Consider the following 104,276-nt stretch of genomic DNA (forward strand, 5'->3'; position numbering starts at 1 on the left):
CCACTAACAATTCAAGGAAAGGCACCAAAGCCAGATCAAGGAAAGGCCAAAGCCCTAATAAAACTGACAAAAGCGCCACCAATACCAAAATTAATACAGAGCCAGAATAAACAAAGAAAATACAACAACACCAAAATCAAATAAGAAAAACGAAACAGCAACCCCAAACCCCTGCTCCGCAGGGGCCCAATCACATTTCCCCACATAACGCCAAAAAAATCCAAACCTAATCACCACTGCATGAAATGCAAAAAACAACACATTTCCCCACTTAACAGCAACATCAAAAAACCCCAATACCACTTCAACACCGGATAAAAACGATTTCAGCTATAGTCGCCATTTTCCAGTACCAGCCGGGCAACAAAAGAGCATCAATAAGCCCGCCACAAGGAGTAAAGAAAATGAACGCCCGCGAACCTGCTTTCGTCTCCGCTTCCCGCAGCGCACGCCTGCGCCAGATGCTCGTCAGCAACGAACTCGAATTCATGATGGAGGCCCACAACGGTCTCTCCGCCCGTATCGTCCGTGAAGCCGGCTTCAAGGCGATCTGGGGTTCGGGTCTCGCGATCTCCGCCCAATTCGGCGTGCGCGACAACAACGAAGCCAGCTGGACGCAAGTCGTCGACAACCTCGAATTCATGGCCGACGCCAGTGATCTGCCCATCCTCCTCGATGGCGACACCGGCTACGGTAACTTCAACAACGTGCGACGCCTCGTGCGCAAGCTCGAACAACGCGGCATCGCCGGCGTCTGCATCGAAGACAAGCAATTCCCGAAAACGAATAGCTTCATCAACGGCGAAGCGCAGCCGCTCGCCGATATGGACGAGTTCTGCGGCAAGATCAAAGCCGGTAAAGACTCGCAGTCGGATGAAAATTTCTCCATCGTCGCGCGCGTCGAAGCACTGATCGCCGGCTGGGGCATGGACGAAGCGCTGCGTCGCGCGGAAGCCTATCGGCAAGCCGGCGCCGACGCGATCCTGATTCACAGCAAGCTCTCGCGTCCCGATGAAATCCTCGAGTTCGCGCGTGAGTGGGCCGGCCGCGGGCCGCTCGTCATCGTGCCGACCAAGTACTACAGCACGCCCACCGAAGTGTTCCGCGAAGCCGGCATCAGCACGGTTATCTGGGCAAATCATCTGATCCGCGCAGCAACCTCGGCCATGCAGGCCGTCGCCAAGGAAATTCATTCGAGCGAAACGCTCGTCAATGTCGAAGACAGCATCGCCGCCGTCAACGAAATCTTCCGTCTGCAAGACGCCGACGAATACTCGGAAGCCGAAGACCGCTATCTGTCGAGCGGCCGCTCGGCGGGCTCCGCCATTGTGCTCGCGGCCAGCCGCGGCAAGGGCCTCGAAGCCGTCACCGAAGATCGTCCGAAAGTCATGCTGCCGATCGCGGGCAAGCCGCTGTTGCGCTGGCTCATCGATGCGTTCAAGAAGCAGAGCGTCAACGACATCACCGTGGTCGGCGGGTATCGTGCCGATGCGATCGATACGGCCGGCATCAAGCTGGTCGTCAATGAACGTCACGCGCAAACCGGCGAACTGGCGTCGCTCGCCTGCGCCGTCGACAAGCTCGCGGGCGATACGGTCATCTCCTACGGCGACCTGCTGTTCCGCAGCTACATTCTGCGCGACCTGGTCGAGAGCGAAGCCGCGTTCAGCGTGGTGGTCGATTCGTCGCTGACCGATGCGGAAAACGCCAGCGTGCGGGACTTCGCATGGTGCTCGGCAGCCGACGATCGCGGGCTGTTCGGCAACAAGGTCACGCTGCGTCATGTGTCGAGCGGGCAGGACGCAAGCTCGGCCATCGCTTCGCAAACGCCGCATGGCCGCTGGGTCGGTCTGCTGAATGTACGCGGCGAGGGGCGTGAGCGTTTGCAAGCGGTACTCGGCAAACTGCAGGCGCGCCCGGATTTCGATTCACTCGATATGCCCGCGCTGCTGAACGCGCTGATCGAAGCGGGTGAATCGATCGAAGTGCAATACGTGCACGGCCACTGGCGCGGTGTGAACGATCTGGAAGACTTCCGTCGTGCCGGCGATTTCGCGCATGCACAAGCACCGTTCGCAGCGGCCGGCGGCAAGACGAACGAAGCCAGCGGAGCCGCGCAATGATCGAGGCGGCACAGTTCGTCGAGGCGGCGCGTGAGCGAGGCTTCGATTGGTATGCAGGTGTACCGTGCTCGTATCTGACGCCGTTCATCAACTACGTGTTGCAGGACGAATCGCTGCATTACGTCTCGGCAGCCAATGAAGGCGATGCGGTTGCGTTGATCGCCGGTGTCACGCTCGGCGCGCAGAACGGCCGGCGTGGCATCACGATGATGCAGAACTCCGGCCTCGGCAATGCGGTGAGTCCGTTGACTTCGCTCACGTGGACCTTCCGTCTGCCGCAGTTGCTGATCGTGACGTGGCGCGGGCAACCTGGCGTCGCGGACGAACCGCAGCACGCGCTGATGGGCCCGGTCACGCCCGCGATGCTCGATACGATGGAGATTCCGTGGGAGACCTTCCCGACCGAAGCCGACGCGATCGGCCCGGCGCTGGATCGTGCAATTGCTCATATGGATGAAACCGGCCGGCCGTACGCGCTCGTGATGCAGAAGGGCAGCGTGGCGCCGTACGAGTTGAAAGAGGGCGCCGCCGGTGCTCGCCGCGTGCCGGTCGCGCCGCGTTCGCAGTTCAAAAACGTCGCGGCGAATGAACTGGCTTCGCGTCACGATGCGCTGCAGAAAGTCATCGCGCACACGCCGCTAGAATCGACGGTGGTGCTCGCGTCGACCGGATTTTGCGGCCGCGAACTCTATGCCATCGACGACCGTCCCAACCAGTTGTACATGGTCGGCTCGATGGGTTGCGTAACGCCGTTCGCGCTGGGTCTCGCGCTTGCCCGCCCCGACCTGCACGTGGTCGCGCTCGACGGCGACGGCGCCGCGCTGATGCGCATGGGCGCATTTGCGACGCTCGGCGCGTACGGTCCGTCGAATCTCACGCACGTGCTGCTCGATAACGGCGCGCACGACTCGACCGGCGGCCAGGCGACGGTGTCGTCGCAAGTCTCGTTTGCGGGTGTGGCTGCGGCGTGCGGTTACGCGTCGGCGGTTGAAAGCGACGACGTCAACGTGATCGACGAACTGTTCGAAACAGCGCCGTCGACCCACGGTCCGCGCTTCGCCCGACTGGCGATTCGCCGTGGTACGCCCGATGGCCTGCCGCGTCCCACTATCACCCCGCCCGATGTGAAGACGCGCCTGATGCGCCACATCGGCGCCGCTTAAGGAGTGCGCTCAATGCTGCTGCTCAATCCCGGTCCGGTGACGCTCACCGAACGCGTCCGCAACAGCCTGTTGCAAACGGATCTGTGCCACCGTGAAAGCGAGTTTTTCGACTTGCAGGAAGAGGCGCGCACGCGTCTGGTCGATCTTTACGGTCTCGACGCGGGCGAATGGCAAGCGGTGCTGATGACCGGTTCCGGCACGGCCGCTGTTGAAAGCATGACCGCCGCGCTGGTGCCGCAAAACGGCAAGCTGCTGGTCGTGGAAAACGGCGTGTACGGCGAGCGTATTTCGCAGATCGCCACGCAATACGGCATCGCGCACGAGTCGCTGAAACACGACTGGATGCAGGCGCCGGATCTCGCGAAGATCGCCGAACGCCTCGACGCGGACAAAGCGTTCACGCACGTCGCCGTGATTCATCACGAAACAACCACAGGCCGTCTGAACGATCTGCAAGCGCTCGGTGCGCTGTGCCGCGGACGCGGTCTGCGTTTGCTGGTGGATGGCGTCAGCAGTTTCGGCGCGGAAGCGATCGATTTCGCCGACGCCAGTCTCGACGCCGTCGCAGCGACCGCGAACAAGTGTCTGCACGGCGTGCCGGGCGCATCCTTCGTGCTGGTGCGGCGCGCGGCGCTCGCGCAGGCGGCGAGCCGCACGTATTACCTGGACCTCGGACGCCTCGCGCGTCTGCAGGATCAGCGCAATACGCCGTTCACGCCGTCGGTCCATGCGTATTACGCGCTGGTCGAAGCGCTGCGCGAACTCGCCGACGAAGGCGGCTGGCAGGCGCGCCACGCGCGTTACGCGGCGCTCGCCGAGCAGGCTCGCGCGGGTCTCGCGGAGCGGGGCATCGGCAGCGTGTTGCCGCCGGAGCAGTCGTCGGTGGTGCTGCGCGCGTATCGCTTGCCGGGCGGCGTCACGTATCCGCAACTGCACGACGCGCTGAAGGCGCGCGGCTTTGTCATCTATGCCGGTCAAGGCGGCTTGTCGGCCGAACTGTTCCGCATCTCGACGATGGGCAACATCCATGCCGCCGACATCGACCGTCTGCTGCAAGGTTTTAGCGAGCTGACGCGCTAAAGCACGCGATCAGTCGCGCTTGCTGTCATGGTCCGGTAGCAATCCGGTAGTGATCCGGTAGCACGCGCGTGGTGCCGTCACACCGGGTCTTTGTCCGGCGGTCCATCCGGCCGTTGCGGCTCCTCGGTGTGATGACCCGGCGACGGCGGCACGAGCGGATCGGCTTCCGGATCCCGGTTCGGATCGGCGTTCGGGTCGGGAATCGGGCTGGTATGCATGTCGTAGCTCATTGCATCACCTTTGAGTTGAGAGGCGAACGGAAAGCGGGTGGTACGGCCGCTGTCGGTCGAGTTCACCCACACGCCAGCCGTTTCCTTCTAGCGTAGGCGATCCAGCACGCCGCGCACCCCTTACTTTTTCCTGCGGCGACCCACGCTCAATTGCCAGTAGCGTTCGGTGTCGAAAACGTCGTCGTAATTGCCCGCGCCGAAGGCGCGCAGCTGGCTTGCGTAAGCGTTCACGGCTTCGCGTTTGAGCTGCGTGCGGCGCGGGAGATCGATCGTGTGGCCGACGCTCGGATAGGCCGGCGTCGCGACGACGCCGCGTTGCGCGAGGTCGGCGAGCCGCGCCTGCACGACGCCGGGCGTGCGACGATGGATCGCGTCCTCGTAGGCGAACCACGTGAGATGCGACAGGCGCGGCAGGATTTCGCAGCAGGCTTCGAACACCAGCACATGATCGTCATGATGCAGGCCGAGCGGCATGAGCAGCGTGTTCGCGGTCGTGCGGTAGATGGTCTCTTCAAGCCCGGCCGCCAGCTTGCTGATCGACGGCGAGTCCAGGTATTGGCTGCCGCGAAATGGCATGCGTAGCGGAATCGCGTCGAGCACTTCCAGGGCGAGGTTGTCTTCGAGCGTGCGGGCGTGGGTGGCCTGGCGGGCGTTCGCGAATCCCGATTTCTGATCCCATTCGGTATGCATTTCGTGCTCGGGCGGCGCGGCAAACACCGTGCAGACCGCGGCATCAGGATGGGCGGCGAGTAGTGCGCCGCAACTGAAGACGGCGTCGTCGAAATGGGGTGAGACGATGAAAAGGCGTGGGCTGGTTTCGCTCATGGGACATGGGTAGTTTCGAAACGCGCGGGGCCGCATTCGAAGCTTCGATATTGCGCGCGACAAACTTGCTGGATTGGCGGCGTCACATCAGCTTAGGCGGAATTGTCGCGACTTGTGTAACCGGAGTGGTCGTCGCAAGCGGCATGCCTGAGTGGGCCGGTTCTGCTGTGGGTCCCGCAGAGGCTCACAGTTGTGCAACGGGCCTATCCCGAACATGCTCACCTTTAGCGGGCGGGTTGTCTCCCGCCAACGCCGCCAACGCCGCCAACGCCGCCAGCGCCGCCGCGCGGCTGAACGCCGCCGCAATGGTCGCCACGACGTCGTCGCGTAACGTGGCGTCGGTCATTCCTAGTGCATACGACGGATGCCAGGTCGGCACGATCAGGCGGCCGTTGTGAGCGATGGTTTGCCCGAGGTATTCGGACAGATTGACGTGCGGGCCGGTCAGCGTTTGCAACGCCGTCGCGCCCAGTGTGACGACCACGCGTGGTGCGACCTGCGCTAGTTCTTTTTCCAGCCAGTACTGGCAAGCCTCGACTTCGCGCCACACGGGCGTGCGATGAACGCGCTGCTCGTCGAGCGTTTCCCATTTGTAATGCTTGACGGCATACGTCAGGTACAGCGCCTCGCGCTCCAGTCCGGCGCGCGCCAGCACGGTGTCCAGCAGTTGACCGGCCGGCCCGGTGAAGGGCTCGCCGTGCTGGTTCTCGTACTCGCCCGGCTGCTCGCCGATCACCATGATTGCGGCAGGCGCGGGCCCGGCGCCTGCAACCGCCTGTTTCGCGTTGCGCCATAACGCGCAGCGCCGGCAGGTGGCGAGCGGACCAGTGGGCTCCCGCAAAGGGGGCGTCACGGCCGAATACTCGATTGGCGGCATGGGCGGAACGGTGACGGCCGCGCTTTGCGCGCCGAGACGGCTGCGTTCGCGCGCGAGGTGTGCAGGCAAAGGTGGACCCGCGGGCGGCCTTCTCCAGTAGCGCAGCGGCACCGGCGACGGCTGGGCATTGAAGGCGTTGCAGTAGTACGCGAGCCAGAGCGCTTCCGTGGGGGTGCTGGTGATGGCTTCGCCGGTCATGGCGTTGGTCTCTAATAGAGGCGCGGCTTGCTCACACTCCGCCATGAGCGGCCGGTCGGTGCGCAGCAGCATGCCGTTCCAGAACACCGCGCCGTGCGGCGTGGCCAACATCCACGTGGAATTGCCCGTGCGCTTGGCGAACCGCTCGGCGGCACGCTCCAGCAAGTCATGATGCGGCTCGTACCAGCCGACGAATTCGGGCGGCTCCATCGACGGATCACGCCGTCTGAACAAGGTGAGTGTCAGCAGATCCTCGGTTTCGCGTTCGATAGTCCGGATGCGTTGATCCAGCAGCGCGCCGTCGGGGTCGTCGAGATCGAGGACGTTGCGCTCGCCGCGCGTCCAGCGCCACAGGACGCGGTACAGCAGCGCCCAGCGGTCCGGCGCACGGAAGCAAGCCGCCGTTTTCAGCCAGGAGAGCAGTTCGCGGGGAATCGCGGGCGTGGCGAAGACGGGGGCAGGAGCGACTACTGTCTCGGAGGCGCTCGCCGTCGCGAAGGCGGACTCAGTAGCCAGCACGCCCGGCGCCCCGGCTTTACCTTCAGACTCAACCCACTCGATCTGCGAGGGCTCGACACCTTGCTGCAGCAGCACCCGCGCGGCGCGCCGCCATATGGCGAAAGACGGTTCGATCGAAATGCGTTTCATGCTGACGCGCCGTGGATACGCGCATCGAGATGCGTGTACCTATGCGGCCAAAATACTGTATAGATATACAGTATGCGCTAAAACGCCGGCCTGGATCAAGTCTGCCGGATCAAGCCTGCGCAACAACGGGCGCACGTCAATTGCAACTGGAGCAGAGACACGTCCGCAGACCCATCACCAGGGAACGACCCTTCCGAGGTAATCAAGGTAATGCAAACCGGCGCGCCCTTCATAAGCCTCGATCGTATTGACCAGGTTCGGAATGCTTTCCCCGATGGTCAAGCGCGCCGTAGGACCACCCATGTCTGTCTGGACCCATCCAGGCGCCATCAGCAGGAGGCAGCGCGGAGACTCGGCGCTGCGCGCCGCGAAGGTCCGCATGAACATATTCAGTGCGGCCTTGCTCCCCCGGTAGACTTCGAAATTCGCGTTGGTGGCATTCGTGAGACTGCCTTGCCCCGAAGACATGACGCCGATCGTTCCAGTCGGCGGGACAAGATCCTGAAACGCGTCAATGACTCTCATCGGACTCAGCGAGTTCGTTACCATCACCCGCACAAATTCCTCGGTCGAGACATCCGCGATCGTTTCACCATCTTCGTTGACGACGCCTGCGTTCACAAAGAGCACATCGATACGCCGATCTGCAAGGCGGCCACGCAACGCTGCGATCTGTTCGGGAATCGTGATATCGACAATTTCTACTTCGAGCGCGCCAGCAGCGGCTTCCGCGACCTGCCGAAGCTTGTCGGTCGAACCCGTTCGCCCGGTGGCGATGACCTGATAGCCGCGCTTCAAATACTCCTCGACCATCGCAAATCCAAGGCCGCGCGAGGCGCCGATCAGGAGGACGGTTTTCTGTGAAGGTGTGTTTTGCATTGGCATTCCCGGTAAGCGAAGCCGCTCTCGAACCTGCACGTAACGAGAGCGATCCTCGTAGGTAAATCGTTCAAACCAATATAGCGATGCATAGGGAATGGCGGAAGCCGCGCTGAATGCAACTAATATCTGCATCAGACGCCTTATCTCACCTCCGCTGACTACGATAAAAAAATGCCTGAACCGGACCTGAATCTCCTTTTCGCGCTCGATGCATTGCTCGCCGAGAAAAACGTGACGCGCGCGGCCCGGTCGTTGCATTTGAGTGCGTCGGCAATGAGTCGCACGCTGACTCGTCTTCGTGCCGCGACTGGCGATCCATTACTGGTCCGGGCCGGACGCCAGATGGTGCTGACGCCGTATGCAGAGGAGATCCGTGAGCGAACACAAAATATCGTTCAGGAGGCGCGTTCCTTACTGCGTCCGTCGCCCGCCGCGCTGGATTTTTCAACCTTGCACAGAACCCTGACGATTCGTGTCAACGAAGCTTTCGTGGAAGCCTTCGGTGCGCCATTGATTGCTGAAGTGACGGCATTGGCGCCGTTTGTGCGTTTGCACTTTTCGTCCAAGCCGGAAAAGAACGCGGAATATCTGCGCAATGGCTCCGCCGATCTCGAGATCGGTGTTCAGGAGGAAATGGGGCCCGAAATTCGCGTGCAGGCCTTGTTTCGAGACCGCTACCTCGGGGTTGTCAGAAAGGGGCATCCCCTCGACCTGAAACAGGACGTGACGATCGAGCAATACGCAGCGTTTGGTCACGTCGTCGCTCCGTACGGTCGCCAGACAATCGATACGCTTGACGCTGCGATTGCCCTGGCGGGTTTGGAGCGAACGACCGTAGCGGTTGTGCCGAGCTTTCCGGCCGCATTGGCAGTGGCACGAGCGTCCGATCTCGTCGCGCTCCTGCCTGCATCTTTTGTGAATACTCAGCCCGGTGTAGCAGTCAGCGTCTACGCGTTCGAGCTTCCTGTGGCGACTGAAGGTTTTACGGTTTCCCAGATGTGGCATCCTCGTTTGGAGAATGACCCGGTTCATCGTTGGCTTCGGCAGCTCGTTCTTAGAATGTGCCGTCAGCAGGTGTCGTCAGGTTAAACGTTGCGCAGATCTTCCGGCGTATCCACGTCGCGCAAGATCCCTGGATCGTCGACATCCAGCCGCATGACCCGCTGCGAGGTCAACAGCGCGCGTGCGCCAGTGTCGCCGTCGAGCGCGATCAATGCGTCCCGATGCTCGATGCCGAAGCCCACCGGATGGCCGCGCTGTCCCTGATAAAACGGCGCGACGATCGAAGCGCCGCCGTCGAGCGCACGCGCCACTTCTTCGATTGTCGGGATGGCGATGCGCGGCATATCGGCAAGCGCGACGATCCAGCCCTCGGCGTCTTCGCAGGCCTCGACGCCGGCGGCGAGACTCGCACCCATGCCACGATTGGCGCTCTCGGCGAACACCACGTCGCAGCCGGCGTCGTTCAGGAGGCGCGCGAGAGCGTCCGAACCCGGCCGCACCACGGCCAGCACACGCGAGACAACCCGTAACAGCCGGTGCGCCGCTTCGTGCGCGACGGGCGTGCCGTCGGGCATCTGGGCGAGGAGCTTGTTGTGCAGGCCGTCCGGGTCGAAGCGGGAGCCGAAGCCGGCGGCGAGCAACACGCCAGTAGCGAGCGAGGCGTAGGCCATGGACGGGCACCGATAGAAGGGACGTGCCCGATTGTGCGATGCAACGCATCGGCAGGCAAGCGCCAATGCATCAGCCGTTATGCGCGCATCGTCCCCATCACCTTGTCGAGCGTCACCGGCAGATCGCGCACGCGCACACCGGTCGCGTGATACACGGCATTCGCGATGGCTGCCGGTACGCCGGTGATGCCGATTTCGCCGATGCCGCGCACGCCGAGCGAGTTGACGTACGGGTCAGGCCGATCGATGAACGTGATGTCGAGCGAACCGATGTCGGCATTCACCGGCACGTGGTACTCGGCGAGGTTTGCGTTAGTGAAGCGCCCATAGCGCGTGTCGAGCGAGGTATCTTCCTGGAGCGCCGCCCCCACGCCCCACACGATGCCGCCCAGCATCTGGCTGCGCGCGGTTTTCTGGTTCAGCACGCGGCCCACGTCATAAACGCCGACCACGCGCGCCACGCGAATCGTGCCGAGGTCCGCGTCGACGTGGACTTCGGCAAACACGGCGCCAAATGAGTGAAGCGAGTATTTCTGCCGTTCATCACCGGGTTTGACCGTCGCGGTGGCCTCGATCGGTTTGCCACCGGAGCGCGCGATGATCGCCGCCGCGGGATCGCGCTTCGCCGGTTGCGAACGGCTCATGACCCAGCCGTTCTCCACCGTGATGTCGCCGAGCGCGATGCCGTGCACCGGCGAGGCTTCGTCGGCGAGCGCCAAGGCGATCAGTTGGCTACGCGCCTGGCTTGCGGCCTCGCGCACGGCAGGCGAAACGCTCGCCGCCGATTGCGAGCCGCCCGATCCTGGCGCTTTCGGCAGCGACGAATCGCCGAGTGCGAAGTGAATGTTTTCCGGCGCGAAGCCGAGGGCGTCGGCGGCCACCTGGGTCATGACCGTGTAGGTGCCGGTGCCGAGATCCTGGGTGCCGGAGGCAACCATGGCGCTGCCGTCCGGCAGAATCCGCGCGATGGCCGCGGCTTCGCTGCGGTTGGCCGGATAGGTGGCGGTGGCCATGCCCATGCCGATCAGCGTATTGCCGTTGCGCATCGAGCGTGGCGCGGCAGTGCGCCGCGACCAGCCGAATTTCTCCGCGCCGATCTGATAGCACTCGCGCAAGGATTTGCTCGACCACGGCTTGTTTTCCTGCGGATCGGCATCGGCGTAATTCTTTAGACGCAGCGCGAGCGGGTCCATCTTCAACGCGACAGCGAGTTCGTCCATTGCCGATTCGAGCGCGAACGAGCCGGTCGTCTCGCCGGGCGCGCGCATGAAGGTCGGCGTGCCGAGATTCATCGGCACGATCCGGTGCGTCGTGATCTGATTGGGCACAGCGTACAACATGCGCGTGACCATGCAGCAGGTCTCGGTCCAGTCTTCGAACATTGACGTGTTCGACGTACTGTCGTGGCGCATCGCCGTCAGCGTGCCGTCGTGCCGCGCGGCAAGCGTGAAATGCTGCTCGGTGCGCGGCCGCGCGCCGACGGAGCCGAACATCTGCGGCCGCTCGAGCACGAGGCGCACCGGGCGCCCGGTCTGTTTCGCCGCCATCGCGCACAACGAAACGTGCGACCACGACGAACCCTTGCAACCGAAGCCGCCGCCGATAAACGGCGAAATCACGCGCACGTCGCCGGGCGGCATGCCGAACGTCCTGGCAACCGCCTGCGCCGCATTGCTCACGCCTTGCGTCGAGTCGTAGAGCGTGAGTTGCGGGCCGTCCCAGTGCGCCATCGTGGCGTGCGGCTCCATCGGGTTGTGATGCTCGATCGGCGTGGTGTAGACGGCATCGACGTGGACCGGGCCGCTGCGCAACCCGTCCTCGAAGTCGCCGCGTTGCGTGTCGGTGGTGCGCCCTTGCGGTTTGTCGGGCGCATGTCCGTTCGGCTTCGCTTGCGTGAAATCGAGTACCGCGGCGCTGCTCTGATACGTGATGCGCAACTGTCGCGCGGCATCGGTGGCATGTTCGAGCGTATCGGCAACCACCACCGCGACCGGCTCGTTGTTGTAGTGAACCTGGCTGTCCTGCAGCAGCGACAGTCGCCTGCCTGCCGGCGGCGTCAACGCGGGCTTGCCGCCATTCGGCAGGCGCGGCGCGTTCTGATACGTCATCACCAGCAGCACGCCTGGCAATGCCTGCGCGCGGCTCGCGTCGATCGACGCAATCGTGCCGCTTGAAATCGTGCTGGTGACCAGCACCGCATGCGCAAGCCGCGCCTCGGGGAACTCGGCGGCGTAGCGCGCTTCGCCGGTGACTTTCAGCAGACCGTCGATACGGTCGAGCGGTTGACCGATCAGATTCATGCGACACCTCCGGTGCGGCCCGCGGCCAGATTTACTGCGCGCACGATCGCGCGTTGCGCGAGCTGCACCTTGAACGCATTCTCGTGCTGGGGCCTCGCATCGCGTAGCGCGGCGGCTGCGGCGTCATGCAACCTCGCCTGCGTGAGCGGTTGGCCGTTGAGCATCTGCTCGGCCGCACTTGCACGCCACGGTTTGTGCGCGACGCCGCCCAACGCGATGCGTGCGGTTTTCACGTGGTCGCCGTCTATCTGCAACGCGGCGGCTACCGAGACCAGCGCAAATGCGTAACTGGCCCGGTCACGGACCTTCAGATAGTGGGCGTTCGCGCTGAACAAAGGCGGCGGCAAATCGACGGCGGTAATCAACTCGCCCGCCTGCAAAGTCGTATCGATATCGGGCCGGTCGCCGGGAAGGCGATGAAAGTCAGCAAACGGAATCGTTCGCTCGCCTGCGGGTCCGCTTACACGTACGACGGCGTCGAGCGCGGCGAGCGCCACGCTCATATCCGAGGGGTTCACGGCGATGCATTGCGGACTCGCGCCGAGAATCGCCTGCGTGCGATTGTGGCCTTCGAGCGCCGCGCAACCACTGCCTGGTATGCGCTTATTGCACTGCGTGAAGGCGGTGTCGTAAAAGTAGCCGCAACGCGTGCGCTGCATCAGATTGCCGCCGACGGTCGCCATATTGCGCAACTGCGCTGAAGCACCCGCCAGAAACGCTTGCGACAGCAACGGATATTGTTCGCGCACCAGCGCGTGATTGGCGGCATCGCTGTTGCGCACCAGGGCGCCGATACGGATGCCGCCATTGGGCAACGTGGTGACCGTATCGAGTCCACCGATGTGCGTGATATCGATGAGCCGCAGCGGCCGCGCCACGCCGCCCTTCATCAGGTCGAGCAGATTGGTGCCGCCGCCGATGAACACCGCACCCGGTTGCTGCGCCGCGCGCACGGCGCCGGCGACGTCGCCGGCGCGTTCGTAAGAGATCGCATCCATGCTGGTCGCTCCGTCAGGCGTTGTAGCGGTTATCGCTGCTGTCGCTGTCAATGACACTGCTGGCGATGCCACCAATGCCACTGCCACTGCCACTGCCACTGCCACTTGCAGCGTTCTGCCCACCGCCTTCATGCACGGCGCGCACCGCCGCGACGATATTCACGTACGCACCGCAGCGACAGATATTGCCGCTCATGCGTTCGCGAATCTCGTCGTCGGAAAGTTGTGCAGGGCGGCTGCGGACATCGGCGGTCACGGTGCTGGCCGTGCCGTTACGGAATTCGTTCAGCAGGGCAGTCGCGGAACACAACTGCCCGGGCGTACAGTAGCCGCACTGGAACGCATCGTGTTCGATGAAGGCCCGCTGCAACGGACTCAGCACGCCGTTGCTGGCGAGTCCTTCCACCGTCGTAATGTTTTCTCCTTCATGCATCACGGCGAGCGTCAGGCAGGAATTGATGCGACGGCCGTCGGCGATCACCGTGCATGCGCCGCACTGTCCGCGGTCACAGCCTTTCTTTGTGCCCATCAGGCCTGCGTATTCACGCAGCGCATCGAGCAAGGTCACGCGCGGTTCGAGTTGCAGCGTGTAAGCGCGGCCGTTGATGGTCAGCGTGACCGGACGGCCCGGCACTGGTGCGCGCACCTCCGCGGGCGGCGCGGCCGGGGTGGGGGTTTGTGTTTGCGCGCGCAGATGCGGCGCCGCGCCGACTGTCGCGGCCGCGGCAGCCGACTGCAGAAAGCGGCGGCGTGATGGTCGGGGTGGCGTGGCGGCGGGCATGTCGTCCGAATCCGGACGTTCGTTCTTCGTGGACATGACGGTCTGCTGGCTCCATTGAAAGGTCAATGCAGGCTGGCGACATGCGGATAGCCATCGTGCGGATACCCGCGCGTGGGCTTCCGAAGCGTCGTGGTGTGACTCATCGCTATCAGCAATTTCGGTGCCGTTGCGAATGCAACTGATTGCCGACGCGGCGCAATGGCGTCCGCTGCGACCCGGCTATCCGGGCACGGCGAAGCGAATCGAATCCCGGAGAGCGCAACCAGGAACGTAGCGACGCGCGTCAACCACGCACGTTGCGCTTAACGAACAGGAAAGTAAATATGCGGACGTGCCTTCTTTCTGTTTGCAAAAAGAAAGACTGTTTTGTGTGGGACGAGGAGTCCGCCAGATCAGGCGTCGGCCCAGCGGCGCAGCAGATTGTGATAGATGCCGGTGAGGCTTACCACGGTTGCATCGTTCGAACCTTTCTCGGCCGCCAGACGTTGCACGTCGTTGTCGAGTTGAAACAGCATGGCGCGTTCGCCGTCGTCGCGCACCATGCTCTGAATCCAGAAGAAGGAGGCGACCCGCACGCCACGCGTCACCGGGCTTACGTGATGCAAGCTCGAAGCGGGGTAGAGCACCATGTCGCCGGCCGGCAGTTTCGCGCGATGCACGCCGTAGGTGTCTTCGACGCAGAGTTCGCCGCCGTCGTAGGACTCCGGCTCGGCCAGAAACAGCGTGGCCGACAGATCGCTGCGGATGCGGAAGTCGGTGCCGCGCAACTGGCGAATCGCATTGTCCACGTGCGTGCCGAAACCATCGTCGCCTGCATAGCGGTTAAAGAGCGGCGGAAAGACTTTCAGCGGCAACGCGGCGGAAAAGAAGCGTGGATTGCGGCCGAGCGCATCCTGAATCGCATCGCCAATCGCGCGCGCGGCAGGGGAGCCTTCGGGCAATTGCTGGTTGCGCTTGGCCTGCGCGGACTGCTCGCCGGAAGTCGCATTGCCGTCGATCCATGGCGCCGCGTCGAGGATTTCGCGGCATTGCGCGACCTGTTGTTTGCTGAGTACGCCTTGCAGATGCAGCATCATGCGCGCACCTCTTCGTTGATCTCCTGATTGATCTTTTCAGCCAGCATACGAAATGCGGCCACCGGCGAGGCGGCCAGCCACGTTTGCATTTTCTCGACGAACGCCGCTGTTGCGGTATGCGGCACACGCCGCAACCATTGCAGCGCGGCATCGATCTCGCCGTGTTCAGCCAGTAGCCGCGCATAGTTGAACTGGCCGCGAAAATCGCCGCCCACCGCTGCACGCCGGTAATAGTCGAGCGCGATGCTTGCGTCGGCATCGACTTCCCAGCCGTCCTCGTAAAAGCTGCCGATAAAATTGATCGACTTAACGTGACCGATTTCGGCAGCGCGCCTGAACCACAGCAGCGCCTGTGCACGATCGCACGCCACACCATTGCCGAGCGCCAGCGCCAGCGCCGACGCATAGTTGTACATGCCCCAGTCGAGTCCGGCCTGCGCCGCGAGGCGGTACCAGTAGACCGCCACCGGCGCGCACGCGGTGGTTCCCCAACCGTGCTCATAGCAACGGCCCAACATGTTCATCGCCATCGGATGATCCTGCCGGGCCGCGTGCTTGAACCAGCTCAACGCTTCCTCGGCGTTGCGGTCCACGCCATGACCGTCGAGCAGATATTGCCCATACACCGCCTGCGCTTCGACGATGCCGTTATGTGCGGCCGCCGCCACCCACGCGGCAGCGGTGGCCGGTGGCCCGGAGAGAATCGCGGCGAGCTCGTCATGTGACACGCTCGCCAGCGCCTTCAGCGTTACCTGTTCCGTCATGCCGTGCTTAGTAATGCGCGTTGAGTGTCAGGAAGGCTGAGCGGCCTGCCGCGATCGACGCATAGTGCGCCGGATACGCCTGGTCGTAATACGTCCGGTTGAAGATGTTCTGCACGTTCAGTTGCAGGTCGACCTTCTTGTTGATCCGGTACGTCGCCATGCCGTCGAAGCGCCAGTACGACGGCACCGCACGCAGGTTCGCCGTGTCGCCGTACACCTGCGACATGTAGAACGCGCCGCCGCCGATCGTGAACTTCGGCAGCACGTCGTAGTTGGTCCACAGGCTGATGCTGTTCTTCGGCGTATTCGGGAACTGGTGGCCGTTATCCGAGGTGGTCTTGCCGTTGTCGCGCAACTGGCTCTTCATGTACGTGTAGCCGCCGAACACCTGCCACTTGTTCGTCAACTGACCGGCCACGCCGAACTCGAAGCCTTGCACGCGCTTGTTGCCGACCATCGCGTATTCGTTGTTCGGCAGCGTGACGCGGGCGTTGGTCGTGTCGATCTGGAACAGCGCGCCCGTCAGCGAGAGATGGTTGTCGAGCACATTCCACTTGGTGCCGAGTTCGACGCTACGGTTCTTTTCCGGCGCGAGCTGATCCGCGTTCGCACCGACCCCGCCACGTCCCGGCGTCAGCGATTGCGTTTCGCTGCCCTGGCCGAGCAGGGCGCCGGCCGGCGTCGACGAGGTCGCGATCGACGCATACACGCTGCCGTTCGAAGCCGGTTTGAAGACGAGGCCGAACTGGTAGTTGAACAGCGTGTCGTCGCGCGAGGTGCGCTTGCCGCCGTTGGCCACCGTGTTGCGGAAATCGGTCGAGTAATCGTCGACGCGCAAGCCGACGTTGGCCTGCCAGCGTTTGGTGAGTTCGATAGTATCGAACGCATACAGCGATTTGGTGGTGGTGCGCTGCTCGCTCGGATCGTTCGTTTGCTTGACCGAGCCGGCCCACGGGTCGTTCGGATTCGGCGACCACAGGCTCGTGCAGTTATAGCCCGACGCCGCGCCGATGCCCTTGGTCTTGCAGATCGCACCGGTGGCCGTTGCAACGGTGTACGAATCATTCACGCTGGTTTCGCGCGACAGTTCGAGGCCGGTGGTGAAGCTGTGTTTCAGGAAGGCGGTCCTGAACTCGCCGAACAGTTCGGTCTGGTTCGCAAGGCTGTAGACGTCGCTGGCACGCGTATTCGCGCGGCGCCACACCATGCCGTTCACGACGTTGCCCTGACTGTCGTCCGGCTGCGTCCAGATGTAGTCCTGAGTCGACTTCGTATAACGCGTGGTGTTGCGGATCGTCAGATTGCTGTTGATGTCGTGCTCGATGCGCACGGTGCCGACGTCCGACGTCGTCTTGCGGAAATCGCGGTCGATCAGGCCGTAAAAGTTATGCCGGTCCACATTGGCAGGATAAATCGTGTCGACGTTGGCCGGCTTGTTGGTGGTCGTGTAGAAGTACGGAATGCCGCTGTCGGGCAGGTCGTCGGTGGAGAGGTGGTAGTAGCTCGCCGTGACACGGGTGGGCGTGCCGAGACCATAGGTGAACGAGGGCGCGATGCCCCAACGCTCGTTGTTGACCGCGTCGCGGCCGGCCACGTCGTTGTTGTGGCTCATCACGTTCAGGCGGAAGGCCGCGTGATCGGCCATTTGCCAGTTGCCGTCGGCGGTGAAGCGGCGGTAGCGGTCGGTGCCGAGGCCCGCGCTGCCGTCGGCGGAATTGCCCAGATGCGGAGTCTTGCTGATCAGGTTGATGCTGCCGCCCGCGCCGCCGCGGCCACCGTAGGCGCCGTCCGAACCCTTGGTCACTTCCACGCTTTCGATGTTGAACACTTCGCGCGTGGTCGCGCCGATGTCGCGCATGCCGTCGACGAAGGTGCTGCCCTGGGCGTCGTAGCCGCGAATGAACGGTCGGTCGCCGAGCGGGTTGCCGCCTTCGCCGGCGCCGAACGTGATGCCCGGCACCGTGCGCAGTGCTTCGGTCAGCGTCGAGGCGCCCGTGCTTTTGATCAACTCCTGCGGAATCACGGTCACCGACTTCGGCGTGTCGACCAGCGGCGCGGTGAATTTGACCGACGCCGAGTGGTCGGTCTTGAAGCCATCGTCCGCCTGGCCTTGTACGGCGATCGGTGCGAGCTGGCTTTCCTTGTCAGGCGGCGCCGTGCCGGCCGTGCCCTGCGCGAGCGCGGGACCTGCCGCCAACATGCTGCACAGCGTCGTGCTGATTTTGCCGAGCTTCGGTTCGTCGGACCGCAACTTCATTTTTATCCCCGTCATGAGTGCTGGTGCCCGGGTGAACAACGCATTCCTTACCCGAACATTCCATGTTTATTACAAATTGTTTGCGGCCTGCATTCTATGCAATCTGATTGTAATTGAGAAGCGTTCTCATCAGAAAATCTTCGGCGGGGAATTGAGTGCGTACGCCAATTCATGGAGTTGGCTATTTGATCGGCGAAGATGAATGGAGAAGGAGTGAGTTTGACGGCATCGGCAGGCGTGGAGATGCTTGCACTTTTGTCAACGTGAGTGCCTTCTATAGCGCGTGATGCGCTCCTGTCTTCTGGTCCAAGGCGGATCCTGTCCGCCCGATTTCCTACTGTGCGGCCAACTCGGCCAGCATCTCCCGCAGCCACACGAGCGCCGGATCGGCCTGATTGCGCGGATGCCAGCCCGCATACAACGTGAAGCCGCGCGCCTCGAACGGCAGCGCAAAAATATCGAGCCGGTCGACGCAGCGCGCCGCGAAGCGCGACGGCAGCGTCGAAACGTAGTCGGTTTTCGACAGCAACTCCGGCACCAGCGCGAAGTGCTGGAGCGACAGCGCGACACGCCGTTGACGGCCGAGTTCGTCGAGATGCTCGTCCATGAAGCCGTGAAAACTGCCGCCGCTGGTCGACACCAGCACGTGATCGAGCGCGCAGTAGGTGTCGAGGTCGAGTGGGGCGTCGCCGCGCGGGTGGCCCTTGCGCTGCACGAACACGAAATGCTCGTCGTAGAGCTTGCGGACTTTCATCGACGGCGGAATCATCCGGTCGGAACCGAGCAGCAGGTCGATCTCGCCGCTTTCGAGCCGCGATGCGGCGGTGGGCTGATCGCCGATCACGAACGCCACGCGCACGCCCGGTCCCGCCGACGCCGGCAAGCGTTCCATCAGGCGCATGCCGAGCACGGCGGTGGCGTTGTCGTGCGCGGCAATCACGAAGCGCCGCGTGTCGGTATGGGGATCGAAGGCGGACTGGTGGCGCACCACCGCTTCGAGATTCTTCAACGCTGCATGAAGCGGCTCCATCAACTCCAGCGCCCGGGCCGTGCGGGTCATGCCGCGGCCGGTTTCCGCCGGCAGCAGCAGCGGATCGCCGAAGATCTGCCGCAAGCGCGAAAGCTGCGTGGAGACGGCCGGTTGTGTCAGATGCAGCCGCTCGGCCGCACGCGTGACGTTCGACTCGGCGAGCAGCGCGTCGAGCGAAACCAGCAGATTCAGGTCGATGCCGCGGAGATCAATCATGTTGATAGGTCACATATGAGTAATTGATTTCTAGAATACGTACCGCGCCTCTACAGTTCAAGCACCGAAACGAACTGAAGGAAGCTCAACATGAAAGCCTGGATGCTCGACCAACCCGGCAAGCCGCTGGCCTTGCGCGACGTGACCCAACCGCAACCGCGCCGTAACGCCGTGCTGGTGCGGATGGAGGCGGTGCCCTTGCTCAGCTACACGCGTGAATATGTCGAAGGGAAGTTGCCCTACGCGTATCCGCCGACACCGTTCTCGCCCGGCACCAATGGTGTTGGCCGGGTCGTCGCGGTCGGCGAGGGCGTGGTGGCATTTCGCGCTGGTCAACGCGTTGCCGTGAATCCGTACTGGATTGCCGACGAAACGGTGCGCGAGCCGGCGCAGGCGCTGTTAGGGCTGACCGCCATTAGCGCCGACAGCGCTGCGGTGCTGGCTGAGTTCCCGCACGGCACCTTGCGTGAAGTAGCCGAATTCCCTGCGTCGACGCTGATTGCACTGGACGGTCTGGACGGGACCGACGCCACACGTCTCGCGGTTCTGGCGAAATTCGCGGTGCCCTTCGGTGGTTTGCGGCGAGGGCGTCTGTCGGCAGGCGAGACGGTGGTGGTCAACGGCGCAAGCGGTTACTTCGGCTCGGCGGCCGTGCTTGCGGCGCTGGCGCTGGGCGCAAGCAAGGTCGTCGCGCTCGGCCGGCGTCTGGAACCGCTGCAAGCGCTGCTCGAGCAAGGCCGCGGACGTGTGGTCCCTGTCGTGCTGAGCGGAGATGCCGCGCAAGACACAGCGGCGATTCGCGCCGCTACCGGTGGCGGCGCGGATCTCGCATTCGACATGGTCGGGCAGGCCACCGATGCGAACGCAACCCTCGCCGCACTACGCAGCCTGCGTCGCGGCGGACGGCTCGTGCTGATGGGCAGCATGCAAGTGGACCTGCCGATTCCGTACAGCGAGATGCTGTTGAACAACTGGGAATTGATCGGCCACTTCATGTACACGCGCGCCGACTATCTCGCGCTGGTTTCGCTCGCCACGTCCGGGCAGATTCCGCTCGATGCGGTCGAGTTGAAGTCGTATCCGTTTGCCGAGCTGGAAGCGGCAATCGACGCGGCCGGCCGCATGTCGGGTTTGCAATGCACGGTCGTGAACGGCGCGTCGCCGCAAGCGTGGGGTTGAGCGTGTAGCAGCTTAACTGCGGTCCTCGCCGAGCGATCCGGCTGGCCGAGCTTTGAGAAATGCGCCGACCCGCATCAAGCGGGTCGGCCGCATTGCAGAAGATGCATCCGTTCAGCCCATCACGATATTCGCCAGCTTGAACTGATACGGCACCGCCGTGGTCCCGCCGCCACCGCCCGTCATCACGATGTCGCAGCGTGCAATGCCGAGCAGCGACAACTCGGTGTTGATGTCGGAGATCACGGCGGAATTCATCACCTTGCCTTGCTCGATCTGCGAGGCGGTCCCGATCCAGAGCGTCGGCTTGAACTCGAACACGGCCTTCTGCCCCGGCACGATGCCGGTCTTCTTCGCGAGCAGGCGGTTGTCCTTGAACACACCGGCGCTGATGGCGCCCGTGCGCAGATCGTTGCGCAACTGGATCTCGCGCGAGCTCGTCGACGCGCCGGCGATAGCGAGCACGTTGCCGGACGCCGCGCGGCTCACGCTGAACATCTGGCCGTTCTGCGCGACTTTTTGCGGCATGTAGTTACCGTCCGAGTCGCTGGCGGTAACGGTGGTGAGCAGCGGAAAGACGAACGGGTGATTGTCGCCGCGCCCGCAGTTGCTGATGACCTTCCACGCGACCGCGAGTTCGTCGAAATCCGTCGAGACGTTTTTCTGAAAGATCACGACCTGACTGTTGTTGACGTCGTTGGAGAGATTGATGAAGTTGAGTTTGATGTCCATGGCGAACCTTTTCCTGGTGGAGTGAAGCGGCGTCGAATGACGAATCCTCCGACGCCGAACGCGTGTCCGTTACGCCATCACGACGTGTTCGAGCCGGAAGGTGAACGGCAACGAGCGCGGGCCGGGACCGCCGCCCGTCATCACGATGTCGGCGCTGGCAATGCCGAGCAGCGACAGCTCCGTATTGATGTCGGAGATGACGGCCGAATTCAGCAGCGCGCCCTGTTCGATCTGCGACGCGACACCGATCCACAGAGTCGGCTTGAACTGGAACACGGCTTTTTGCCCCGGCGCGATCGATGTTTTGGTCGCAAGCGGACTGCCGTCCTTGTAAATGGTCGCGTTCGTGGCGCCGTTCGGCAGATCGTTGCGGACCTGGACTTCCGAGCTGTTGCCCGGGTCCGTGCCGAGCGTGAGCACGTCGCCCGACGTCGAGCGAACGATCTGGAAGACCTGCCCGTTGGTGGCGGTTTGCTGCGGCATGTAGTTGCCGTAGCTGTCGCTCGCGCTGACGCTCATCGTCATGGGAAACTTGAACGGATGATTGTCGCCCTGGCCGCAGTTGCGGATCACTTTCCACGCGATCGCCAGTTCGTCGAAATCCGTCGCGACGTTTTTCTGGAAGATCACGATGTTCGAATTGTTAGCGTCGTTCGAACGGTTGACGAAGTTCAGTTGAATATCCACTTGCCTGCTCCTTGAGGTTGAAATACGGCAATCGGTTTGCCGCGCACCTTGCCACCGGCCTGCCGGTTGGACGGGCCGTCAAACGAAAGAAGAGGTGAGACGCCTTATGCGGGCGTCGTGCTGGCTCGAGGCGCTGAAGACGCTAGAGATGCAACGCTAGAGATGCACGACGTTTTCGAACGCGAAAGCGAAGGGCTGTGCGTCGACGCCGCTGCCGCCGCCTGTCATCACGATGTCGCCTGCAGCAATGCCGGCGAGGGGCAGCATCGTGTTGTCACTCGACAGCACCGCCGAACTGAGCGCGCGTCCTTCCTCGATCTGCGAGGCCACGCCGATCCACAGCGCCGGTGTGAAGCGGAAAACGGCCTTCTGCGCCGGCGCCACCGCCTGCTTGGCGGCAATCAGCTTGCCGGCGTTGAAGGCGTTGACGTTGACCGCGCCGCGCCGCATCCGGTTGGCGACCTGGATTTCCGGACCGCCGTCGGCGCCGCCCGCCTGCGCCGGTTCCGCGGTGAGCCGGGCGCGGCCGGTCGGATGAACTCCGATGACGAAACGTTCGCCGTGCTGCGCGCTCATGCGCGGCGAGAAGTTGCCGTGCTCGTCGCCAAGCGCGATCTCGATGTCGGTCGAATAGACGAACGGATGGATGCAATCCCGGCCGCAGAAGCGGATCAACTTCCATGCGATCGCGAGCTCGTCGAAATCGGGAATCACGTTGCGCTGGAACAGCACGATTTCGCTGTTGCCGCAGTCATTCGAGCGGTTGACGAAGCGAAGATTGACGTTCATTTCGCCTGCTCCGCGTCGTCGTCCGAGAGATGCTTCTCGACCCACTGCGTGAGGGCGGGCGACACGCTGCCGGCGACCGACGACGTATGCAGCGCTTGCGCCCGGCTCTGCGCCTGCATGTCGTTCGCGAACCGGCCGAAGGCCATCGCGGCATCCGTGGCGTTGCGGCTGCGGGACAGGTCGTCGAGATACTGGGCGGCCGCATCGGTGAGCGCGCCGGTGTGCTGCACGTGACCCTGGGCGATGCGCGTCGCGAGGTCGGCATTGATCGCGGCCAGCTCCTTGATCGCGGCGGCGGCGCCCGGCAGCGCGAAGCGGTCGCGCTGCTCGCGCCAGCCGGCGTCGAATGCCGATTGCGCAGCGCTCGTGTACTGCTGGGTGGTCTGCAGGGCGGTGCGCACGAAGGCGCGCCAGGTGCGGACATCCGTCGTGGCGCCCGGCAGTCCCGCCGGATTGGCCGACTGCGCGACGAGCTTGCTGAATAACTGGAAGGCGGCGAGATTGGCGTTTTCCCACTGCGTGATGAGGGTCGAGAGCATGACGGATCCTTGATCGGTTCGGGTTCAGGTTCGGTTTTGATGAGCGATGACCATCACCGCGTTCACTGACGTGCGCCGCCCAGGCGCTCGATCATCTTCATGACGGCGGCCATTTGCGGCGCCTCGCGGGTATTGAAGTTGGGATGGTCCGGGTCCGGACTCGTGTAGCCCCAGAAGTCCCAGCAGCCGAGCGGATTGACGGCCGATTTCGCAGCCTGCGGGTAGAGCACGATCAGGCGATTGGTGTCGGCGATTTCGTTGTAGCCGGCGCCACGCACGAATCGTTGGCCGACGGCATCGGCGTTCTGCACGCAGCCGTGAAACGCGACATGGACGGCGCACGCCGCATGCAGGCAATCGGCCGGCACGTACACGTAGGCCACGTCGGCGAGCGACGCACCGCGGTTGGGATCGAACTCGCGCTGATCGAAGCTCCGCAACTCGCCGCTTGCCTGCGTCGCGGGTGCATTCAACGGCGCATTGGGTCTCGCGTAGATCCAGCGCAGCATCTCGTGCGATTGCTCGAAGCCACAGTTGTTGATGTACGGGCTCTGGTTCGCATCGCAGGGAGAGTCTTCCGGGCGATTCGTGATCAGTGCATGGCCGGCGTCGGGATGGCGTTGATACTCGATGCTGGCTGCCGGCACGTGAGCCAGTTCATAGAAACGCTTGGCCTGATCTACCACGCGGGTCGCGACGACGCTATCCTTCGCGCCGCTGAAGAGGTAAATGCGCTGCTCGCGAAGATTGGCCGGGTCGTCGATCTGGCCGGCTTTCGCAAAGCGTTGCGCGGCCTGCCATGCGCCTTCCGCGGTCGGCGCCGCGCCTGCCGGCTGCATGCACAGCGTGACCGCTGCCACGGCCGGCGCGATAAAGGCCGACTCTCCGGCGCAATCGAATGCGCCACCGGCCACGATGCCCGCGCCGATCAGACGACTCGACCAGGCAACGTCGAACTGGGCCGCCATGAACGCGCCGGACGACAGTCCGGAGACCGACGTGTGTTGCAGATCGGCGCCGAGCGTGGGCAGCGGCGCGAGGTCCGCGCCGTGTGCGCACGAGACGGTCGCGGCGATCAGCACCACTGCGCTGAACCGTGCGCGCAGGACATCGTGCCAGGATCTGCGTGATTGCCAATCAAGTTTGGATAACGAATCATTATGGATAGTTGCCGAATTCATGCCACTGCTCCTGTTGGGTGTGTACTCGATGAGTGTTCGGGTCTACGTCTCAGGCATGCGTTGCTTGTGTTGCACTACCCTTGCAGAGTAGATGCGCGGCGTGTTCGCATGAATAGGGCGGAAGGCTGGTACGGCGACATAGGAAGGATGGCCTGGGCCGTGCCCGCCGTGCATTGCCAGGTTGCCAGGTTGTCAGGGCGTGCCTCCGGGTGTGCACGGCACCAGCGGTATCGAGACGCTGCGGTCGGCCGTGGTGATGGCTACCGGTCGGTTCGACGGCGTGTAGCGCAACCTGTGGATGCCGCGCGGCCCAAAGCCACTGTCGATGTCGGCCAGCAGCTCGGCGCCGTCCGGAATGCCGGCGAGACTGCGGCCGCTCATCATCGCGGGCCGGCGCTGCGGGTCGTCCCAGTTGGCGCTGTCCGCGGATGCGTAGAAGGTGGGCAACACGCCGAGCCGGTAAAGGCTGTCGAGCGTCCGCGCAAGCCGCTTGCCGCAGAGCTCGCATAGCGCAGGTTGGTGCGCGATTTGCAAGGCCTGACTGATGCGCACGACTTCAGCCTCGCAGGTAAGCGTCGGCGTTGGCTGTTGGGCACGCGAATCAGCGATGGAATAGAGGACGACGGTGGCGGCTGCGATTGCACAGACAACACGCGTGTTAAGCCCGCGACCGGGCCGGTCATGATGGTTCGAAATCATCGGGAAGCCTCCTGTCAGGACACTAGGAAAGAAAGAGCTTGCGTTCGGCCTGGCGGCGGCGCGTCAGGCCCGCGAGCGGTTTGCCGCCCGCTTTGTTCCAGACGAGGAACTGGTCGGCGGCATGACTGCTTTGGCCCGCGTTCAGGTAGCGCAACAGCGTTGAGGAACGCAGCCGCCCCGCGCCGAGGTTGAAGACGAACGACATCAAGGCGTCGAATTGCTGCTGCGTGATCGCGACGCGTACCAGCTTGCGCAGCGCGAGTTCGGCGCTGCGCAAGTCGCGCCTCAGAAGCGCCAGCGCCTCGGACTCCGAGAGCGGGCGGTTGAAGCTTTCGTGCGGCAGAATCAGATGCCCATAGCCGATCGTCGGTTTGCCGACGGCGTCGAGATAGCGATTCAGGCGTAATCCCTCGAACTGTTTGATCAGGTCGATACCTTGCGTGCCGGTGCACGTGGGTTGCTCAGGCATGGCGTTTCTCCTCGTCGTCGTGCCGTGCGCGCGGCACGAGGCGGTGGGTGTATTCGTCGATCACGCGCATGATCGCTTCGGGCGGGTCGAGCGCCGCAAACTGCATTTCGATGTCGATGTGCTGGCTGTCGCGCTGCGCTTGCTCACCTTGGGCGTTCGGGCGTGCGGACGGCGGCGCGAGCGTCACGAAGAAACGGCCGCGTTGATCGCCGCCCGCCAATCCGCCGGCCGGTAGCGTTTCGGTGAAGTCCGCGCGCACCGTCAGATGCACGACCATCCTGTCGAGCGCCAGTCCGCGCGGCGTCGCCAGCGCGACGAGCGGCACCGGCATCGTGTGCTCCGCGTCGAGCGCGACCTCGACCGCGCGCGGCGTGAGCAGGCCGTTCTCGTCCTGGTCGAAGAACTGGTCGAGCACGGTGGTGTACTGAAGCGAGAGCAACTGATTCGCGGCGGCTGCCGCGTGTTGCATGCCGCGCGTGATGTCGTCAAGCGCGAGACCGCGTGGTGGTGGCGGTGGATCGCTCGCGCTCGACGGCGGCGCACCGCCGGACGGTGGAGTGCCGGGCGGCACGTTCGCTCCGCTGCCGTTCGCCATGTCGGCGTCGCCGGCCGCCGCCGAAGCGGACGGCGCAGCTTGCGTGACTGCCGGCGGCTCGCGCGTGCCGGGCGCAGCAGCCGGTTTGCTATCGCTAGCGTTCTGCGAGGCCGTGCGCTGTGAGGCGTTGTCGTGCGGTACGCCTTCGGCCGGCGTACCGTGTGAAGCCGGCACGCCGCGGCGCCGTTTGAAGAAGTTGAACATGGTGTCCGCCCGCCGTCAGTGGCCGCTGTGCTTACTGATGGACAGGCTGCTGGCCGCTCGCCTGCGTGCTTGCCTGCGTGCTCGCTTGCGTGGTCTCGCCGACCAGCTTGCCGTCTGTCGGTGTGGCCGGCAGCGGCTTGACGTCTTTCGCCTTGTCTTCGGTCACGACCGGTTTGGTGGCGGCGTCCGTCAGGAAGTCGATGACACGCATCAGCGCTTCCGGCGGGGGCTGCCGCTTGATCTGCGTATGGATCGAATATTTGGCTCGCGTATCGGTGCTGCGGGTTTGCTCCGACTTGTGCGAGACACGTCCCGAGATGCTCACGCTGACCGGACCCCAGCCAAACTTCGCCTGGAATTCGCCGCTTGCATCCGTGGACTCCGACGACTTCTCCGACTGCGTGATTTCCATCTCGAAGTCGATCGTGCCTTCTTCGATCGCGATGATGGGATGAACGATCGCGGCCAGCAGCGGAATGCGCATGGTCTTCTGCACCACGCCTTTCGATACGCCGCTCTCGTCGACGAGTGTTTCGTCGTAGTCGAACTGCACAGCGACTGCCTTGCCGTTCTGAATGCACACCTGCATCAGAAAATCGGCATAACTTTTCGCCGCCTGGGTTTGCGCTGAAATCATTGCTTTCAATGGACCGGCGATCATTTGGTCCATTGGTAAAGCATTAATGACAGAGCCGATGAAATTGGCATCCATACAGACCTCCATGGTGAATTTGTGACAGTGCGAATACACTGTCTCTATTCAAATTACATAAATTGGAGAAATCTGTAGAGAGGCCATCCGTCCTGCATGACGGCAGGGGAGGACGGCATATTAATTCTGAAAGAAATGGAGTGCCTTTTGTATTAGAACGTTTTTCACGGATCGTCGGAACTAGTGCGTCATTTTCAAAAGAGCGGTAAAAGCGAGCCGAAGAGACGCAAATAACGTGAACCCGAGCGTCTCGCTACCGAGGGGATACGCTTAAATGAACGTTCTGATGATCGATAGTCCGCCGCTATTTGTGGCAGGGGTAGCCGATGTCTTATGGAGACGGGACAGCAGTTGCCAGGTGTGGTCGGCCCAGCGTCCTGAAGACATCTACCGCATCCGGGAAGGCCTGCCGCCGGGAACGGTCGGCGCGGTCACCCTCGAATGGGACGAGCGTGCTGCGCGGATGGGCTGGCCGAAGGTGCTGCAAGATGCCTTGGGGACGGTGCCATGGCTATTCGTGGTGCGCACGGTGTGTCGCCAGGCGATCGCCGATGCGCTGATGGCGGGCGCCTCGGGCATCGTCGAGCGTCATGCAAGCGCGGACGAATTCGCCGATGCGCTCTGCCGCGTCGCCTCGGGTGCGATCTACGTTCCGCCCACTTATGGCCTTGGCGCCGAGCTGGGGCCGGCCCAGGCGCAGTCCAGCGATCGCGCATTCGAGCGTCTGACGCCGCGGCAGCGCGAGGTATTGCGTCTGCTGGCGGAAGGGAAGTCGAACAAGCAGATCTGCCGGGTGCTCAACGTCGCGGAGGGGACCATCAAGAACCACCTGTACGCACTTTTTCGGCAGATCGGCGTCAGCAATCGCACGGAGGCGGCGCTTTGGCTTGCGCGTCACGTGACACCTGAAAACGTGCGCGGCCAGACGCTCCTATGCGTCACGCATGAGTGAATGCCACGCTTGCATCCGGCCCGGCGCACGGGCCGGATGCAAGACCGGCTAGGCCGGTGCAATCTGATGTCCGGCGTCTTCAGCGGCAAGGGTGTCGATGGCGTGCTGCATGGGCGCTGGACTCACGCTGACTTCGCCGGCGAACGGCCGGTCGACGGCTAGCACGAAAAAGAACGCGAGTCCGAGCGTCGTTGCCCAGATGGTCACGAGCCCAAGATGAAAGCGCGTCACGGGCAACACGTACAGCAGCACCAGCGAGAGCGCGCTCGCGATCAGCATGACACCCCACAACGTCACCGGCATGGCGACATCGAGCGCCTGCAGCCGATGCTCCCGAAGCTTGGTCATTTCATTCACGCGGGCGAGCACTTCGGTCAGCAGTGCCCGCTCGCGATCGTCCGACGGCACGATCCGGTTGGTCGTCGCGAACATCTTGTCGAACGCGGCCTGGGTTCCGGCATCCGCGCGGGCGTACTGCTGCATTTGCGGCCACTCGTCGCGAACAACGTGCTCGATATAGATGATCAGCTCGCTCCTCGCGGTGAGTGCATCCGGCTTGCCGAACGACGCGAGATCGTGAGCGAGTTCAGTGGCGCACGCGGCCTCGGACGAGACCGTGCCAGCCGCGGCGTCGTAGGTACCCCAGACCGTAATGGCGGCGAACGCGACCAGCAGCGAATTGATGGTGGTCACCGCGGACATCATCGCCACAGTCATGCCGCGCTGTTCGGCATCGAGTTGAACCGGAAAGCAACGGCGAAACAGCAGATAGCCGCCCAAGGCCGCGGCGAGCGTCGCGCCGACGATCAGCGCACCCATCAAGGCGGCGGGCATGTTGTAGAGGAAGAGCATTGTGTCACTCCGGGTCGTTTGGAATGGGGGTAACGGACAGCCGGGCCGGCTCGCCTGCGAGCATCGCGCGGGTGAGATCCGCGAGGCGTTGCCGTACGGTGTCACCGGCATCCGGATGATCGAGCGACTGCTGAAGCTCGAGCAGGCTCGCGGCGATCTCGCTCTGCCATTGCGTACGTTCGCTCACGGCCTGAGCACGGCGCGTCTGCTGTGCGGCATCCGCGTCGGACGAGCGATCGCCGCGCACGAGTGTGTCGAGCGTGTCGACGAGCCTTTGCAGCAAGCGATGTACGGCAGTTGCCGAGAAGCCGCCGAGCATCGAGAGGGCGGGCTTGCCGAAGCTGTGCATGCTGCCCTGATCGAAGAGGCGCGACGGTAGCATCTCGACGAGGATCAACCCGGCAATCAGCCCGAGAATCAGGCGCGCGCCGTAGGATGCGTCGTACTTCGGGTCGTACGTCGAGGCGGCGATGTAACGATGCGCCTGAAACAGCGTCGCGAACGATGCACCAAGTCCCGCGCAAAACAGCAGGAACAGCGCATTCCATAACAACTGCGTGCCGTGTGAGTCGAGGAAGCCGCGCTCGACGTTGTCCGCAGAGACATCGGGAGAAAGCCCGGTTGCGACCACGGCGATCAGAAACGCAATCGACGCGACCGTCAACAGCCTGATCAGCGGCACCGGACCGAGCCAAGCGAACGGGCGGCCGAGACGGTGCTGCGCATCGAGCAGCGTGACGGCTTGCGGTGTGGCCGGCGCGATGAGCGCGGCGAGTTTCCGGTGGATCGATGCAAGCGAGTGCTGCGAGGTGGCGGCGTAACGAGGCGCGTCGCCGGCAGTGCCGGGAGGCGGGTTGTCAGGCGCGGTGCCGTCGATCAGCGCGCTCAGCAGCGCGATGGTTTCAGGCGCGACGGGCAGACCGTGATGCAACGCGTAGCGCGCCATCGCCTCGCATTCGTCGCGCAATTGGGCCAGCAGCGCGCCGGGTGATGCGCCGTCAGGAGGGGCACTGACACGTGCGGCGCGCAGCCGGAACCGATTGGAAAAATGGTCGATGCCCATTTCAGCCCTCCGGTTCGTTACGGTGGCCGATTGCTGAGCGTGCGGCGCGGCAGGCTCGAGTTAGTAAGCGTTGCAAAGTCATGATGAATGTCCTGCTGTGGAAGAGTGCCGGCGTGCGTGGACGCGATAGACGGCGATGCCACTTTGCGTGTCTCGCGCGCTGGGGACAATCCAGCAGAAGTCATGGATGACGGGGTGACGAAGCGCCCGTGACGGGCGTTCGAGCGACAGCAGAAAAAAGCGGCCTTGCTGGTTTTCAGCAAGGCCGCTTTATTAGTCGTTCAATCGATGCGGTGAAATACCGCGTCGTCTGTGATATCAGTCGGGTGCCCGTTCCGGATAGCGAAGCCGCGAATGACTGCGGCCGTAGATCCCGTAGACGATGAGCCCGATCACGAGCCAGACGAAGAGCCGCAGCCACGTGACGATCGGCAGCCCCGCCATCAGCAGCAGGCAAAACAGAATCCCGAGGATCGCGATCACCGGCACGCCCGGCGCGCGGAACGGTCTCGCGGCTCCTGCGTCGCTGCGGCGCAGATAGATCACGGCGCCGCAGACGAGAATGAACGCGAACAGGGTGCCGATGCTGACCATCTCGCCTAACACGTTGATCGGTGTGAACGCCGCCACAATCGCGACGATCGCGCCGATCATTATCTGGCTCAAATGGGGTGTTTGCAGACGCGGATGGACGCGCGCGAACAGGTGCGGCAGCAGGCCATCTTGTGACATCGTGAAGAAGATACGGCTCTGGCCATATAGCAGCACGAGTATCACAGTCGTCAAGCCGGTCAGCGCGCCGATCTTGATGAGCACGGAAAACCAGGTGACGCCGATCGCATCGACACCTTTCGCGATCGGATCCGGGACGTTGAGCTGGGCATACGGAACGAGTCCTGTCAGCACGCCGGCGACCGCAATGTAGAGCAGCGTGCAGATTATCAGCGAGCCCAGAATGCCGATCGGCATATCGATCTGCGGCTTGCGTGCTTCTTGGGCCGCGGTGGACACCGCATCGAAGCCGATGAAAGCGAAGAACACGACGGCCGATCCGCGCAGAATGCCGCTCATGCCGAAATTGCCGAATTCACCGGTATTCTGCGGAATGAACGGATGCCAGTTAGCCGGATGCACAAAGAAGGCGCCGATAGCGATGAACGCCACCACCACGGTCAGCTTGATCGCCACCATGATGTTATTGAGCCGCGCGGATTCCTTGGTGCCGAGCACGAGCAGGAGAGTCAGCACGGCGATAATGAAGACCGCCGGCAAATTGACGACACCGGCTACCGTGCTGCCATCGGCCAGCGTCACCGTGGTGCCGGGTGCCGCCGCCATGGTGGGCGGAATGTTGATCCCGACGTTGTGCAACAGGCTCACGATATAGCCCGACCAGCCAACCGCAACAGTCGCCGCGCCCATCGCATATTCGAGGATCAGATCCCAGCCGATGATCCACGCGAATATTTCGCCGAGCGTGGCATACGTGTAGGTATAACTGCTGCCGCAGACCGGCAGCATGGCAGCCAGTTCGGAGTAGCAGAGTCCGACAAAGGCGCAGGCAATCCCGCCGAGGACAAACGAAAGAATGATGCTCGGGCCCGCGTAATGGGCCGCGGCCGTGCCGGTCAGAACAAAGATGCCGGCGCCGATGATCGCGCCGATACCCATCGCCGTAATGCTGGGCGCACCCAGCGACTTCGACAGTTGGTTTTCGCCACCCTCCGCGCTTGCGACAATATCCGCGACGGATTTGCGCGCCATATAACTCGTGTCAGCCATGATGAGTCGTCCTGTTCGTATGTGGGTGAATCCGAGATCGAATCGATCTGTGACGCACTGCAATAAGCGACTTCTTTAAAGGCGACTGACACTGTTGATGCTGCGGTTGAGGGGAGGACTAACGAGTTCAGTCTAGTCCGGATTTAATCGAGTGGGTACTGAAGATATAAATTGCGGATGCAGAAACGGCCTTGCGGGCGATCCGCAAGGCCGTCTTTTCAATCTCGAATCCTGATCAATCGATGCCGTGAAACACCGCGTCGTCCGGACCGAGATAAACCGGCGGGCGCCATGCGGCGTCGCGCATCGAATGCTGAACCAGCTTTTCGACGCCCAGCAGCACCGCGAAAATCGCCATCCGCACCGGAATGCCGTTATCGGTCTGGCGGAAAATCGCTAGACGCGAATCGTGATTCAGATCGACGCTCAGATCGTTCGCGCCAGGCCGGCTGTCGCGCGGCAGCGGGTGCATGATCAGCGTGTCGGGACCGCACACGCTGTCCATCAGCGCCTGATTGATCTGGAAGTCCGGCGTATAGCCTTCGAAAGATTCGTCGGTGAAGCGCTCTTTCTGGATGCGCGTGGCGTACACCACGTCGGCGCCGCGCAGCCCGGCGGGCAGATCGTGGGTTTGCTCGATCACATGATCGTTGCGCGAAATCTGCTCGATGATGTAGCTCGGCATTTCGAGCATGGGCGGCGAGATCAGCGTGAACTTGATGCCGCGATACAGCGCCAGCAGCTTGACCAGCGAATGCACCGTGCGCCCATATTTCAGGTCGCCGACCAGCGCAATATGCGCACCGTCGACGATCTTGCCCAGCCGCGAGAACTCGCGCTGGATCGTGTACAGGTCGAGCAGCGCCTGGCTCGGATGCTCGCCCGGGCCGTCGCCGCCGTTGATCACCGGCACATTGGTGGCGCGCGCGAATTCGGCCACCGAGCCTTGCTCCGGATGGCGGATCACCAGCGCATCCACATAGCCGCTCATCACGCGGCTGGTGTCGTAGATCGACTCGCCCTTGGCCATCGACGAAAACGTGAAGCCGGTGGTGTCGCACACCGAGCCGCCGAGCCGGCAGAAGGCCGCGCCGAAGCTCACGCGGGTCCGTGTGCTTGCTTCGAAAAACAGATTGCCGAGCACCGCGCCTTCGAGCACGCGGGAGATTTTCCGGCGCCGCGCGATCGGCTGCATGATGTCGGCGACGCGAAACAGCGCCTCGACCGAGTCGCGCGAGAACTGGTCGACCGACAGCAGTTGCGGCTTGCCCTCGAACAGCATCTGGCTCGCCAACGACTGTGAGTCTACGCTTTGCGTATAGTTTTCACCCGGCTCGCCGTGCACCACGATTTCCGACACGAAACGCTCCACGATCTCCGGCATGGCCCGCGATTCCTGCGAATCGTCCGGCAAGAGCCATGTGTCGAGCGCGCGGCGTGACACGCCAATACGGCTTGCGAACGTCTCGCGGGTCATGTTCATGCGACGCATCGCGTCGCGCAGGAAAGCTTGTTGTGGGACGCTCATGCGGGCACCTGTCGGGAAAGGGCTGCGAACCGGATATGTACGCGGTGCGTATATTAGTTTCCCTGTCGCAGAAGTCAAGCAATTTTGCGAGTTTGGCAAATCCTTCGGCGAACCCGTTTGCCAACCTGCTTTGCAAACTCGCCCCGGACGCGGTTACACTGCGTGTCATGCATTCCGGCCAAACGCTCCGACTCCGTCCGTCAACCATCGCCCGTCTCGCTTTTGCGAGCGTCGTGGCCGCACGCGCGAATCTCGCGAACGTTAGCGCCAAAGCCAAAAAACAGCCGCTCATCTGACCGGAGCCGCTGTTCCGTCAGATGTTGCGACGGAACAGCCGGTCAACGCCCCCTGCGGCATTCCCTGTTTTTCCTCCATCGCACCGCTGATCGGAATCGATACGGTCGTCATCGAGGTAAAGACATGTCTATTTTTTCGGATATCTGGGTTCCGCTCATCACGCCGTTCGCCGATGGCGAGGTGGATCACGCCGCGTTGCGCGCGTTGGTGCGCCGCTACGCCGATGCGGGCATTGCAGGGCTGGTCGCGCTCGGCACCACCGGCGAACCGGCCGCGCTCGACGATGCCGAGCAGGACGCCGTGCTGGCGACGATTCTCGACGAGGCGCGAGCCGCCGCTCACAGCACTCACGGCGCGGACGCACGAGCGCTGCCGGTGCTGGTCGGCGTGTCGGGCAATCACACGGCGAGCATGAAGGAGCGTATCGAGCAACTGAACGCGCTGCCGATCGCCGGTGTGCTGATGGCCGCGCCGTATTACATCCGGCCTTCGCAAGCGGGCATCGTCGGGCATTTCATGGCGCTTGCCGATGCGAGCGACAAGCCCGTCGTGCTGTACGACATTCCTTATCGAACCGGCGTGCGGCTCGAACTCGACACGCTGCTGACGCTCGCCGCGCATCCGCGGATTGAGGCGGTGAAGGATTGCGCCGGTTCGCTCGACACCACGCTCGCGCTGATTCGCGACGGGCGCTTGCAGGTGCTGACCGGCGAGGACATCAATATTTTCAACACGTTGTGTCTGGGTGGGAGCGGGGCGATCGCGGCCTCGGCGCATCTGCGGCCGGAACGGTTCGTCGCGCTGTATCGTGCGCTGTCAGCAGGACGGCTCGACGAAGGACGGCGTATTTTTCATGAGCTCGCGCCGCTGATCCAGGCGTTGTTTGCCGAACCAAATCCGGCACCGGTGAAGGCTCTGCTCGCCGCGCAAGGTCTGATACGCGACGAGTTGCGCATGCCGATGACGCGTGCCGGGGATGCGCTGGTCGCGCGGCTCAGGGAGCTGGAAGGGTTTGATCGGATAGAGACGCACGCAGCGGCATAGCTGGCTTGAGTGCGGATTCGCTTCGGGCCATCTGTATTTGAGATGATGGTTCGTGATGCCAGGCGAAGCAGCCCCGCGCAGCGTCAAACAGTCCCCGGCAGCGACCGGCGTTGCGTGGACGTGTCGTGGCCGAGTACGTCGCCGCGCTGCGTTCGCGATTCGTGTAGTCCGCGCATTTCCCGTGACTCGGCGAGACGCTCCAGCGCACCGCGGTCGAGCGTGGCGAGCATGTCGCGCTCGACGATCAGATGATGCAGGGCCAGCACGATCAGGCCGATGCTCAGCAGCAGATCGCCTGCAAACACGACAGCATAAAGCGCCGAGGTGGTGCGAGGATTGCCGTACAGCAGCGTCATGTTGGAGCGGTCGAGCAACACGAGCACGAGCGGCACGATGGCATTGAGCGTCGCGATACCGCTGCCTATCGCCACCAGCATACGGGCTGCCCCAAGTTGCGGACGGCGCCGCCGGTAGACCTCATACAGCGTCGCCGCGCGGCACGGCGCAAAAAACAGCGCCAGCAGGCTAGCGCGGACCGCCAGCGGTGCATTCAATGCCAGCACGCTCCCATACAGCACGCAGAACACGGCAGTGACGGCGAGGCCGGCGCGCCACGGCGCCGATGCACCGAACAGGTCACGCGTGCCCGTCCAGATCAGAATGCGGCTTTGCAACGCCAGCGTGGCGGTGGCCAGCAACAGCAAATCGCTAGGCCAGATCTTGTGCAACGTGAAGCATGCCGTGGCGGTGGCAAGCAGATAAAAGCCGACGGCCCAGAAGCGGAAGGCGCCCACCTGCGCGAACATACGCGAAAGCGCTGTCGTGATGAGGGCGCTGCACAGGAACGTGATCAGCCACACCGTTTGGAACGTCGCTACGTCAATTTTCATGAAGTCTCCAGCAACCAATCTGTTTGTTCCTGCTTATAGGTAAAACGAGGCGACGCAGCGGGCGCGCCATGATAGGCGAACCGGGTCGCAAAGGTACACGTCTTTCAAACAGATCAGGATGTTCATGCGGCCACCATTCTTGCCCGCAGCAGATCGCCGAAGTCCTCGGCGGTGAGCGGCTTGCCTAGCAGGAAGCCCTGCATCTCATCGCACATCATCGACTTGAGCATGTCGAGCTGCGACTCGGTTTCGACGCCTTCGGCCACCACGTCCATTTCCAGCGAGTGAGCGAGCGCAATGATCGCGGAAACGATCGCGCTGCCTTCCGGTCCGTGCTCGTCGAGCCCGTTGGTGAAGAAGCGGTCGATCTTCAACTGCTTGACGCGAAAGCGTTGCAGATAGGCGAGGCTCGAATAGCCGGTGCCGAAATCGTCGATGGCGATTTCAAAGCCGCTTGCCTGGAACGCGCGGATCATCTCGATGGTTTTCTGCGCGTCCTGCATGGCGACGGTTTCGGTGATCTCGAACATGATCTGCCCGCATTGCACGCCTTCGGCTTGCACGATCTCGAGCATCGTCGCGACGAGGTCCGGTTGCGACAACTGGCGCGGCGACAGATTGATCGCCACTTTCATCGAGGGCAGGCCCTGGTCGACCCAGCGGCGAATCTGCCGGCACGTCTCGCGCAGCACCCAATAGCCGATCTGCACGATCTGACCCGAGCGCTCGGCAATCGGAATGAACTCGAGCGGCGCCAGTGCGCCGAGTTGCGGATGATTCAGGCGGATGAGCGCTTCGGCACCGGCCAGCGAGTCGCCGCTGCCGTGGAACTTCGGCTGGAAGTGCAGTGAGAAATGGCCGGCGGTGAGCGCCTCGTGCAGCGCGCTTTGAATTTGCAGCGTGCGCGTCGCGGCTTCGTTCATGCTTTGTTCAAAGAAGCGATAGGTGCTGCGGCCCGCGCGCTTGGCTTCGTACATGGCGGCGTCGGCATGCTTGAGCAGCGTGTCGACGCTATCGCCGTCGTAGGGAAAGAGCGCGATGCCGATGCTCGGCATCACCTGAAGCGGCTGCGAATCGGTCCATACGCCCTGGCGCATCCGTTCGAGCACGCCTTCGGCCATCGTGCCGGCGTCTTCCCGTGACGCCAGGTTCTCGGACAGCACGACGAACTCGTCGCCGCCGAGACGCGCGACGGTGTCGCTCTCTCGCACACACAGCAGCAGGCGCTGGGCGAATGCGGACAGCACTTCGTCGCCTGCCGAGTGACCAAGTGAATCGTTGATGGTCTTGAAGCCGTCCAGATCCATGAACAGGATGGCGAACAGCGAACGCTGCCGGCGCGCGCTATGAATGGCGCGGTCGATGCGTTCGGTGAGCGTGCTGCGGTTGGGCAGGCCCGTCAGCGTGTCGAGCGTGGCGAGCCGCACGATCTGTCCGTTCAGCTTTGAGACTGCGCCGACCAGAAAGCTGGTGCGCGCATCGAAACGCGACAGTATTAGCGTGACGATCAGAATCGCAAACGTGAACAGGATCACCGAAGTCGCGAGCCATGCGGCGTTCACGCCCTTGGCCGCGCCGCAGATGGCGCCGGGCGGAAACTCGGCGGCCGCCATGCCGGCGTAGTGCATGCCGCTGATCGCGACGCCCATCACCAGCGCCGCAATGAAACGTTTGCGCAAAACGTGGAGTTCGTCATCGTTACTGAGTGCGCGAGCTATCCACAGCGCGGCGGTCGAGGCGCCGATCGCGATCGCCAGCGAGCCGGCGAACCAGGCCGGCTGATAGTGGATGCCCGGCTCCATTTGCATCGCCGCCATGCCGGTGTAGTGCATGCCGGCAATGCCGAAGCCCATCAGCACGCCGCCGGCCACGAGCCGAAGCAGCGTGAGCCGCGCGTAGGTCGTCACGACCAGCGCCAGATACGACGCGCCGATCGCGAGTCCGAGCGAATAAGCCGTGGTCGCGAAATCGTAGCCGAGCGGAATCGGCAGCGAGAAGGCGAGCATGGCGACGAAGTGCATCGACCAGATGCCGACACCGAGCGCGGCGGCGCCGCCGAGACGCCACGCGTGCCGCAAACCGGCCGACGCCAACAGGAAGATACGGCCCGTCAAATCGAGCGCCGTGTACGACGCCAGCGTCGCGACGACGAACGAGAATCCGACCAGCCAAAAATTGTATGAGCTCTGCATGTTAAGTCCAACCGCGAGAGGGAAGCGGCTGAACTTGTTATCGACAGTTGGTGGCGTTTATTTAATTGATTTTCAATATGTTAGTCATGGGGTTTGAGCATCACACGGCTGGCGTGATGTGTACCAGGGTTAATCCTTCGTCGAGCCAGCCCGTAATGCCGCCGATCATCAGTTTGACGGGGCGTCCCAACTGCGCGAGACGCAGTGCGCCGCGTGCGGCGCCGTTGCAGTGCGGGCCTGCGCAGTAGGTGACGAACAGTGTGTCCTGTGGGTACCCGGCGAGCTTCGACGCCACGATTTTTCCGTGCGGCAGGTTCAGCGCACCCGGCACGTGGCCCTGTTCGAACAGCGCCGGGCTGCGGACGTCGAGCAGCACGAAGCCGGGCGTGCCGCTCGCGAGTGCCGCGGACACGTCCGAACAGTCGGTTTCGAATTGCAGCGACGCCTGAAAGTGGGCAACGGCGGCGGCGCTATCGGCGGCAGGGATGGCGGTAACGGAGTTGTGAGCGGTGAGGGTGTCGAGCGTCGGCATGGTGGGGTTCCGGTTGGGCGGTGTGCGTGGTTGTCTGGCGAAGCGGTTCTGGAGCCTTCATTGTCGCGACGCTCCACGTGTCGGGGTAGTGGCGCAATCGTCAATCTCCGGTAACATCACGCCATGCACAATCATCTTGTCGTCGCGCTGGCCTATGACCGGCTCTGTACCTTCGAATTCGGCTGTGTGACCGAACTGTTCGCGCTCGAGCGTCCTGAACTCGGCGTGGACTGGTATCGCTTCGCGGTATGCGCGAGCGAACCTGGTCCGATTCGCGCGGCTGGCGGCATCACCGTCGCCGCGCCGTACACGCTCAGGCTGCTGGATCGCGCTGACACGATCGTGATTCCCGGCTGGCGCGATGCCGACGAATTGCCGCCGGAACCACTGCTGAAAAAAATTCGCGCCGCCTACGAACGCGGCGCGCGCCTTTGCTCGATCTGCTCTGGCGTGTTCGTGCTGGCCGCTGCGGGTGTGCTCGACGGCAAGACTGTCACGACACACTGGCGCTACGCCGACAAATTGCAGCAGCGCTATCCGCAATTGCGCGTGCAGCCGGATGCGTTGTATGTCGACGAAGGGCAGATCATCACCTCGGCGGGATCGGCGGCCGGGCTCGACATGCTGCTGCATCTGGTGCGGCGAGATCATGGCAGTGCGATCGCCAATCGGGTCGCGCAGCGTCTCGTGGTGCCGCCGCATCGAGAGGGCGGCCAGGCGCAGTTCGTGCCGCGGCCGATGCCGCAAGATGAAGGCGGCCGCCTCGCGAAGCTGATGGACTGGGTGCGCCGCCATCCTGCGTTGCCGCACACATTGCGCTCGCTGGCCGAACGGGCGGCGATGAGCCCGCGTACGCTGCAGCGGCAGTTCCACGACGCGACGGGCATGGCGCCCTACGAATGGCTGGTGCGCGAACGCGTGGCGATTGCGCGAGAACTGCTTGAGGCGCAGACCCCGCTGCCGATGGCGCGTGTGGCCGAGCTGGCAGGCTTCGGTTCCGAAGAATCGCTGCGGCGGCATTTCCGGCGTATCGCGTTGACGAGCCCAGGCGCGTATCGTAAGAAGTTCGGGATGCCGGCCGGGGTGCAGTGATTCGGCTAGCGGCGCGTCGTTTTTCGTTCTGCTGTTTCCCCTACTGGAACAGTTTCAAACGAACGCATTGCCAATGCGCAAAATCATGTATGACTCGGGTATGACAAGCAGCTTGATGCGTGCCGCATGACCGGTCGAATACGTTTCGTGCAAGCCGCCGTGTATGCTCAAAAGTCACAGAGTGCCGCGTGCCGGGCGTTGCGAGCGAATCGTGCGATAGGCCGCCCGTTTCGCCGCCTTGCAAGGGTTCGCGCAATCGCCGGTTTTCTGTCAGCATCACGGCCAGCATCCGTGGCAACCCACGTCGAACGTGCAGCGCATACGGCTACTTGAAGCGCGTGTTCGAAACACGTCGTCGTCATCGTCCTCTCCTGCTCATGAACGTCAAAACCGCCGCTGCTGCCGTTGTCGTCTCCGCTGCCATGGCAGCGCTCATGCCTGCGCTCGTCGCGGCGCAAACGGAAGCAGCCGATTCGCGCGCCGAACTCTATCGCCGCAACCTGCTGGCGGGCAAGGAGGTGCCGTGCCGCACCAACGCGTCATGCGCGGCGTTGGGCGTGGCCGCGCTCGAAGCAGGGCGCCTCAAGGACGCGCAAACGCTGGTCGCGATGGAAGCCGCGCTCGCCGAGGCCACCGCCATGCAGGCGAACGAAGAGAACTCGCCGAAAGCGACCAGTTCGGCGCGGGCTCGCGTGGCGATGGCGCTGGTTCATCAGGGCGACGTACAAGTGAGGCTGGGCGCGCTGCCGGATGCGCGCGCGTACTACCGCACCGCGGTGAGCCGCGGCAACGACTATCCCAACGACGCGCTACTCGGTCGCGCGGTAGCGGCGGCGCGTCAGCGTCTCGAAGCGATTGCGGACAAGGCGGTAGTGGCCGGTCTGCCGCCGAACGGCGCACGCTTTGCCAGCTACATGTTTTTCGGCGCATGGAACAGTATCGAGGTGAAGCCGGTGAAAGGGCGGCACGGCGTCTATCGGATCGATGGCGACTTCGTGTATCCGACTGTCGCCGCCGACGGTCAACCGAGCGCGAACATGGGCAGCCTGTCGGCGTACGTGCGGTTCTACGACGGCGTGGCGCGCGTGCCGATGAGCGATGGTGTCGGCGATGCGCCGCTCGACGCAACCGCCAGGATCACCAATCTCGCGCCTTATGACAAACGTGCGGACAAGCCAACGGACAAGCGTGCGGACAAATGCCTGATCGAGTTCAAACTCTCCGCACCGGAAACGCTCGATGTAGCGACGCACGGCTCACCGACGGAATGCGGATTTGGCTTCAACGTTAGTGCGGACGGACGTTACTATCTGATGACAGGTTCCTGACGGCCGGCATGCGGCAGATCGCGAGCCTGTTCAGCTTCCGCCTGCATGCTTCCCCATCCGCGCTGCGTCTCTTATGATGCAGTGGCCGTGCACGATTTACCGCTGTCCAAAGCGTTTCCGCCAACAAAACTCTGATAAGAAAAACGCTCGCCATGCAAAACCATTGCTGATCGTTCCGTTGATCGTCTCGCTGTCGTTCATGCTGGTCGCCGATATCGACAGCCCGCGCGGCGGTGTGATTCGCGTGAAGCCACTCAATCTCCATGCGCTCGCGGATTCGTTCCGCTCGCATTGAACCCGTACTGAATCCGCATCGAGTCGCACGAAGGAGAAACACATGTCCGATATCGCACAGACCATCGCCAGCTTTAATGCCGGTCGCGATCCTGAACGGCTCGCGATGAAATACAAGCTCATGCGTAGCTCGCCGTTCGTGTTTCTGCGCGGCACCTGTCATCTGTTTTACACGCGGCTGCCGCGTGACAAGGTGCTCGACGAAGCGCCGCCGGTGTGGATTTGCGGCGATATGCATCTGGAAAATTTCGGCAGCTACAAAGGCGACAACCGCCTCGTCTATTTCGACAACAACGATTTCGACGAAGCCTGTCTCGCGCCGAGTCTTTACGAACTGGTACGGCTCCTCACGAGCGTGCTGGTCGGCGCGAACGACCTCAAGCTGAGCCGCGCGCAGGCGCTCGCGCTCTGCCACACCGCGGTCGACTCCTATAGCGCCGCGCTCGCTTTCGGCAAAGCGCGCTGGATCGAAGCGGAGACGTCGACCGGCATGGTGCGCGATCTGTTCGACGCACTGGCGAGCCGCACGCGCGCCGCGCATCTGGATCGGCGCACCACGCTCAAGGGTAAGACCCGCGTGCTCAAAGTGGATGGCAAGAAAGCGCTACCGGTGAGCGACAAGGCGCGCGCCACAGTCACCGCGTTCATGCATCAGTTCGCCGCCGGTCAACCCAATCCGGACTTCTATCGCATCATCGACGTGGCGCGGCGGATTGCCGGCACCGGCAGCCTGGGCGTGGACCGCTACGTGATTCTCGTCGAAGGCAAGGGCTCACCGGACGGCAACTATCTGCTCGATTTGAAAGAGGCACTGCCTTCTTCGGTCACGCCGCATGTGCGCACACCGCAGCCGAAGTGGCAGAGCGAGGCGCAGCGTGTGGTTGAAGTTCAGCGGCGCAATCAGGCGGTTTCGCAAGCGTTCCTGCATGCAGTCGATTTCAATCAATGCTCGTATGTGCTGCGCAGCTTGCAGCCTTCGGAAGACCGTGTGGCATTGAGCGACTGGGACGGCAAGCTGCCGCGGCTCGAAGAAGTGGTCAACAGCATGGCCCAATTGAGCGCGTGGGCGCAACTGCGCAGCGGCGGCCGGCAGAAGTCGTCGATTGCGGACGAGCTGATTGCGTTCGGCAATCGCAAGGATTGGCAATTGCCGCTGATTGAGCTCGCGACTCAGTGCGAGGCGCAGGTGGGGGCTGACTGGAAGGCGTATTGCGAAGCTTATGATGGTGGTGCGTTTGATTTGCCGGCGCCGACCAAGCCTTGAGGTTCACCACACTGGGGGTACAGCGCGTAGCGCGCAAACTTGCAGATTAGTCCACGTGTTGGCGTACGCTGTCGTACTACGCTTGCGCATTCTCACGCCGTTCCCGACCTCTTCCAATGCGCGGCGCATCCCAGCGCCGCGCATGCCAGCAAGTCCTCCAGACAAACCCTGATTGCTGCGTTCAATCCGCCACTGCTATCGTTCGCTGGTCTTTGTGGAAGCGCTTCCACTCTAGCTGCCCGGCAGCATCCACATCGAGTTTTGCCGTACCCGGTTCAATGACCTCAGCGCAGGAGAGAATCCGTGGCAAACGACGCATCCGCTGTATTCGACACCCTATGCCCAGCCGTTTCCAAGGGCTCGCTCGCCGATCCCTTCACCCCGCCCGCGGACTCTTCGCTGTGGCGCAAGAACTTCCTGCTTGGCGCCGCCACCGCTTCGTATCAGATCGAAGGCGCGGTGAATGAAGACGGCCGCCTGCCGTCGATCTGGGACACCTTCTCAGCGATACCCGGCAAGGTGCTGGCCGGCGACACCGGCGCCGTTGCCTGCGATCACTATCATCGCTGGGAAGCGGACGTCGAGATGCTGGCCTCTCTCGGTCTCGAAGGCTATCGGCTCTCGATTGCGTGGCCACGCGTGATGGATGCGGCAGGCGCGCCCAATCGCAAAGGGATCGACTTCTACAAGCGCCTCCTGAATCGTCTGAAAGAGAAGGGCATCACGACCTTCGTGACGCTCTATCACTGGGACTTGCCGCAGCATCTGGAAGATCGCGGCGGCTGGCTCAATCGCGATACCGCTTACCGTTTCGCCGACTACGCTGACTTGATGAGCTGCGAACTGGCCGGAACGGTCGACGCATGGGCGACGCTCAACGAGCCCTGGTGCTCGGCGTATCTCGGCTACGGCAACGGCCACCACGCGCCGGGCCTCGCCAACGACCGCTTTGCGACGCAGGCGATGCATCACCTATTGCTCGCGCACGGCCTCGCCATGCCGGTGTTGCGCGCCAACGATCCGGCTTCGCAGAAAGGTATCGTCGCCAACATCGGCCGCGGCACGGCCAATAGCGATAGCGCTGCGGATCAGCGCGCGGCGCATCTGTTCGAAGTCCAGCACAATGCGTGGATTCTCGATCCGTTGCTCAAGGGTTCGTATCCACAAGACCTGTTCGAGTTGTGGCCGGGCACTGAGCCGCTGGTGCTCGACGGCGATATGGAAACCATTTCCGCGCCGCTCGATTTCCTCGGCATCAACTATTACTTCCGCACCAACGTCGCGAGCGACGGCGCGCATGGATTCCGGGACGTGCCGCTCGACGGCGTCGAGCGCACGCAGATGGGCTGGGAGGTGTATCCCGATGGCTTGCGCGATCTGCTGACCGGTTTCAAGAAGACGTATCACAACCTGCCGCCGATCTACATCACCGAAAACGGCATGGCCTCGGATGATAAGGTGACCGACGGTCATGTGGAGGATACGCAGCGCATCTCGTTCCTCAGGCGCCATCTCGCGGCGGTCGATCAGGCGATCAAGGCCGGCGTGGATATTCGCGGTTACTTTCTGTGGTCGTTGATGGATAACTTCGAGTGGGCGTTTGGGTATGAGCGCCGCTTCGGTGTCGTACATGTCGACTACAGTACGCAGAAGCGCACGGTCAAACGGAGTGCGGAGCTAGTGGAGAAATTTTTGAAGGAGCGTAAGGCAAAGGCTTAACGGCAGGTGAAGCTGGTTTGTATGTCGACTTGAATACGGGCGCAAAGCCTGAAGGAGACGGAATGCACAGCAGAAAAATGGTCTTGCGAGGCGTAGTTGCGGCACTGGCGCTGTACGGAATAGTCGCGCACGCAGCTGAACCCCTGAAAGCCAACGTGATCCACTGGTGGACCTCCGGCGGCGAGTCGGCCGCGATCCGCCAGTTCGCCGATGCGTACAACAAGGCCGGTGGCCAGTGGGTCGACAACGCAGTGGCCGGCGCCGATCAGGCGCGCTCTACGGCGATCAACCGGATCGTCGGCGGCGATCCACCCACCGCCGCACAGTTCAATACCTCCAAGCAGTTTCACGACCTGATCGATCAGGGCCTGCTGAACAACGTCGACGACGTCGCCGCGAAAGAAAACTGGAACGGCGTGTTCCCGCAATCGATCATCGACAGCATCCGGGTGAAGGGTCACTACTACGCCGCGCCAGTCGATATTCACATGCCGGCCTGGTTCTTCTACTCGAAGCCGGTGTTCCAGAAGGCTGGCATTGCCGCCGAGCCGAAGAGCTATGACGAATTCCTCGCCGATCTCGGCAAGCTGAAGGCAGCGGGCGTGATCCCGCTCGCGCTCGGTGGTCAGCCGTGGCAGGAAAAGATCACCTTCGACGCGGTGTTCGCCGACGTCGGCGGTCCCGATCTCTATCTGAAGGTGTACCGCGATCGTGACATGAACGCGGTCAAGTCGGATGCATTCAAGAAGGTGCTCGCGCAGTTCAAGCGCTTGCATGATTTCGTCGATGCCGGCTCGCCTGGCCGCAACTGGAACGATGCCACCGCGCTGGTGATTTCCGGCAAGGCCGGTGTGCAGATCATGGGCGACTGGGCCAAGGGTGAATTCTCGGCGGCCAACCAGGTTGCCGGCAAGGACTTCGGCTGCTTCCCGGGCTTCGGTCCGCATTCGCCGTATCTGGTTGCGGGCGACGTATTCGTGTTCCCGAAGACCGACAATGCCAACGCAATCAAGGCGCAGAATCTGCTTGCCACGGTGATGACCTCGCCGGCCGCGCAAGTCGCATTCAGCGCGAAGAAAGGTTCGATTCCGATTCGCCCCGATGTGGATGTGAGCAGTCTCGACATCTGCGCGAAGGAGGGCATGGCGATCATGAAGGACAAGTCGCGTCAGTTGCCGAATCCGGAGATGCTGCTCTCGCCTGATACGCAGGGCGCGTTGATCGATGTCATCACGAACTTCTGGAACAAGAACCAGTCGGTCGACGATGCGCAGAAGGCGTTTGCCAGTGCGTTGAAGAGCTAGGCGCTCATCATGCACGCGCTCAAGCTGCCGGCTGCCGACTCCGGGCATCGCAAAGGGCCGCTGAAAAAGCCGCTAAAAAAGCGTTTACCGATAGCGGCATGGCTGGCCTTGCTGCCGATGGTCCTGACCGTCGTGTTCGCGTATCTCGGCACGATGGTCTGGACCGCGCGCGTATCTCTCAGCAATTCGCGCACGTTTCCTTCCGGCGACTTCGCGGGCCTCACGCAGTACACGCGGCTCTTCAATAACGACCGCTGGTTGCTGTCGCTGCAAAACATCGTGATCTACGGCGCGTGCTTCATTGTCGCGTGCATGGTGATCGGTTTGCTGCTGGCGATTTTCATCGATCAACGCGTGGTGGCCGAAGGCGCGTTGCGCACGGTGTTTCTCTATCCGTATGCGATGTCGTTTGTCGCAACGGGTCTGGTCTGGCAGTGGATTCTGAATCCTGAGCTGGGTGCGCAGGCCGTGCTGCACAAGATCGGTTTCGTGCATGCGCGCTTCGACTGGATCGTCGATCAGGACTGGGTGATCTACACCATCGTCATCGCGACGGTATGGCAGGCGTCCGGTCTCGTGATGGCGCTGCTGCTGGCCGGCTTGCGTGGTATCGACGACGAGCTGTGGAAAGCCGCACGTATCGACGGCATTCCGCGTTGGCGCGTGTATGCGAGCATCGTCGTGCCGATGCTCGGGCCTTCCCTGTCCACCGCCTTCGTGCTGCTCTTCGTAATGGTCGTGAAGCTTTACGACGCCGTGGTCGCGATGACGCAAGGCGGTCCTGGCACGGCGAGCGAAGTGCCCGCGAAGTTCATCATGGACTACCTGTTCGGCCGGGCCAATATCGGCCTCGCGTCGGCCGCGTCGATCGTGCTGCTGGCTACGGTGCTGGCGATTCTCGCGCCGTTCTTTTATGCCCGCAGCCGCGCTGCGCTGCGCAAGGAGGTGTGATGAACACGCTCAGTCCGCCACTCAAAGGCGGCACGCCGAGCCGTGCACGTCGACGCCGCCGTTCGTTTACACCCGCACGGCTCGGCGTCTACGCGTTTCTGCTCACCGCCGCGTTGTTCTTCCTGTTGCCGTTGTATGTGATGCTCGTCACATCGGTGAAACCGATGAGCGAGATTCGCCTCGGCAATCTGCTCGCTTTCCCCGCGCATTTCACACTCGATGCATGGAGTGCCGCATGGCAATCCGCCTGCACCGGGCTCGATTGCAACGGTATCCAGGTCGGCTTCTGGAATTCGGTGCGTATCGTCGTGCCCAGCACGGTGTTGTCGATCGTGATCGGCGCGGTGAACGGCTATGCGCTGTCGTTCTGGCGGCCGCGTGGGGCAGGGCTGCTGTTCGGCGTATTGCTGATGGGCGCTTTCATTCCCGTGCAGGTGATGGTCTATCCGCTCGTGCGCGTGCTCGCGAGCGTGCATCTGTTCAGTTCGCTGCCGGGTATCGTGGTGATCCACACCATCTTCGGCATGCCAGTGATGACGCTGCTGTTTCGCAACTATTACGCGTCGATTCCGCAGGAGCTGTTCAAGGCGGCGCGCATCGACGGCGGTGGTTTCTGGCGCATCTTTTTGCAACTGATGCTGCCGATGTCCACGCCAATCATCGTCGTCGCGGTCATCATGCAGGTGACAGGCATCTGGAACGACTTCATTCTCGGCCTTGTGTTCGCCGGCACGAAAAACCTGCCGATGACGGTGCAACTGAACAACATCATCAATACGACGACTGGCGAGAGGCTCTATAACGTCAATATGGCGGCGACCATTCTGACCTCCATGGTGCCGCTCGCGGTCTACTTCATTTCGGGCCGCTGGTTTGTGCGCGGCATTGCGTCCGGCGCCGTCAAGGGATAGGGCGATAAAGCATGGCAAACCTGGCTAACCTGGCAAATGCGGCCGATCTGGCTAACCCGGCTGATGCGGCGAATGTCGGGCACGCGGTGGACACCGCGGGCCTGTCGAATCCGGCCAACGTATCGGTGCGCAATCTGAAGATCCAGCTCGGCGCGAATACGGTGATCGAGAATCTCGATCTCGATGTCCGAGCGGGTGAGTTCGTCGTGTTGCTCGGCCCATCGGGTTGCGGTAAGTCCACCTTACTGCACAGCATCGCGGGCCTGATCGACGTGACCGACGGCAGCATCGAAATTGCGGGCGAAGACATGACCTGGGCCGACCCGAAAGATCGCCGTATCGCGCTGGTGTTCCAGTCGTATGCGTTGTATCCGACCATGAGTGTCGAGCGCAATCTGTCGTTTGCGTTGCGTATCAACGGCACACCGAAGGCGGAGATTGAACGGCGTGTCAAACGGGCGTCCGAGATGCTGCAACTCGGCCCGCTGCTCAAGCGCAAGCCCGCGCAACTCTCCGGCGGCCAGCGGCAGCGCGTGGCGATCGGCCGTGCGATCGTGCGCGAGGCCGATGTGTTCCTGTTCGACGAGCCGCTTTCGAATCTCGACGCCAAATTGCGCACCGAATTGCGTCGCGAACTCAAGCAACTGCACCAGCGTCTGGGCGCGACGATGATCTACGTGACCCACGATCAGGTCGAAGCGATGACGCTCGCCACGCGCATGGCCGTGATGCGCGGCGGCGTGATCCAGCAGTTCGGCACGCCCGCCGAAGTCTATGCGCGGCCGAACAATCTGTTCGTCGCGACGTTTCTGGGCTCGCCCGCCATGAATGTGCTCAAGGGCACGCTCGAGACGCGCGATGGCGCGCTACACTTTTGTACAGCGGATTTGCAGCTCGATGTGTCGCACTATCCTTTCAAAAACCTGCCAACGGATCGTCTGTCATGCGTACTCGGCGTACGGGCCGAAGACGTCCACGTGGGGGAAGGCTCAAGCGGTTCAAGCGGTTCAAACTCAAAAATGAGCGAGCGCGCGAACATTTCCCTGATCGAGCCGATGGGCAACCACCGTGTCATCTGGCTCGACTATCATGGAGTGCAAATCGCGTCGATCGACCAGACGAAGACGCCGGTGGCAATAGGGGATGCCGCGACGTTCTCGTTCGATGGCGCACATATTTCGTTGTTCGAGGAAGAAGGCGGCGCGCGTCTGTAGTGAAGGGATGCAGTGTCGTTGAATACAACAGGCTTGACGGAGAACCGTGTGGCAACACTCAAGGATGTCGCGGCACTGGCCGGCGTCGGCATGTCGACTGCCTCACGGGCCATTTCCGGTAAGGGACCCATTTCAGCCGATGCCGCCGCGCGCGTGAAGGCCGCGATCGAAGCGCTGAATTTCCGGCCGTCGTCCATCGGCCGGGCCATGGCAACGCAATCGCTCGGCATGATCGGCATTTTCGTGCCGACTTTCTTCGGCTCCTACTACGGCACGATTCTCAAGCAGACCGACACCGAACTGCGCGCGGTGCGCCGTCACGTGGTGGTGGCGACGGGTTGCGGGGAAGTGTCGCCGCGCGAGCAGGCCATCGAGGCAGTGCGTTTTCTGATCGGCCGCGATTGCGATGGCGTGGTGGTGATCAGCCACGATCTGCACGACGAAGATCTGGACATGCTGCATCGCATGCATCCGAAGATGGTGTTTCTGAATCGCGCGTTCGATCAGTTGCCGGAAGCGTCGTTTTGCGCGGATCATCGGCGCGGCGGTGAACTGGCGGCACGCACGCTGCTCGACTATGGGCATCGGGACATTGCGGTGATTTCCGGGCCGTTCAGCGCCTCGGACAATCACACCCGGCTCGAAGGCTTCTTTGCCGAATTGTCGCGCGAGGGCATTGCGCGCGAGGACGTCACGCTAATCGAATCGGACTTCTCGCCGGAAGGCGGTTACGTCGCCGCGCAGAAGCTGCTCGATTCGGAGCGGCGCTTCACCGGCCTCTTTTGCGCGAACGACACGATGGCGGTGAGCGCGCTGGCGCGTTTCCACCAGGCGGGCATTTCCGTACCGGACGAAGTCTCGGTGATCGGCTACGACGATGATTATTCGGCCGCGTATGCCGCGCCTGGGCTCACCTCGGTGCATATCCCGACGGCGGAGTTGACCCAGAACGCCGTGCGCTGGCTGGTCAATCAGTGCTACCGGACCTCGTGGGAGATCATCCGCGAGTTTCCGGTGAGCGTGACGATGCGGGAATCGGTGGGGCCTGCACCGGGGGCTTCATCGACCAGGATCAAGGCGCCCAGTTGCCGCATCGCGTCGTAGCGTCTTCGCGAAGCGGCGTATGGAGGCGCGTAGGGGCTGCTTTGGCCCCGCTTATGTCCCGCTGCGCAGCGACTGTTCGTAGCGCAGGCGCGCTTCTTCGTCGAGGCGCGTGTCTTCGAGTTCCTGCAGCACGGCTTCGAGATCGATCGGCGTGGTGTCCAGTTCAACACGGCCGGTCAATTTGGCATCCACGTGCAAGGCGCCTGCTTCGTACAGCGACCAGATTTCCTTGCCGTAGCTCGTATCGAGCAACGCGGGCGCGAAACGGCCGAAATAGGTAGCGAGGTTGTTCACGTCGCGCTCGAGTATGGCCGGCGCTTCCAGATTGCCGGCGGCATCCACGGCTTGCGGCAAGTCGATGATCACCGGGCCGTCCGCCGCGAGCAGGATGTTGTACTCGGACAGGTCGCCGTGAATCATGCCGGCGCACAGCATGCGCACCACCTGGTTGAGCAGCAGCCCATGCAATTCGAGTGCGCGTGCTTCGGTCATCTCCACATCGTTCAGACGCGGCGCAACGTCGCCGTCCGCATCGGTCACCAATTCCATCAGCAACACGCCGTCGGTGCAGATGAAGGGCTGCGGCACGCGCACGCCGGCGTTGGCGAGCTGGAACAGCGCATCGACTTCCGCGTTCTGCCACGCCTGTTCCTGCACTTCGCGCCCATAGCGGCTGCCTTTTTCCATGGCGCGCTGCTGGCGGCTGTTCTTGACCTTGCGACCCTGCTGATAGGACGCGGCCTGGCGGAAACTGCGCTGTTTGGCGTCCTTATAGACCTTCGCGCAGCGCGTGGACTCGCCGCTGCGGACCACGTAGACGGTGGCTTCCTTGCCGCTCATCAGCTGCGAGATGACTTCGTCGATCAGGCCCTCTTCGACGAGCGGGAGCAGACGTTTAGGTGTTTTCATGCGGCCACCGGAGCGCGGTGGGGGGCGGATCGGTCGGGTGCGGCCGATTGCGAGAGGAGGTGGTGCGGGATTCGGATCATGCCGGATTATAAGGGGTATGGAGACATGTGCCGGAACACGAGCGTCAAGGTGCCGGACGCGACCGGCACACCGCGGACGTATGGTCGCCAGACGAAGACATCACGCCTGAAATACAGACTCCATTCGCTGTATTTCGGGCCGGGACAGATTCAGCGCGGCGGCTTCTTCCCGCCATGTGTCGACGGCGTCTTGAACTTCCGCGACGATGCGGCGCGCGTCTGTGTCGTCGAGTCGATAAAACTCAGCGGTGTCGAAGGCGGTTTCAAGATCCGGCAGGGCGCTCATACCGTCCAGCGTGAGCGCGTGTTCCCGCTTGCTCGGATTTGGATTCATATCGAACGCCGGCGAGAGCCGCCAACCCGAAGGCTCGCGAATGAAGCCGTGATTGCGCAGGTGATCGTCCCGGTTTCCCATGAGTACGTTGAAGACGACTCTTCTGAAGAGTTGAGCGAGATCTTCGTCGATATGACCTTGTGCGCCGTTGTCGGCGAGGTACTCGGCAATGTCCAGGTAGCCTGCTCCCGATTCGCCATCCTGACGTTCGAGCAAGGTCATGGCCGAGGTGTACATGCGCCGGCTGCCTTCACGGCGATCGAATCGTTCGACGCAGAACGTGCCATAACGTGTGCCGACATACTTGAGTTCGGATTGCGGCACCCAGATGCCGGCTTTCCTGGCCAACCGGTGAGCGATGTATTCCCACGCACCGATGTCGTAACGGTCGTCTTTGGCGGGGAATTTGGCGATCCAGAGATCATTGCCCAGGCTCGTGAAGTTCGCTTTTGGGCGAGCGCCGCCGAGCGAGGTGCCAGGGGCGATCAGCATCGCGAGCCACTGCTCGTACTCGGGCAGTTTTTCTATATCGGCTTCTTCAATGCGCAGGCTGATATACGCGAGGGTCGCGAGGTCGGTGACCGGCGGCGCGGCATCGGCGCTGTTGTCGAGAAAATGTCCGTCCACGTCCTGAAACCGCAGCGCGCCGACTCGTGTCAGGTCGTGCACGCCCAGCAGGAAATCGATCTCCTGCAAATTGCGCATAGGCCGGTCTTCGCGATCTGCCGCCACGGCCTCGCGGCGTTCCATCAGCACGCGGCCCCAGCGATCCGGCGCCGAGTCCATGAAAACGCCGAATGCAGCGGATTTCGCAGGCGGATATTGCTCGTCGGTCCATAACTCGAGGCGCGGGTCGAGCATGAATGCGTTACGCCCATCTATCCAGCTCTTTGCATAGGCGAACGATGCCGGCAAGTCTGTGCGCGCAGTCTGGCGATACAAGGTGCCGACCTGCTGCTGGCTGCTCAGTTCGGTTGCGTCGAGAAATACCTTGAATGCATCTCGAGGTTTATTGCTGACCATCAGATTTCTTCGGGTGTTTTTTTGCCGGCTGCCCGGTTTTGACAGGGGCGGCGCCGGGCGTGTTCGTGCGCGGTTTGCGCTGACCCGGCAACTTGAGGTCCTGCAGCTTGCGGCCGAGTTCGTCGTCATGGGCGACGGCGTCCATGTCCTTGTCGAGACCCAACACGCGAAGCGCCCGCATATAGGTGCCGAGCGCAATATTCGGATCGCCTTTCTCGAGGCGGCTCAGCGTGTCGCGCGAAATGCCCAACCTTTCGGCGAACAGAACGGTTGGGAGTTCACGCCGCAGGCGGGCGAGTTTCAGGCGTTCGCCGAGCGCACGCATCTGCTTCTCGACCGACGGAAAGGGACGTTGAAAGGTGCGGGGCATGTCCGATAGATTAGGCAAATATCGAGAATATGTCAAAAGTATCGGACATATTTTCCGAGCCAGAGGTTATGATTGCCTTGATCTGACCCAGAATTTATAAGATTTGTACGATATTTAAGGCAATTTTGGTGATTTTGCCTAAAGTATCGTACAAAATAAGAGGCTCAATGATCACCCAACCACTCCAAACCCGCGCAGACGAGACCTTGCGGACCGCATGCTGTGCCGGTGGCGTATCTAATAGTGCCGCTGCTGGCCCGGGCGTTTTACGCGATCAGAACCTGGCCGTCGATCTACACGGTGGAGCTAGTCGAGTTCGTGCTGATCGGCTTGATGATGCTTTGGAGTAGCGGGTTTCGTGCCGATTCTCGCAACGTTCAAACCGGACGTACGGGCGGCGCGGCTCGGGCAGTCGGTCCATCCTGTACCCGATGGGCCGCTGCAGGATGCGTAAACCCTGAATCGCCGTAAGTGCGCAGCACCTCAGAGATGATCACCTGATACCCATCGAGCCAGTTTGCCTGCGCTGCTTTCGCTTCCAGATGCGCGGGGTGTTGCATCAACGCTTGCAATGCCTCGAGCGACGCCCAGTAATACACATTCGACGTCAGTCCTGTCGACGCGTTTTCCCACGACTCTTCGCCGAGATAGCCGGGAATGGCCTTGGCGGCGGTGGCGATGGTCTCGTCGAGCCGGTAGAACCGTTCGTCTAATTGTCGTGTCGCGAAGATGAAAGTTGACGTGTACATGGCGTAACCGGTTTGTAGGTAGGCGAACGTTTGCGCATCATAGCGCACGGTATCGAGCGCTCATTTTTTTGCGTTATTTGCCGCATTTTCAGGGGTATTCTCACGCGCCATCTGCCGCACGGCAGTAACGGTGTTGTAATAGTCCGCAACAGTCTATTGCGTTTTCCCTCATTCATTTCGCACGGCAATCGCTTAAACTTGCCAGTAACAATTTGTTACGGGGTGCGAGATGTTGGCCGTGTTCATCATCGCCTGTCCGATCTGCATCGCCGCGCTGTTCGGTTTCGCGCGGCACGTGGATCCGCTGACAGGGCAGTTCAGGCGTTAGACCCAAAATGGAGCAGTTTCGGCAGAGGTGTTCAAGCCATTACTGGTTTTAACCACTTTCTATAGCCGATCAAAGCCTCAACCCTTGCCTTGACGTGCCGAGTCACGGCACGATGCGCGATAACCTAAGTTTGGGGCACTATCGCGTATGCGGGATTTTCTGGCAAACATCATTACGCGCCTTGGCGTTTTGAAGGGCGTGCTTCCTTTGAGCCGTGCCGCGGCGGCGCGCGATGCGCTGGCCGGTGTGCAGCTTGCGTCGATGGATATTCCGCAAGTGCTCGGCTATGCGCGCATTGCCGGCATGCCGGCCGTTACCGGTCTTTACACGGTCTTTCTGCCGCTTATTGCGTTTGCGTTCTTCGGCGCCTCGCGGCACCTCGTCGTGGCTGCCGACTCCGCCACCGCCACCATTTTCGCGAGCCGCCTCTCGACCATGGCGCCGGCTTCTAGCGCGGAGTATGCGGCGCTCGCCGGAATGGTCGCCTTGCTCACTGCCGCGCTTCTGCTCATCGCGCGGATCTTCAAGCTCGGTTTTCTTGCTGATTTTCTCTCGCGCACGGTGCTGGTCGGCTTCTTGGCCGGCGTTGGCGTGCAGGTCGGCATCGCCATGCTGGGCGACATGTTCGGCGTCCCTGGACATGCCGCGAACAGCGTCGGCCAACTCGCGCTCGTGGTGCGCGAGGCGGCGCAGATCAATCTGCCGACGCTTGCTATTTCCGCGCTGGTCGTGGTTTCCATTCTGGTTTTCAAGCGCTTTTTGCCACGCCTGCCGGTGCCATTGATCGCGGTGGTGGCGGGTATCGCCGCAAGCGATATTTACGGTTTCGCGGCGCACGGCATTTCAGTGTTGGGGCCGGTGGCAGGGGGGGTGCCGCCGCTGCGCATGCCCTCGGTCACGTGGCAGCAATTACTCGATCTGCTGCCGGTTGCCGCCTCGTGCTTCGTGATGATCGTCGCGCAAAGCGCCGCAGCGAGCCGCGTATTTGCGGAGCGCTATCACGAGACTGTCGATACCAATGCCGACCTCTTGGGTATTGCCGCCGCCAACGCCGCCGCGGCGTTTTCCGGCGCCTTCGTGGTGAACGGCAGTCCGACGCAAACCGCGATGGCCGATCGCGCCGGCACGCGCAGCCAGTTCGCGCAGGTCGTATTCGCGGTGGTGGTGGTCGTGGTGCTGCTGTTTTTCAGCCGTTATTTGCAGTACCTGCCGCACTGCATTCTGGCCAGCATCGTGTTTACGATCGCCATTGGCCTCATCAATCTGCAGACGCTGTTTTCGATTCGCCGCGAAAGCCCCGGTGAATTCACGCTGGCCGTGTTTACCGCCGCGGCGGTGGTGCTGATCGGTGTCGAGCACGGCATTCTGGTGGCGGTGGCCTTATCGCTGCTGCGGCATGTGCGGCATAGCTACCGGCCGCACACCATGGTCCTCGTGCCCGGCGAAGGCGGCATCTGGGTGCCGGTGCCGGCCGCGCCCGGGCTCGAGACCGCGCCGGGGCTGATCGTCTATCGCTTTGGCTCCGACCTGTTCTACGCGAACGACCACTTTTTCATCGACGATGCCCGCCGCCTGATCGACCACGCGCCGAGCCCGGTGCGCTGGTTCGTGATCGATTCCGGCGCGATCACCGATCTGGACTATTCGGCGGCGCGTTCGGTCGGCGAGTTGTGCGAAGCGCTAAAACGTAGCGGCGTCGAAGTGATTTTTGCGCGCGTGAATCAGTATCTGCGCTCGGATATGGACCGGCATGGCATCACGCCGACCGTCGGCGCAACCTGCATTTTCAGCACCTTGCATGACGCGCTGCGCATGGCAGGCGTGGAGCAGCCGGGTACGCAGGTCAAAGCCGCAACGTGAACGTGATCTTGGATTGCTTCAGGTTTGCGGCTCTTCATCGGCAAAGAAGTAGCCGATAAAAAAGCACGCGCCCGCGAGCAGGGCGCCAAGCACGGCCACCGTATAGGCGAGCGCCGTACCGTGCCAAAGACTGTCGAACCATTGATGAATCTGCGCCATCACCACGGCCGCGTTGCCGCCGATGCGCTGCAATTCGATCTGATAGCGCGGGTCTGCGATGCTGTACATGGAAACGGCGCTGTCTGGCGCCGGCGCCATGACATAGATGATCACCCCGGCGATCAGACCGGCGAGCAGCACGACGACCCCCGCCAGATAGAGCCGTTTTTGCAATGGCGAATGCTTCGCCGCCGGATTCAGGTCATTGCCACCGCTCATCGTGTTCGCTTGCCCGCTCAAGTCATCAAGGCGACAGTATCGCAGAGCGGGCGCACCCCGAAGACGCGGCTAGCTTTTCGAAGTCAGCAGCTTGATCCCCGCAATGCCGAACATGATCGCGAGCGACCCGTCCAGCCAGCGACGGATCGCGACGTAGATGCGCCGTGCGGACGCAGTTGAAAACAGCACCGCGTAGCTGCTGAACACGGATACGCCAATCACCATGCAGCCGAGCACCACCGGCGCAGTGTGCGACGTGCCGCCCGCCGGCGACATAGCCAGCGAAACGATCGAGAGCCACACCAGAATCGCTTTCGGATTGGTGAGATGCAGCAGCAGGCCGCGCAGATAGAGCCGTTTGAGCGGTTCGCCTTCGCGTGCGGTATTCGTAGGCAGCTTTTCCGCGCTGAATGCCGAGCGCGCGGATTTGAAGCCAAGCCACAGCAGATAAAGTCCGCCGGCAATCTTGATCGCCACCAGGCATTCCGAGTAAGTGGCGAGTACCGCCGACAAACCCAGCGACGCCAGCAACGCCCAGAAGAATGAACCGGACACCACGCCGAGCGCGAAGGTGAGCGCGGATTTTCTGCCGGCGCTCATCGCCAGCGACATGATCGCGAGATTGCTCGGCCCCGGACTCGCCGTGCCGACGAAGTAGGCGCTGTAGGCGATCAGGACATCGGCGGTGAGGAAGGAGCTGGCGGTCATGGGCGTGTGAACCTCGGCGAGGGCGAACTGCGCCGCTCGTTGCGGCACGGGGGAATCGCATGGATCGATGCGCGAACAACCATTTTGCTCGCCCGTGTGCGAATCTCACAGATACAGTTGATCTCACGTGCGGCTGCACAATCGGGCGTTTGTGGGGCAACGCGGGGCTCCTCTGGCGGGCCACGTGCCGAGTCCGGCTGTATTCGGAATCAACGCCGTTCGCTGAGCATCGTCGATTTATCGATTTTGGTGTTGGTCAGATCAAATATATATCGTTTTTCACCATTTTTAATCATGGTTAAAATCTGGCCCATGCGTGCGCTTTTCCGGGCCGCTTCATTGACCGATGCACGAACCCCCTTTACCTTCAGCGAGTTTCCCCACCATGAGCGTTGCCGACACCGTTTTGCCGCCGTTCCATCTGGCGTTTCCCGTGCATAGCCTCGCCGCGGCCCGCGAGTTCTATGGCGAGCTGCTCGGCTGTCCGGAGGGGCGCAGCTCCCCGGAATGGATCGATTTCAACTTCTATGGACATCAGATCGTCGCGCACCTCGCACCAGAGGAAATCGGCCACCGTCACACCAGCAAGGTCGACGGCGACGCGGTGCCGGTGCGCCACTTCGGCGCGGTGCTCTCGATGGCGCAATGGCAGGCCGCAGCGGACAAGCTGCAAAAGGCCGGCATCGACTTCATCATCGAACCGCACGTGCGCTTCAAGGGCGAGGTCGGCGAACAGGCCACGATGTTCTTCCTCGATCCGTCGGGCAACGCGTTGGAGTTCAAGGCGTTTGCCGATATGTCGTCGTTGTTTGCGAAGTGAAGTGATGTAGGTGCGAGGGCGCCGGCGGCACGCGCCGGCGCTTCGAAACGAAAAGGCCGGTCAGCAATCATGTTGACCGGCCTTTTTTGCCTGACGCTAAAGCTCGGCGATTCACCGGCCGCGCCGGAATGAATCCCAGAATCGGCGCTAGAGCGTAAGGTATTTGCTTTCCATAACTTATTCTGAAGGCATGTCTCACGGCAGTTCGACGAGACATGCCTTTAGCAATACCCTTAAAAGAGCCTATCTACATCTCATCAAACGTTTGCGCCGCATGAACTCGCATGCGTTTGAAGCGCCGCCTATCCTTACATTAGCCTTCCTGACAATCTGGCCATTTTGGCGCCATGCAGGCGTTGGTACTATGGATCTAGCATAGGTACGGATTCACCCATCCCCTCCCATTCCTTACCTGCATTCTCTCGGGCGCGTTTCATGTGGATCGTCAACGTTGCGCTTAAGCGGCCATACACGTTCATCGTGATGGCCATTCTGATCTTGCTGGCGACGCCATTTGTGCTGTTGACCACGCCGGTCGACGTGCTGCCGGAGATCAATATTCCGGTGGTCAGCATCATCTGGAATTACACGGGGTTGTCGGCCGAAGACATGGCCAACCGCATCACGTCCGTCAACGAGCGCAGCCTGACCACCACGGTCAACGACATCGAGCACATTGAATCGCAGTCGCTCGCGGGCATCACGATTCTCAAGGTGTTCCTGCAGCCGAACGCGAACATCCAGACCGCGATCGCGCAAACCGTGGCTGTGGAACAGGCGCAGCTCAAGCAGATGCCGCCAGGCGCGACGCCGCCGCTGGTGATCAGTTATTCGGCGTCCAGCATTCCGGTGATCCAGCTCGGTTTGTCGAGCCCGAAGCTCTCCGAGCAGGCGCTCAACGACACGGCACTGAACTTCCTGCGCCCGCAACTGGTGACGATTCCGGGCGCGGCCGTACCGTACCCGTACGGCGGCAAATCACGTCTGATCTCGGTCGACCTCGACACGCGCGCCTTGCTCGCAAAGGGCCTGACGCCTTCGGATGTGGTCAGCGCGTTCAACGCGCAAAACCTGATTCTGCCGACCGGTACGGCCAAGATCGGGCCGAAGGAATACACGATCAATATGAACGGCTCGCCCGCCACGGTGGAAGGGCTCAACGATATTCCGGTGCGCACGCTCAATGGCGCGACGACGTACCTGCGTGAAGTCGCGCACGTGCGCGACGGCTTCTCGCCGCAGACCAATATCGTGCGGCAGGATGGACACCGTGGCGTACTGATGTCGGTGCTGAAGAACGGTAGCGCCTCGACGCTTTCGATCGTCAATACGCTGCAAGGTATTCTGCCGGCGGCGCGCGCCGCGTTGCCGCCGGACCTGAACATCACGGCCCTGTTCGATCAGTCCGTGTTCGTGAAAGCGGCGGTGCAGGGTGTGGTGCGTGAGGCGCTGGTCGCCGCGGCGTTGACGGCCGCGATGATCCTGCTGTTCCTCGGCAATTGGCGCAGCACCTGCATCATCGCGATTTCGATTCCGCTGTCGATTCTGTCCTCGCTGATCGCCCTGCACGCGCTCGGGCAAACCATCAACATCATGACGCTGGGCGGCCTTGCGCTCGCGGTCGGGATTCTGGTCGACGATGCGACGGTGACGATCGAGAACATCGAACGGCACCTGCATATGGGCACGAATCTGCACGATGCGATTCTCGACGGTGCCGGCGAAATCGCGATCCCGGCGCTCGTCTCGACGCTGTGTATCTGTATCGTGTTCGTGCCGATGTTCTTCCTGACCGGCGTCGCGCGTTATCTGTTCGTGCCCCTTGCCGAAGCGGTGGTGTTCGCGATGCTCGCCTCGTACGTTTTGTCGCGTACGCTGGTGCCGACGCTGGCCATGCTGCTGATGGGCCATGCGCACAAGCCCAAGGCCGATGCCCGGCCGAGCGTGTTTCGGCGCATCTACCTGCGTTTCGATCACGGCTTCGAGCGCATGCGGTCCACCTACATCGTGATTCTCAGCAGCGTGCTGGTGCGGCGCGGCATGTTCGGCAGCCTGTTCCTCGGCTTCTGCGTGGTGTCGATGGGTCTGGTTTTCGTGCTCGGTGAAGACTTCTTTCCGAGCGTCGACGCCGGCGACATTCGTCTCCACATGCGTGCGCCGACCGGTACCCGCATCGAGGAAACCGCGCGTCTCGCGGACGAAGTCGAGAAGGTGATCCGCGAGGTCGTGCCGGCCGACGAACTCGGCACGATCCTCGATAACCTCGGTTTGCCGTATAGCGGTATCAATCTTTCGTATAGCAACGCGGGCACGATCGGCACGCTCGACGGCGAAATTCAGGTCGCCCTGAAAGAAGATCACCACCCGACGCAAATCTACATGGACAAACTGCGCGCGATCCTGCCGCAGCGTTTTCCGGGCGTCGAGTTCTTCTTTCAACCGGCCGACATCGTCACGCAGATTCTCAACTTCGGCTTGCCCGCCGCCGTGGACGTGCAGATTTCCGGCGCGGATCAGCAGGGCAACTTCGACGTCGCGCGCAAGCTGCTGAAACAGGTGCGGATGATTCCCGGCACCGTCGACACCCACATCCAGCAGAAACTGGACGAACCGGCGATCAATCTTCAGATGGATCGCACGCGCCTGCAACAACTCAATCTGAGTGCGAGCAATGTGGCGCAAAATGTACTGATTTCCTTGTCGGGCAGTTCGCAGACGTCGCCGGGTTTCTGGTTCAACAACAAGAACGGTGTCGAATACAGCGTCGCGGTGCAAACGCCGCAGTATCAGATCTCGTCGATCGATGAGTTGTTGCGCACGCCGGTCTCGGCCTCGGCCAACGGTCCGACGCAACTGCTCGGCAACCTCGTGCGCGTCTCGCCGCAGAATCAGTTCGCGGAAGTCACGCACTACAACATCAGGCCGGTGATCGACCTGTACGTGAGCGTCGAAAAGCGCGACCTGGGCAGCGTGGCCACGCAGGTCGACAAGCTGGTGAACAACGTGCGGGCCTCGTTGCCGCGCGGTAGCCAGATCACCTTGCGCGGGCAGGTGCAGACCATGCGCAGTTCGTTCTTCGGTCTCGGGATCGGCGTGGCGATGGCCATCGTGCTGGTGTACCTGCTGATCGTGGTGAATTTCCAGTCGTGGGTCGATCCGCTGATCATCATCAGCGCATTGCCCGCGGCACTGGCGGGCATCGTCTGGATGCTGTTCCTGACCGGCACGCACTTGAGCGTGCCCGCCTTGACGGGGGCGATCATGACGATGGGTGTCGCTACCGCCAACAGTATTTTGATGGTGTCGTTCGCGCGCCAGCGGCTCTCTTCCGGGGCGCCGCCGCTCACCGCCGCGCTCGAAGCCGGTGCTAGCCGGATCAGGCCGGTGCTGATGACGGCGTTCGCGATGATCATCGGCATGATTCCGATGGCGCTGGGTCTCGGCGAGGGCGCCGAGCAGAACGCGCCGCTGGGCCGCGCCGTGATCGGTGGTTTGCTGTTCGCCACGGTGTCCACGCTGTTTTTCGTGCCACTGGTGTTCGCAGGTATTCATACCCGCCTCGCGCGGCGCCATCGCGACGATGACGACACGGATACCACGGGCGGCCACGGCAACGACGGCCCCGCGCCTGACCACGGCGGCGCAGGCAAGCCCGCGTAACGTTCAATGTAAATGACGGCTGACTGAGATGGCTGACTGAGATGACCGAAAAAACCCATGCATCGCTGGCGATTCCCGCGCGAGAGACCGAAGGCGGCCACGCCTTGCCCCCGCGCAATCGCGAATGGAAGCGCGCCAAAATCGCCATCTGGATCGTGCTGGCGCTGCTCGCCGTGGGCGCGTTGCGCACCGTGATCGCGAATGTTCTGCAAAGCCGCTCGGTCGCCGAGACGACGAAGCAGAACGCTGCGCAGTATGTGAACGTGGTCAGTCCGACGCAAACCGAGGGAGGTGGCAACACCTTGTTGCCGGGCACGTTGCGCGGCTTTGTGGAATCGCCGATCTATGCGCGCTCCACCGGTTATCTGCTGCACTGGTACGCCGATATCGGCACGCGCGTGAAGCAGGGGCAACTGCTCGCCGATCTGGATACGCCCGAGATCGATCAGGAACTCGCGCAGGCGTTGGCGCAGCGCGCGCAAACCAGTTCGAGTCTCGGCCTCGCCAAAAGCTCGATGGAACGCTGGCAGCAACTGCGTCAACGCGATGCGGTTTCGCAGCAGGAACTCGACGAACGGACCAGCACCTACACGCAGGACCTGGCCAATCTCGCTGCCGCCGATGCCAACGTGAAACGCCTGCAGCAACTCGAATCGTTCAAGCGCATCGTCGCGCCATTTGCGGGCGTGGTCACGCAGCGCAATGTGGATGTCGGCGATCTGATCGACGCGGGCAGCGGCACGAGTCGTGCATTGTTCGCGCTGGCGCAATCGGACCCGTTGCGGGTCTATGTGCAACTGCCGCAGGCGTACGCGCAAAACGTGTCGGTCGGGCAGAAGGTCGTGGTGACGCAGGCCGAATTGCCGGGGCAGCAGTTTCACGGCACGATCACGCACATCTCCGGCGCGATCGACGTGCCGACCCGTTCGTTGCAAGTCGAAGTGACCTTGCCGAATCCTGACGACAAACTGCGGCCTGGTGCGTACGTGCAGGTGGCCGTGCCCGCGGCGACGCATGCGCAACTGATGGTGCCGGGCAATGCCTTGCTGTTCCGCGCCGAAGGTCCGCGGGTCGCGGTGGTCGATGCGAACGGCACTGTGGCCTTGCACAAGGTCGTGATCGCGCAGGACCTGGGGCAGTCGCTCGAAATCGAAAGCGGGATCGAGGCGAACGACAAGATCATCATCAACCCGAGCGATTCGATCGCGGACGGCGATCATGTGCTGATCACGCAGCCGAAGAAAAACGGCAAGGGGGCGTCGTGATCGCGAAGCAGGCGAGTGCTTATCGGGCACTGACATCGCGAGCGACACGAACGGCGCTGGCGGTCACCGCGAGTGCGGCCTTGCTGGCTGCATGCACAGTCGGCCCGGATTATCAGCGGCCGCAAGCCGAGGTGCCGCCAACCTGGCAAACCGATTCGTACTGGCGCGTCGCGGCGCCTTCGCATGCGCCGATCTCGTTGGACTGGTGGAGTGCCTTCGGCGATCAGACGCTCGGGACGCTGGAAACGCAGGCGCTTGCACAGAATCAGACATTGGCCGCGGCGAGCGCACACTACGCGCAGGCCAAGGCGACGCTGGCGAACACCCGCGCGCAGCAGATTCCCGAAGTCGATCTGGGGGCGTCCGGGTCGCGCTTCAGAATTTCGCAGGATCGCCCGCTGACCAATTACAACACGCCGACCACGTCGACAGTACAGAACAATCTGCAACTCGGCCCGACGATCAACTACGACACCGATCTATTCGGCCGGATACGTCGTGAAGTGGAGGGCGCCGCGGCCTCCGCGCAGCAATCGGCCGACGACCTCGCCAACGCACGGCTCGTCCTCACCACTGATCTCGCCACCGACTATTTCTCGCTGCGTGAACTCGACGCCGAGATCGACGTGCTGAATCAATCGGTAAAACTGCAGCAGAAGGCGCTCGATTACGTCACGACCGAGCACGATCTCGGCTCGGTGTCCGGGCTCGACGTGTTGCAGCAGAAGTCGCTGCTCGATTCGACGCGCGTGCAGGCGCAACTCCTACTGAATCAGCGCGCGCAGTTTGAACATGCAATTGCCGCCCTGGTCGGCGTGCCCGCACCGCAATTCTCGATCGAGCCCAAAGTGCTCGCGACGCAGGTGCCGGCGATTCCACTCGGTTTGCCGAGCGACGTCTTGCAACGCCGCCCGGATATCGCCTCGGCGGAGCGCGCGATGGCCGCGGCGAATGCGCAGATCGGCGTCGCCAAGGCGGCGTTCTTTCCGAGCCTGACGCTGACGCCGAGCATTGGCTGGGAAAGCACGCAGTTCGCGAGCCTGTTTAGCGCGCCGACGCTGATGTGGACGCTCGGCGCGGCCGTGGGCCAGGTGCTGTTCGACGGCGGCCGCCGTGCGGCGAACGTGCAATTTGCGAGCGAAGGCTACAAGGCCACCGAGGCGAACTACCGCCAAACCGTGCTCAATGCATTCCAGCAGGTGCAGGACGGCATCACCGGCCTCTCCGTTCTGGATGGCGCGTCGAAGCAGTCGCGTGAGGCGGTGACCGATGCACAGCATCTTCTGGCGCTCGCCAACGATCGTTATTCGGGCGGCCTGGTCGCTTACCTCGACGTCATCACCGCGCAGCAGTCGCTGCTGACCAGCGAGCGTCAGGACGTGCAGATCCACGGCCAGCAGATGACCCTCTCGGTTTCACTGGTGAAGGCGCTGGGCGGCGGCTGGGATGCCGCGGACGTAGCGGGCGCGCAGCCGCCCGGCAATGCAACGAAGGAGGCGATGGCTCCCGCGAAGTGAGCCGCCCGACAATGACACGGCCAGACAGGAAAGAGGAAAAACGAGGCGTTTCGTATAATGCACATACAAGGGGACGCGCATGAAATTGCTGATCGTTGAAGACGAGCATAAGGTGGTGGACTACCTGCGCTCCGGTTTGACAGAGCAGGGCTGGGTTGTCGACGTGGCGCTCGACGGCGAGGAAGGCATGCATCTCGCCACCGAATTCGATTACGACGTGATCGTCCTCGATGTCATGCTGCCCAAACGCGACGGCTTCAGCGTGCTGAAGGCGCTGCGCATGCGCAAGTCGACGCCGGTCATCATGCTCACTGCCCGCGATCACGTGAACGACCGTGTGCGTGGCCTGCGCGAAGGCGCCGACGACTACCTCACCAAACCCTTTTCCTTTCTCGAACTGGTCGAGCGGCTGCATGCGCTGGCGCGCCGCACGCGTTCGCAGGAATCTACGCTGATTTCCGTCGGCGATCTGTTCGTTGATCTGATCGGCCGGCGCGCCACCCGCGACGGCATACGCCTCGATCTGACCGCAAAGGAATTCCAGTTGCTGAGCGTACTGGCGCGCCGGCAAGGCGACATCCTCTCGAAGACCGCCATCACCGAACTCGTGTGGGACGTCAACTTCGATAGCCATACGAACGTGGTCGAGACCGCGATCAAACGATTGCGCGCCAAGCTCGACGGCCCGTTTTCCTCGAAGCTGCTGCACACCGTGCGGGGCATGGGCTACGTGCTCGAGGTGCGTGAAGAGGCAGAGCAATCATGAACCGTTCAATCGCGCGCCGCCTTGCGTTGATGTTCGCACTCGTGGCGCTACTGGTGTTCACGCTAATCGGCACCGGGCTGTTTCTGGTGCTGCGCACGCAACTCGAACACCATTTGCGCGAATCGCTCGACGATCGTACCGAGATCGCGCGCATCATCGTCTATCACGCGGTGACGCCGGAGAAGTGGCGCATGGCGCGCGAAAAACTCACGGACATGATGCCGCACGATGGCAGCACCGTGTACGCGGTGTCGAGTACCGATCCGTATTTTCACTATGGCAAGCCCATCGAGGGGCCCGTGGTGTCGAGCTGGCCGGGTGGCTACGCGAGGGTATCGCCCGTGGGCGGCGGCGCGGACATGTTGACCATCACCGTGACGATACCGGCTTACGGGGCTCGCCCACCTGTGCAATTGCAGGTCGCCGCCAGTTGTTCGCCGAATACCCGCACAATGCGCGTGTTCGGGGCGGCGCTCGCCGCGCTGTCCGCGTTGGGTAGTCTCGCCGTGCTGCTGCTGAGTTACTCGGTCGCGCGGCTCGGTCTTGCGCCGTTGACGCGCCTGACGAGAGAAGCGTCCGCGGTGAGTCCGAATAACCGCTCACAGCGTCTGAATACGGCCTCGCTGCCGCTCGAATTGAGCGATCTGGCCAACTCGTTCAACGGCGCGCTCGAACGTCTGGACGGCGCATACGGCCGCCTCGAATCGTTCAACGCGGACGTCGCTCATGAATTGCGTACGCCGGTGACGATTCTGATCGGCCAGACCGAAGTGGCGTTGACACGCAACCGCTCGGTCGACGATTTGCGCCATACGCTGCAATCGAATCTCGAAGAGTTCGAACGTATGCGCGCGATTATCAACGACATGCTGTTCCTCGCTCGAGCCGACCAGGGCGAACGCGCGACGGGCCTCGTCGAGGTGTCGCTGGCCGCGGAAGTTGCGCATACGCTGGAGTTTCTCGAGATTCCGCTGGAAGAAGCACGCGTGCATGCGCAGTTGCGCGGCGATGCGGTGGCGCGTGTGAACCGCTCGCTGTTCGGCCGCGCCTGCACGAATCTGCTGATGAACGCGATCCAGCACTGCGCGCCGGGCGCGGCGATTACGGTGACGATCCTGGAAGTAGCGGATCAGTTGCGCGTGGCGGTGGCCAACCCGGGTGAGCCGATCGAGCCGGCCGTGCTTGAACACCTGTTCGACCGGTTCTATCGCGCGGAAGTGTCTCGTACCAACAGCCGCGAAAACCACGGCCTGGGTCTTGCAATCGTGAAGGCAATTGCCGAGATGCATCGCGGCACGGTGTCGGTGGAGAGTGCGAACGGCGTTAACACGTTTGCGTTTTCGATTGCGGCGTCGAGTATGGAAGCCAGTTTGCCGGCGGCGCGTGTGAATGCCGGTGTCCCGGCGGAAGCAGCAGGTTAATCTTCGCTGGTAAAAGGCAAGTCGGCCTGAACCGGTACGCGCCGCTTTGCCGGTTGCGCGTTGGCCGGCGTCAATGCGCTCACACGCACGCCCAGCAGCCGCAGCTTGCGGTTCAATTCCACCCGTCTCAGACATTCCGTTGCGGCGCGCCGGATCTCGGTGGCGTCGGCGGTCGGTTCGTCGAGCGTCAGATCGCGCGTGACCGTGCGGAAATCGTCGTAGCGCAGCTTGATACCCACGGTGCGGCCCACATAGCCCTTCCTCACCAGGTCTTCCGCGACCCGCACACACAGGCTGGTAAACGAACTGGAAAGGGCCGGGCGATCATGGCGTGGATGCAAATCGCGTTCGAAGGTCGTCTCGCGACTCATCGACTTGGGTTCCGATTCGACCACGACCGGCCGCTCGTCGTAGCCTTGCGCGACCTGCATGAGCCAGGCCGAGTAGCTGCGTCCGAAGTTGTCCTGCAACAAACCCGCGTCCGCCGCCGCCAGATCGCCGACCGTGGCGAGGCCGAGCGAGGTGAGCTTTTCCGCGGCCTTCGGCCCGATTCCATTGACCTTGCGCACCGGTAACGGCCAGACGCGCAACGGCACATCCGCAGGCGTGAGGATCGTGAGGCCGTCGGGTTTGTCGAGTTCGGAGCCGATCTTCGCCAGTAGCTTGTTCGGCGCCACGCAAATGGAGCAGGTGAGACCGGTCGCCTGATTGACGGCCTGCTTGATGCGCGCGGCGATCTCGCGCGGCTCGCCCGGCAACTCGGTGAGGTCGATATAGATTTCGTCGATGCCGCGGTCTTCGATCCGATCCGTGAAGGTGGCGACCGCCTGTTTGAACAGCCGCGAGTAGTGGCGATACGACTCGAAATCGGTAGGCAGCAGGATCGCATCGGGAGCGAGCACGGCGGCTTTCATCATGCCCATCGCGGAGAACACGCCGAGCGCGCGGGCTTCGTAAGTGGAGGTGGTCACCACGCCGCGGCCCGCGTAATCGCGCAGTTTCGCAAAGCGAAGGCTGCCGTCTTCGAGCTTTTGCGGCACGGCATTGCGGCCGCCGCCGATCACCACAGCCTTGCCGCGCAGTTGCGGATAGCGCAGGAGTTCAACGGACGCGTAGAACGCGTCCATGTCCAGGTGCGCGATGTGGCGGCTTGCAGAACTCATGGCTGGCGGAAACGGGTGACGGTGCGGGCAGCGAGCATAACAGTCGATGCATGTGCCGTGCTGCCCGATCGTACGACTTGCTGCGTCGGGCGTCAGGACGTGCGAGCCATGATGCGCTGCACGCCGGACGCCAAACCGTAATAGTACCTTGCTCCGCCGGGGCAAGGTGCCGCGCTTGAGGCGTTAGCCGCAAGCCGGCTTGGCTTTTTTGCATGCGTCCGCAAGCTGGGGCGGCGGGTCTTTCTTGAACACCGTCTTATACGACTCGAGCACGTTCGACTGAACCACCGGCAGGGACTGCACGCCGATCCATGCCGGCGGCGTCTGGCCGATCAGCGCCTTCATCATCGCCATGGCTTCGGCCACGCCTTGATCGTACGGACGTTGCGAGCCGGTTGCCTTGAGCGGTCCGCCCTTGGCGATCTCGATGGCGGACTGAAGGCCCAGGTCGACCGTCGTGACGGGAATGTTCACGCCTTGCGCGCGCATTGACGTCAGTGTGTCGAGCGCCGGTTGATCCCAAACGGCGAACAGCCCCTTCACGTCCGGATTGCCGGTGAGGAAGTCGCCCGCGATCTGGCCCACTTTCGACGGGTCCGTAAACGCGACCTGTTTGACCTTGATGTCCGGACGATTCTTCTTAATCCAGTCGTTGACGGCCTTGGTGCGTTCCGTCGTGCTGAAGTAATCGACGCCGAAGTTCACGAGCCCGATCGTCGCGCCCTGCGGGACGCACGAGGCGAGCACTTTCGCGGCGATCTGGCCGTTGCCTTCGCTGTCGGCGGAAATCATCGCTGCGTATTGTTCAGGATGCTTGAGGCCAGTTGGCACGTTGTCCATGAACACGAGTTTGATCCCCGCCTCGGACACTTTCTTGTAGGTGGCGGCCGTGGCCGTGCCGTCGACCGGAATGGAGATGATGCCGTCCGGGTGACGCTGAATGGTGTTCTCGATGTCCGCGATCTGCTTGTCGACCTGGTATTCCGCCGAAGCCGTGCCGATTACTTCCACGCCGTATTTTTTGAGCGTGTCCGTGATGCCTTGCACCTGCAGTTGCGACCAGTCGAGATTCATGGTCTGCATCGAAATGCCGACCTTGAATTTGCCGGCCTTGATTTTGGCGATGTCGGCGTCGCTCAGCTTCACGGCATCCACTGAGGCCGCTTTTTCGCCGTTCGGCCCTTGCCCGACGATCGTCTTCGGTCCGATCGAACCGGCCGGCAAGCTGGTCACGCATTGCGCGTAGGCTCCCGATGAAGCCAGCGCCAGGACGGCCGCCGCCGTCATGAGAGTGGGTAGAACACTTCCTGAGCCACGACGATGTTTCATGATTCTTCTCCGTTGGTCTTCATGTTTGTGTTACGTCTCCTGCCATTCACGAACAACGCGGGCACGTGACATTTCGCGTGATCGACGTGCTTGCCTTATTTCCCTGGCTACTTCCTGAATCACTTCCTGGTGAAGGCCACAGCCGCGACGATAATCGCGCCCTTGATCACCAGTTGCAGCGATGAGCTGACGCCGAGCAGCACCAGCCCGTTATTGAGCGTGCCTATGATGAGGCTGCCGAGCAGCGTGCCGAGCACGAAGCCGCGGCCGCCGAACAGACTGCAACCGCCGAGCGTCACAGAAGCGATCACATCGAGCTCGAGCCCTTGCACGACATCGGGCCGCGCCGCGTGCGAGCGCGCGGCGAGCACGAGCGCTGCAAGCCCGGCCAGCGCGCCGGTGAGAATGAAGGCGAGGGTGGTCACGCGCCGCGTGTTGATGCCGGAGTAGAGCGCCGCAGTCGGATTGCCGCCGGCCGCATAGATCTGCCGGCCGAACACGCTGTAATGCAGCAGCAGGATGCCGGCGATCACGGTCAGCACCGTCCAGATGATCGGCACCGGCACACCGGCAATATCGCCCTCGCCGAAGATCGAGATGAACGAGTCGTTGGTGATGATCTCGGGCCGTGTTGTCGTCACCATCAGCGCGAGTCCGCGCGCCGCGCTCAAGGTTCCGAGCGTCACGAGGAACGACGGAATGTTCAGCCGCGTGGTCACGACGCCATTGATCGCGCCGACGATTGCACCGGTGCCGATGCCGGCAATCGCGCCGATGATCCAGCTATCGCCGACATGCGACATGGCGAGCGCCGCGGACATGCCCGAGAGCGCCAACGTCGAGCCCACCGACAGATCGATCTGCCGCGCAATGATCACGAATGTCATGCCGATCGCGACGATCGAGACCAATGCGGTCTGCCGGCCGATATTCAGGAAGTTGTCGATGGAGAGAAACCACGGCGAGGCAAAGCTGAACACCACCAGCAGGATCGCGAACGCGCCGTAGAGTGCATAGGGCCGGTCGCCTTGCAGGAGGAGTTGCGCGAGGCGCCGCATACGGCTCTTCTGCGGTGGCGATGCCTGCCGTTTGGCCGTCAGCGGCGAGACAGAGTCGTTCATTTTGTGTGCGCCCCGAAGGAAGTCCCCTTGGGGGACTCGAAGGACGTCCCCGCGGGGGACTCGATGGAAGAACGGGACAGTTGAATCAGGTGATGAAGCGCTTCGGCGTTGGCGAGTTCTGCGCGCTCTACGGTCTTGACGATCGAGCCGTCCGCGACGATCGAAATCCGGCCGCACAGGCGCAACAGTTCATCGAGGTCCGAGGACACGACGAGCACGGCCGTGCCCGCTCGCGCGGCGTCATGCACTACGCCGTAGATCTCCTCGCGTGCGCCGACGTCGACGCCGACAGTCGGTTCGTCGAGCAATAGAAGCGTGGGGCGCGGATGGTTCCACTTCGCGAAGACCACTTTCTGCTGGTTGCCGCCGGATAAAAACTTGACCGCGGTCGAGGAGCCGGGCGCCTTGACTGCCAGCTCTTTCATCGAGCGCTTCGCCTGGTTGACGGCCGCCTGGCTGCGCAACCATCCCCAGCGAGAAAATTGCGGCAACCGCGGCAAGGTCAGGTTGCGTTCGATCGAATGATCGAGAACAAGCCCTTCAAGATGACGATCTTCGGGCACCAGCGCTATGCCGAGCTGGATGGCCTCGGCGGGTGTGATACGAGAGCGCGATTGACCGCCGATCTCGATGGCGCCCGCTTCGATTCTGCGAATGCCAAAGATGGTTTGCAGAATTTCCGTGCGCCCACTGCCGATCAATCCCGCAAGGCCATGGATCTCGCCAGGACGAATCGTGAGGTCGACGTCGTGAAGCCTGTCATTGCTCACGTTCGACAATTTGAGAACGGGTACAGCGGCGGCATTGGACGTGGTCGATGTTTGCGCTCCAACAGCGGATTCATCGCCGGTAGCGCCGACGGCCGTCCTCTCCCGCGCCTGCAACGCGGCATGGCCGGGACCGACGATCGCCGCGACCAACTGCTTCATATCGGTTTCCGCCGTCGAGAACGTGCCCGCATTGGCGCCATCGCGGAACACGGTGACGCGCTGCGAAATACGAAACACCTCATTCAACCGATGTGTCACGTAGATCACGCCCACGCCACGATTCGTGACCGCGCGAATCGCGTCGAACAGAATCTGCTCTTCGCCGCCCGTGAGCGCAGATGTGGGTTCGTCGAGGATCAGGACCCGCACGTCGCCCATCAGCGCCTTGCAGATCTCAGTCATTTGCCGGTAGGCGAACGGCAACGCGCCAACGGCGGTGCGCGGGTCGAGCGGGATGCCGTGCGAGCGAAGAAATTCGCTGACCGTCGCCATGAGCTGGCGGTTTTTCACAAAGCCGAGGCGTGTGCGAGGCTCGCGCCCCAGCATCAGATTGGCGCCGACCGATAGCGATTCGACGAGGCTCAGATCCTGGTAGACCACGGCAACGCCCGCTTCACGCGAGCGCGCCGGCGACTCGAACGCCACTGTCTGGCCATCGATCTCGATGACGCCGTCGTCGTAGGTGTGAACGCCGCTGAGGATCTTGATCAGCGTGGATTTGCCCGCGCCGTTTTCGCCGAGCAAGGCATGCACTTCGCCGGGCAACACATCAAGGCTGACGCCGCGCAGCGCCTGCACGCCACCAAATCGCTTGGTGACGCCCGCAACACGGATCAATGGAACCTGAGGCGATGACGCGGCCGCGACCGCAACCGGCTCACTCATCTGGCATGTCTCCTTCGTCAAGACGACGACATTCTTTTCTTTGTATGTGGTGCTATCGGCCAAAGCCGTGTTGTGATCTTCGCATCATGAATATGGTGCGTCAATAACATTGGCGGCGCTCGCAGCGCTTGAGTGGCTGCTTATGTGATGATTGAAGCGTAATACTTGTTATGATTCTATCAATCGTTGTAGCATAAGTGGGAACAAATTGTCGGCGGCTGTTGTGCGCCGCATCAAATTTTCGGATGTCTTATGCCTGAAGCCCCTGTGCTTTCTTCTTCGGTCGTCGCGCTGCGCGGCGGCCCGCTCATTCACCCGGTGCGCAACCCGGGCATGCCGTTCGACGCATCCTGGCTGGACGGCTTGCGCGTCAACCAGTCGGCGGTCGAACGGCGCACGGCGACCCTTGCCACGCGCCGTACCGTCAAGAAAGATGCGCAGGCAGCGTGGCTGCTGAAGGCCGTCACCTGCATCGACCTCACCACGCTCAATGGCGACGACACCGAAGGCCGCGTGCGCCGCCTGTGTGCGAAGGCGCGCCAACCGGTGCGGGCCGATCTGCTCGAAGCGCTCGGCATCGCGCCGCAAGGCATCGCGACGGGCGCGGTCTGCGTCTATCACCGTTTCGTCGCGGCGGCGGTGGACGCGCTGCAGGGCAGCGGCATTCCGGTCGCTGCGGTATCGACAGGATTTCCCGCCGGGCTGATTCCGCATCCGCTGAAGCTGAAAGAGATCGAGGCTTCGGTTGCGGACGGGGCGCAGGAAATCGACATCGTTGTCACGCGTGAATATGTGCTGACCGGCAACTGGCAGGCGCTCTACGACGAAGTGCGCGACTTCCGTGCAGCCTGCGGCCCCGCACACCTGAAGACGATTCTGGCGACCGGCGACATCCGCACGCTCTCGAACGTGGCGCGCGCCGCGATGGTCTGCATGATGGCCGGCGCCGACTTCATCAAGACGTCGACCGGCAAGGAAGGCGTCAACGCCACGCTGGATGTCTCGCTGGTGATGGTGCGCATGATTCGCGAGTACCAGGAGCGCACCGGCGTGCCAATTGGCTTCAAACCGGCCGGCGGCGTGTCGAGCGCGAAGTCGGTGCTGTCCTATCAGATCCTCATGAAGGAAGAGCTCGGCCGCCCGTGGCTTGAACCTGAGCTGTTCCGTATCGGCGCCTCGAGCCTGCTGGCCGATATCGAACGCCAGCTCGAACATCACGTCAGCGGTCGTTACTCCGCTTTCAACCGTCACCCCGTAGCCTGAACAGAAGACCGATCCCATGAGCGTAGCCGAGTATTTTTCATCGATGGAGTACGGTCCCGCACCCGAGGACGATCAACCCGCGCGCGCCTGGCTCGCGCAGCATGAGGCGAGCTTCGGGCATTTCATCGGCGGGGCGTGGCATGCGCCGGCCGCCGGTGAGCACTTCGTTTCGCACGCACCTGCAACAGGCGGCCGGCTCGCCGAGATCGCCCAGGGCGATGCGGCCGACGTCGACGCGGCGGTAGCGGCCGCGCGTGCCGCGCAGCCGGGCTGGCTCGCGCTTGGCGGCGCCGGACGGGCACGGCATCTGTATGCGCTTGCGCGCATGGTCCAGCGCCATAGCCGCCTCTTTGCCGTGCTCGAAGCGCTCGACAACGGCAAGCCGATTCGTGAGACGCGCGATATCGACGTGCCGCTGGTCGCGCGGCACTTCCTGCATCACGCGGGTTGGGCGCAGTTGCAGGAGAGCGAATTCGCCGACTATGCGCCGCTCGGGGTCGTCGGGCAGATCGTGCCGTGGAATTTTCCGCTGCTGATGCTCGCGTGGAAGATCGCACCGGCGATCGCAACGGGCAACTGCGTCGTGTTGAAGCCGGCTGAATACACGCCGCTCACCGCGTTGCTGTTCGCCGAACTCGCTCATCGAACGGGGTTGCCGGCGGGCGTGCTGAACGTCGTCACCGGTGATGGGCGCACGGGCGCCGCGCTCGTCGAACATCCGCGGGTGGACAAGATCGCTTTCACGGGATCGACCGAAGTCGGGCGCCTGATTCGCGCGGCCACGGCCGGCACGGGCAAATCGCTGACGCTCGAACTTGGCGGCAAGTCGCCCTTCATCGTGTTCGACGATGCGGATCTCGACGGCGCCGTGGAGGGTGTGGTTGACGCGATCTGGTTCAACCAGGGGCAGGTCTGCTGCGCTGGCTCGCGACTGCTCGTGCAGGAGGGGATCGAAGCGCGCTTCATTGCGAAGCTGAAGCGCCGCATGGAAACGCTGCGCGTCGGCACGTCGCTCGATAAAAGTATCGATATCGGTGCGATTGTCGATCCGGTGCAGCTCGAACGTATCGAGTCGCTGGTGGAAACCGGCCGGCGCGAAGGCTGTGCGGTGTGGCAGTCACCCGATGCGACGATGCCCGCCGGCGGTTGCTTCTATCCGCCCACGCTCGTCACCGGCGTGGCGCCGGCATCTACTCTCGCGCAGGAAGAGATCTTTGGACCGGTGCTGGTTGCGATGAGCTTTCGCACGCCGGATGAGGCGATTGCGCTCGCCAACAATTCGCGCTACGGACTCGCCGCGAGCGTGTGGAGCGAAACCATCGGCCGCGCACTCGATATCGCGCCGCGCCTCGCGTGCGGTGTCGTATGGATCAACGCGACCAATCTGTTCGATGCGGCGGTCGGCTTCGGCGGGTACCGCGAGTCGGGCTATGGCCGCGAAGGCGGCCGTGAGGGCATCTACGAATATCTGAAACCGCGTGCCTGGCTCAATCTTGCTGTCCGTCAGCCTGTGTGCGCTGAACAGACGGCAGGCGCAGGCGAGCGCGATCCGTTGTCGAACGTCACGCTGATCGATCGCACCGCGAAACTCTTTATCGGCGGCAAGCAGGTGCGTCCGGATAGCGGCTATTCGCTGCCGGTACACGCGCCGGATGGGACGCTAGTCGGCGAGGTGGGCGAGGGCAACCGCAAGGACATTCGCAACGCGGTCGAAGCGGCGCGCGCGGCGCAGAAGTGGTCACAGGCGAGTACGCATAATCGTGCCCAGGTGCTGTTCTATCTCGCTGAGAACCTTGCCATTCGTGCGGACGAGTTCGCGCGGCAACTTGTGACGAGAAACGGCGCGACGGAAGCGGCAGCGCATGCGGAAGTCGAGGCCGCGGTGGCGCGTCTCTTCACGTACGCGGCGTGGGCCGACAAGTTCGACGGCGCCGTGCATACGCCGCCGCTGCGCGGCGTCGCGCTGGCGATGCATGAGCCGCTCGGTGTGATCGGCATTGCCTGTCCGGACGAAGCGCCGTTGCTCGGCTTCGTCTCGCTGGCGGCGCCCGCATTGGCCATGGGTAATCGCGTGGTGGTGTTGCCGAGCGCCGCATGTCCGCTTACGGTGACCGACTTTTATCAGGTAGCCGAAACGTCGGATGTGCCGGCCGGTGTGTTGAACATTGTCACCGGTGAACGTGGCGCGCTGTTGCCGGCGCTGGCCAAACACGACGACGTCGATGCCGTCTGGTGTTTCGGCAACGCGGCGGATTCGACACTGGTCGAGCGCGAGTCGATCGGTAATCTGAAGCGTACGTTCGTCGATCACGGCCGCCAGTTCGACTGGTTCGACCGTTCGAGCGAAGGCCGGCAATTCCTGCGCCAGGCCGTCCAGGTGAAGAACATCTGGATACCGTACGGAGACTGATTGAAAGTCGGCGCTTACGCCTGAACACCCTGCACGCCAACCAGAAACTGGAGGAGACAACGTGCTGAAGCATCTGGATCTGCAATTGAACGCCGCGGTGCTGCGCGCAATACATGCCCCGCACGCATGCCTCACGATCAACGCGCCTCGAGGGGAACGCGAATGAACACGTCTTTGCAAGGAAATGGGCGTGTCGTCATTCTCGGCATCTACGTCACCGACCTGACGTTTCGCGCCGGGCGTATGCCGCTGATCGGCGAGACGATTGCCGGTACGGCCTTCGCGATGGGGCCGGGCGGCAAGGGCTCGAATCAGGCGGTGGCGGCGGCGCGCGCCGGCGCTGAAGTGGTGTTCTGCACACGCATCGGCAATGACGCGTTCGGTGAGATTGCGCGCGCCACATGGGCCGCTGAAGGCATCACGGCACGCGCCTCAGTTGTCGAGGGCGTGTCCACGGGCGCCGCGCATATCTTCGTCGATGACAACACCGGCATGAACGCGATCATCGTCGCCTCCGGCGCGGCAGGGACGATGGAGGCCGCCGACGTCGACGCGATCGAGGCCGATATCGCCGCTGCGCGCGTATTCGTCACGCAACTCGAACAGCCGCTGGCTGCCGCGCGCCGCGGGCTCGAAGTGGCGCGCCGGCACGGCGTCATCACCGTGTTCAATCCGGCGCCCGCCTTGCCGCTCGACGACGACATCTTTCCGTTGTGCGACTACATCACCCCGAATGAAACCGAGGCCACCGCGCTCACCGGCGTGCCGATCGCGAATGCCGACGACGCGCGCCGTGCCGCCGACGTGCTGCTCGCCAAAGGTGTCGGCGCGGTGATCGTCACGCTGGGGGAAGGCGGCGCGCTGCTGCACTCGGCAAGCCAATCGATACTCGTGCCGGCCTATCACTGCGGCCGCGTGGTGGAGACCGCCGGCGCCGGCGACGGCTTCACGGGCGGTTTCGCGGCGGCGCTTGCACGCGGCGACGACGCCGTCTCAGCGCTGCGCTTCGGCTGCGCGCTCGCGGGCATTTCCGTCACACGTCCGGGCACGGCGCCTTCCATGCCGACGCTTGACGAAGTGAACCGCGTGTTGAGCCAGCCGACCGAGGCCGCCTCGCCGCTGTCCTGACCGTTCGCGAAGACTGAAGGAGATCGTGCTCACCATGAAGTCCTCGTTCACCGCTGGAAAAATGTTCGGCGACCGGCAACTGAATTTTCTGCTGATCGTCAATGTACTCGTCGTGCTGGTCGCGACATGGCTTTCTCACGGGCAATTCGTCGACATCGACAATCTGCAGTCGATGGGCGGGCAGTTGCCTGAACTCGGCCTGCTCGCACTCGGCATCATGTTGTCGATGGTGTCGGGCAATGGCGGGATCGATCTGTCAGGTGTCGGGCTCGCGAATCTGTCCGGGATGGTTGCGGCGCTCGTCGTGCCGCACTTCGTCAACGGCGACGATTCGCCCGCCCTCTACACGTCGCTCTTCTGCGTCATCGTGGTGGCGATGGGGCTGCTCGGTGGCCTCCTGAACGGCGTGGTGATCGCACGCCTTAAGCTCACACCGATTCTCTGCACGCTCGGCACGCAGTTGCTGTTCACGGGCTTTGCGGTGGTGCTCAGCAACGGCGCCTCGGTGCATGTCGACTATGTCGACCCCTTGTCGAATATCGGCAACGGCACGGTGTTTCAGGTGCCGATCGCGTTCTGCATCTTTATCGCGGCTGTGATCGTGCTCGGTTGGTTGCTCCGACGCAGCCCGTTTGGTCTGCGCCTCTATCTGATGGGCACCAACCCCAAAGCGGCGTTCTATGCGGGCATTCCGCGCGCTCGGATGCTGATCACGACGTATGCGATGTGCGGCGTGCTGGCGTCGCTCGCTGGTCTGATCAGCGCGACCCATACGTCCAGTGCGAAATGGGACTACGGCAATTCCTATCTGCTGATCGCCATTCTGATCGCGGTGATGGGCGGCGTGAATCCCGCCGGCGGTCACGGCCGCATCATCTGCGTGTTCTTTGCCGCAACCGTGCTGCAGTTCCTCTCGAGTCTGTTCAATCTGCTCGGCGTATCGCAGTTTTTCGGCGATTGCGCGTGGGGATTTTTGTTGTTGCTGTCACTCGCGTTTGCAGGCGGCGAGCGGGTGCGGGCGATCTTCGGTTTTGGCGGCGGCGGCGGTGGCGGTGGCGTGAGTGCTAGTGCTGCAAGTTCCGGCACAGTCCCGAAACGTTAGCGCGACGCTCAGACTTAAAAGGCATAACCCAGGTTTCAAATCCAGGTTTCAGTACGCGGCGGACAACGAGCCCTGACTGTCCGTGATGGTGAAGTAGGGCGACATCGAACTACATCGAAGGATAAAGGAGACATCGCATGAAATTGACTCGACTGGGTGCCGCGCTCGCGGCAGGCGCTCTTACCGTAGGCGTGATCGCCGCTGCGCAGGCTGCAACCAACGAGACTATCGTCACGGTCGTCAAGGTGACCGGTATCAACTGGTTCAACCGGATGGACGACGGCGTCAAGCAATTCGCGAAGGACAACCCCGGCGTGAACGCATATCAGACCGGCCCGGGCCGCGCGGATGCGGCACAGCAACTGAAGATCATCGAAGATCTGATCGCGAAGAAAGTCACGGCGATTGCCGTGGTGCCCTACGATCCGCCGACGCTGGAACCGGCACTGAAGAAGGCGATGGATCGCGGCATCAAGGTGGTGACCCATGAGGCCGACAACGCGAAGAACACGATGGTCGACATCGAAGCATTCGACAACACGGCCTACGGCGCCGGCCTGAACGAGCGCCTCGCCTCGTGCATGCACGACGACGGCAAGTGGGTGGCGCTGGTCGGTTCGCTCGGCAGCCGCTCGCAGGTGCAATGGGCCGACGGCGGCATCGGCAACGCCAAAGCCAAATATCCGAAGATGGATCTGGTCGAACCGAAACTCGAAACCAATAACGACGGCGAGCGTGCCTATGAAGTCGCGAAGGAAGTGCTGCGCAAGCATCCGGACCTGAAGGGCTTCCAGGGCTCGTCCTCGCTCGACGTGATCGGCATCGGCCGTGCGGTGGAAGAGGCCGGCATGCAGGGCAAGATCTGCGTCTACGGCACGGGCCTGCCGACGGAAGCCGGCAAGTTCCTCGAGAGCGGCGCGATCAACGGCATTGCGTTCTGGGATCCGAAGCTCGCAGGCATTGCGATGAACAAGGTCGCGCAGATGCTGATCGACGGCAAGACAGTTGAGAACGGCGCCGATCTCGGCATTCCGGGCTACACGAAGGTCACCGTTGCTAAGGGTCCGGGCAAAGGGATTATCGTGCGCGGCCAGGGCTGGGTGAATGTCGACAAGTCGAACTACAAGCAGTATCCGTTCTGATTGGTTTTTTGCTTCATGTGTCACGGCGTCCCCCTCGGGGGACTTCCTTCAAGGCGTGCCCGTGTGGACACGCCTTAACTTGCGACTCACCATCATGAATCAGGACGTATCGTCTTCGCAGCCGCAGTCCGATACCTCGCAGCCGTTTCTGCAGGTGGTCGGCGTGCACAAGCGTTTCACCGGCGTACATGCATTGCGCGGGGTGAGCCTGTCGTTCGAGCGTGGTCAGATCTATCACCTGCTCGGCGAGAACGGCTGCGGCAAGAGCACGCTGATCAAGATCATTTCCGGTGCGCAGCCGCCCGACGAAGGCGAACTCGTGATCGAAGGCGTTCGGCATGCACGGCTGTCCGCATTGGAATCGCTGGCGGCAGGCATCGAAACCGTCTATCAGGATCTCTCGCTGCTGCCCAACATGAACGTGGCGGAAAATGTCGCGCTTACCGCAGAGCTGGCCACGCACGAAGGCCGGCTTGCGCGGACGTTCGACCGGCGCGCACTCGCGCGCACGGCGGCGCGTGCGCTGGAATCGGTCGGCTTGCCCGGCGACGCCGAGTTTCAGGCGACCCTCATCGAGCAATTGCCGCTCGCCACGCGTCAACTTGTCGCGATTGCTCGCGCAATTGCCAGCGAGGCCAAGTTCGTCATCATGGACGAGCCCACCACGTCGCTCACGCAGAAAGAAGTCGACAATCTGATCGCTGTGCTCGCTAACTTGCGCTCGCAGGGCGTGACGGTGCTGTTCGTGAGCCACAAGCTCGACGAGTGTTATGCGATCGGTGGCGAAGTCATCGTGTTGCGTGACGGCCAGAAGATGGCGCAAGGACCGATCGCGCAATTTACCAAAGCGCAGATCAGCGAACTGATGACAGGACGCCATCTGACGAATGAGCGCTATCGTGAAGGCACGTTGGGGCAAGATGTCGTACTCGACGTGCGCGGCTTCACGCGTACGGGGCAGTTCAACGACGTGTCGTTCCAGCTGCATCGAGGCGAGATTCTCGGCGTTACCGGTTTGCTCGATTCGGGGCGCAACGAACTCGCACGCGCACTCGCGGGCGTTGCGGCGGCGCAATCGGGGCAGGTGTTGCTCGACGGCAAGGCGATTGCATTGCGCACGCCCTCGGACGCGAAACATCATCGTATTGGCTATGTGCCCGAAGACCGCCTGAACGAAGGGCTGTTTCTCGACAAGTCGATTCGCGACAATGTGATTACCGCGATGATCTCCAGCCTGCGGGACCGCTTCGGCCAGATCGATCGCACACGCGCGCAGGCGCTCGCGGAACAGACGGTGAACGATTTGCAGATCGCGACGCCCGGCGTCGACAAACCCGTGCAGTCGCTCTCGGGCGGCAACCAGCAGCGCGTGCTGATCGGCCGCTGGCTCGCCATCGATCCGCGCGTGCTGATTCTGCATGGACCGACGGTCGGCGTCGACGTCGGCTCGAAAGACATCATTTATCGCATCATGCAGCGCCTGTCGAAACGCGGCATCGGCATCATTCTGATCAGCGACGATCTGCCCGAGCTGCTGCAGAACTGCGATCGCATCCTGATGATGAAGAAGGGGCGTGTGGCCAGCGAATATCAGGCCGATACGCTGAGCGAAGCTGACCTGTATCACGCGCTGCTTTCGGAAGCCGCATAAAGGACGCCGATACCCATGAACTCGCGGATCCCTTCGCGCATGAACGAAACCATGACCACCCCGACCGTTGTCGAAGTCGCACCCGAGGTCAAGCCGCCCACCTTGCGGGCCAGGCTTTCGCGCAACCCCGAATGGTTCACGGTCGCGTTGATCGCGGCGACGTGCCTGATTGTCGGCGCGATCAATCCACGCTTCTTTCAACTGGCGACGCTATTCGATCTGCTGCATTCGGCTACGACGATGTCGCTTTTCGCGCTGGGCACGCTTGTCGTGCTGGCGTCCGGCGGCATCGACGTCTCGTTCACGGCAATCGCCGCGCTGACAATGTACGGCATCACCAAGGCTGTGTTTGCCTGGTGGCCGGACGCGCCGTTCGCGCTGATCCTGATCACCGGCGCGCTGGGCGGCGTGCTGCTCGGTCTGATCAACGGCCTGCTGGTGCATCGTTTGAAAGCGCCTTCGCTGATCGTCACGATCGGCACGCAGTATCTGTATCGCGGCCTGCTGCTGACGTTTATCGGCACGACGTTCTTCATGAACATTCCGCACAGCATGGATCACTTCGGCCGGATTCCGCTGTTTTTCTATCACACCAACGAAGGCCTGCGCGCGGTGTTGCCTGTTTCGGTGCTGGCGCTGGTGGCGGCCGCCGGCGTCACGTGGTGGCTGTTGAACCGGACCATGATGGGACGCGGTGTCTATGCAATGGGCGGCAGCCTCGCGATTGCCGAGCGGCTCGGCTATAACCTGCGCGCGATCCATCTCTTCGTGTTCGGCTATACCGGCATGCTCGCCGGCATAGCGGGCATTCTGCATGTATCGAACAACCGGCTCGCGAATCCGTTCGATCTGGTGGGTTCGGAACTCGATGTGATCGCCGCAGTGATTCTAGGCGGCGCGCGCATTACAGGGGGGACGGGTACGGTGGCCGGCACGTTGCTCGGTGTGGTGCTGGTCACGTTGATCAACAGTGTGCTGATTCTGGTTGGCGTGCCGAGCACCTGGCAGAAGGTGATCATCGGCGCGTTCATTCTGATCGCCGGGACGCTGTTCGCATTGCAACGCAAAAACGGATAACTGAAGGCCGGTCACGCCGGCTACCCGACAGCGCAACCGCGCGCCTCTAGCGCATTCATTTGCGCTTGCGGTGCTCCTGGCCTTTCTCAGTGATGATGGAATCGAAGTCGTCGATTTGCGAGAAGCGCACCGCCTTGACGACGCCGAACTTGCTCTGATCCACGACCAGATGCCGTTCGACGGCGCTTGCCATGGCCGCCTGCTTGAGCGCGACTTCGTGAAAGTTCCAGCACGTCACGCCGCGCGCATTATCTACACCGCCCGCGGAAATGAACGCCTTGTTGATGCCCATGCGCCGCAGCATCTCCAGACTCTCTTCGCCCGCAAACGAATCTGACGAGGGCACGTAGACGCCGCCCAGCAGAATCATCCGGACATTCGGCTTGCGCCGCAAAATCTCCGCCACATTCAGCGAATAACAGACCACGGTGACGTGACGTTCGAGCGGAATCAGGCGCGCAAGCGTAGTGAGCGTCGTGCCGCAATCGATGAAAATGGTTTCGTGGTCGACGACAAGTTTCGCCGCATGCGCGGAGGCCTCCGCCTTGGCTTGCGCGAAATGATCCTTCTCTTCTTCGAGTGAATAGCCTGCGTTATTGGGTACGTCGGTCGCGCTGACGATGTAGCCGCCGAGATACGTAAATCGTTCCGGACTGCCTGCGATATCGCGCCGGACAGTCATCTCCGATACGTCCAGCAGGCTGGCGGCGTCGCGCAGGCGCATCACGTTCTGCTTGGCCAGCGCATCGGCGAGGGCGCGGAGGCGGTCGGGTTTCAGCATGGAGGTCCTGTCGCGCAGTGTGGGGCGCAGTGTAGAGGCGCGTTATGTTTTGTTCGCGTTGATGAGAGGATTATAACAAGAGCTTGTCTGCGCGGCGAGCCTGTTTAAGCGTCGAATGCGAGGATCGTGTCGCACCGGCAACGAGAAAAAGCCTTTAACCCAAAGGGCTAAAGGCTCCTCGAAGATGAATCAGAAAAGGTGTTTGCTCAGAACCGGTAGCTCACACCGATCTGTACCACCGGATACACCTTGTAGCGCTCGACCTTGTTGCTGATGTTCTGTTCTTCCTGGTCGATGTTCGCCTGGCTTGTGAGTTGCGAGTAGATCGCCGGCACGTTGTACGTCGTGCGCGGGCGGCCGTAGGCCACGCCGAGATCGAACGTCAGGCCGAAACCCTTCGAAACCGGCTTGTGGCCGTAGCCGATGCCGAGATAGGGCATCACGCGCGGCAGTGTGATGGTGGTCGATGGCGCGGGGCCCACGGCCGGCACGAATTCATCGCCGATCTTGTAGTTGCCTTGCGCGTTCGGCACCGCCTGACCCGTCAGTTCGTCGTCGTTGATCAGGGCGCCGGCCGTCAGGCGAAAACCGCTGGACGAAAACGGAAACAGGTCGAGATACAAGCCGCCTTGCAGCAGTTTGAGATGGCCGTCGTAATCGTTACCGCTGACGTTGAACGAATGCGAGAAGCCGAGTCCTTCGAATTCCGCATGCACGCCGGCCCACGAGGTCAACGGCAGTGCCGCGCCGACACCTGCGCCGAGTGTGCCGCCGTGCACATAGACTTCCTGTGCTTGTACCGATCCTGCGACCGCCATCGCCACTGCCGCGACCAGAGCTGCATTTTTCACCTGATTCACCGCGCCGTCTCCAGTAAAGAGTCATTCCCGTGCTGGCGACTTTACGGTTTAACCTTGCGGTTCAAATCGAAGAAAAGCGGGCAGTTATGGCGACTCTTCGCGCTCAAGTTTTTGCGCGCGGAGAAACCGGAAGATATGACGTGTAACGCTTGCCAAACAGGTGATTAAACTCGGCCTATTGATCAGACGAGTCCTGTTTTTAAGGGCTATTCGGTGGGATGTGCGAATTGTTCAGATGAATCGACAGTCAGCATGACGGTGATGTCGTGACGTCGTGATTTTCGAATCGGCAGGCGGGGAGTTGCTCCACCGCCTGCCGCAAGCTACAGGGGAGTAGCGATTACTGCTTGATGCCTTCAGCTTGAATATGCAGTGTGGTCTGCATCTTGAAGCCATAGGTCTTGCCGAAGTCGACGCCGAAGTCGTCGCGGTTGAACGTCGCGGTCGATTCGGTGCCGCACACTTCGCGCTTGAGCATCGGGTTGATGAAGCACTTGAACGATTCGATCTTCAGGTTGACCGGCTTGGTGATGCCGTGCATGGTCAGCGTGCCGATCACTTCCACGGGCTTGTCGCCGTCGAAGCGGATCTGCGTGCCCTTGTAGGTCGCGGTCGGGTACTTGGCTGCGTCGAAGAACTTGTCCGTGACCAGTTCCGCGTCGAGCTTGTCGTTACCGATATCCACCGAGCTCATGTCGATCGTCACGTCGACCGTGCCGGTTTTCGCCGCGCGATCCAGCACCACGGTGCCGCTGCTCTTCTTGAACTTGCCGCGCCAGATCGACAGGCCGCCGAAGTGGTCGGTCTCGAAGCTCGGGTACGTGTGCGTCGGGTCAAGTTGATACATGTCGGCGGCCATGACATTGAACGACATGGCTGCGGCCAGCGCGCCTGCGGCGAGCAAAAGTTGTTTCTTCAAGTGATTCTCCAGGTTTCAGAAAGTGCTGTGACGCTTAGGTGTGTTCCGTTACTTCTTCGAAGCAACGATGTGAAATTTGATGACGACTTCGTCGGCGACCACCGACGTGTCTTTCCATTCGCCCGTCCCGACATCGAACTGCGAACGCTTGATCGGCAGTGAGCCGTCGAAGGTTTGCGTGTTGCCCTGGCTCGCGATGGTGACCGGCACCACGACAGTCTGCGATTTGCCCTTGATGGTGAGCTTGCCGGTGATCTTGTACTGATTGCCGCCGGCCGGCGCGATCGCGCTCGAGACGAACGTCGCGGCTGGATAGGTCGCGCTATCGAACCATTCCTTGCCCTGGGCCTGCTTGTTGTAGTCATCCGCGCCGAGGTCGTAGCTGCCGGTGTCGATCGACACGTTGGCGTTGCCGGCGGTCGGCTTGGCCGGATCGAAATTCAGCTGCGCCGAGAATTTCTTGAATTTGCCGTCCACCGGCACGTTCATCTGCTTCGTCGTGGCGACAACCGTGCTTTTGCTGACGTCGACATCGGCGTGCGCGAGGCTTGCGCCGAAGAGTGAGAGGGCGGCAACGCCGGCCAGAATGGAGTGATAAAAGTTTGATTTCATAGTGGTACGCATCCTATCGAACCCACGCGCGCTGATTGCGCACCGTTGGGAATTAGATTGCCAACTGGCTGTAGCCAATCGTCTGTTACGCGCGAGTCGCGTGAGTCATCTGAGGAACGGAATCATCCGCGCGAGTAATCCGTCGCGGTCGACAAATTGATGCTTTAGCGCCGCGAGTACGTGCATCGCAACGAGCGCCAGCAACGTGTAATTGAGCAGCACATGAACCGTGCGCAGGACTGCCTTGAGCGCCTGGTCCGGACCGATGAGGGTGGGTAGCGGCACGATGCCGAGGTACACCACCTGAATGCCCGCCGCCGAGCTATAGAAGTAGCCGGACACCGGAATGGCCAGCATCAGCACGTAGAGGAGGCCGTGCACGAGATGGGCCGCAGCCTTCTGCCATACGGGCGTAGCGCTATCCAGCGCCGGCGCGCGGTGAGTGGCGCGCCACAGCACACGCGCCACGGCCAGCACGAAGACCGTTACGCCAATCCACTTGTGCCATGAGAAATACTTCAGCTTGGTGGGCGTAAAGCCGGGGATATCGGTCATGACCCAGCCGATGCAGAACCCGCAGACAATCAGCAATGCGATTAGCCAGTGCAGGGCGACGGCGGTGCCGCTGTAATGCTTGACGTCTGAAGGACGGGGATTCATGGGTTCATGCTCACAATTCGTGGTGCGTATCGCGTGCGGTATGCCGCGTGTGAATGCGGATAGTAGGGATGCCAATGAAAGTTGAATAGACCAGGAGAAGAGAACAGATTGTTCTAGCCGTGACGCTAATGGGGGTGGAATAAAGCCGGGCGGCGGCCTGATTTGGCGGAATGGAAGCGGCATTGTGTTAATTTGCCGGCTCAACCGCTATAAAAGGTTCGACCCATGAAGAGCACTGAAAAGAACAGCGCCGCACTTGGCGCGGATTTCCTGCGGCACGACACGGCGGTGGCCGAAGGCGGTGTCGAAGGTTACCTGGAGCATGACGCAGCGGTCTACCGGACCTTGCTTGAATCGACGAGAGCGATTCCCTGGAAGATCGACTGGGCGACCATGGAGTTCGCGTATATCGGCCCGCAGATCGAAACCTTGCTGGGCTGGGCGCCGTCGAGCTGGAAGACCGTGCAGGACTGGGCTGCCCGCATGCATCCGGACGACCGCGACAAGGTGGTGGAGTTCTGCGTCGCGCAGTCGAAGGCGGGCACCGATCACGAAGCGGACTATCGGGCGTTGACGAGCGGTGGCGAATACGTGTGGCTGCGCGACGTCGTGCATGTGGTGCGCGATGGCCGCGGCGAGGTGGAGTCGCTGGTCGGTTTCATGTTCGACATCAGCGAGCGCAAAAAGACCGAGGAGAAAGTGGCGGCGTTGCAGCGGGAACTCGAAGCGCTGTCGTTCAAGGACGGTTTGACGGGCGTGGGCAATCGCCGCGAGTTCGACGCTGTCCTGCAGCGGGAATGGAGCGCGGCACAGCGGCATGGCGCGCCGCTGTCGCTAGTCATGGCCGATATCGATTTCTTCAAGTCGTACAACGATTACTACGGACACGTGCAAGGGGATGCGTGCCTGAAGCAGATCGCTACGGTGTTGAGCGAGGGGGTGCGGCCGGGGGATTTCGTCGGCCGGTTCGGCGGGGAAGAGTTCGTGCTGATCTTGCCGAATACCGGGGCCGAGGCCGCACGGCAGGTGGTCGAACGTTGCCGTGACCGCATCTCCGCCGCGGAGATCGCGCATGAGAGGTCGCCATTCCGGCAGACCGTCACCGCCAGTTTCGGTGCGGGAACGGTGATTCCTTCAGCGTCGGATGATCCCGTCGCCTTTGTGAACCTGGTGGATACGCAGTTGTACCTCGCCAAGGATAACGGGCGGGATTGCATTGCCGCGGTGAACCGGGTGGGGTAGCGAGGCAGGCATGGCGGTATTGCGTGGTACACAACTTGCGCTCCGGCCGCCTGCAGCGTCCCGCTCATCGGTTATGCTGCGCTCCCATTCCGCGCTCGCGCACAATCAGAATCCAGGATCTACTTGGTGAATTCCGTCTTCCTGTCTTGGGGTATCGCCATAGCCGCCACGGCCGGCGTCATTACCCGCCCGTTTAAATGGCCCGAGGCCGTGTGGGCCGTCGCCGGCGCGCTATTACTCGTATCGCTGGGCCTGCTTCCCGTCGATCTGGCCGTCGAGGCCGTCGGTAAAGGCACGGACGTCTATCTCTTCCTGTTCGGCATGATGGTGCTATCGGAAGTCGGGCGCCGCGAAGGTCTGTTCGACTGGGTCGCGGTTTTCGCAGTCAACCATGCCAAAGGTTCGCCGAGAAAGTTGTTTCTGCTGGTCTATCTGGTCGGCGTGGTCATCACCGCCTTCCTTTCCAATGACGCTACCGCAGTCGTTCTCACGCCCGCGGTTTTTGCCGCCGCCAGGAAAGCGAAGACGCCTCCGCTGCCCTTGCTCTTCATCTGCGCGTTCATTGCGAACGCCGCGAGCTTCGTACTGCCGATCTCGAATCCGGCCAACATTGTACTGTACGGCAATCACACGCCCGCGCTCGGGGCCTGGCTGATGCGCTTCACGCTGCCTTCGCTACTGTCGATCGTCGCGACCTATGTGCTGTTGCGCTGGACGCAGCGCGAGGCGCTCGCCGGCACCTGCGCAGCCGATCTCGAGCCGCTCGAGTTGTCGTCGAGCGGGCGCGTGGCGCTGGCGGGTATCGCGGTGACGGCCGTCGTGCTGCTGACGGTTTCGGCCTTCGATGTCCCGCTCGGCCTGCCCACCGCGATACTCGGTGCGCTGACTGCCGCGGTCGTGCTGATCCAGGAGCGCAAATCGCCGCTGCCGATGATCCGGGAAATATCGTGGAGCGTGCTGCCGCTGGTCGCCGCGTTGTTCGTGCTGGTCGAAATGCTCGATCACACCGGGGTCATCAGAACATTCGTTCAACTGTTGCAAGATGCGACGCAACACAATGAAGCCACGACGGCTGCCTGGGCAGGCGGCGTCATCGCAATCGGCAGCAATCTGATGAACAACCTGCCGGCGGGTCTGATCGCCAGTTCGACCGTGATGCAGGCGCATAGTCCCGAGCGCGTGATCGACGCGCTCCTGATCGGCGTCGATCTGGGGCCGAACCTGTCGATCACCGGTTCGCTCGCGACGATCCTCTGGCTCAACGCAATTCGCCGTGAAGGCGAAGACGTGAGCTTCATGAAGTTTTTTAAAGTGGGCGTGGTGGTGATGCTGCCCGCTCTCGCGCTGGCGCTCGCCGCGCGGATCCTGATCGGTTAAGGGCAAATAAAGGGTAATGCATCATCGCTGGGTGCCCGTCGCTCGCATGGGCGGCTCCGTCGCCAGCGCTCGCGCGGACTGCTCGAGCGAGCGCAGGGCGGCTTCGAGCCGTGCGAGGCGGGCGCGCTGGCTGGGCATCAGCAATGTCTTGGGAAACATGGCTAGCCGATTGCGCCAGTACGTCAGGGGAATGCGATCGTTGGTGGAAATCTTCCCGAAGACAAGTTCGAGATGGGCGATTTCTTTGTCTATGTCGTGATAGCTCATCTAACTAACGTTCCAGAAGAAGAGGTGGACGGGCGATACAGCGCGTGTGAGCCGAGCGCCGCTAGCTGAACAGATCGGTCCAGCTAGCAGGCGCGCCTGCCGGTGGTGGAGAATGCAGCAAGCGCCGTACCGCGCGTCCACGATACCAAGCTAACATCGAGCTTTCAAACACCGAACATTCATCTGATGATTCGGCGCCGCCCAATCAGGGAGGCCTCTTGAGGAGACTGGTCTTTCTCCTGTTTTAATCCACACATTTCGTCGCTCGACCGCCAAAAAAGCGAGTTCATCTCGCCTTTCTGCCCGTAAGAATCGTTTCCTGGGACACAAGCTACCGATTGCCGGTAATCCAGTGCGCCGCGCAAGCGGAACAACCCGTTCTCACGCGGCGCGCCGGCCATTCTTCAGGACAACGGGAATTCACCAGGCATTCTTGCGGACAGCATGTCCTATGCTGGTTCAACGGCTATTTTTGTAATCCAAATGTTGGATCCGTTCGTGCTGACAGCACGGCGATCGTCTGTCGCGACTCGCATTCGGCACATTTAGCGCGGCACCACCATCACGGGCTGCGAGTAGCTGACGGCAGGGGCGGGCACGATCGCATAGTTGGTCGGCGCGGGCACCACGACCGTCGTGTACAGGGTGACGGGTTTCGGAGGCAGCGGCACGGGCGTGCCGACCGCTACGGCAACGGGGATTGGAGCCGGCGGCGGCGCGACCACGTAGACCGGCTTGACCGGCGCGTAGTAATAGACGGGGCGCGGCGGCGGCGCGTAGACCACGGCAGCCGGCATATAGACGACCACCCGGGCGAACGCTGTCGACGAACAGGCGAGACCGATGGCGGTGAAGGTAGAGGCGCAGACGAGACGAATACTCACTTGATACTCCTGAGACGTTGAGCGGTGCGGAGCGTCTTCCGGTGAAGAAGCCGTGCGACTGGTTCGGATTGCTTGAGAACCCTTCCGAATCGTTGAGGCGCCGCTGAGGCACTTGATGCACTTAAGGCACTTGCGGCACTGGTAGCGCCGGCAGACGAAAGATACGCAAACCGCCCTGAAAACGGCAGCGCGAACTTATTTCATTCAATGTCGCGTGGAAGTGGGCCTGAGATAAGCACGCAGGTGTATGAAGCGCGTGCTGTGTTGCGACGACAGCGATAGCGTGTGCCGCGCCGACGCCACAAAAAGCCATGACATAAGTCGACATGATTCTCAAATTGCCTTCCGGCGGCGCTTCCTCAAGAATTCGGCCTGTCATCGAACGGATCGCGGCGGTTTGCAGGCGACGCACGATGGCTTAATCCAAGGAGTCAGTCATGAAAAAATTTCTCGCCGTTGTGCTGCTGTGCTGCGCATCCACCGTCACGTTCGCCCAAACAGCCGCACCGCAGGGCGCCAACCCGCAGCGCATGGAGCGCATGGCGCAGCAGTTGCAAACGCGCTTTGCGAATGCCAACACCACGCACGACGGCAAGCTCACCCGGGAACAGGCCGCCGCGGGCATGCCGATGGTCGCCAAGCATTTCGATGAAATCGACACGCAGAAGGCGGGCTACATCACGTTGCCGCAGATCGCGGCATTCATGCAGGAACGCGGGGCAGCGCACTGAGCCGCGCGGGCATCGGCGGGATCGTAGGATATTTGACGCCTCAATGCGTGATGAAACCGGCCACGTCCTGCCGCCTGTCTATCGCCTGTGCGCTGATCGTATCGATGAGCGTGGCGCTGACGGGTTGCGTGACGGTCGGCCCCGACTTCAAACAGCCGGACGTGACGCTCGAAAACCAGTGGCTCGAAAGCCTGGCAGGCGAGGCGCAGACCGCGCCTGGTGCTCAGGCGGCCTGGTGGACGGCTTTCAACGATCCGGTGCTGAGCGCGCTGGAACAGCGTGCGTACGAACGCAATCTGTCACTGCAAGTGGCGGGTTTGCATATCTTCAAGGCGCGCGCGCAACTCGCGATCAGCGCCGAGAATCTGCTGCCGCAATCGGGCAGCGTGTCTGCTGGCGCGGACCATATCAACACAAGCGGCGTCGGTCCGATTCCGCCCACGCATCTGTGGGCCGAGCATCTGCGTGTGAACGTGGGCTGGGAAATCGATTTCTGGGGCAAGTATCGCCGGCAGATCGAATCGGATCGCGCGCAACTGCGCGTGTCCGAAGCCGCGTATGACAACGCGCTCGTGTCGCTGTTCGCCGATGTCGCCAATGCGTACATCGACCTGCGCGCGCTCGAGCAGCGTATCGCGGTGGCGCAGCAAAACCTGAAGGCGGTGCAGCAGAGTCTTACGCTGACCCAGGCGCGCTACAAACGCGGCGCGTCGAGCCAGCTCGACGTCGAGCAGGCTGCCACGCTGGTGGCCGAAACCGAGGCGCAGATTCCGCCGCTCATCAAGGCACGCGCGCAAGACCGCGACACACTTGCCGTGCTGCTCGCCGATCCTCCCGACGCAGTCGATGCGCAACTCAAAGGCAGCAGCGCGATTCCGGTGCCGCCGACGCAGATCGATGTCGGTATTCCCGCCGATCTGCTGCGCCGGCGCCCTGACGTGCGCCAGGCCGCGCTCAACGCGGCGGCGCAATCGGCGCTGATCGGCGCGGCCAAGGCGAAGCTGTATCCGTCGCTATCGTTGACGGGACTGTTCGGGCTTTCGTCGGGCGAACAGCATGGCATTGGACTATCGCAGTGGGGCAGCAAGACGATCGGTCTCTTCTCCGCGGGCATCACGCTGCCGATCCTCGATCGAGGCCAGTTGAAGAACGCCGTGCGGATTCAGGACGCGGCCTTCCAGGAGGCCGTGCTCGACTATCAGAACACGGTGCTGCAAGCGCAGAAAGAAGTGGAGGACGCGATTGCCGCACTACGTACCTCGCTCGATGCGCTGGCGGCGTCGTCGCGTGCGTCCGATGCGTCGCAGCGCGCCTTGAAGCTCGCGAATGTGCAGTATCGCGCGGGATCGGTCACGTACGACACGGTGCTCGACGCATCGCGTTCGATGCTGCGTGACGGCGATTCGCTCGCGCAGAACCAGGGAATCGCCGCGCTTGCGGCGGTGTCCTTGTATCGCGCGTTGGGCGGCGGCTGGGAAGTGGCAGAGGGGCAGCAGGTGGTGAGCGAACAGATCGCCGAACAGATGGCGCAGCGCACGGACTGGGGGCGCTTACTGAACCCGCCAGCGAATTCCGCGCTGGCGCGCGCCAGTGGAGGCCAGCTCGAGAATGGGAAATAAGAACATGAAAAACGGGAGCGGGGCACAGCGTAGCGTGGCGAACACGCACCTGGGAGCGAGGTTTTGCATCGTGCTGGCAGCGGCAATGGCGCTGGCCGCGTGCCGCGACGGCAGCGCGCCCGCCGCACAATCGTCGCAAGCCGCGTCCCTGCCGCAAGTCAGCGTGATGCGGCCGGTGCAGCGCGAGGTGCGCGAACAACTCGATCTGAGCGGCACCGTCGCACCCTCGGCGACCGTCACGCTAATCGCGCGCGTGCAGGGCGTGCTGAAGGAAATCGGCTTTGCCGATGGTGCTTACGTCAAGCAAGGGCAGGTGCTGTTTCGCATCGAGCCGGATACGTATCGCGCGCAACTGACTTACGACCAGGCCGCGCTCGACAATGCCGACCAGGAACTGGTCCGGCAAAAGCAACTCACGTCCGATAACGCGACCTCTGAATCGACACTGCAAAAAGCCCAGACCACACGCGACCAGGCGCTCGCCAAACGCGACATGTCGCGTATCAATCTCGCTTACACGGAAATCCGCGCGCCGTTTGCGGGCCGCATCGGCGCGCGTGCATTCGACGTCGGCAATCTGGTGGGTGCGTCCGACTCCGCCAAGCTCGCCACGTTGGATCGCATCCAGCCGGTGTATGTGAATTTCACGCTCAACGAGCGCGACGCCAACCGCATCGGGCTCTTCACGCAGCCACCCCGCACGGTGCGCGTCAATGTGCTCGGCGCGGCCGCGGGCCAGGGGCAAGGTGAGGACGCCGCACTCGAATTTGTCGACACACGCGTCGATCCGAGCAGCGGGGCGGTCAAGCTGCGCGCCGATATCGCCAATCGGGACGCGCATCTGATCCCTGGCATGTCGGTTGAAGTGCACATTCCTGCTGGCGCGCCGCACAACGTGTTGCTGGTGCCGGACACGGCATTGCTGCGCGATCAGGCAGGCGCGTCGGTGCTGATCGTGAACGGCGCGGGCGTGATCGAAAAACGCGCGGTTGTCACGGGTGGTTTGTACGGTTCGCAGCGGGCGGTCACCTCGGGGCTCACCGCGAACGATCAGGTCGTGACCGGCGGTGCGCTGGCTGTCGCGCCCGGCGCCAAGGTGCAGGTGGTCGCCGCTGCGGCGCAGGGTCAGTCATGATCCGTTTCTTCGTTGAGCGGCCGGTTCTTGCCAATGTGATCGCGTTGATCGTGATGCTGCTCGGCGCGGTCGCGCTGATTAACCTGCCGATCGCGCAATATCCGCCGATCACGCCGCCGACCGTGCAGGTTGTCGCACGCTTTCCGGGGGCGAGCGCCGCGACTGTGATCGACCGCGTGGCCTTGCCGATCGAAACGCAGGTCAATGGCGTGGAAAACGCGCTGTACATGCAATCGACCAGCACGAACGATGGCACCTACACGCTCACGGTCACTTTCGCCGTCGGCACGGATGTCGATAAAGCGCAGGTGCTGGTGCAAAACCGCGTGTCGGCCGCCACCGCGCAATTGCCGCAAGCGGTGCAGCAGCAGGGCGTGACCGTGCGCAAACGCTCCACGGCGATCCTACAGTTGTACACGCTGCAGTCGCCTGATCCGAAATACGATTCGCTGTTTCTGAGCAACTATGCGGTGATTTATCTGCGCGACACGCTCGCGCGTTTGCCGGGTGTCGGCGACGTCACCGTGTTCGGCACCGGCCAGTACAGCATGCGCGTGTGGCTCGATCCGCAGAAGCTGAGCGAGCGCGGTCTGACTGCCGCCGACGTGATGCAGGCGATCCAGAGCCAGAGCAAGGACGTGAGCGCCGGCCAGCTCGGTTCGGAACCGAACGCGGGCGGCCAGGCGTTCCAGCTTACGGTGACGATGCAGGGCGCGCTGTCCGATCCGCGCGAGTTCGACGACATCATCGTTAAAGCCGATCCGAACGACGGTGGCCACTTCGTGCGCATTCGCGATGTGGGTCACACGGAACTCGGTTCGTCGAGCTATGGGCAGTTCTTCAATCTCGACGGCAAACCCGCTGCGGGCATTGCCATCTATCAACTGCCGGAAGCCAACGCACTGGAAGTCGGCAATGCGGTGAAAGCGACCATGGCGCGACTCGCCAAGGACATGCCGAAGGGCGTCAGCTATCAATTGCCGTTCGATACGACGACCTTCGTGCGGCAATCCGTGATCGACGTGTACAAGACGCTATTCGAGGCCGCGTTGTTGGTGCTCGCGGTGATCCTGCTGTTTCTGCAGAACTGGCGCGCGATGCTCGTGCCCGCCACGACGATTCCGGTGACGATCATCGGCACGTTCGGCGCGATCTACATGCTCGGTTTCTCGATCAACCTGCTGACGCTGTTCGCGATCGTGCTGGCAATCGGCATTGTGGTGGACGACGCGATCGTAGTGGTCGAAGGGATTACGCAACATATCGAGCAGGGCAAGACGCCAAAGCAGGCCGCCATCGACGCAATGCACGAGTTGCTCGGACCCATCATCGGCATCACGCTGGTGCTGATCTCAGTGTTTCTGCCATCGGCGTTTCTCGGTGGCGTCACGGGCCAGATGTACCGGCAATTCGCGCTGGTTGTCGTCGCAACGACCATCATCAGCGCGATCAACGCGGTGACGCTCAAGCCGGTGCAAAGCGTGCGCTGGCTGAGGCACGCGCGGCCCGGCAAGCCGAACATCGTGTATCGCGTGTTCGACAAGGGGTACGCCCGTGTCGAAAAGGGCTATGTGCGCATCGTGTCGTGGTTCGTGCAGCGCTGTGGCCTCGCGCTCGGCATCGCGTTGGTGCTCGGCGCGGCGTCTGCGTTTCTGCTGACGCGCGTGCCCACCAGCTTCATTCCGCTCGAAGATCAGGGCTATATCCTGATCGCCGCGCAACTGGCCGATGCCGCTTCGCTCGGCCGCACCCGCGAGGCGAGCACGCAGATAGAAAAGCGCATCGGCGCGATTCCCGGCGTGAGCCATGTGGTGTCGATCGGCGGTATCTCACCGCTCGACAACAACGCGTCGCTGCCGAATTCCGCGCTGATCTACGTCACGCTCGACGACTGGAGCAAGCGCGGCAAAGGCGAGGACCTGCGCTCGCTGTATTTGCGCATGAATAGCGAACTCGCGAAACTGCCCGACGTGCGCTCCGTGGTGATCGTGCCGCCGCCGATCCAGGGCCTCGGCAATAGCGGCGGCGTGCAGATGCAGGTAATGCTCACGGACGGCTCGCAGAACTATCAGCGCTTGCAGGATGCCACCGACGCGCTGATCGCCAGCGTCTCGAAGCGGCCTGAACTGCAGCGCGTGTTCAGCCCGTTTCGCGCGTCGGTGCCGACCGTCGAACTCACGCTCGATCGCGCCAGGGCCGAGTCGCTGCAGGTGCCGGTCGGCAATGTGTTCGACCTGCTGCAGGATTACGTCGGCTCGAGCTATGTGAACCAGTTCACGACGTTCAACCACACGTTCCCCGTGTTCGTGCAGGCCGACGGCGCGTTTCGCCGCGAAACCGACGACATTCGCCGCTTGCAGATTCGCAGCAATAGCGGCCATATGGTGGAGCTGGGCACCTTCGTCGATGCGCATACGAGCGTCGGCCCGGCCGTGGCGACGCTATATAACCTCGCGCCGGCCGCGGCTATCAATGGCAATCCGGCGAACGGCTATAGCACCGGTCAGGCGATCGCCGCGTTCGAACAGGAAGCCGCACGCGTGCTGCCGGCGGGTATCGGTTACGAATGGACCGCGATGTCGTATCAGGAGAAACTGGTCGGCAATTCGGCCTATTGGGTGTTTGCCGTGGGCGTATTGCTGGTGTTCTGCGTGCTGGCCGCGCAATACGAAAGCTGGTTGCTGCCGGTGGCGGTCGTGCTCGCCGTGCCGCTGGCGTTGCTCGGTACAGCCGGTACGCTCGCCGCACTCGGCGCCGCTAATAACCTCTACACTCAGATCGGCCTCGTGTTGCTGATCGCGCTGTCGGCGAAGAACGCGATTCTGATCGTCGAGTTCGCGCGGCATCTGCGCGCGCAGGGCGTGGGCGTTGCCGAGGCCGCGGTGGAAGCGGCACGCTTGCGGTTCCGGCCGATCATGATGACCTCGTTCGCGTTTATTCTCGGCGTGGTGCCGCTCGTGATCGCCACCGGCGCGAGTGCGAGCGCACGCCGTTCGCTCGGGATTGCTGTATTTTCGGGGATGCTCGCTTCAACGTGCATTGCCGTGCTGTTCATTCCGTCGTTCTACGTGCTGTTGCAGCGCCAGGCCGAACGGCACGCGGCGCGGCATGCACCGCCCGACGCTTAAACCGAGGAGCTTTCGTATGGAACGCCCCGCCAAAATCATCGTGCTCGACGACGAAGCCGAACTGCGCAACATGCTGCAGCGTTTTCTGCGCGGGCATGGCTTCGATGTCCGGATCGCGGAGGACGGCAAGCGGCTCGACCGCTATCTCGAGCGTGAGCCGTTCGATCTGCTGGTGCTTGATCTGATGATCGGCGAAGAGGACGGGCTTGCCATCTGCGCCCGGTTGCGCGAGCAAGGGCAGACGCTGCCGATCCTGATGCTGACCGCGAAGGGCGATCCGCTCGACAGGGTGCTCGGCCTCGAAACCGGCGCCGACGACTACCTCGCCAAACCCTTCCTGCCGCGTGAACTGGTGGCGCGGATCAATGCGCTGTTGCGCCGCCAGAAGATCGCCTCGGGCGATGTCACCGTGACTTCGCAGAGCGTACGTTTCGGCGATTTCAGTCTCGATGTCGGCAAGCAGCAGTTGTCGCGTACCGGTGAGTTGCTGGAGATCCATTCGGCGCAGATGTTGTTGCTGGTCGCGTTGGCCTCGTCGCCGAACCGCCCCGTGAGCCGTGACAATCTGCTGGCGCGCGCCCGTGGGCGTGATCACGATGCGCTCGATCGCAGCATCGACGTGCAGGTGCTGCGGCTCAGGCAAATTATCGAGGACGACCCGTCGAAGCCGCGCTTCATCAAGACCGTGTGGGGTGTCGGCTACATGCTGGTCGCGGACGTCGACTCATGACGCGCGCGTGGCTGCAGAGGGCGCTGCCTAAAACGCTGCTGGCGCGCAATATCCTCTTGCTGATCGTGCTGGTGATGCTGAGCCAGCTCTGCGCGCTTGCGGTGTTGCTGCACTATGTACAGCGGCCCCGCGTCGAACGGGCAGCCACGGTGTTCGCCACTTACGTGACAACGCTCGATAGTCTGCTTCAAGCCACGCCGCCGGGTGCGCGCGCCCAGTTGACTGCACGCCTCGACGCTCGCACGCAACTACCCGCCGATGCCGCCCTTGAACCACCGCCCAGTCTGATGCGCGCTTATCGCACGTATCAACGCAACGTGTTTCTCGAGAGTTTGCGCGAGCATCTGCCCGCCGACATGCCCGCGCTCTGGCAGTCCGAAGGCGGTCAACGCTTGTGGATTCGCATGCATGCGCCGGCCGATGCGCCGCACACGCCGTACTGGATCGCGCTGCCGATTCCCGAGGACGCGCAAGGCAACGGACTCGACGCCGCGATTCTGTTGTCGCTGGGTTTGGGCGCGCTGGCGGCGCTGACCGGCTACGTGATTCAGCGCCACCTCAACCAGCCGCTGCAGGCGTTGACGCAGGCCGCGCGTCGCGTGAGTGCCGGTGAAACGCCCGCGCCGTTGTCGACCGACGGTCCTATCGAGATCGCCACGGTGAGCAGCGCGTTCAATCAGATGACGCATGCGCTGCAGCAGGCCGAGGCGACGCGCGCGCTGATGCTGGCGGGCATCTCGCACGACATCCGCACGCCGCTCACCAAGTTGCGGCTTTCGATGGCCATGGCGATGCCCGACGGCAGCGACAGCAGCTTCGTGGTCGCCGCCGAGGGATATCTGGACCAGATCGAGACGATCTTGCAGCAGTTCATGGATTACGCCGGCAGTGGCGAGCGTGAAGCGGCGGAGCCCGGCGATCTCAATGCATTGGTCGAGCGGCTTGCCGGCGATTTCGCCGGGCTGGGCCATGAGTTTGAGCTGTCGCTCGCGGTTCTGCCTGCGATTGCCTACCGGCCGATCAGCATGATGCGGCTTCTGATGAACCTGATGCAGAACGCGATCGTCTATGGCGGCACCGGGTTCTCCGTGCGCAGTTGGGCCACAAGCGAAGCTGTGTATGTCGCGGTGGGCGATCGCGGCAAAGGTCTTTCAGCGGAGGAGTTGGAGCAACTGAAAGCGCCGTTTCAGCGTGGCCGCAATGCTCGCGCGCATATCGGCGGCACCGGGCTGGGGCTGGCGATTGTCGAACGGATCGCGCGGCTGCACGGCGGCAGCCTGCAGTTTCATGCGCGCGAGGGCGGCGGGTTAGAAGTGTGGGTGGTGCTGCCACTCATTCCCGGTCCAGCCACGCATCCAGTCCCACCCGGAAAGCCACGCCCGCAATGACCGGCACGGTCAGCATGAGGATGATGCCGAAGTTGGGAATCTCGTCGCCGTAAGTAATCGGACCGTAGAGCACGACAGTCGCAACGATCGCGAAGACGATGACGCCGATCGCAACCATCATAAGATTGCGCGCCACCATGGACAGATCCTTGCGCTTAGTCTTGCCCGGCGTGGTGCTGGTAGTGGGGACTTCGTCGTGTTGGGCGGGCATGATGGTTCTCGTGGCTGGAAATGCAATGACAAACGCTGCGGCGAAACGTGGTGCCGAATCGAGCGCCGGCCGGCGCTCGATTGGCATCATACCAGGGGTCGTTCGTGCCGCGCACCTACACGAACATCCCTAACACTAACGTATCACACGCCAGACGAAGCGCAAGTCGCCGGAATTTATCGGGAAAGCCTTACGTCGGCAAGTCGTCATCGTTCTGAAGGCTCAGTGACCCAGACCGCTGCTGGCGATCTGCTGTTCGACGAACTGGGCGAATAGCGCATGCAGATGCGTCGTCGGATGAAGATCGTCGGCGAACATGTACGTCTGATCGGCATTGGCCGTCACATAGGTCGCCGGTGAGCACAGCAATGCCGTGTCGTCCGGCGTTTTCTTGGGGTCGCAGGCCTGACCGGTATTTGCCACGACGAAGCCATTAGCCTGAAAGTTCGCAATGATCTGGTCTACCCATGTATAGGAATCGATCTGGATGACCTTGCCTTGCAGGCCATCGGCCTGCAAGGCAGCGTTCAGGTCCTGGTTGAAGAGTTGCGATAGTTGGGTCAGATTGGCCCCGCCGTCGGCCGCGGCGAGGCCTTTGGGCGACAGACCGACATTCGGCACATTGACCACCACCACATGCGTGGCGCCGTTCTGAACGATCTGCCCGACAAGCTGAGCGAGGGTGGTTGCCGCCGTTTGCACCGTCGGCGCCGCCGCCGGCAGCGAACCGGCGCGAAGCACGTCGTTCGCGCCGGCCCAAACCAGAACCAGTTGACCGGAATTGAAACTCCCGTGCGTGGCCAGATAGCTCGAAACCTGCTGATTGACCGGCATTTCGACATTGCCGATCACGTTCGTAAGAAAGTCGTTCTGGTTTGCCGGCGTCGCCACGGTGGAGCCGCCCTCGGCATAGCCGAGACCGTTTTGCGCACTCAGCTTATGCGTGATGTCGATCGTAAATGCGGCGCTTAGCGTACCGCCGTAATATTGCGCGACGTTCTGGGTCCAGACCTGGCCCGGATTGGTGGTGAAACGCCCGCCACCCACCGCGCTCGCGAGCGGCGCATAGGTCCCGACGTCCGACAGGCTGTCGCCGAATGAGACAACTTGCAATTTGACGCCGCCCGGCGGCGTGGCTGTGCCACTGCCATTACTCGAGCTGCCTCCGCCTCCACCGCCGCCGCAAGCTGTTAACAGCGACATCATCGCGGCAACAATTACAGCACGTACCGTGTCTTTGCTTCCTTGCATAGCGCCTCCCCACAGATTGAACGGGCGGTTGCCCTATGTGGCGGACGTATCGCCAGCCTGCATATCGTTCTCTTAACAGCACTTCTGGGGTAGCAATAAAGATGCCGCTCGCGGCGAGCCACGCAGCGGGATGATTGGGTCGTCTAATAAAATGAGTTCAGCGATGTCGATTCAGCCCTATCTCGAACGTCGAGTAGATAAGCGCTGGAATTGCGTATCCGGCACGCAATGAGACATCCGGCAAAAGGAGAATCCATCGTGCCCCTTCCACTGACCCCCGTTATCACCGCCTTTGAACGTTCGCCCGATCGCGGCAGGGGACTGGCGCGTGACACGCGTGTTCGCTGGGCGCTCGAAGAAGTCGGCCAACCCTACGAGGTGCGTCTGGTTTCATTCGATGCGATGAAGGAACCCGCGCATCGCGCGCTTCATCCTTTTGGGCAGATCCCGACCTATGAAGAAGGCGCGCTGGTCCTGTTCGAGTCGGGGGCGATCGTGTTTCATATCGCCGAGCGCCACGCAGGCCTGCTACCTGACGATGCGGATGCCCGCGCACGCGCGATCACATGGATGTTTGCCGCGCTCAACACGGTTGAGCCGCCGATCCTCGATCTCCAAACCGCTAAATTTCTGGAGGGAGACAAGAGCTGGTACGACGAGCGCCTGCCGCTCGTCAAGGATCGCATCCGTGACCGGCTGGGCGAGCTTTCCAATCGCCTTGGCAACGCCGACTGGCTCGATGGTGCGTTCAGCGCGGGCGACCTGCTTATGGTGTCCGTACTACTCAGGTTGAAAGCATCGGGGCTGCTGGACGAATATCCGAACCTCTCCGCCTATGTTGCCCGCGGTGAAGCGAGGCCCGCCTACAAACGTGCTTTCGCCGCGCAATTGGCGGTTTTCACTGGCCAGCAACCGGCCGGCTGATGAAGGTCGGCCGTGTCATCGCGAGGGCCAACTAAACGATCCGCAATTCTCAATCGGGCAAAGATGCTATCTTTGAACCGTCTGCCCAATATCAGCCAGGAGCGCGCTATGGCGGAGGACAAAGATGATGTCGACGATCATTGGCACGTAAGTGCAGCGTGCTTCAACTGCGGCGCGGTTCGAACGGCCGCTCCCAATCTGTTCATCGAGCGAAACGGTGCTTCGGCGTTTGCTCACCAGCCTGCCAGTGAACAGGAAACAGAAGATGCGTGGCGAGGCGTGCTTCTCTGTCCGGCGGCTGCCGTTCGGGCGCCTAAAGGTTTGAAGATGCCGACAGGCCTCTTCCCGCAAGTCATGGCGCCCGGCGTGTGGCGGCTCGGATATAACGCCCGCTCTTCGTACGGCGCTCACAGCTACTTCACCCTTGCAGGCGGCCTGCGTCTGATGATCGACGGGCCGCGCTGGTCCGGCCACCTCGAGCGCTGGATCGCGGAAGCCGGAGGATTGGATCACATCCTATTGACTCACCGCGACGATGTCGCGGACGCGGGCCTCTATGCGAAGCGCTTTGGCGCCCGCGTCTGGATCCATGCAAACGATGCCGATGGCGCACCGTTCGTCACCGACGTCATCACAAGTGATCTGGCGCATGAGATGTTGCCGGGCGTTCGGGTCATTCCGGTGGCGGGACATACGCAGGGAAGCGTCATGTTCCTCATCAACCACGCGCTTTTCTCCGGAGATTCACTGAGTTGGGATTTCGAAAAGCGCGCTCTGCATGCCTTTCGCGACTTTTGCTGGTACGACTGGCCCACCCAGCTTCGCTCCCTCGAGCGGCTCGTTCACGAAAGCTTCAGTGGCGTATTCGCCGGACATGGCGGAAGTGTCGTTCTGGATGCACCGACCATGCAGCGCGAACTCCGAGCGTTTCTCGATACGGTAAAAGCGGACTGAGACTTTCCCGGCAAGTTGCGAAGCGCGGCGCTGCCCGATGCCTGGTCGTGCCTTTTCCAGTTGGCCACCGAAACGAATCATGGTGGATTCGCGCTCGCCCCCAGGATGCTCATTAGCGTCCGCGCGTTGCGCTGCCCTTGGTCCTCGAAGCAGTTATTGAAGATGACATGGGTGCGGCCGGCCCGCGTCGCGATTGCGCGGATCGAGGGGCCCAATTCGGTTAGTTCGTCCTCGCTGTAGTCGTAGTCGAAGCGATCGGCCGCGCTCGCCGCGCCCGTTGCGCTCCATGCCTGCGTATTGCGGCCATGCAAACGCACCATCGCGAGTTGAGGATGGGTTGCTTCCCAGATGGTGTGCACGCGATTCGTCACATCCGGTGGTGCATCGACGATCACATGGACGAGGCTGCGTTCGCGCAGAAAATCGAGCGTCCATGGCGCGTGCTGATCGTCGAACCAGGACTGATTGCGAAACTCGGCGGCCATCATGTAGGCCGCCATGCGCGCCCGGCATTCTTCCACGAGCGCGAGACCATCAGGCGCTCGCGTGATCCACGGCGCGAACTGGAACAGCACGGCGCCGAGCCGGCCGCTCGCGCGCAACGGTTCCAGCGCTTCCAGATAGCGCCGCCACAGTTCGTCGAGGATTTCGGCAGGCATGTCGCGGTAGTAGACGTTTTTCTTGCGCGGACCTGTGATGCCTTCCGGCAGCGCCATTGCAATGTCTTTCGGCAAAACGTCGGGCGAAGTCTGATGCCCGGTAAACAGCCGGAACGCCTTGAAGTTGAACGTGAAGTCTTCCGGCGTGCGTTCGGTCCACAACTGCGCGTTGCTTGCCGACGGCATAGCGTAGTAGGCCGAATCGACTTCGACCAATGGAAACTGCGATGCGTAAAAGCGCAGCCGGGCTTCAGCGCTGCTGCTGCCGGGCGGGTAAAACCGCTTGCAGGCGATCAGCGTTTTGTCGGTCCAGCCTGCGGTGCCGCAGAGGATGTCCATCGGCGTCAAAGTGGTGGTTACCGCGCACAGGCGAGCCTAGGAAGCCGCCTCCGTGTGATCGAGCCACTCCGCGAGTTCGCGCCGCAGCTGCGAGATATCGAGCGGCTTGCCCAGCAGCCGAGCGCCGGGAATGGTGTCGCCGATATCGGCGTTCTCTCCGTAACCCGACACCAGCAACACGCGGATGTCCGGCTGCTGACTCAGCACCGCGCGCGCCAGGTTGTCGCCGGACATGCCGGGCAAGGTCAGGTCCGTGAACAACACGTCGAAACGTTGAACGGGCACGAGCGGCAGCGCCTCTTCTGCGCTCCCGACCGCGGTGCAGTCGAGGCCTAGCGCGCCGAGCAGATCGCAGAGTGCGTCGCGCGAATCGGCGTCGTCTTCGACCAGCAGCACGCGAGCCGGCGTGCCGGGTTGGTGCAACGACGGATTTGCCAGGCGATCCGCTAGCGAATTCGCCGGGGTGTGGGCGAGCGGTTTTTCACCCGAAGGGGCCGGCGCGTGCAGGCTTTCGCGCGGGTTGGACGCTTCAGTTGCACCGGCAGGATCGTAGACCGTACGCGGCACGCAGGGTGAAATCTGCCCCTCGCTCACGCTGGCGACGCCGGCGCCGCGCAACACGCTGCGCACCTTGCGCGCGAGATCGTCACGTCTATAAGGCTTGGACAGCAACGTGATGCCGGCGTCGAGCTTGCCGTGATGGACGATCTCGTCGCGCGTATAGCCCGAGGTGAAGAGCGTTGGCACCGTGGGCGAGCGTGCCGCCGCACGCTGCGCCAGTTCCACGCTTTTCACCTGGCCGGGCATTACGACGTCGGTAAACAGCAGATCGATCGGCACGTCGCTGTCGATGAATTCGAGCGCCGCATCGCCGCTCGATGCAGTCAGCACTTTATAGCCGAGTTGCGCGAGCATTTCGACGGCGGTCAGGCGCACATCCGCATCGTCTTCGACCACCAGAATCGTTTCGCCGCCGCCCACCGGAGCCGAGGTCTGATCGACGGCTTCGACTGTTTCCGGCTCGCAGCAGCGCGGGAAAAACAGCGAGACGGTCGTGCCGCGTCCCACTTCACTGTCGATCACCGTATGGCCGCCGCTTTGCCTGACGAAGCCGAACACCATGCTTAAGCCGAGGCCCGTGCCGTGGCCGTCGGGCTTGGTCGTGAAGAACGGTTCGAACACGTGCTCCAGGATTTCGGGTTTCATGCCGGTGCCCGTGTCGTTCACCGAGAACTCCACGTACTCGCCTGGCGAGAGTTCCGGCTTGCCGCGGCAAAACGCATGATCCAGCACGCGGTTCGTCGCGCGAACGGTGAGCGTGCCGTCGGCTTGCATCGCGTCGCGCGCATTGATCGCAAGATTGAGCAGGGCGTTTTCGAGTTGATTGCGATCGGCCTGCACATTCCACAGGTCGTCGCTCAACACCGTTTCGATCTTGACGGTCTCGCCGAGCGCGCGGTGCAGCATCTCGCTCATGCCGGTGAGCAGGCGGCACGGATTGAGCACGGTAGGCGAGAGCGGCTGACGGCGCGCGAAGGCGAGCAGATGCGCGGCCAGTTTCGCGCCGCGTTTGACGGCATCCGTCGCGGCGGAGAACCGCCGTAGCGTGGCCGGACTCTCACCGGCGTCGGCGGCGAGCATCTGCAGATTGCCGTTGATTACTTGCAGCACATTGTTGAAGTCGTGTGCGACGCCGCCTGTGAGGCTGCCGATCGCTTCCATCTTCTGGGCCTGGCGCAACTGTTCTTCGGCGAGCGCCCGTGCCGCGACTTCATCGGCGACGCGTTGTTCGAGCGTTTCGGTCAACTGACGCAGCGATTGTTCGGCGATCTTGCGTTCGTGGATGTCGATCAGTACGCCGGGAAAGCGCGTCGGCTCCCCCTGTTCGTCGAACTCGCACTGGCCGTTTGCCTGCACCCACATGTAGTCGCCATCGGGGCGGCGAATCCGGTATTCGGCGCGAAACGGCTGGCCGGTGCGTATCGCTTCGGCCGTCAGGCGGTCGTTGAGCGGCTGGTCGTCGGGATGGATCACTTGCGTCGCTGCATTGCGTTCAAGCCCTTTCGCGGCTTCTTCCAATGGAAACGAAAAGGTGCGCGCGAAACGTTCGTCACCGGTGACGATGCCGGTGCGCGCGTCGAGCACCCATGTGCCGAGCACCGCGCCGGTATTGAGCGCGAGTTGCAGCCGTTCGTTGGTTTCGCGCAGTTCGGCCTCGGCATGTTGCCGCCAGCGTTCGGTGAGTACACGCGTGGTGGTTTCGACGACCATCGCGAGGACGCCCGCGGGTGCGCCGCTGTCGTCGGCAACGGGGCTGTAGTAAAGGTCCATCCAGACCTCTTCGGGCTTACCGTCGCGCAGCAGAACGAGCTCCTTGTCGCGATACGACAGGGTGCCGCCAGCGAGACACGTCGTCATCACGTGACGGTTGAAATCGGCGACTTCCGGCCAGCCGTGTTCGACCGGACAGCCGAGTAGATACGGATGCCGTCCTCCCGCGAAAATCGCGTAGGCGTCGTTGTAGATCATGTAGCCGGGTTTGCCCCACAGAAGCACCAGGGGGACGGGCGAGGCGAGCAGCATCTGAACGGTGGCGGTCAGACTGCGCTGCCAGTTTTCTATTGCGCCGAGGTCGGTGGCCGCCCAGTCGAATTCGCTGATGCGTCGTGCCATTTCCCCGTTCCAGCCGGGGCAACCATGGTCTTGTGCCGGGAATGGCATTGCTGCGCTCCACAGAGGTCACGTCGATGAGTGTGCCCCCATTCTGCCGGCGCGCATGGCGCGCGTGAGTGTTCAGCAGGAGGCGGGATAAATCTTCTGCCGTGCACAGCGGGCGCGAAGCGGCCACGCGGCAGCAATAATTGTAGGCCACAACGGTTGGGTGGGGACCCTCTCTAGAGGGCTTTGTGGGTTCTGCCGAACTAATGCGTGTGGAGGGGTTGGGAAGTTTTACCTGGCTTGCGCAGGTGGGTCGTATATAGCGGAAAAAAGGGTGGTCTTTTGTCTGTCTTTTGGTTTGTGGTTTTTATGGCGGGGCCTGTTTTTGAGGTGTTTGCCTACGCGGCGCTTTTGTCCGTGTTCCTGGCTTTTGTGCCTTTCCTTGTTTTGTTAGTGGTCTATTAGCGTTCCCCCTGTGCGGGGGGGCACTGTAGTGGTTCA

The 104,276-nt window shown here is 62.5% G+C and carries 90 protein-coding genes and 1 pseudogene; 41 read left to right on the top strand and 50 right to left on the bottom strand.

The genetic code is table 11. The features are described from left to right. The first annotated feature begins 404 nt into the window (after window positions 1–404). The 3 genes from aepX to M0D66_RS31240 are packed head-to-tail and all read left to right on the top strand — an operon-like array spanning window position 405 to window position 4,366. Entirely contained in the window at window positions 405–2,123 is a 1,719-nt protein-coding gene (gene aepX, locus M0D66_RS31230; RefSeq protein WP_093632980.1) for a phosphoenolpyruvate mutase, read from the top strand. Then, window positions 2,120–3,286, top strand: coding sequence for a phosphonopyruvate decarboxylase (gene aepY / locus M0D66_RS31235; protein WP_211702704.1), 1,167 nt, complete (start codon window positions 2,120–2,122; stop codon window positions 3,284–3,286). The genes aepX and aepY overlap by 4 nt, the downstream gene beginning before the upstream one ends. A gap of 12 nt (window positions 3,287–3,298) precedes the next feature. Continuing rightward, window positions 3,299–4,366 carry a 2-aminoethylphosphonate aminotransferase gene (locus M0D66_RS31240; RefSeq protein ID WP_266212469.1) on the top strand — a complete coding sequence of 356 codons (1,068 nt, stop codon included), beginning with the start codon at window positions 3,299–3,301 and terminating at the stop codon, window positions 4,364–4,366. 77 nt (window positions 4,367–4,443) lie between these two features. Here the strand turns inward: M0D66_RS31240 and M0D66_RS31245 are convergent, their stop codons facing one another. The 4 genes from M0D66_RS31245 to M0D66_RS31260 form a co-directional block, all read right to left on the bottom strand. Beyond that, a complete protein-coding gene (locus M0D66_RS31245; protein WP_093632977.1) occupies window positions 4,444–4,668 on the bottom strand; it encodes a hypothetical protein in 225 nt (74 codons plus the stop codon). A gap of 48 nt (window positions 4,669–4,716) precedes the next feature. Further along, complete coding sequence (locus M0D66_RS31250; RefSeq protein WP_211702706.1) at window positions 4,717–5,421, bottom strand: PIG-L family deacetylase; 705 nt, start codon at window positions 5,419–5,421, stop codon at window positions 4,717–4,719. A 184-nt stretch (window positions 5,422–5,605) separates the two neighbouring features. Continuing rightward, complete coding sequence (locus M0D66_RS31255; protein ID WP_266212470.1) at window positions 5,606–7,144, bottom strand: UdgX family uracil-DNA binding protein; 1,539 nt, start codon at window positions 7,142–7,144, stop codon at window positions 5,606–5,608. 174 nt (window positions 7,145–7,318) lie between these two features. Beyond that, the gene (locus M0D66_RS31260) at window positions 7,319–8,023 is read right to left on the bottom strand and encodes an SDR family NAD(P)-dependent oxidoreductase (RefSeq protein ID WP_266212517.1); all 705 of its coding nucleotides are present in this window, start codon (window positions 8,021–8,023) and stop codon (window positions 7,319–7,321) included. A gap of 174 nt (window positions 8,024–8,197) precedes the next feature. Between M0D66_RS31260 and M0D66_RS31265 the strand changes: the two genes are divergently transcribed. After that, window positions 8,198–9,115, top strand: a complete 918-nt coding sequence (locus tag M0D66_RS31265) for a LysR family transcriptional regulator (protein WP_266212471.1) — start codon at window positions 8,198–8,200, stop codon at window positions 9,113–9,115. Here M0D66_RS31265 and M0D66_RS31270 read toward each other — a convergent pair. The 8 genes from M0D66_RS31270 to M0D66_RS31305 form a co-directional block, all read right to left on the bottom strand. Beyond that, window positions 9,112–9,699 (bottom strand): NTP transferase domain-containing protein, encoded by a 588-nt coding sequence (locus M0D66_RS31270; RefSeq protein ID WP_266212472.1) that lies wholly within the window; start codon window positions 9,697–9,699, stop codon window positions 9,112–9,114. The two genes, M0D66_RS31265 and M0D66_RS31270, sit on opposite strands and share 4 nt — an antisense overlap. 77 nt (window positions 9,700–9,776) lie before the next feature. Continuing rightward, the gene (locus tag M0D66_RS31275) at window positions 9,777–11,999 is read right to left on the bottom strand and encodes a xanthine dehydrogenase family protein molybdopterin-binding subunit (protein ID WP_266212474.1); all 2,223 of its coding nucleotides are present in this window, start codon (window positions 11,997–11,999) and stop codon (window positions 9,777–9,779) included. Further along, the gene (locus M0D66_RS31280; protein ID WP_256457761.1) at window positions 11,996–12,997 is read right to left on the bottom strand and encodes a xanthine dehydrogenase family protein subunit M; all 1,002 of its coding nucleotides are present in this window, start codon (window positions 12,995–12,997) and stop codon (window positions 11,996–11,998) included. The genes M0D66_RS31275 and M0D66_RS31280 overlap by 4 nt, the downstream gene beginning before the upstream one ends. A gap of 13 nt (window positions 12,998–13,010) precedes the next feature. Continuing rightward, on the bottom strand, window positions 13,011–13,814 hold the full coding sequence (locus tag M0D66_RS31285) for a 2Fe-2S iron-sulfur cluster-binding protein (protein ID WP_266212475.1): 804 nt from the start codon (window positions 13,812–13,814) through the stop codon (window positions 13,011–13,013). Window positions 13,815–14,170: 356 nt separating this feature from the next. Continuing rightward, on the bottom strand, window positions 14,171–14,854 hold the full coding sequence (locus tag M0D66_RS31290) for a Fe2+-dependent dioxygenase (protein ID WP_266212476.1): 684 nt from the start codon (window positions 14,852–14,854) through the stop codon (window positions 14,171–14,173). Then, the gene (locus M0D66_RS31295) at window positions 14,851–15,618 is read right to left on the bottom strand and encodes a tetratricopeptide repeat protein (protein WP_266212477.1); all 768 of its coding nucleotides are present in this window, start codon (window positions 15,616–15,618) and stop codon (window positions 14,851–14,853) included. Before M0D66_RS31295 ends, M0D66_RS31290 begins: the two co-directional genes overlap by 4 nt. A 7-nt stretch (window positions 15,619–15,625) precedes the next feature. Continuing rightward, a complete protein-coding gene (locus M0D66_RS31300) occupies window positions 15,626–17,875 on the bottom strand; it encodes a TonB-dependent siderophore receptor (RefSeq protein WP_266212478.1) in 2,250 nt (749 codons plus the stop codon). Between the two features lie 334 nt (window positions 17,876–18,209). Next, window positions 18,210–19,121 (bottom strand): LysR family transcriptional regulator, encoded by a 912-nt coding sequence (locus M0D66_RS31305; RefSeq protein ID WP_266212479.1) that lies wholly within the window; start codon window positions 19,119–19,121, stop codon window positions 18,210–18,212. A gap of 90 nt (window positions 19,122–19,211) precedes the next feature. On the opposite strand from M0D66_RS31305, the gene M0D66_RS31310 reads away from it, so the two are divergent. Beyond that, entirely contained in the window at window positions 19,212–20,300 is a 1,089-nt protein-coding gene (locus M0D66_RS31310; protein WP_266212480.1) for a zinc-binding dehydrogenase, read from the top strand. Window positions 20,301–20,411: 111 nt separating this feature from the next. Here M0D66_RS31310 and M0D66_RS31315 read toward each other — a convergent pair whose 3' ends face one another. The 9 genes from M0D66_RS31315 to M0D66_RS31355 all read right to left on the bottom strand — a co-directional run bounded on the left by M0D66_RS31315 (window position 20,412) and on the right by M0D66_RS31355 (window position 26,904). Then, window positions 20,412–21,029 (bottom strand): hypothetical protein, encoded by a 618-nt coding sequence (locus M0D66_RS31315; protein WP_200620924.1) that lies wholly within the window; start codon window positions 21,027–21,029, stop codon window positions 20,412–20,414. Between the two features lie 69 nt (window positions 21,030–21,098). Then, window positions 21,099–21,716, bottom strand: a complete 618-nt coding sequence (locus M0D66_RS31320) for a hypothetical protein (protein ID WP_200566597.1) — start codon at window positions 21,714–21,716, stop codon at window positions 21,099–21,101. 156 nt (window positions 21,717–21,872) lie between these two features. Beyond that, window positions 21,873–22,505: a hypothetical protein gene (locus M0D66_RS31325; protein WP_266212481.1), complete on the bottom strand. Its 633-nt coding sequence runs from the start codon at window positions 22,503–22,505 to the stop codon at window positions 21,873–21,875. Beyond that, window positions 22,502–23,044 carry a hypothetical protein gene (locus tag M0D66_RS31330; protein ID WP_266212482.1) on the bottom strand — a complete coding sequence of 181 codons (543 nt, stop codon included), beginning with the start codon at window positions 23,042–23,044 and terminating at the stop codon, window positions 22,502–22,504. Before M0D66_RS31330 ends, M0D66_RS31325 begins: the two co-directional genes overlap by 4 nt. A gap of 62 nt (window positions 23,045–23,106) precedes the next feature. After that, window positions 23,107–24,225, bottom strand: a complete 1,119-nt coding sequence (locus M0D66_RS31335; protein WP_211707588.1) for a PHB depolymerase family esterase — start codon at window positions 24,223–24,225, stop codon at window positions 23,107–23,109. Between the two features lie 192 nt (window positions 24,226–24,417). After that, a complete protein-coding gene (locus M0D66_RS31340; protein WP_266212483.1) occupies window positions 24,418–24,924 on the bottom strand; it encodes a hypothetical protein in 507 nt (168 codons plus the stop codon). Between the two features lie 22 nt (window positions 24,925–24,946). Continuing rightward, window positions 24,947–25,393, bottom strand: coding sequence for a lysozyme (locus tag M0D66_RS31345; RefSeq protein ID WP_266212484.1), 447 nt, complete (start codon window positions 25,391–25,393; stop codon window positions 24,947–24,949). Continuing rightward, a complete protein-coding gene (locus M0D66_RS31350; protein WP_244179239.1) occupies window positions 25,386–26,192 on the bottom strand; it encodes a DUF2589 domain-containing protein in 807 nt (268 codons plus the stop codon). The genes M0D66_RS31345 and M0D66_RS31350 overlap by 8 nt, the downstream gene beginning before the upstream one ends. A 31-nt stretch (window positions 26,193–26,223) precedes the next feature. Then, complete coding sequence (locus tag M0D66_RS31355) at window positions 26,224–26,904, bottom strand: DUF2589 domain-containing protein (RefSeq protein WP_054038856.1); 681 nt, start codon at window positions 26,902–26,904, stop codon at window positions 26,224–26,226. 274 nt (window positions 26,905–27,178) lie between these two features. Here M0D66_RS31355 and M0D66_RS31360 point away from each other — a divergent pair, with 274 nt between their 5' ends. Then, complete coding sequence (locus M0D66_RS31360) at window positions 27,179–27,856, top strand: response regulator transcription factor (RefSeq protein ID WP_093632956.1); 678 nt, start codon at window positions 27,179–27,181, stop codon at window positions 27,854–27,856. Window positions 27,857–27,904: 48 nt separating this feature from the next. Here the strand turns inward: M0D66_RS31360 and M0D66_RS31365 are convergent, their stop codons facing one another. The 4 genes from M0D66_RS31365 to M0D66_RS31380 all read right to left on the bottom strand — a co-directional run bounded on the left by M0D66_RS31365 (window position 27,905) and on the right by M0D66_RS31380 (window position 33,081). Further along, window positions 27,905–28,708, bottom strand: a complete 804-nt coding sequence (locus M0D66_RS31365; RefSeq protein WP_200651571.1) for a DUF4239 domain-containing protein — start codon at window positions 28,706–28,708, stop codon at window positions 27,905–27,907. Between the two features lie 4 nt (window positions 28,709–28,712). Then, window positions 28,713–29,771, bottom strand: coding sequence for a hypothetical protein (locus M0D66_RS31370; RefSeq protein WP_200620932.1), 1,059 nt, complete (start codon window positions 29,769–29,771; stop codon window positions 28,713–28,715). Window positions 29,772–30,089: 318 nt separating this feature from the next. Continuing rightward, entirely contained in the window at window positions 30,090–31,553 is a 1,464-nt protein-coding gene (locus M0D66_RS31375) for an amino acid permease (RefSeq protein ID WP_211702718.1), read from the bottom strand. Between the two features lie 235 nt (window positions 31,554–31,788). Further along, window positions 31,789–33,081, bottom strand: coding sequence for an aspartate carbamoyltransferase (locus tag M0D66_RS31380; RefSeq protein WP_054038849.1), 1,293 nt, complete (start codon window positions 33,079–33,081; stop codon window positions 31,789–31,791). 420 nt (window positions 33,082–33,501) lie between these two features. On the opposite strand from M0D66_RS31380, the gene dapA reads away from it, so the two are divergent. After that, window positions 33,502–34,422: a 4-hydroxy-tetrahydrodipicolinate synthase gene (gene dapA, locus M0D66_RS31385; protein WP_266212485.1), complete on the top strand. Its 921-nt coding sequence runs from the start codon at window positions 33,502–33,504 to the stop codon at window positions 34,420–34,422. An 83-nt stretch (window positions 34,423–34,505) separates the two neighbouring features. Here the strand turns inward: dapA and M0D66_RS31390 are convergent, their stop codons facing one another. From M0D66_RS31390 to M0D66_RS31400, 3 genes are all read right to left on the bottom strand, one after another. Continuing rightward, window positions 34,506–35,312, bottom strand: coding sequence for a hypothetical protein (locus M0D66_RS31390; protein ID WP_093632951.1), 807 nt, complete (start codon window positions 35,310–35,312; stop codon window positions 34,506–34,508). Between the two features lie 122 nt (window positions 35,313–35,434). After that, window positions 35,435–37,504: a bifunctional diguanylate cyclase/phosphodiesterase gene (locus M0D66_RS31395; RefSeq protein WP_266212486.1), complete on the bottom strand. Its 2,070-nt coding sequence runs from the start codon at window positions 37,502–37,504 to the stop codon at window positions 35,435–35,437. A 100-nt stretch (window positions 37,505–37,604) separates the two neighbouring features. Then, window positions 37,605–38,036: a rhodanese-like domain-containing protein gene (locus M0D66_RS31400; RefSeq protein WP_266212487.1), complete on the bottom strand. Its 432-nt coding sequence runs from the start codon at window positions 38,034–38,036 to the stop codon at window positions 37,605–37,607. 123 nt (window positions 38,037–38,159) lie between these two features. Here M0D66_RS31400 and ftrA point away from each other — a divergent pair, with 123 nt between their 5' ends. From ftrA to M0D66_RS31450, 10 genes and pseudogenes are all read left to right on the top strand, one after another. After that, on the top strand, window positions 38,160–39,128 hold the full coding sequence (gene ftrA / locus M0D66_RS31405) for a transcriptional regulator FtrA (RefSeq protein ID WP_266212488.1): 969 nt from the start codon (window positions 38,160–38,162) through the stop codon (window positions 39,126–39,128). Between the two features lie 377 nt (window positions 39,129–39,505). Then, a complete protein-coding gene (locus M0D66_RS31410; protein WP_211707591.1) occupies window positions 39,506–40,456 on the top strand; it encodes a hypothetical protein in 951 nt (316 codons plus the stop codon). A 163-nt stretch (window positions 40,457–40,619) separates the two neighbouring features. Then, window positions 40,620–40,751: pseudogene (locus M0D66_RS31415) on the top strand (hypothetical protein); the annotation flags it as partial. 42 nt (window positions 40,752–40,793) lie between these two features. Continuing rightward, complete coding sequence (locus M0D66_RS31420; RefSeq protein WP_266212489.1) at window positions 40,794–42,014, top strand: DUF2252 domain-containing protein; 1,221 nt, start codon at window positions 40,794–40,796, stop codon at window positions 42,012–42,014. Window positions 42,015–42,317: 303 nt separating this feature from the next. Then, entirely contained in the window at window positions 42,318–43,733 is a 1,416-nt protein-coding gene (locus M0D66_RS31425; RefSeq protein WP_266212490.1) for a GH1 family beta-glucosidase, read from the top strand. A 62-nt stretch (window positions 43,734–43,795) separates the two neighbouring features. Beyond that, window positions 43,796–45,037 carry an ABC transporter substrate-binding protein gene (locus M0D66_RS31430; RefSeq protein ID WP_266212491.1) on the top strand — a complete coding sequence of 414 codons (1,242 nt, stop codon included), beginning with the start codon at window positions 43,796–43,798 and terminating at the stop codon, window positions 45,035–45,037. Between the two features lie 9 nt (window positions 45,038–45,046). Next, window positions 45,047–45,988 carry a carbohydrate ABC transporter permease gene (locus tag M0D66_RS31435; protein WP_266212492.1) on the top strand — a complete coding sequence of 314 codons (942 nt, stop codon included), beginning with the start codon at window positions 45,047–45,049 and terminating at the stop codon, window positions 45,986–45,988. After that, a complete protein-coding gene (locus M0D66_RS31440; protein WP_093632942.1) occupies window positions 45,988–46,899 on the top strand; it encodes a carbohydrate ABC transporter permease in 912 nt (303 codons plus the stop codon). The genes M0D66_RS31435 and M0D66_RS31440 overlap by 1 nt, the downstream gene beginning before the upstream one ends. A gap of 11 nt (window positions 46,900–46,910) precedes the next feature. Further along, on the top strand, window positions 46,911–48,113 hold the full coding sequence (locus tag M0D66_RS31445) for an ABC transporter ATP-binding protein (protein ID WP_266212493.1): 1,203 nt from the start codon (window positions 46,911–46,913) through the stop codon (window positions 48,111–48,113). 48 nt (window positions 48,114–48,161) lie between these two features. Next, a complete protein-coding gene (locus M0D66_RS31450) occupies window positions 48,162–49,217 on the top strand; it encodes a substrate-binding domain-containing protein (RefSeq protein ID WP_093632940.1) in 1,056 nt (351 codons plus the stop codon). 51 nt (window positions 49,218–49,268) lie between these two features. On the opposite strand, the gene M0D66_RS31455 is transcribed toward M0D66_RS31450, so the two are convergent. From M0D66_RS31455 to M0D66_RS31470, 4 genes are all read right to left on the bottom strand, one after another. Beyond that, window positions 49,269–50,126, bottom strand: coding sequence for a PA4780 family RIO1-like protein kinase (locus M0D66_RS31455; RefSeq protein ID WP_266212494.1), 858 nt, complete (start codon window positions 50,124–50,126; stop codon window positions 49,269–49,271). Between the two features lie 180 nt (window positions 50,127–50,306). After that, the gene (locus tag M0D66_RS31460; RefSeq protein WP_167378292.1) at window positions 50,307–51,563 is read right to left on the bottom strand and encodes a type II toxin-antitoxin system HipA family toxin; all 1,257 of its coding nucleotides are present in this window, start codon (window positions 51,561–51,563) and stop codon (window positions 50,307–50,309) included. Beyond that, window positions 51,550–51,933 carry a helix-turn-helix domain-containing protein gene (locus M0D66_RS31465; protein ID WP_093632937.1) on the bottom strand — a complete coding sequence of 128 codons (384 nt, stop codon included), beginning with the start codon at window positions 51,931–51,933 and terminating at the stop codon, window positions 51,550–51,552. The genes M0D66_RS31460 and M0D66_RS31465 overlap by 14 nt, the downstream gene beginning before the upstream one ends. A gap of 377 nt (window positions 51,934–52,310) precedes the next feature. After that, window positions 52,311–52,682 carry an antibiotic biosynthesis monooxygenase gene (locus M0D66_RS31470; protein ID WP_093633240.1) on the bottom strand — a complete coding sequence of 124 codons (372 nt, stop codon included), beginning with the start codon at window positions 52,680–52,682 and terminating at the stop codon, window positions 52,311–52,313. A 475-nt stretch (window positions 52,683–53,157) separates the two neighbouring features. Between M0D66_RS31470 and M0D66_RS31475 the strand changes: the two genes are divergently transcribed. After that, window positions 53,158–54,870 (top strand): SulP family inorganic anion transporter, encoded by a 1,713-nt coding sequence (locus M0D66_RS31475; protein ID WP_266212496.1) that lies wholly within the window; start codon window positions 53,158–53,160, stop codon window positions 54,868–54,870. 18 nt (window positions 54,871–54,888) lie between these two features. On the opposite strand, the gene M0D66_RS31480 is transcribed toward M0D66_RS31475, so the two are convergent. Together M0D66_RS31480 and M0D66_RS31485 are read right to left on the bottom strand one after the other, a co-directional pair. Beyond that, window positions 54,889–55,248, bottom strand: a complete 360-nt coding sequence (locus M0D66_RS31480; protein ID WP_266212497.1) for a hypothetical protein — start codon at window positions 55,246–55,248, stop codon at window positions 54,889–54,891. A 69-nt stretch (window positions 55,249–55,317) separates the two neighbouring features. Further along, window positions 55,318–55,956, bottom strand: coding sequence for a LysE family translocator (locus M0D66_RS31485; protein WP_093633239.1), 639 nt, complete (start codon window positions 55,954–55,956; stop codon window positions 55,318–55,320). Window positions 55,957–56,341: 385 nt separating this feature from the next. Here M0D66_RS31485 and M0D66_RS31490 point away from each other — a divergent pair, with 385 nt between their 5' ends. From M0D66_RS31490 to M0D66_RS31515, 6 genes are all read left to right on the top strand, one after another. Next, window positions 56,342–56,776 carry a VOC family protein gene (locus M0D66_RS31490; RefSeq protein WP_266212498.1) on the top strand — a complete coding sequence of 145 codons (435 nt, stop codon included), beginning with the start codon at window positions 56,342–56,344 and terminating at the stop codon, window positions 56,774–56,776. 435 nt (window positions 56,777–57,211) lie between these two features. Further along, window positions 57,212–60,436, top strand: coding sequence for an efflux RND transporter permease subunit (locus M0D66_RS31495; protein ID WP_093632933.1), 3,225 nt, complete (start codon window positions 57,212–57,214; stop codon window positions 60,434–60,436). A gap of 41 nt (window positions 60,437–60,477) precedes the next feature. Continuing rightward, on the top strand, window positions 60,478–61,701 hold the full coding sequence (locus tag M0D66_RS31500; RefSeq protein WP_266212499.1) for an efflux RND transporter periplasmic adaptor subunit: 1,224 nt from the start codon (window positions 60,478–60,480) through the stop codon (window positions 61,699–61,701). A gap of 29 nt (window positions 61,702–61,730) precedes the next feature. After that, window positions 61,731–63,218, top strand: coding sequence for an efflux transporter outer membrane subunit (locus M0D66_RS31505; RefSeq protein ID WP_200620955.1), 1,488 nt, complete (start codon window positions 61,731–61,733; stop codon window positions 63,216–63,218). A 79-nt stretch (window positions 63,219–63,297) separates the two neighbouring features. Then, window positions 63,298–63,984, top strand: coding sequence for a heavy metal response regulator transcription factor (locus M0D66_RS31510; RefSeq protein ID WP_093632931.1), 687 nt, complete (start codon window positions 63,298–63,300; stop codon window positions 63,982–63,984). Beyond that, entirely contained in the window at window positions 63,981–65,405 is a 1,425-nt protein-coding gene (locus M0D66_RS31515; RefSeq protein WP_093632930.1) for a heavy metal sensor histidine kinase, read from the top strand. Before M0D66_RS31510 ends, M0D66_RS31515 begins: the two co-directional genes overlap by 4 nt. Here the strand turns inward: M0D66_RS31515 and dinB are convergent. The 4 genes from dinB to M0D66_RS31535 all read right to left on the bottom strand — a co-directional run bounded on the left by dinB (window position 65,402) and on the right by M0D66_RS31535 (window position 70,673). Next, a complete protein-coding gene (gene dinB / locus M0D66_RS31520; protein WP_266212500.1) occupies window positions 65,402–66,568 on the bottom strand; it encodes a DNA polymerase IV in 1,167 nt (388 codons plus the stop codon). The genes M0D66_RS31515 and dinB overlap by 4 nt on opposite strands. Window positions 66,569–66,751: 183 nt before the next feature. After that, entirely contained in the window at window positions 66,752–67,897 is a 1,146-nt protein-coding gene (locus M0D66_RS31525) for a substrate-binding domain-containing protein (protein ID WP_266212501.1), read from the bottom strand. Window positions 67,898–68,016: 119 nt separating this feature from the next. Further along, window positions 68,017–69,018, bottom strand: a complete 1,002-nt coding sequence (locus M0D66_RS31530) for an ABC transporter permease (protein WP_054038800.1) — start codon at window positions 69,016–69,018, stop codon at window positions 68,017–68,019. Then, window positions 69,015–70,673, bottom strand: a complete 1,659-nt coding sequence (locus tag M0D66_RS31535) for a sugar ABC transporter ATP-binding protein (RefSeq protein ID WP_266212502.1) — start codon at window positions 70,671–70,673, stop codon at window positions 69,015–69,017. Before M0D66_RS31535 ends, M0D66_RS31530 begins: the two co-directional genes overlap by 4 nt. 252 nt (window positions 70,674–70,925) lie before the next feature. Here M0D66_RS31535 and deoC point away from each other — a divergent pair, with 252 nt between their 5' ends. The 7 genes from deoC to M0D66_RS31570 all read left to right on the top strand — a co-directional run bounded on the left by deoC (window position 70,926) and on the right by M0D66_RS31570 (window position 80,446). Further along, window positions 70,926–71,936: a deoxyribose-phosphate aldolase gene (gene deoC, locus M0D66_RS31540; protein WP_266212503.1), complete on the top strand. Its 1,011-nt coding sequence runs from the start codon at window positions 70,926–70,928 to the stop codon at window positions 71,934–71,936. 16 nt (window positions 71,937–71,952) lie between these two features. Then, a complete protein-coding gene (locus M0D66_RS31545) occupies window positions 71,953–74,346 on the top strand; it encodes an aldehyde dehydrogenase family protein (RefSeq protein WP_266212504.1) in 2,394 nt (797 codons plus the stop codon). A gap of 162 nt (window positions 74,347–74,508) precedes the next feature. Then, on the top strand, window positions 74,509–75,474 hold the full coding sequence (gene rbsK / locus M0D66_RS31550) for a ribokinase (RefSeq protein ID WP_266212505.1): 966 nt from the start codon (window positions 74,509–74,511) through the stop codon (window positions 75,472–75,474). 34 nt (window positions 75,475–75,508) lie between these two features. Beyond that, window positions 75,509–76,576, top strand: coding sequence for an ABC transporter permease (locus M0D66_RS31555; RefSeq protein ID WP_266212506.1), 1,068 nt, complete (start codon window positions 75,509–75,511; stop codon window positions 76,574–76,576). Between the two features lie 137 nt (window positions 76,577–76,713). Further along, window positions 76,714–77,718 (top strand): autoinducer 2 ABC transporter substrate-binding protein, encoded by a 1,005-nt coding sequence (locus M0D66_RS31560; protein ID WP_093632922.1) that lies wholly within the window; start codon window positions 76,714–76,716, stop codon window positions 77,716–77,718. Between the two features lie 94 nt (window positions 77,719–77,812). Then, window positions 77,813–79,369 (top strand): sugar ABC transporter ATP-binding protein, encoded by a 1,557-nt coding sequence (locus tag M0D66_RS31565; protein ID WP_200651552.1) that lies wholly within the window; start codon window positions 77,813–77,815, stop codon window positions 79,367–79,369. A gap of 15 nt (window positions 79,370–79,384) precedes the next feature. After that, entirely contained in the window at window positions 79,385–80,446 is a 1,062-nt protein-coding gene (locus tag M0D66_RS31570; protein ID WP_093632920.1) for an ABC transporter permease, read from the top strand. A 55-nt stretch (window positions 80,447–80,501) separates the two neighbouring features. Here the strand turns inward: M0D66_RS31570 and M0D66_RS31575 are convergent, their stop codons facing one another. From M0D66_RS31575 to M0D66_RS31595, 5 genes are all read right to left on the bottom strand, one after another. Next, window positions 80,502–81,227 (bottom strand): DeoR/GlpR family DNA-binding transcription regulator, encoded by a 726-nt coding sequence (locus M0D66_RS31575; protein ID WP_200621356.1) that lies wholly within the window; start codon window positions 81,225–81,227, stop codon window positions 80,502–80,504. Between the two features lie 206 nt (window positions 81,228–81,433). Next, window positions 81,434–82,045 carry a hypothetical protein gene (locus tag M0D66_RS31580; protein ID WP_167378300.1) on the bottom strand — a complete coding sequence of 204 codons (612 nt, stop codon included), beginning with the start codon at window positions 82,043–82,045 and terminating at the stop codon, window positions 81,434–81,436. Window positions 82,046–82,427: 382 nt separating this feature from the next. Then, window positions 82,428–83,006 (bottom strand): YceI family protein, encoded by a 579-nt coding sequence (locus M0D66_RS31585; protein ID WP_266212507.1) that lies wholly within the window; start codon window positions 83,004–83,006, stop codon window positions 82,428–82,430. Window positions 83,007–83,054: 48 nt separating this feature from the next. Then, entirely contained in the window at window positions 83,055–83,618 is a 564-nt protein-coding gene (locus M0D66_RS31590; protein ID WP_093632916.1) for a YceI family protein, read from the bottom strand. A 105-nt stretch (window positions 83,619–83,723) separates the two neighbouring features. Beyond that, window positions 83,724–84,278, bottom strand: coding sequence for a cytochrome b (locus M0D66_RS31595; RefSeq protein ID WP_200651550.1), 555 nt, complete (start codon window positions 84,276–84,278; stop codon window positions 83,724–83,726). Window positions 84,279–84,503: 225 nt separating this feature from the next. Here M0D66_RS31595 and M0D66_RS31600 point away from each other — a divergent pair, with 225 nt between their 5' ends. Further along, entirely contained in the window at window positions 84,504–85,520 is a 1,017-nt protein-coding gene (locus tag M0D66_RS31600; RefSeq protein ID WP_266212508.1) for a sensor domain-containing diguanylate cyclase, read from the top strand. Between the two features lie 126 nt (window positions 85,521–85,646). After that, window positions 85,647–86,897, top strand: a complete 1,251-nt coding sequence (locus M0D66_RS31605) for an arsenic transporter (protein WP_266212509.1) — start codon at window positions 85,647–85,649, stop codon at window positions 86,895–86,897. Window positions 86,898–86,918: 21 nt separating this feature from the next. Here M0D66_RS31605 and M0D66_RS31610 read toward each other — a convergent pair whose 3' ends face one another. The 3 genes from M0D66_RS31610 to M0D66_RS31620 form a co-directional block, all read right to left on the bottom strand. After that, the gene (locus tag M0D66_RS31610; protein WP_200651547.1) at window positions 86,919–87,164 is read right to left on the bottom strand and encodes a hypothetical protein; all 246 of its coding nucleotides are present in this window, start codon (window positions 87,162–87,164) and stop codon (window positions 86,919–86,921) included. A gap of 545 nt (window positions 87,165–87,709) precedes the next feature. Continuing rightward, window positions 87,710–88,048, bottom strand: a complete 339-nt coding sequence (locus tag M0D66_RS31615; RefSeq protein ID WP_200651546.1) for a hypothetical protein — start codon at window positions 88,046–88,048, stop codon at window positions 87,710–87,712. Window positions 88,049–88,169: 121 nt separating this feature from the next. Beyond that, the gene (locus M0D66_RS31620; protein ID WP_266212510.1) at window positions 88,170–88,460 is read right to left on the bottom strand and encodes a hypothetical protein; all 291 of its coding nucleotides are present in this window, start codon (window positions 88,458–88,460) and stop codon (window positions 88,170–88,172) included. A gap of 25 nt (window positions 88,461–88,485) precedes the next feature. Between M0D66_RS31620 and M0D66_RS31625 the strand changes: the two genes are divergently transcribed. From M0D66_RS31625 to M0D66_RS31650, 6 genes are read left to right on the top strand one after another with little or no spacing between them, the layout of a single operon-like run. Beyond that, the gene (locus tag M0D66_RS31625; protein WP_054038902.1) at window positions 88,486–88,779 is read left to right on the top strand and encodes a hypothetical protein; all 294 of its coding nucleotides are present in this window, start codon (window positions 88,486–88,488) and stop codon (window positions 88,777–88,779) included. 50 nt (window positions 88,780–88,829) lie between these two features. Then, window positions 88,830–90,398, top strand: coding sequence for an efflux transporter outer membrane subunit (locus M0D66_RS31630; RefSeq protein WP_093632910.1), 1,569 nt, complete (start codon window positions 88,830–88,832; stop codon window positions 90,396–90,398). A 4-nt stretch (window positions 90,399–90,402) separates the two neighbouring features. Further along, a complete protein-coding gene (locus tag M0D66_RS31635; RefSeq protein WP_093632909.1) occupies window positions 90,403–91,533 on the top strand; it encodes an efflux RND transporter periplasmic adaptor subunit in 1,131 nt (376 codons plus the stop codon). Next, complete coding sequence (locus M0D66_RS31640; RefSeq protein WP_266212511.1) at window positions 91,530–94,661, top strand: efflux RND transporter permease subunit; 3,132 nt, start codon at window positions 91,530–91,532, stop codon at window positions 94,659–94,661. Before M0D66_RS31635 ends, M0D66_RS31640 begins: the two co-directional genes overlap by 4 nt. Window positions 94,662–94,677: 16 nt before the next feature. Then, window positions 94,678–95,391, top strand: coding sequence for a response regulator (locus tag M0D66_RS31645; RefSeq protein WP_093632907.1), 714 nt, complete (start codon window positions 94,678–94,680; stop codon window positions 95,389–95,391). Next, on the top strand, window positions 95,388–96,779 hold the full coding sequence (locus M0D66_RS31650) for an ATP-binding protein (protein WP_266212512.1): 1,392 nt from the start codon (window positions 95,388–95,390) through the stop codon (window positions 96,777–96,779). The genes M0D66_RS31645 and M0D66_RS31650 overlap by 4 nt, the downstream gene beginning before the upstream one ends. On the opposite strand, the gene M0D66_RS31655 is transcribed toward M0D66_RS31650, so the two are convergent. After that, window positions 96,724–96,990 carry a hypothetical protein gene (locus M0D66_RS31655; RefSeq protein WP_266212518.1) on the bottom strand — a complete coding sequence of 89 codons (267 nt, stop codon included), beginning with the start codon at window positions 96,988–96,990 and terminating at the stop codon, window positions 96,724–96,726. The two genes, M0D66_RS31650 and M0D66_RS31655, sit on opposite strands and share 56 nt — an antisense overlap. A 222-nt stretch (window positions 96,991–97,212) precedes the next feature. Beyond that, entirely contained in the window at window positions 97,213–98,241 is a 1,029-nt protein-coding gene (locus M0D66_RS31660; protein WP_200651543.1) for an SGNH/GDSL hydrolase family protein, read from the bottom strand. Between the two features lie 228 nt (window positions 98,242–98,469). Here M0D66_RS31660 and M0D66_RS31665 point away from each other — a divergent pair, with 228 nt between their 5' ends. Further along, window positions 98,470–99,165, top strand: coding sequence for a glutathione S-transferase family protein (locus M0D66_RS31665; RefSeq protein WP_266212513.1), 696 nt, complete (start codon window positions 98,470–98,472; stop codon window positions 99,163–99,165). 108 nt (window positions 99,166–99,273) lie between these two features. Continuing rightward, entirely contained in the window at window positions 99,274–100,119 is an 846-nt protein-coding gene (locus M0D66_RS31670; protein WP_266212514.1) for an MBL fold metallo-hydrolase, read from the top strand. 77 nt (window positions 100,120–100,196) lie between these two features. Here the strand turns inward: M0D66_RS31670 and M0D66_RS31675 are convergent, their stop codons facing one another. After that, on the bottom strand, window positions 100,197–101,117 hold the full coding sequence (locus tag M0D66_RS31675; protein WP_266212515.1) for a DUF72 domain-containing protein: 921 nt from the start codon (window positions 101,115–101,117) through the stop codon (window positions 100,197–100,199). A 36-nt stretch (window positions 101,118–101,153) separates the two neighbouring features. Then, window positions 101,154–103,838, bottom strand: a complete 2,685-nt coding sequence (locus M0D66_RS31680) for a response regulator (RefSeq protein ID WP_266212516.1) — start codon at window positions 103,836–103,838, stop codon at window positions 101,154–101,156. Between the last annotated feature and the right edge of the window lie 438 nt (window positions 103,839–104,276).

Source organism: Paraburkholderia sp. SECH2, from assembly GCF_030464795.1.
GTDB lineage: Bacteria > Pseudomonadota > Gammaproteobacteria > Burkholderiales > Burkholderiaceae > Paraburkholderia > Paraburkholderia aspalathi.

Excerpts from the sequence above, each read along its gene's own strand:
- M0D66_RS31510 (WP_093632931.1), top strand. The coding sequence starts at position 63,298 with ATGAAATTGCTGATCGTTGAAGACGAGCATAAGGTGGTGGACTACCTG.
- deoC (WP_266212503.1), top strand. The coding sequence starts at position 70,926 with ATGCCTGAAGCCCCTGTGCTTTCTTCTTCGGTCGTCGCGCTGCGCGGC.
- M0D66_RS31350 (WP_244179239.1), bottom strand. The coding sequence starts at position 26,192 with ATGTTCAACTTCTTCAAACGGCGCCGCGGCGTGCCGGCTTCACACGGT.
- M0D66_RS31410 (WP_211707591.1), top strand. The coding sequence starts at position 39,506 with ATGAACGTCAAAACCGCCGCTGCTGCCGTTGTCGTCTCCGCTGCCATG.
- M0D66_RS31355 (WP_054038856.1), bottom strand. The coding sequence starts at position 26,904 with ATGGATGCCAATTTCATCGGCTCTGTCATTAATGCTTTACCAATGGAC.
- M0D66_RS31515 (WP_093632930.1), top strand. The coding sequence starts at position 63,981 with ATGAACCGTTCAATCGCGCGCCGCCTTGCGTTGATGTTCGCACTCGTG.
- M0D66_RS31565 (WP_200651552.1), top strand. The coding sequence starts at position 77,813 with ATGAATCAGGACGTATCGTCTTCGCAGCCGCAGTCCGATACCTCGCAG.
- aepX (WP_093632980.1), top strand. The coding sequence starts at position 405 with ATGAACGCCCGCGAACCTGCTTTCGTCTCCGCTTCCCGCAGCGCACGC.
- aepY (WP_211702704.1), top strand. The coding sequence starts at position 2,120 with ATGATCGAGGCGGCACAGTTCGTCGAGGCGGCGCGTGAGCGAGGCTTC.
- M0D66_RS31480 (WP_266212497.1), bottom strand. The coding sequence starts at position 55,248 with ATGAGCGGTGGCAATGACCTGAATCCGGCGGCGAAGCATTCGCCATTG.
- M0D66_RS31430 (WP_266212491.1), top strand. The coding sequence starts at position 43,796 with ATGCACAGCAGAAAAATGGTCTTGCGAGGCGTAGTTGCGGCACTGGCG.
- M0D66_RS31440 (WP_093632942.1), top strand. The coding sequence starts at position 45,988 with ATGAACACGCTCAGTCCGCCACTCAAAGGCGGCACGCCGAGCCGTGCA.
- M0D66_RS31365 (WP_200651571.1), bottom strand. The coding sequence starts at position 28,708 with ATGCTCTTCCTCTACAACATGCCCGCCGCCTTGATGGGTGCGCTGATC.
- M0D66_RS31635 (WP_093632909.1), top strand. The coding sequence starts at position 90,403 with ATGAAAAACGGGAGCGGGGCACAGCGTAGCGTGGCGAACACGCACCTG.
- M0D66_RS31325 (WP_266212481.1), bottom strand. The coding sequence starts at position 22,505 with ATGAACGTCAATCTTCGCTTCGTCAACCGCTCGAATGACTGCGGCAAC.
- M0D66_RS31395 (WP_266212486.1), bottom strand. The coding sequence starts at position 37,504 with ATGCAGAGCTCATACAATTTTTGGCTGGTCGGATTCTCGTTCGTCGTC.
- M0D66_RS31660 (WP_200651543.1), bottom strand. The coding sequence starts at position 98,241 with ATGCAAGGAAGCAAAGACACGGTACGTGCTGTAATTGTTGCCGCGATG.
- M0D66_RS31610 (WP_200651547.1), bottom strand. The coding sequence starts at position 87,164 with ATGAGCTATCACGACATAGACAAAGAAATCGCCCATCTCGAACTTGTC.
- M0D66_RS31310 (WP_266212480.1), top strand. The coding sequence starts at position 19,212 with ATGAAAGCCTGGATGCTCGACCAACCCGGCAAGCCGCTGGCCTTGCGC.
- M0D66_RS31275 (WP_266212474.1), bottom strand. The coding sequence starts at position 11,999 with ATGAATCTGATCGGTCAACCGCTCGACCGTATCGACGGTCTGCTGAAA.
- M0D66_RS31580 (WP_167378300.1), bottom strand. The coding sequence starts at position 82,045 with ATGGCGGTCGCAGGATCGGTACAAGCACAGGAAGTCTATGTGCACGGC.
- M0D66_RS31650 (WP_266212512.1), top strand. The coding sequence starts at position 95,388 with ATGACGCGCGCGTGGCTGCAGAGGGCGCTGCCTAAAACGCTGCTGGCG.
- rbsK (WP_266212505.1), top strand. The coding sequence starts at position 74,509 with ATGAACACGTCTTTGCAAGGAAATGGGCGTGTCGTCATTCTCGGCATC.
- M0D66_RS31570 (WP_093632920.1), top strand. The coding sequence starts at position 79,385 with ATGAACTCGCGGATCCCTTCGCGCATGAACGAAACCATGACCACCCCG.
- M0D66_RS31400 (WP_266212487.1), bottom strand. The coding sequence starts at position 38,036 with ATGCCGACGCTCGACACCCTCACCGCTCACAACTCCGTTACCGCCATC.
- M0D66_RS31445 (WP_266212493.1), top strand. The coding sequence starts at position 46,911 with ATGGCAAACCTGGCTAACCTGGCAAATGCGGCCGATCTGGCTAACCCG.
- M0D66_RS31370 (WP_200620932.1), bottom strand. The coding sequence starts at position 29,771 with ATGGGCATCGACCATTTTTCCAATCGGTTCCGGCTGCGCGCCGCACGT.
- M0D66_RS31255 (WP_266212470.1), bottom strand. The coding sequence starts at position 7,144 with ATGAAACGCATTTCGATCGAACCGTCTTTCGCCATATGGCGGCGCGCC.
- M0D66_RS31315 (WP_200620924.1), bottom strand. The coding sequence starts at position 21,029 with ATGGACATCAAACTCAACTTCATCAATCTCTCCAACGACGTCAACAAC.
- M0D66_RS31590 (WP_093632916.1), bottom strand. The coding sequence starts at position 83,618 with ATGAAATCAAACTTTTATCACTCCATTCTGGCCGGCGTTGCCGCCCTC.
- M0D66_RS31260 (WP_266212517.1), bottom strand. The coding sequence starts at position 8,023 with ATGCAAAACACACCTTCACAGAAAACCGTCCTCCTGATCGGCGCCTCG.
- M0D66_RS31680 (WP_266212516.1), bottom strand. The coding sequence starts at position 103,838 with ATGCCATTCCCGGCACAAGACCATGGTTGCCCCGGCTGGAACGGGGAA.
- M0D66_RS31545 (WP_266212504.1), top strand. The coding sequence starts at position 71,953 with ATGAGCGTAGCCGAGTATTTTTCATCGATGGAGTACGGTCCCGCACCC.
- M0D66_RS31265 (WP_266212471.1), top strand. The coding sequence starts at position 8,198 with ATGCCTGAACCGGACCTGAATCTCCTTTTCGCGCTCGATGCATTGCTC.
- M0D66_RS31670 (WP_266212514.1), top strand. The coding sequence starts at position 99,274 with ATGGCGGAGGACAAAGATGATGTCGACGATCATTGGCACGTAAGTGCA.
- ftrA (WP_266212488.1), top strand. The coding sequence starts at position 38,160 with ATGCACAATCATCTTGTCGTCGCGCTGGCCTATGACCGGCTCTGTACC.
- M0D66_RS31330 (WP_266212482.1), bottom strand. The coding sequence starts at position 23,044 with ATGCTCTCGACCCTCATCACGCAGTGGGAAAACGCCAATCTCGCCGCC.
- M0D66_RS31665 (WP_266212513.1), top strand. The coding sequence starts at position 98,470 with ATGAGACATCCGGCAAAAGGAGAATCCATCGTGCCCCTTCCACTGACC.
- M0D66_RS31485 (WP_093633239.1), bottom strand. The coding sequence starts at position 55,956 with ATGACCGCCAGCTCCTTCCTCACCGCCGATGTCCTGATCGCCTACAGC.
- M0D66_RS31475 (WP_266212496.1), top strand. The coding sequence starts at position 53,158 with ATGCGGGATTTTCTGGCAAACATCATTACGCGCCTTGGCGTTTTGAAG.
- M0D66_RS31555 (WP_266212506.1), top strand. The coding sequence starts at position 75,509 with ATGAAGTCCTCGTTCACCGCTGGAAAAATGTTCGGCGACCGGCAACTG.
- M0D66_RS31390 (WP_093632951.1), bottom strand. The coding sequence starts at position 35,312 with ATGAAAATTGACGTAGCGACGTTCCAAACGGTGTGGCTGATCACGTTC.
- M0D66_RS31535 (WP_266212502.1), bottom strand. The coding sequence starts at position 70,673 with ATGAGTGAGCCGGTTGCGGTCGCGGCCGCGTCATCGCCTCAGGTTCCA.
- M0D66_RS31435 (WP_266212492.1), top strand. The coding sequence starts at position 45,047 with ATGCACGCGCTCAAGCTGCCGGCTGCCGACTCCGGGCATCGCAAAGGG.
- M0D66_RS31625 (WP_054038902.1), top strand. The coding sequence starts at position 88,486 with ATGAAAAAATTTCTCGCCGTTGTGCTGCTGTGCTGCGCATCCACCGTC.
- M0D66_RS31420 (WP_266212489.1), top strand. The coding sequence starts at position 40,794 with ATGTCCGATATCGCACAGACCATCGCCAGCTTTAATGCCGGTCGCGAT.
- dapA (WP_266212485.1), top strand. The coding sequence starts at position 33,502 with ATGTCTATTTTTTCGGATATCTGGGTTCCGCTCATCACGCCGTTCGCC.
- M0D66_RS31360 (WP_093632956.1), top strand. The coding sequence starts at position 27,179 with ATGAACGTTCTGATGATCGATAGTCCGCCGCTATTTGTGGCAGGGGTA.
- M0D66_RS31305 (WP_266212479.1), bottom strand. The coding sequence starts at position 19,121 with ATGATTGATCTCCGCGGCATCGACCTGAATCTGCTGGTTTCGCTCGAC.
- M0D66_RS31345 (WP_266212484.1), bottom strand. The coding sequence starts at position 25,393 with ATGCCTGAGCAACCCACGTGCACCGGCACGCAAGGTATCGACCTGATC.
- M0D66_RS31595 (WP_200651550.1), bottom strand. The coding sequence starts at position 84,278 with ATGAATCCCCGTCCTTCAGACGTCAAGCATTACAGCGGCACCGCCGTC.
- M0D66_RS31500 (WP_266212499.1), top strand. The coding sequence starts at position 60,478 with ATGACCGAAAAAACCCATGCATCGCTGGCGATTCCCGCGCGAGAGACC.
- M0D66_RS31495 (WP_093632933.1), top strand. The coding sequence starts at position 57,212 with ATGTGGATCGTCAACGTTGCGCTTAAGCGGCCATACACGTTCATCGTG.
- M0D66_RS31470 (WP_093633240.1), bottom strand. The coding sequence starts at position 52,682 with ATGTACACGTCAACTTTCATCTTCGCGACACGACAATTAGACGAACGG.
- M0D66_RS31645 (WP_093632907.1), top strand. The coding sequence starts at position 94,678 with ATGGAACGCCCCGCCAAAATCATCGTGCTCGACGACGAAGCCGAACTG.
- M0D66_RS31465 (WP_093632937.1), bottom strand. The coding sequence starts at position 51,933 with ATGCCCCGCACCTTTCAACGTCCCTTTCCGTCGGTCGAGAAGCAGATG.
- M0D66_RS31380 (WP_054038849.1), bottom strand. The coding sequence starts at position 33,081 with ATGAGCGTCCCACAACAAGCTTTCCTGCGCGACGCGATGCGTCGCATG.
- M0D66_RS31335 (WP_211707588.1), bottom strand. The coding sequence starts at position 24,225 with ATGAATTCGGCAACTATCCATAATGATTCGTTATCCAAACTTGATTGG.
- M0D66_RS31630 (WP_093632910.1), top strand. The coding sequence starts at position 88,830 with ATGAAACCGGCCACGTCCTGCCGCCTGTCTATCGCCTGTGCGCTGATC.
- M0D66_RS31295 (WP_266212477.1), bottom strand. The coding sequence starts at position 15,618 with ATGACGGAACAGGTAACGCTGAAGGCGCTGGCGAGCGTGTCACATGAC.
- M0D66_RS31530 (WP_054038800.1), bottom strand. The coding sequence starts at position 69,018 with ATGAACGACTCTGTCTCGCCGCTGACGGCCAAACGGCAGGCATCGCCA.
- M0D66_RS31455 (WP_266212494.1), bottom strand. The coding sequence starts at position 50,126 with ATGAAAACACCTAAACGTCTGCTCCCGCTCGTCGAAGAGGGCCTGATC.
- M0D66_RS31575 (WP_200621356.1), bottom strand. The coding sequence starts at position 81,227 with ATGCTGAAACCCGACCGCCTCCGCGCCCTCGCCGATGCGCTGGCCAAG.
- M0D66_RS31675 (WP_266212515.1), bottom strand. The coding sequence starts at position 101,117 with ATGGACATCCTCTGCGGCACCGCAGGCTGGACCGACAAAACGCTGATC.
- M0D66_RS31300 (WP_266212478.1), bottom strand. The coding sequence starts at position 17,875 with ATGAAGTTGCGGTCCGACGAACCGAAGCTCGGCAAAATCAGCACGACG.
- M0D66_RS31375 (WP_211702718.1), bottom strand. The coding sequence starts at position 31,553 with ATGGCTGACACGAGTTATATGGCGCGCAAATCCGTCGCGGATATTGTC.
- M0D66_RS31525 (WP_266212501.1), bottom strand. The coding sequence starts at position 67,897 with ATGAAACATCGTCGTGGCTCAGGAAGTGTTCTACCCACTCTCATGACG.
- M0D66_RS31600 (WP_266212508.1), top strand. The coding sequence starts at position 84,504 with ATGAAGAGCACTGAAAAGAACAGCGCCGCACTTGGCGCGGATTTCCTG.
- M0D66_RS31460 (WP_167378292.1), bottom strand. The coding sequence starts at position 51,563 with ATGGTCAGCAATAAACCTCGAGATGCATTCAAGGTATTTCTCGACGCA.
- M0D66_RS31285 (WP_266212475.1), bottom strand. The coding sequence starts at position 13,814 with ATGTCCACGAAGAACGAACGTCCGGATTCGGACGACATGCCCGCCGCC.
- M0D66_RS31560 (WP_093632922.1), top strand. The coding sequence starts at position 76,714 with ATGAAATTGACTCGACTGGGTGCCGCGCTCGCGGCAGGCGCTCTTACC.
- dinB (WP_266212500.1), bottom strand. The coding sequence starts at position 66,568 with ATGAGTTCTGCAAGCCGCCACATCGCGCACCTGGACATGGACGCGTTC.
- M0D66_RS31250 (WP_211702706.1), bottom strand. The coding sequence starts at position 5,421 with ATGAGCGAAACCAGCCCACGCCTTTTCATCGTCTCACCCCATTTCGAC.
- M0D66_RS31640 (WP_266212511.1), top strand. The coding sequence starts at position 91,530 with ATGATCCGTTTCTTCGTTGAGCGGCCGGTTCTTGCCAATGTGATCGCG.
- M0D66_RS31655 (WP_266212518.1), bottom strand. The coding sequence starts at position 96,990 with ATGCCCGCCCAACACGACGAAGTCCCCACTACCAGCACCACGCCGGGC.
- M0D66_RS31270 (WP_266212472.1), bottom strand. The coding sequence starts at position 9,699 with ATGGCCTACGCCTCGCTCGCTACTGGCGTGTTGCTCGCCGCCGGCTTC.
- M0D66_RS31280 (WP_256457761.1), bottom strand. The coding sequence starts at position 12,997 with ATGGATGCGATCTCTTACGAACGCGCCGGCGACGTCGCCGGCGCCGTG.
- M0D66_RS31490 (WP_266212498.1), top strand. The coding sequence starts at position 56,342 with ATGAGCGTTGCCGACACCGTTTTGCCGCCGTTCCATCTGGCGTTTCCC.
- M0D66_RS31340 (WP_266212483.1), bottom strand. The coding sequence starts at position 24,924 with ATGATTTCGAACCATCATGACCGGCCCGGTCGCGGGCTTAACACGCGT.
- M0D66_RS31290 (WP_266212476.1), bottom strand. The coding sequence starts at position 14,854 with ATGATGCTGCATCTGCAAGGCGTACTCAGCAAACAACAGGTCGCGCAA.
- M0D66_RS31240 (WP_266212469.1), top strand. The coding sequence starts at position 3,299 with ATGCTGCTGCTCAATCCCGGTCCGGTGACGCTCACCGAACGCGTCCGC.